The organism is Vibrio sp. Vb1166, from assembly GCF_033338695.1.
GTDB lineage: Bacteria > Pseudomonadota > Gammaproteobacteria > Enterobacterales > Vibrionaceae > Vibrio > Vibrio alginolyticus.
In genome coordinates this window covers 57672-152750 of record NZ_JAWOTE010000013.1, presented here as the reverse complement: position 1 = coordinate 152750, position 95079 = coordinate 57672, and the positions used below count along the sequence as shown (strand labels likewise).

Sequence of the window (95079 nt, the reverse complement as noted above, 5' to 3'; positions counted from 1 at the left end):
TGGAGGCGCCTCCCGGAGTCGAACCGAGGTCCACGGATTTGCAATCCGCTGCATAGCCACTCTGCCAAGGCGCCTTTTTATTACGCTTCAGGGCTCTACCCCGTTGCGTTGGTGTCTACTTTACGGATTGAGAGAAGATAGTCAAACAAAAACATTTCATTTTCTGTTCGTTTGATTTCTTTTAAGTCAATTCGACCAAAGTTCGATCTTATTGGCTTAAAACGAAGCAATATAAATCTCGCTTTCAGTTCGTTTTGTCCCATGAAACATTAAGGCGTTTAATAGTTGCTGACCCTTTTTAGCAATCTTCCCACAACATTAGGGTGATAAGACCAAGTGTGATCAAACATCGACATTAATGCAGGATTTCCGTATTTCGATAAGCTAATCGCGTGAAAACGGTTTTTCTTCGCTTTGAGCGCATCCACTTTGGCCAGTAACTCGTCTTGTTGTTTTGGCGCGATAAAGTCGGAAATGACTACCATGTCTGCGTTTTTATATTTATCACCGCTCATCAAGTCGATAGATTTAATCAAAGTTGGCTCTAAGTCTGTACCACCATGGAAGCTATAAGTTAGAAAGTCCGCCGCCTCGCGCAGACCATCTTGTTTGGTTAGTTCGTAGGTAATGTGTTCCGTAGAAAAAATAATGACATAGCAATCACGTTGCTCCGCTAGTGCGATTTGCATCAGAGCATAAGCCATGGCTTTGGCGCATTGCTCAGGAAAGCCACTCATGGAACCGGACGCGTCCACACAAACAATGAAGGGGCCTTTTTCGATATCTACCGCTTTATGGTCAGGTCGGTGAGCTTTAACTTTACGTAACGTGCGCGATTTGCCTTGTGTACGATAGTTCATGAGCCGTTTATCAACTAAGTGTTTATAGAACACAACTTCAAGTTCAGGATACGCCAAAAACATCGTTTCGTTGGGAAGTAGCTTATTTAGATCATCGCTTTCGTGAATACCAACAATATCATCCGTCGCCTCATCACTTTTCTCTTCGACCAATTGAAGTTCTTCAGCGGGCGCACGATTTAGTTCAGGATCATTTACTTGCCCCGCTATACGACCGAGTTGCTCCGCAATTTCTTGCAAGCCTTGGTGCTTCTTCAAAAACTCAGCATGGCGTTTCATCACCGTTAAGTCTGTTTTACTCAACTTGGCAGATGCCATATCCCACAGGCGCCCTACACTTTCAGCATCACCCGACTCCGTGACTTTATCCATATTACGCATGGTTTCCATACGTTGATACAGGTCATTCAGCACCTTTTCTTTATTGGCTTCAAGCTCGCTTACTTGCGCTTGTTTTATTGCATCGGTGAGGCTTTGGTACCATTGGTCACAAAAGTAATGTGGGAACATAGGGTTATTCATCCCTTTGTTCTTTTCCATCATTCGGCGAGCTTGCATGTAAAACGCAGAGTGCCATTCCAGCTTTTTAATCACATCTTCGATGTTTTCAAAAAACGCCTCTTCATCCCAATGAATAACCTCTTGATATAAAGACAGCTCTTGTTTGAAACGCTCTGTCTCACATACCTTGGTGATCCGTTTTTTAACGCTGCCTCGCCACTTTAACAAGTGACCTTTGACCGAAGATTTAACACCTCGGTTTTCTGCCATCATCATGACTTGTGAACGAGCCATCAAATCATTAACTGCGCTATCGATGATGCCGGAGTCGGCCACCATCAGCGCGAGGTTAAGTCCGTCTGCACCTAGCATGTCGTCTCCTTATGAGAAAAACTGATTTAAGTTTTTAAAGCGTTGGATAACTTTTTCACTTTCTGCTTGGATTGATTCAAGCCTCTGACTGACCTGTTGCAGACTCGACTCCATTAGGCGGGGTAATTCAGGATCAACAAAGCTATGCGGAAGCGCATCATGAAAGTTCGCTTTCACCTTACGCATATGGTGTTCTGCCTCACTAAGCTGATTTACGGCTTTTTCGCTCTGCGTTAACCACTTTTGGTAAAGCTCTACATCCAAGCCCTCTTGAGTCACTAGGCTAACCAGAATGCCTCGGTTCGCGATATCACGGATAACTAGGTTATTCGCCGCGTCAACGTCAAATCGTAAACGGCACATGTTGGTGTTTTGATTGACGTAACCATACACATCACCGCTTCCCTCTTTAATGACTCGATCTAACTCATCTTTGGGTACATAAACCCAGCGGCTATCACCTTTTTCTGATTCTGAAACCGACATGTTGCTTTGCAAGACCACCAATTTAACTAAGTTAACGGCTGCGCCAACTTTGTACATCTTGGCTTTAGAGGTATCAAAGCGCATGGTTTCTTTGCGCAAAATACCCGTTGCCGCTTCAGACGTTAACGTCATGCGGTAGGCATCTTCAAGTTCATGTTGAACATCAACCAAAGACTCACGGCAGTACTCGATTTCCTGCTCCGCGTCTTGTTGATCAAATGCATGTTTTAAGGCGAACTCTTGAACCACTTCACGTACCACATCTCGCGATTCAGGACTGTTCCATAAACAATCTTGCAGCAGTAGAAGGTCAAGCGGATTGATTTCATCGCGACCATTAAAAAACGCGCTCGCTTTTAACAACTTCACGGCTTTCTTCCAGCGGCGGTCAGAGACATACATGTCGGTATTGGCCACATCACCAAACTGAGCTTCAACTTTGCTTTCTAACATCGTTTTAAGCTGGAAAAGCTTTTCGAATGCATTATCGGTTAGCGTCAATTTGTCGAGCTGTTGTTGCCATTGATGATATTCTTCATCAGTTATCGCTAGGCCTTCTGGTACTTGTGCCTCTTGCGATGTGCCCACAGTCAACATCGACTTAAAGTTTTGTTTATTCTGAATTCGATTCACAAACACACGCACCAACATGCGGTCGTAGAGGGCATCCAATCCACTATCTTCATCGGGTAATTCATTGGAAGCCGATACCAACAGGCGCATTGGCACACGCTCGATATCGCTGCCATTTTTGAATGTTTTCTCATTAACCACTGTCAGCAATGTGTTAAGAATTGCAGGCCCCGCCTTCCAGATTTCATCCAAAAATACGACTTGTGCAGTTGGCAAATACCCTTTAGTTAAGCGAACATAACGGCCGTTGTCTTTTAGCTCTTGGATACTCAGTGGCCCAAACACCTCTTCAGGGGTTGAGAAGCGCGTCATCAGGTATTCGAAGTAACTGCTGTTATCGAACGCTTGGATGAGTCGTTTGGCAATTAAGCTTTTTGCAATACCAGGGGGGCCTAAAAGAAAAACACTTTCACCAGCAAGTGCAGCAAGAAGGCAGAGCTTGATCGTATGTTCACGCTCATAAACGCCATCCGTTAACGCTTTCGCCAATTTATTGATGCGTTCTGAGAGAAGCGCTTTTTCGGCATTTGAGGCAAATAAGGTTTGTGTCATACGTTCTCCGGCTACTGAAGTGGTATTGCGTTAACATTTTTATACACTTGTTATAACTTTGTTACAAATGTATTTTGTCGAATTCCCCTTATAGCAGATGCTTTTCCCCTTCTTGACGAAGCAATCAAAGTTTCCATTTATGAGACATTGCTCACTTAAAGTGCAAACGCTTTCGTCGTGTTGCAGTATTTTTTGCTTTTGTTTCCCACCATTTGTGGTTAATGTCGAAAAACGTCAAAAATGCGGTAACAGCTAGGGTTCATAACTGCATGAGCAAGATAATTCATAAATGGAAGCAAATTTCTCTGATTGAAGAAGACGTTGTGCTTCCTACAGGACAGGCAATAACGCACACCACAATCCATCATCCGGGTGCTGCGGTGATTCTCCCTATTACAGCGGAGGGTCACATTGTCCTTGTCCACCAATTTCGGCCTTCACTTAATAAATGGCTATTGGAACTTCCTGCTGGTACCAGAGAAGGCAACGAAGAGCCACTCTGCTGCGCCAAAAGAGAGTTAGAGGAAGAAACTGGGTTTAGTGCAGAGAAATTCACGTCTCTCGGCCAAGTCACCCCTCTTGCCGGATTTTGTGATGAGATACAGTATCTATTTGTTGCCGAAAAGCTCAACAAAACAAACCGTTACGAGTGCGATGAAGACGAAGTGATTGAGGTCGTCACCTTGTCAATCAAGCAACTCGAAGAAAAGATTGTCGATGGCTCGATCACCGATGCCAAAACGATCGCTTGCTTAAGCAAAGCGCGCCTTTGCGGATATATTTAGGACTTTGACCAAGGAGACATTCATGGATTTTCGATCAGATACCGTTACACAGCCCACCCAAGCCATGCGAGAAGCCATGTTTAAGGCCCCCGTTGGGGATGATGTTTATGGTGATGACCCTACGGTCAATGAGCTTGAAAAATTTGCTGCGCAGCTTGCTGGTTTCGAAGCAGCTTTGTTTACCACTTCAGGCACTCAAGCCAATCTGCTCGGTTTAATGGCGCATTGCGAGCGGGGAGATGAATATCTATGTGGGCAACAAGCACATAACTACAAATACGAAGCTGGTGGCGCGGCGGTTTTGGGATCAATTCAACCTCAACCAGTCGAAAATAACCCAGATGGCACGCTACCATTTGATAAACTGGCTGCTGCGATTAAACCAGATGATTGTCACTTTGCTCGCACTAAGCTTCTCAGCTTAGAAAACACAATTAATGGTAAAGTACTACCTCTGTCTTACTTAGCAGAAGCACGTGACTTCGTGAATAAACATAACTTGCAGATGCATCTAGATGGCGCTCGCGTTTTTAACGCAGCCGTTGCACTTGATGTTCCGGTAAAAGAGATCGGTCAGTACTTTGATTCAATGACGATCTGTCTGTCGAAAGGTCTGGCTGCCCCTGTTGGCTCGCTACTGCTTGGTAGCAAAGACTACATCGCAAAAGCACGTCGCTTAAGAAAGATGGTCGGCGGTGGTATGCGTCAAGCGGGTATTCTTGCCGCAGCAGGCAAACTTGCCCTTACCGAACAAGTGGAACAGCTAAAACAAGATCACATCAACGCAAAAACCTTAGCGGAAGGTTTAGCAGAACTGCCTGGTTTTTCAGTCAACCCTGAATTTGTTCAAACGAACATCGTGTTCGCGAAGCTTGCTCCTCAAGTGGACATAGTAAGTATCGCTGCGAAACTAAAGGAACAAAACATCACGATAACCCCTGGAAATCCAATTCGTTTTGTAACTCATAAAGATATTTCAGCGAAAGACATCGACACTTTCTTATCAAGTATAAAATCTCTACTTTAATTTGATTTTGATCATTGAGCTTCCCCTAAGGGGAAGCTTTATTGTATCGGCATGATTTTTAGCGAATAGATAACCTCCATGCTCAGATTTGTACTTCTAATCTCTTTTATTTTCTCTTCCGCTATCCATGCCGAGCCGTTTGGTGATGCTGATAAAGGTAAAATCAAATCACCTAGCTGTGTCTATTGTCACGGTGTTACAGGCATCGCAACGAACAACACCTATCCAAGCCTTGCTGGTCAAAATGCTCAGTACCTTTACAATGCAATGAAATCTTATCAAGCCGGTGAGCGTAAAGGGCCACTTGCAGAAATGATGGCAGCACAGTTAAAAATGTTAAATGATGAAGACCTTCGTGATGTCGCTGCTTTTTATGCAGAACAGACAGAAATCAAGTGATTAGATCACCTGCAGATGACTATGAAAGCTCGTGAATCATCCAAACTCAACGCATATTGAAACATTAACCCAACATTTGACCACAAAACAATCAAATTAACTTCACTTCAAATATTTGATGAATTTATAGTTCAACATAAGCATTAATATTGACTTTTTATTCTATTTTATCGATATTTCATGCTTTATTGAATTTGACGTGAAGTAAGTTATGTCTCACACACATGCGCAACCAGCAGACTCGGTTGCTACCCCTAAGTCGTGGCAGATGCCAGATACCCTCATTTTGATCTTCATTGTTGGTATTCTTGCTGCGATTCTTACCTACTTAATTCCTGCTGGTCATTTTGATAGCCAACAGGTGACCTACATGGTCGACGGTGCAGAAAAAACTCGCACAGTTATCGATCCTTCTTCTTTCTCTTATGCAACCGACGAAAACGGTGAACTGGTTTACAACAAGGTTGGCCTGTTTGCTTCTGGTGGTGGCATTGGTCTGATGAACTTCCCTTTCGAAGGGCTAGTTTCTGGCTCTAAATGGGGCAGCGCAATCGGCGTGATTATGTTCATGTTGGTTATCGGCGGTGCTTTCGGCGTTGTAATGCGCACAGGCACAATCGATAACGGTATCCTGCGCCTTATCGATAAGACCAAAGGTAACGAAGCGCTATTCATTCCAGTGCTATTTTTGCTGTTCTCGCTAGGCGGTGCGGTATTTGGTATGGGTGAAGAAGCCGTAGCGTTTGCGATTATTATCGCGCCGCTTATGGTTCGCCTTGGTTATGATGGTATCACTACGGTAATGGTTACCTATGTTGCGACTCAAATTGGCTTCGCTACTTCTTGGATGAACCCTTTTTCCGTAGCTATTGCGCAAGGCATTGCGGGTGTACCTGTTTTATCCGGCATGACAGTACGCATGGGGTTATGGGCTGGCTTTACGTTAATCGGTATCGCTTTCACAATGATCTACGCCGCTCGTGTGAAGTCAAATCCTAAACTTTCTTACAGCCATCGCACAGACCAGTATTTCCGTCAGCAAGAGCTTGGCAATCAAGATTCTCGTTGGAACCTAGGTGACACACTCGTTATCCTTACGGTTATTGCGACCACGGTGTGGGTTGTTTGGGGCGTAGTCGCTAACGCATGGTACATCCCAGAAATCGCGTCTCAATTTTTCACTATGGGCTTTGTTGTCGCGATCATCGGTACGATTTTCCGCCTAAACGGTATGACGCTAAACTGCGCAGCTGATGCATTTAAAGAAGGTGCAGCTATTATGCTTGCACCTGCCCTATTAGTGGGTTGTGCAAAAGGTGTATTGTTGATCCTTGGTGGTGGTACAACTGATGAAGCGAGTGTACTGAACTCAATTCTAAACAGTGCTGGCGGCGTGATTAGCGGGCTTCCTGACGTGGCTGCGGCATGGTTAATGTATGTATTCCAATCTATCTTCAACTTCTTCGTCACTTCGGGCTCTGGACAAGCGGCACTGACGATGCCTCTACTGGCCCCTCTGGCAGACATTGCAGGAGTTACGCGCCAAGTGGCAGTTTTGTCATTCCAACTTGGCGATGGCTTTACTAACGTTATCGTCCCTACTTCGGCATCTCTCATGGCAACGCTTGGTGTCTGCCGTATCGACTGGGGTGACTGGGCAAAATTCTGCTGGCGATTTATTCTATTACTCTTTACCCTATCAAGTATCGTCGTTATCGCAGCTCATATTATGGGTTTTGCGTAAAACGAAACCAATTGGTAATTAAGGCGAGACATGTTCTCGCCTTATTAATATTCATGGTATGACGACGCTAAGGTTTTAGATTAGCTTATGGTTTTGGAGTGGTAACTTTAATGGCAACACAATTTCTCGATGACGTGATTCAAGGTCATCAAGTGATTCAGTCTCTCAATGTAGCAGACCTAAATTCGGGCGAGCATAAGTTTTGGTTTCGCATCGCAACGAATGCTCTCTCTCAGTGGCAACACCTACCTGTGCTAGTGTTCAAAGGTGAAAAACCTGGCAAGAAGATCATGATTACCGCAGGGGTTCATGGTGATGAGTACAATGGTGTGTTAGCAGCGCAGAAAACTGCTCGAGAGCTCATCGGCACTGAAGTCGCTGGTACTGTCACTATTGTTCCAACCATTAACATGCCAGGTATGCTAAACCACAGCCGCGATTTCTATTCCGCAGACCCTGACGCGTCTCCTGCAAACTTAAACCGCTTTTTTCCTGGTGACCAAAACGGCAATGAGGCCCAACGTTACTTATATGCATTGTGGAATGATTTGCTCAAGCCAAATGCTGATTTAGCCATTGACCTTCACACTCAAACCAGTGGTGCGGCCTATCCACTTTACGTGTTTGCAGATTTCCGAATCGAGCAATCATTAGAAATGGCTCGTCTCATTAATCCTGATGCGATTTTAAATGATCCTGGAGATGCTGGCGTCCTTGAAACGGTTTGGAATAACCATGGTGTCCCAAGCATTACAGTTGAAGTAGGTATGGGGCGATACACCGAGCAAGAGCTCATCAGTCGAACTGTAACAGGCATTTTTAATGTGCTGAAAAAGCATAACATTGTTGAAGGTGATATGGACCCTATTACGTCATGCTTGGAAGGAAACGAAATCGTCAGTGTGAAAGCGACACACGGCGGCTTTGTACTGCCTCATGTCAGTTTGATGAATTTTGTCGAGCAAGGCCAACTTCTTGCGATTCAATACGACAGCTTTGGCGCTGAGATTAAACGCTACACCGCCCCAACAAGCGGCACAGTACTTAGCCACAATGTTGAATCTATTCGAGCACCAGGTTCCCTGATCGTTCGTTTGATTAAGTAAACCATAACCGTTTGTTGATAGATCAACCTTTCGACGCTCACTCAAATTTATATAAGCCCCATCACGAGTAATCACAAATGATGGGGCTATATCCATTTTGACCACATTAAGTTACGCCGTAACAAATTACTGTTAAGCGAAATGACAAACTGAGCTCTTAATTAGGAAGCTTCCCCTCTGTCCGCTTTTTCAGCCACGCTGATGAACTTAAAGCTGCCGTTGTTTCTCTTGTTCAACAAAAATGAGCTCGTCGATAGCGAAACCTTTCTCTTTAGCTACGTACTTAAAGCGCTCCACTACTTTCTCATCAACATTAGGAGTTCTAGACAATAGCCACAAGTAGTCGTGGTTGTAACCGGAAACAAACGCATAGTCATAGTTTTCACCTAGCTCAAACACAATGTAAGAAGAATATATTGGCCCAAAAAAGGAAACCTTTAAGTGTCCCACCGTTTCATCTTCAACAAAATAAGCTTTGCCTTCAGCTTCTGACCACTGTCGCTCTTCTTCGGAATATCCACGGTTTATCACCTTGACCCCACCATCCTCACGAACCTGATACTCAGCGGTAACGTTGGATAAGCCTCGCTCAAATGAATGGTCTAGGCGTGCAATCTCATACCACTTACCTAGATATGGCTCTAAATCGAAATTATTCACGGGTTCCACCCCATCCGGCTTCGAGGTACAACCAAATAAAGTTGCAAGTGACAAAAGTAAAAATATTTTTATCGATTTCATACAACACCTAAATTTTAATTAGTGATTGATTTTACTCTAGAAGATAACAAATCGATCACTAAGCCGCACCATCGCCCTCATAGGTACACATCACAATTCTTCATCATCAATAGCGCGCTTAACACCGAAACCTCGTCATCTCTGCAAATCGATAACAAGATTGCTCTATTTTTGACTTACAAGCTGACCATGCTTGTACATTTTGTCAGCATTTAACCCTATGCATATAGAAACTTTGCACAACATAGACATTCGTAGGCATATCACCCTCCTATAATACGTTGCGTTATAGACAGAGGTTATTGTTATGAAATTAAAAACAGTGTCAGTTTGTGCACTTTTGGTGTTACTTGCAGGTTGTCAGCAGGAAAAGCCGAGCGAAACGACACAATTAACGACCTCGGCAGATGTATGTAATGCACAAGGAAACATGCCAGGTGGGTGGAATGAGTTTAACGCGACCCCTGATGCACAAAAGGCAATGGCCTTTGTTTTAAAGAAAATGGACACAATAGCGTCGTTTAAACGAATACTGAATGTTCACGCGCAAATCGTTAGCGGCGTCAACTATGCTATTGAGTTTGAATTGGATGATGGCTCTGTTTGGAACACGATTGTTTATCGCAACCTTGATGGCGAATATGCGATTACCCAATCACCAAAAGAAGGCCACTTTTGCGAACAGTAGCGACTTAGTCAGAAAGCCCCTAACAATAGGGGCTTTTTGATCTAACAGTAGTCACTGAATTAGACAGCGAAGCGACATTGAGATTTAATCGACACCGTTGAACCAAGTCTTGATGGTTCAACATCAATCCTCTGCGCCATTTGCTCTTTCAGCTCAGAAACGTGAGAAATAACACCGATCATGCGCCCAGTCTGTTGCAGGTCCACTAGCGTTTGAATAGCAAGATCTAAAGACTCTGGGTCTAAACTACCGAAGCCCTCATCAATAAATAAAGTGTCTAAACGGATACCGCCACTATAGGATTGCACAACATCCGACAAACCAAGTGCCAGAGCAAGCGCTGCCATAAATGATTCACCGCCGGAAAGTGTCGCAACATCACGCGTTTTTCCTGTGTAGCCATCTTCAACCATTAAATCTAAGCCGCGACCCGCAGCGCCTTTGAAGCCCTCTGTTTTTCGAGCAAGAATATAGCGCCCTTTACTCATAAGGCTTAAGCGTTGAGAGGCCTGAATCAGCACATCATCCAACAGTACACCAAGAACAAAGCGATGTAGGCTAACCCTGCTGCCTGTTTTACCGCTAGCAACGTCGTACAACGTACCAAAGATTTTGTATTCTTCTTCTAACTTACTATTTTTCTCATGCAACACGGCAATATCTTTACGAACCTTTTCAAGGCGTTCAAATATTGAGCGTGTGGTATCAAGTTGATTCCTTACTTCAATATATTGCGCCTGCAGAGTGGTTAACCTGTCGTTAAACGACTCTAAATTAGGCCTTTCAAGATCTTTCAATGCATGATTTAAATCATGTAGTGTTTGCTCAAGCTTGGTTTGTGCCTGTTTGAAGCTGTCTATTTCTTGCTGCCAGGCTTGAAGTTCATCATCTCCCACTCGACTACTTAGATAATGGCTTTCATCCTCAAATTTACTCGCCTGTAGTGCCTCATTCCACGCTAATTCTGCTTGGCTAAGTTTTTGCTCTGACTCAGATAACCACTGCTTGTTCGTCGCTAAGTGACTTTCCGCATTTGATTTCTCCAATATCGCTTGCTGCAAAGCGTTTTGCGCCTTTTCTAAGCCTGTGTTCAAACTCAGAATTTGCTCGTTTGTCAGCAAAATTTCACGTTCAAGCAAGTCAGCGGAACTGTATTTTGGGTCAATAGAAGCTTGTAATTGAGCCAATTGTTCTTGGTTCGCTTTAACGGTTGATTCATTTGCCGCCATTTGATTCTGCAGCTCATGAATTTTATTTTCACCCACGACGCAGCGTTGATTAAGCTGTTCAACGTTCTTTTCTAGCTTTTCAATATCAATAGCTTGTAGACGTAGGAGTTGAGCATTGATCGCTTGCAAATCATTTTGAACCGTCGAGATCTCAGATGTAGCATACTCACCCAACTCCTCTTTCAACTGGTTACACTGATTCTGATACTGACTAATGACAACGTTATGTTGTTCTAGCTGATTGCTTAGTTGGTTCAACAAGGTTTGAGCTTCTCGCTCTTTCGCTCTAGCCGCCTGAACTTGCTCTTTTGTAACGGCTTCTTCAACAAACGTTGCGGGGTTAGGATGCGTTTCGCTACCACACACCGGGCATGCTTCACCTGCTTTTAGTCGCTGCGCTAATACTGCTGCTTGAGCGTTGTGCCACTTAAGCTCTATCGTATCAGCGTCTTGTTGATACTGCATATAGCGCTGACTGGCTTCGTTTAGTGACTGCTGCTTACCTACAGTTAGCGCATTGAGTTTAGAGAGCTCTAAAGTAAGATCATGCTGCTTTTGTAGATCCTGTAGCAGCCGTTGTTTTTGTTTTATTTCCGCATCGATGCTGCCAATAAGCGCAACATCAACTCGTGCTTTCTCTAGCTCCTTCTGTCCCTGCTGGGCCTGTAACGTTAACTTATCTTTTAGTTCTATGTACTGTTTTAACGTTGCTTCAAATTGTTGTTTTTGTTGATAACCCGCCGTTATTTTACTTTCCAAATTGTCTTTCTCGACCAACTTGTTTTTCATACTTTCAAGCTGATACTGCAGTTGCGTTAACTGCGGGACCTTTGCCGCGGCCTCTTTTGCACTTTGCTGCAAGTTTTCTTGTTCTCTCGCAACGACATGAGCTTTTTCGAGACTCTCTTTCAAAGCTACGATTTTTTGCCTAAGCTCTTGCGTTTGAGCTTTTGCATTTTGTAATGAGATGTAGGGCAACTCTATCTTATTGGCATTTTTAGCGTTTTCTAATTGCTGTTGACGAGCTTTTATCGAATCTGAGTGTTCTAGATGCAGCTTGAGTGCGCTTTCTGCTTGCTCTCGTTTCGAAAACTCTCCATTCAAGGTTTCCGCTTTTTGCAATTCAGATTTAGCAGTATTGAGCTTATCTAACGCTGCTTGCTCATTCTTTTTATCAGACTCTAATTGCTTAGTTACTTGTTCCAGTTGTTGTAATAGCTCTTGTTCAGAACTCGCTTCTGCAACTTGTAAAGCACCTCGAATTTGATTATCAAATTCGCCTTTCGCTTTACTAATTGCACTCGCTTTATCTTTGAGCGCGTACTCAATTTTTTTATATATGTCAGTTTGAAAGAGCTGGCCAAAAATTTCTTCACGCTCTTTAGAGCTAGCAAGCAACAGTTCTCGGAATTTTCCTTGAGGCAACACCATAACTTGACGAAATTGAGTTTCATTCAAGCCAATAATATTGCTAACTTCAGTTTTAACCTGAGTCGTCTTGCTGGTGATAAGCGTTTCAGTCTCACCGAGTTCATAAAGAGCCGCAGTGTGCTTTTTAATCGTCATCCCTTCACCACGGGCCTTGGGCGCTTCCTGCTCAGGGGATCGAACAACTCGGTATTGTTTGCCGTGTAACGAAAATTCGAGAACTACTTCGGTTGGTAAATCTTGCGCGGATAAGTCACACCGCATCTGAATACCTTGTCGCTCATTACCTGTGGTTTCACCATAAAGGGCGAAGCAAATGGCATCTAAGATCGACGTTTTACCGGAACCTGTAGGACCATTAATCAAAAATAGAGGGTTACTGCCAAGCTTCTCAAAATCAATGATTTCAGTTTTTGCAAACGGACCAAAGGCTTGCATGGTTAGTTTAATTGGTTTCATCTTTGGTCCCTATTGCTGTGATAATTGCTTAATAATGTCAGTAACAGCTTGCTCTTGCTCTTTAGACAACTGGCTATCTTGCGCCTCAATAAAAAAATCTCGGAACATATCAATTTCGCTTCGCGCCAACTTTGCTTGCGCCATTTCCTGCTCTACCCCAATTAACATGCCAGGTTTCTCAAGGTGTAAAACGTTTGGATACACTGAACGAAGTTTTTCCATTGGGTTTAAAATCGCATGTTTATCCATCAAGCGAACTAACAAATAATCTTCATTCTTAGGGTCTGTTTTGCCTTGCTCAATAACTTTATCCAGCTCGCCCTCTACAATGCGCATTTCATGAGGAGCCGTAAGATCAATATGCTCTGCAGAAACAAATCCTTTCTTGTCCAGTTCAACTAACGTGAAACCTTTTCTCTGGTTCTGTTCACCAAAGCTATACTTCATGAGAGAGCCAGAGTAACGGATATGCTCTGCGCCTTTCTTTTGAGGCTGATGCAAATGACCAAGTGCGACGTAGTCAAAATCTAAGAAGTGTTCATGACTCACGCGATCAGAACCACCAATAGATAATGGTCGTTCAGAGTCTGACTCGATAGCCCCATCAACAAAACAGTGACTCACGAGCACGCGCTTTTGCTTAGAGATAAAGCGCTCTTTAATTTGCTCAACAAGCAATTGATGAGCCTCATCATGAGTGGATACCGAGGCTTTGTAGGCAAACCTGACCTGTTCAGGGTCGTTATAAGGCATACCATAAAACGCGACCTCGTCCGCAGAGTCCGTTTTTATGATGATGGGAGTGAGCATCTCTTCAAAGTTGCTAACAATATGGAGACCTGCATTTTTCATTTGCTCTGAGCCGAAACCTAACCTTTCTGCACCATCATGGTTGCCAGATATCAATATCATTGGTGTTTCTAACTCGGTACAAATGCGTTTCACGACTCGATTTAACAGTTCTATTGCAACCGTTGGTGGCACCGAACGGTCATAGATATCTCCCGCCACTACAACTGCATCGACGGGGTTGCGTTCAATATAGTTAATCAGTTGTTCGAGTACTGCTTGTTGATCTTCGAGTAGTGATACGTTGTGGAATTGTCGACCAAGATGCCAATCTGAGGTGTGGATAAACTTCATTCGAATTCACTTTCCGCCAATTCTATGAGTAGGCTTGCTTCTGTCAGAGTCCATGTACCGTTTATAAAAAGGAATGCGTCACGGGTGGGATCTCGAACAAGCCAAAACTCAAGTTATTTTATTTCGGTAAGGATATCTTGAGTCGAACAGCTTTTCATGTGGTTTGTGTTCTATGGCTGGCTATTTAATCAGAAAGCGAGAAGAACACTGTAAAAACGCGGTGAGCAAAGCTATTTTGAAAAGCAAGCTGCGCCTAGTCATTGTCCAAACATCATTAAAGGGCCAGTTTCGAGTCAATCCCCCATAACATTTGCATCACTAAAACCTCAGCTACTACTAGAAGGAAAAGCAATAGCCAGACCTATTCACTACGCCAATTGTATATTACTCCTACCGCATAGCCATCTGACTCGATGTCCGCTTGCAACACGTGAAAGTCTGGGCAGGGGCTGCTTCTTTGAAGCTCATCAATCACTAACGCTTTTAAAACGCCGCCACATGCACCCAATCCGCCAAGTTTGATATCAACAAATTGATACTGAGTTTGATCGGTCACCCACGGAGACAAGAATTGCATTGAGTTTAACCATTGCGGCTCTTCCTTATTAACGGATAAATACAATTGACTGAGTGGATGTTCACAACTTACTCCTAATTGCTTAAACACCTTGTCCACGGCGATGCGTTGTTGTTTGGCATCTAAATCAATTCGAACAACATCAGGCACAAGACCTGAATGTCGAAAAAAACACTTGGTTAAAATGATAGAGCTTTGAGGTTTGACATGCCCTTCTACATCACTCGTAACCTCTATAGCCAGTATCCAAGTCGCTTGCGTTTCATTAACTTCACGATTTATCCGATTTAGTGCCATCAAAAATGCAGCTTGGCCATAAGGATAAAAGTAAATTTCAGTATTGACAGTTTGGTCAACGAAAATAGAAAGCTCGCTTATCAATGCTTTAAGCAAACTTTTGTCCACCGAAGATGGTAAAAGAACACAGAGATTCCCCTTGATATCAGCTTGCTCAAGACTCTCGCGCTCAGAGCGCACGAGGCTTAATATATGCTCATCTATTGATTGAGCAAAGTCAGGGGGTCGGATTTCCTCGGACAATCTAAAAGAATCATCAGCTATCTCGCGAACGGTGTGTGAACGGCCATTAAAAGATAGAAGATGCGTTTGAAATGCGAGTGGCATCTAGCCTCCGATTAAAACCGTAGGCATACCAGATAGAATTTTGCCACCATGAGACGTTGAATCGCCGACTCTCGCGGCTGGTTTACCGTTGATTGTTACGCTAGAAGAACCTGCTGAGATACTATCCGGAGGACCGATACAAATAAGCTTGTCGCCTTGTCTTGCCGCAGGTATCCCGCCAATCGTTACGTTTGGTGAGCCAACAACGACGGGACCACCGACATGCGGTATCTTTCCTGTTTTTTTAGGGCAAAGATGAAAGCTGCCCAAAACTGCGGCTGGTTTACCCACTTTAAATCACCTTAGTTCAATGAAATTTGCCCAGCTTTAAGAGCAATAGCTGAGCCGTTAATGGATATTTTATTACCTTTGATATTGATTTCTCCAGAGCTAGACATCTGAATAGAAGCACCACCTACTTTGATCTCGACGCTCTTTCCTGCATTAAAAGACAGCACTTCACCCGTTTCATTCGAAAAGTTTTTACCTACTTTCAAGCTCGCGTTCTGACCAACCTCTTGATTAACATCATTGGTCACTTTTTCGGTTTTACTGTTTTCAACGGCGATATCAACACAGTCTTCAACTAGCATTTGGAACAGTTTTTCAGCATGAAGATAAATGTGCTCTTCACCAGGCTTATCATCGAAGCGCAACTCATTAAAATTGGATGTACCTTTTTGTACAGAGCGTGATTTATAACCACTCTGAGAACTTTGCTCTGGTAAAGCGTAAGGAGGGAGTTGACTACCGTTATATAGTGACCCCGTAACGATTGGTTGATCAGGGTCTCCGTTGACAAACTCGACGATGACCTCTTGTCCGACTCTAGGGTGAAACACCGACCCCCATCCGTTACCTGCGATATTTTGCGCAACACGAATCCAACATGAACTATTTACATCGTATTTACCAACACGGTCCCAGTGAAACTGAACTTTGATACGGCCATGTTTGTCTATGTAAATTTCACCATCTTTGTTCCCCGTAACTATTGCAGTTTGCAAACCTTTCATCTGAGGTTTCGGATAGTTAACTGAAGGACGAAGGATTGTCTTTGAGTCAACACAACTAAACGAGACTTTGACACCTTGCGCACCGGTGCCACCTTGACCAGTCTGGTTATAAACAGCAGCAGACAAAAAAACAGAAGACAGTACATATTCTTTGCCAACTCGAGATTTATCTTCATGTTTTTTAAACTTGAAGCACTTGCCTACGCTGAATGTTCTGCACGTAGCCTCGCCACGACACAAATATGCATTTTGCTGTAGTGCTTCTATTGCATGCGTGTTTCTCAGTGCGTATTGATCATTGCTCTCCATTTCACCCATGTATTCAAAATACTCGCTTTCAGGCACTGTAAAAAAATCACTTTCACCCTTTGCAGTATTTTTAGGATTCGAAGAAGGCTTGAGCATGTTATAGCCTGACTTTTGACTCGCTTTAGTAGTCAGAATTTGCGTTTCATGCCAAGAAGAAATGTGGCTAGATTTCGCCGTACCTGTATCAAAATCGACTAAAAACTCAGTACCCGGCTTATAAAAACTGATGTCATCAAAAATATTGAGCGTATGGGCAGACTTAGTATGTGTAAAACAAAATGATAGCCCCTCTTCCGATAACAGACGTCGAACAAATTCAAGATCTGATTCTTCATATTGTACTTTGTACGTGTATTTAGGATAGGACTTGGTTAGCTCAAAACTAAAGGCAACACTATGCTCCGATAGTACTTCAGAGATAATTTCCTTTATATTTTTATGCTGAAATATTCTGCAATTTTTTCGATATTCAGCGAAACGTAATTTAGGCTCTATTAATAATTCTATGTTTTTATAATTTTCGCCTTTATGTGTATTAGAAACCCTTTTCCCTTCTAATCTTGCAGCAGAAACGTAACCATGCATATAACGAGGATTTGAAGAAACATCCTCATTATTTTCAAGGGTAATGGTAACTTCCTTACCAATAATTTCGTTTAACTCACTTCGTTGATCATTAAAGTAAGCTTTAGCACGCAATGAAAAAAGTTCTGAGATCTCTTCTTTATACTCAAACGAGTTTAGTATGATGGCATCTTTACCGAATGGGGAAGAAATTCGGATGAAATTGTTATCTTGAGTTGCTCTTTTCATTAAATACTTCTTTCAAAAAAATGCGGAGGAATACTCCCCCGCATGAAAATTACATTTGTTGACCTTTAACACCGCTGTAGCCGTATACCAATGGAGCAGAAGTGTTGTTCTTATCGTCAGTAGGAGTCACTGTCATCATCATTTCTGTGTAAGAAATTGTGATAGTTTCAACTGGACGATCGTCTTGGATAGAAACTGAGTAGTTAGAAATCATCGCATCAGTCAGTTCGATCTTCATGATCTCTTCAACCTTCTCACCCTGCTTAGTAATATGGAAAACCGCTGGTTTACCTTTACCAATCGTCGCTTCTTTAAATAAGTCAGGAGAAGAACGGTCTTGAAGTTTAGTGATAGTCAAATCATATAGACGAGTAGCGCTCGCTTCACGGTCCATCGCTGTACCAGTGTATGATGAGATCTCACGACCTACACTCCAATCTACAGATAGTAGTGTAATCAAATCTTTGTATTGCTCGGCTGTTGCCTCACCCTTAATATCTGCGTATTTAAGATACGTATTAGACTGCATGCTAATCTCCTATAGCATTATTAATTGACATATATCGTAGTAATTTAATTATCTGACGTTTGGTGATAATTAGTGATTAATGTATCAAAAACTTCATTTTAAATACGCCCTGTTATATCTTTAAATAAGATTTAATTTAAGCGTTTTTTATAAAAAATAATAGTTAATATGAACCAACTCCCAATTATTATTGAGAGTGTAAAGGATGTTAAACTATTGAGACATCAAGTCCACTAGTTGTACCTTTAACAATAATTTCATCAAACGTCTTATCATTAAGAATTGCATGCAATATTTCATGAGAAATCTTCGGAAGCAATGTATTTTCTATGGTTGTTTGTACCACACGCGCACCACTGCCAGACTCATTGCTATTGTCTACAATATCATTAATTAGTTCCTCATCAAAAAACAGGTCAGCGTTATAGTGCTTACGAATACGAGTCGTAATTTTATCCAACTTTAATTTTGTTATTTCTATCAATACTTTTCTTGATAGAGGCAAATAAGGTAATACGTTCACACGCCCTAAAAATGCAGGTTTAAAGTCGACCAACAAATCATCGCGTAAAGCATCTTTTAGTGCTGACGGCTCAGGAGATAAATCAGGATCAGAATACAAAGACATCGTCGTTTCGGTCCCTGTGTTCGCGGTCATAATAATAATAGTGTTTTTAAAGTCTATATCTCGACCTTCACCGTCTTTAATTGAGCCTTTATCAAACACCTGATAAAAAATATCTTGAACACCAGGGTGCGCTTTTTCCATTTCATCGAGGAGAATTACACTATAAGGTTTACGTCTAACAGCTTCAGTCAGTACACCTCCTTCTCCATAACCGACATAACCAGGAGGAGAACCTAATAGCAATGAGACTTTATGCTCTTCCTTAAATTCCGACATATTGATAGTCGTGACATTTTCTTCACTACCATAGACTTTCTCTGCAATCGCCAAAGCCGATTCGGTTTTACCCACTCCGCTTGGTCCGGTTAGGAGAAATACACCATTTGGTCGTGTCTCATCCGTGAGCTGCGCACTCGCGGTTTTTATCACTTCAGACATGAGCTCTAAAGCGTGATCCTGCCCGACAACTCGCTTACACAAACTTTCTTTCAAACCCAATACTGCTTGGATTTCATCATCCTGAAGTTTACCTAGCGGTATACCGGTCCAATCCGAAATAACTTCTGCGATTAGCGCTTCATTTACATGCGAAAAAACTAAGGGCTGTGAGTTAGCGGAAAGGTTATTTTCAAGCTCTTGTAACTTGTCTCTAGCAGTTTCAGAACCCTCCTGGATTATTTGGGTTCTAAGTGACTTAGCTTCATTTACCCATTCTTTTTCTTTTTCCCAAAGTACTTCTAATTCAATAATGTCATTAGATAGCGCATCAATCTCTTTTCGGACACCTTGCAGCTGCACATCAAGAGATGCTCCTAGCCGACTCTCTTGGCTAAGATGCTCATACTCAGCTTGCTTTGCTTTAAGTTTGTTTCTTTTCGCATCTAGGCCTCCCGGTGTAGATGACTGACTTAACGCAACTCGAGAACAGGCCGTATCCAAAACAGAAACCGCTTTATCTGGCAGTTGACGACCATTAATGTATCGAGCTGACAGTTGGACCGCTGCATTGAGAGCTTGGTTAGTGATATGAACATCGTGGTGTTGTGCCATTACATCAAGTAAGCCTCGTAACATTTCGATCGCGAGTTCAGGGGCAGGCTCATCAACCTTTACGACTTGAAAACGCCTAGTTAAAGCTGCATCTTTTTCAAAATACTTTTTATACTCTGCCCACGTTGTTGCTGCGATCGTTCTGAGTTCACCTCTCGCTAATGCTGGCTTCAGAATATTCGCCGCATCACCTTGGCCCGCTTGCCCACCACCGCCAATTAGGCCATGAGCTTCATCAATGAACAATATAATAGGCTGTGGAGCGTCGTTTACTTCCTTAACAAGGTTCTTAAGCCTGTTTTCAAACTCACCTTTCATGCCTGCGCCGGCTTGCAGTAACGCCAAATCCAGAGACTTAATTGCCACATTTTGCAGAGCGGGAGGTACATCGCCATCAATGATCTTTTGCGCCAAACCTTCAACAACGGCTGTTTTTCCAACACCAGCTTCTCCCGTAAGAATCGGGTTGTTTTGTCGGCGTCTTAATAAAATATCGATCATTAGGCGAATTTCATTATCTCTACCAATCACCGGATCTATTTTACCTTCCCTAGCTTGCTCAGTAAGGTCTGTTGTAAATTGATTCAAGGCGGAATTCGCGTTTGACTGCGCTAAGTCATTCGATCTTGATTGAGGCGCATTACTTTCTTTAAAGTTCAATAAGCGAGATGGTTCTATCTTGTTTAGTTCAGGACTAATCGAACCAGCCATGTTGACTAACGTATCATCAGACAAGTAGGCAAATAAAAGATGGATGCACCCCAACTGTTCTTGATTGAATTCAATGGTTGCAGACAACAAGGCATTTTGCATAACAGTCACAGTATGAGCTGATAGCCCAGGCACCGACTGGCATCCTGTTTTGTATTTTTCTAATGCCTTTTGAATATCGGTTTCAACCTTGATTTTATCGACATCAAATTCGTCAAAAACTTCAGAGTAAATATCGTCAGGATGGCGGATAATCATCATTAACCAGTGAGACATTTCAATACTGTGATGAGTTCGGGAGCTTGCCATCGCAGCTGCCTGTTCAAGTGTTTCCTTAGCCTGAGGAGACAATCTTTCGACCAACGCTGAAAGTGAGAGTGAAGCCATTACATTTCCTTTAAATAGTAATTGTTATAGTTCGATCTTTTGTACGTTCGTGTTTTTTAAGCACAGAACCAATACCTAACTGCCCCTGCTGTTTCGATAAACAAGCTTGTGGTAGCAAACTATGTTTGGTGGTGAGCTGCCACTTCAGTTGTTTATGTTTTCCAATCAACTCATAAGCAGCGTTCTTAATGATTGCTATATTGGGTTGGTTAGGAAGCAATTTACTAACTAGCTGTTTATCTTTTGGCAGAAATTCTATTGTTGTCCCCGCGTTGATGTTCCATGCTTTCGAACCCAAAGACGCTCCTAAACCAAGTTGAGCAAACTGCCCTTCAGGCATAGTTCGGGATGCAAGGCGTGTTTGCTCTTCTTTCGTAAGGTGTAACCATTGTCCTTGAAATTCATGAACTTTTACTTGGCATCCAGATAAACATTCAAGAATACTTTTCAGTCCACCTTTACTTCTCACTGGTGAAGCAAACACACCACCATAGTGCCGGGACAGTGAACTCCCTTTCCCAGTTAATGCCGATTTACAGCTTTCTAACGGCGAACGCGCGCCCTGCGCATGCGCACGAGACTGAACAGTCAGCTGACTCAGTTGCCAACATCGATAATAAAGAGATAATAAGCGATGATTGAAAATATCGTAGAAGTCCACCATAGCCGTATCGCCTTCTTTTTGGCGATGTAAAGCTAATTCACTATAGTGCTGGGGAAGCACACCTTGCTCACCCGTTAGGCCTATTAAATTGGTCTCAATCTCTAACTTGCTGTCATCTATATTTTTCAGTTCACAAAGCTGAGCATTTTCAAAACCTAATGATGGATTAACCTTTAAGTTTAGCTTTTCATGCTTCGGTAACGCATCTGTTCCTATTTGCGCCTCTGCTTGCAGAACTTCGTGTTCAATAAGATGAATCGCTTCAAACAATGGATGTTGCTTTAATTCTCGATAAAATTGTTCCGCGCTCATAGCAACACCTTATCGCCAGTTAATGCGGGCCATAGGTGGAAAGACTTTCCCGTGGACTTAATTCTTATTTCTAACTGCGTAAAAATGTTAATTTCAGCATATTGCGAGAAGTAAACAGATAAAACACTACCTAAGAGAAAGATCTGCTCTTTAGGTAAAATTTGATCAGAAACCGTCAAAATAATTTTTATACCGTGCGCAAATCCAACTTTGCCTTTCTGACTAATTCTTCCTGTAGTAGGCTCAAACTCTAACTTAGTTAAAGCATCGATTACCGCTTTCGTTTCTGCTGTCCCAGAAAATGCATAGAGATTAAGGGTCTGCTTCAAAGTTGCTAAACCATCTTCCTCGGTAAAATGGTTTAAAGTTAAAAGCTTAGTTAACTGCCATCGTGTGCTTTCATCCATTTCTGGCCGAATAGTTTCTGATAAAGAAACTAAACAACGAACAGATTCGAAATTGTCATTTACCTCCGGTAAAGATACTTGCGGCAGCCCACCTCCAAATGGAAGTTTCTGCGCTAAGTTGCGGTTACAGCACTCAGCTTCCACGTACATTAACCAGTTTTCCCGGCTATCCGGGCTGAACAATTGATGTTTTTTATCAACAAAAGAAATGTAAGTTTCTCTACCTGGCTCATCATACCCACCAGCCCAGTTCTTATCCTCACGTCTCATCAACCAATAAATCTCACTAGTGTTTGTATAATGCGTGTGCTCACCAGCGTGATAACATGGCAAATTGTGGTACGTTTTGTTCCAGTTTCTCAACGTTACGTCAGAAATTGAGACAACCTCATTACTTTCAGATTCTTGGTATTGCGGAGACAAGTGGTAATCGTATTCAGTTGGTAGAATACGCTTAGGCTCCATAATACTTTTAAATAAGTTGATTACAGGCACACAACCTACCATTAAGCTTTCTTCGTCCACTTGCTTTGGAAGCCAGTCATCGTTGGTATCAAAGTAAAAATACAGTTCGACTTGCTCTCCAAGATCTAGCTCAGATAATCCAAGTTCGGTGATATCAAAGAACATAAACTTCTCAGGAAAGTGCAAATACTCAACAAGTAATCTTGCTCCTGAAAAGCTTCTTTTACTGTATGGCACAACTTTCTCATCTTCTGAAAATCCTACTTCAGAAAGATGTCTTTTGGTTAAAGGACGAACTTCTTTGCCATCCACAACAACAGATAAACCAATTAGGTTTTGAAACAGCATTTGGTAGAGCTTAAAAGTCAATTGAGATTGACCGTTTAAATAGAAGCGCAGCCGTTCTATCCCCATTTCACCAAGAGGAGTCTCTTCATCTTGAGCCGTGAGCTGTACTTTCAAAACTGAATGAGCATTGCTTTCCCATCGTGAGCCAACTGGCTTGAAAGGCGCATTTTTAAAAACGCCAGAGGTCACATCAACAGGATACATTCTGACCGGATAACAAGTTCTAAACTCGCATTCATGATATCCAGTAGCACCGATAACAACTCGCTCGCCTTCTTCTACATCAAAATAAGAGGAAGTGGAGTTAGAACAGCTCATTTTAATGACTGACATTGACGGGATTGGGGCGTGAAAATCCGGATATAACTGTCCCATCAAAGACTCTGTAAACTGAGGGTAACTATTGTCTAAGCTTTGTCTAATCCTTGCTGTTAGAAATGCGCAGCCTTCTAACAATCTTTCTACGTGTGGATCGTCAACCTGTTCCTCACTAATACGAAGTCTCGCGGCAATCTTGGGATACTGCTCACCAAACTCTTGCCCTTTGTGACGCAAATAAGCTAACTCGCGATTATAGTACTTGAGAAACTCTTCACTCATTTTGCTCTACTCAGTTTCATACCTAAATTTACCGGCTCTACTTCAGAATTGAATCGCACTTCATGAATACTGTTATCAATTAAGCAAGTGGCATTTATCTGTAACCTCAATACCCTATCAATAGCGTTTTTCTCGTCCGAAATCTGGACATGAGGGTTCCTTAACCTCGGCTCAAACTCTTTAATTGCATCATGAACGATGTCGCAAAGCTGATTCTGCCCTTCTTGGCTGCTATAGGGCATTGAGGAAAAATCTGGCAGCCCATAGTTCAATATTGAATAACGAACCTCTAGAAGATCATCAGGAATATTTTTCCATCCAATACGACTATTCAGCATCGACTCTAGATCTCTAAGTAAGCTGCTCAACATCTGTTGCTGGCTTGCAGGGAAGTCTTTCTCATCTCGAGTGAGAGGATCACTATCTATCAATTTGTCGAGCAGAGAAACGGTTAACGACATGATATTTCTACGCTATTTGTTTCTGTTCTAATAATGTAGTCAAATCACAGATTGGAAGCGCTGAGTCACCGACTAACCAACATTTTTGACCCAAGCCAACAAAAGATTCTTGCTCACCAATCTGCTTCCAATCCGTTTCTCGACCTAACTTTTGCGCATCGGTCTCTGAGTCAACATATGTCAACGGCATATGGCCTTCGCCTTCACCAAGTCCATCGATATCAAACTCGACAGGTCGCCAAATACTCTCTAACAAAGAAGTAGGTGCTTTAACTTCTAGCGTATGGATGCTCGATATGGGTACAAGAAAATAGTTACCTGCTGTAGAAAACAGTTCAATGTAACCACCTAAACGATCATCAATATCTCTAGCATCTTCGTAGTTTGTGCCGTTTACGTTAAACCCTTTAATAGTGCGATGCTCTTCAATGCGATGCGATAGACGTGACGCTTCTTCGTACTCTTGATTTCCGAGAGCAAGATTAAATCGAACAAGCTCTTTAGTTAATTCCTCATCACCTAATACTTTGGCACTAGCCGCACCATTGATAAAATCCTTTCTAGCTTGAGCTGCTTTCACTAAATGTCGTAGCTGACTTGCACCAGGCAGATACTCAGGAAACAATTTAATCGATTGCATGAGCTGAGCGTCCGCACGCTCGAAGTCCCCATCAATGCAAAGAAGCTCAATGAAGGAACTTCTCAAGCTCGCATCTTTAGGGGTTGCTTTAATTTCATCAATTAATTGCTCTAGAGCGTGTTGCAATAGGCCTTGGGACAAAGCATTTTTCCATTGAGTCATTGTTATTTCCTTACACCATGTGCTCTGGTGATAATTCGGTAATTAATTTAATGCTAGATACCATTTGATCGAGTTGAAAATGCGGTCGCAAATGGATAACTGAGTAATAATGTCCAGGAGTTTCTCTTTTCTCTCGAACTGTAATTTTCGCTTCATTTAGGGGGTATTTAGCTCGAAGCTCATCAGACGCTTCATCTGATGCGGTAGTGTACTGATGTAACCAGCGTTGAAAGTCACGCTCTAGGCTTTCTGCGTCTTGATACCCACCAATTTTGTCACGCCCCATAACCTTGAGATAATGTGCGACTCGCGATACACACAATGTGTATTGCAACATCGATGTCAGTTTTGCATTCGTTGAAATATGCTTTTCTGCGTATTGTTTGGGCTTGTAGAGAGATACATTCGAGGTCATCCCTACCATATCAGTCTCAGGTATTGGAGAAATAGAAATAAAACCGCACTCAGACAATTCTTGTTCTTTTCTCTCAGTGATTTTCAAGTTTAACGGACATCTTTCACGATCATTCTTGCCATTAACACGCATCGTGCTCCTTGTAGGAGCGACGATAATACCCTGACTGTAATCGCCTTGTTTAATCCCTCGCATATGCGTGAACCAACCATGTTCCTGAAATGCTCTAATTGATACGGCAGCAAAACAGTACGCACTACTCCCCCACAGCAAATCTCGGTTGGAGTCGTAGATGTGTTCTTGAAAGTTGAATTTATCATTCCGCGAGCCATCACTTTTGTATGGCTGACGGAACAAGACGTTAGGTGCAGTCAAACCAATAAATTTAGCATCATCGTTGTCTCTCAAACTACGCCACTTTGCATAATCTTCCTGTTCAAATTGGGCTGCTATATCTCTTATCGCAGAGAGTTGAGCGAAACTATCAACACCAAACATCTCTGGCGACGCAGACATGATAAATGGGCTGAATGCTGCAGCTGCAGACTGAGAGATCTTACTCAACACAGACAGATCTCTATCAAAATAATTTTTACTAGGATCACAGCGAAGCTGATAATCTCCAACCACCACACCAAAGGGTTCTCCCCCTGCCGTGCCATATTCATTTTGATAGAGCAACTTAAATAGTGCTGATTGGTCAAACTCGATGGCTTTTAAAGCATCTTTACTGATTTCATTCCATGTCGCCGTTAAAACCTTAACTTTTACAGAATCCGATGAACGAGAATCAACCTGTTCACATAAATACCTAACTCCAACCCACCCCCTTTCGAGCTGTTGAAACTCAGGATGATGTAATATTTCATTGAGTTGAGATTCTAATAGCTCATCAATGCGGTTAATTGTGTTCATCACACTATGACGAAAGCTGTCCAAATCTCTTGAACGTGTACCTTCTAACCAAATTCGCGCTGACGCTACAAGATCAGAAGATTCATTGAATCGAGTCAACCACGGGCTATCAAGTTCAGCGTAGCCTCCGGTACTGAACTCATGTTTTAGCTTGCTAGGGTCGCGAAAGTTAAGTGACACTGCTAATTCCATCTAGAACATAAAGATTGGTCATGGCTGGCCTTTCGACCAGCCAATTCATTTCTTATCCACCTGACTGAGGGATCTTGGCCACAAGTCGCAAAGATGTCGTCAGTTCTTCCATTTGCAACCAAGGTTTCAGCCATGCTACGGCATTGTAAGAACCAGGTGCGCCAGGAATTTCCTTAACCTGAACACGAGCGTCTGCTAGAGGGTATTTCGCTCTGATCTCTTGACCACCGCCTTCAGAAGCATTGACGTAACCTAGGATCCAGCGGTTCAGCCAAGACTCAACGTCTTCTGCTTCCATAAAGCTACCAATTTTATCTCGAGCCATTACTTTCAAATAATGCGCAAAACGAGATGTTGCCATCATATAAGGTAGGCGGGCAGAAATGGCCGCATTGGCCGTTGCTTCAGGGGATTCATGGTTCGCTGGTTTTTGACAGGTTTGCGCACCAAAGAACACTGCATAGTTGGTGTTTTTGTAGTGACAAAGCGGTAAGAAACCAAGCTTACCAAGCTCCGCCTCACGTCTGTCGGTAATACCAATCTCTGTTGGGCACTTCATATCAGGGTCGCCATCATCACTCATGAAGAAATGCGTTGGCAAGTTATCCACTCGACCACCGCCTTCTGCACCACGGATGGCAGTACAAAATCCATATTTTGAAAATGCGTCGGTTAACTTAACACCAAGAACATACGAAGAGTTCATCCAACAGTAGTCGTTATGTTCAGCGTTAACAGCAATACCTGAAACAGGATCTACTTCGAACTCTTCAAACCCAAACTCTTCGACTGGAGCGGTAGCTTGTCCGTATGGCAAACGAGCAAGGACTTTTGGCATCGTCAGACTAACGAAGCGCGAATCGGCACTCTCGCGGAACGAACGCCATTGGGCGTATTCTAGTGATTCAAATACCTTATCTAGGTCGCGTGGTTTTGACAGCTCAGTCCACTCATCAAAGCCGAATAGTGCTGGTGAAGCCGCGGACAAGAATGGAGAGAAGCCAGAAGCCGCTACATTTGACATTAGGCGTAACGACTCAATATCTTCTGGGTGGTTGGTAAACTCATAGTCTCCAATCAATGCACCATACGGTTCACCACCAGCACTACCAAACTCAGACTCGTAAACCTTTTTAAAGATCTGGCTTTGATCAAACTCAACAGCTTTGCTCAAGTCTTTATGTAGCTCTTTCTTGGTCATGCTCATCATGCGAACTTTCAGAGTAGAGCTGGTCTCTGAATTCATCACTAGATAATTTAAGCCGCGCCAAGAACCTTCGAGTTTCTGTAATTCTGGGTGATGCATTACTTCAGACAACTGATCAGAAATCTGCCTATCGAGCAAATTAATCGCTTCACGAAAAGTTACTGTTAGGTTTTTGTTCCAAGTAACTGTCCCTTTCATTGCTTCTTCAGCGAGCGTTTTAATCAGCTCCTCAGCACGAGAAGCTTCGGTCTGCTTAGTCGCACCAATAGCTTGATCTAAGAATGAAGTTGTCTGTTCATTAACTGTTGGATCTAACTGTTTTTCAGCTTCAGTCGTCATTATTCCGCTCCTTCAGTACTGTCTGACTTCGCTTTCTTGTCAAGATCTAACTCGCCTGCAAGTCTTGCCAGATTGTCCGTATTGTTCAAAACATCCTCTAGGATATTTTCAAGCTCTTCTGAGCGGTCAACTTTTGTCATCAAATCACGCAGTTTATTACGCGTTTCCATCAATTGGCGTAGTGGATCAACTTGATTTACGATCGCAGCAGGCTCAAAGTCTTGCATTGATTTAAAGTTTAAATCGACCTCAAACTGTGAATCGTCATTCGCAAGCTTATTCGCAACTTTAAACTTCACCGATGGATTCATTTTTTTGAGTACATCGTCAAAGTTATCTCGATCGATCTGAATAAAACGGCGGTCTTTTAATGGCTTCAACGCTTCTGTGTTTTGACCAGCGAAATCACCCATTACACCTACAACAAAAGGCAGTTCTTTCTTAAGAGTTGTACCTTCAGTTTCAACATCATAGGTAATGTGGACACGAGGCTTCCGTACTCGTGATAGTTTCGAGTGGATACTCGTCATACCATTCTCCCTTTATTAATTTTCATTTTGTTCTGCTATGCCAACCAAACGGAAGTAGCTTTTCTTTGCATCCCCGTCGGAGATAAGTTCCGCCAGTAACTCCGGCAGAGGCATCCCACACCAACGAATGATCTGTTCGATGGAGTAAGAAACTGGTGAGTGAGGTTCACTCTCTCGGAAGAAATCAGCTACTTGCTGCAATTGTCTAATTGCCTGCTCTCGTGATTTCATGTTTGTCGCTAATAATGCATCACAACTTTGTGAACTTAACGGTTGTTCAGAAGAAGATTCATCAAGATCCTCTAGCTCTTCAATCACTGCTTGTGGTTGATTAAAACGATCTCCAAGAAGGTGCCTTAATGCCGAGTGTATTGATTCAAGTCTTTTTGATATATAAGAACTAGGAGTCACATCACCGACCGCTTCATCTAATCGCTGACTGAATTCATTAAATGATTCCGTAGCGAACTCCAAATCCGTGATTAATTCTCGATAAAACGTATCAGAAGTCGACTTAACCGTAGTTATAATTTCAGATAGCTCAACAGCCCCAAGCTCGACTCGATTTCGGCGCTTATCTTCGTCTAAGCGCTCAAGCTCTATAGCTTGCTGATATTCCCAATAGGCATAAGCTTGCTCCACGCCTAAGTCAGTCAATGGTATACAAGCAATTGGAAAAATAAGTGTTCCTTCACTATCGATACCATTGAGGCCAATAATCGCCGATATTCTTGTCTCAATACCATCTTCATCAGGCATTGGGTACAGATCATCCCAAAAGTTCTCAATTAAACTGGTTGCGAGTTTGTAGCCAACGCCCATACCACGAAAACCATACAATCGAGTTAGGGCTTCTATAAGCCAGGCAACAAATTCCAAATCTTTAGACTGATTCGTGAGTATTTCTGGGACATCTTCAATAAATACTCGCCATAAATTACTGTGGGTATAGATACTTTCTTCTTCTATAAGAGCATTACGTTCAGCGTTGCGGGCGGCCATACGCTGATCTTTCAACCGATAGTAAGCAGACTGTGGTGATACATCCTCTCTAGGATCAACACCTGTAGGATTTTCTTGAGATATAGGAGCCAACGCTTGTTCATACCAATCAAACATTTCATTACTCATAAGCTCTCCCTCTTAGAAAGACAGGTATTGTCGCGTCTTCTCTAGCTACTGTTTCGCACTCCGTTTGCGCTTGGCGAACTTTGATCAAAGCACAAGTTACGTTATCACTTGCGCCCCGAACCAAAGCCGAATGCATGAGCGCTAATCCAGCTTGGTTGACTGAGTCTGCATACAATGTCCGATGAATTTCATCACTCGTAAGTTCCTTAGAGAGTCCATCGCTACAGAGTAGAAACTGATCGCCGTCAGCCAACTGCCCTGAAACTTGATCAATAGTGACACTTTCGTCGACCCCAACAGCTCTGGTAATAACATTTGCAAGAGGGTGAGATTCGGCATCTTCAAATGCCAATAAGCCCTGATCCACTAAGTCCATGACTTGACTATGATCACGTGTTTTTTGGACAAAATTACCACTTCTAAGCTGGTAAATTCGGCTATCCCCCACCCAAAGACAGTGGTAATACCCATCCTGAATAAACAACAAAACAAGTGTTGTTCCCATCGTTTTACCGTCTAAGTGATTTTGTGCGTATTGGTAAATTTCTAAGTTCGCTTCTTGAACCACTCTTCGGATATCATCGATATTAGTATTGGAGACATCCTGCATGTGGCGCGCGACTCTATCCACTAGCATCTGGCTTGCTATATCGCCAGCACTGTGTCCACCCATTCCATCGGCAACCACCCAAATATGCTGCTCTGTCATATCCAACAGAGCATCCTCGTTATAAGGGCGTACTTTTCCTGCGTGCGATTTAGCAAAGGTAAAATAGTTCCAATTCATTCTTCTATCCTACCAATTCCACTTTTTCCAGCCGCCATCAAGCATGGCTGAAAACTGACCAATTGAAGGAAATCCACTAGTAATGAACATGCATGGTTCAACCTTCGTTGAACCTTCAGTCCACCAAAAACATGGTTTACTCAATCTTTCTTTAATGAGGTAATTCAAAAGCGTATTTTGATCAGTATTGCCGTGATCATGAAAAACTGTAGATATTTGGCTTTGATAAAGAAACTCTAGAGGCCTAACTTCACTTGTTACATTCGCAACGAGGTCATTTTTTTCTTGAGTACTCTTATGCCAAACATCAAAGACAAAGTCGTCCTCAAGTACTGAAAGAGCAAGAGCGGCACTGTCCTCTGTCCAAGCTCTGTCACCCCAATATTGCGCAGCTTCACCTTTTACGGCACGAGCTATAGTAAAGAAAAAGTATCTACCGCATGCATCAACACTAGGAATCATGCTACCAATGTAGGTTGAGTCTTCTAAATAGCTAATATCCAAAGCAAAGTGCCACACAGGAGCCGTTAAAAAGTGCTCATTCCAGCTTTCACCCAGTTGTTCCCTGCTGACTGCAATAACCGCCTGTTGCCAATCATGCCAACGCTCCGAGAAATCTTGTGATAAACCATCTTTCACAAAGTCCCCTTTTGCAGGCATTTTACCGATATAGCCCCAGCCTGATGTTATAAGGTTCGTGGACATCTGAACCTCTCCATTTCATTTGACCAAAACGGATTAATGGCACTAGAAGGAATAAGCTCTAGCTGCACCTTATTTCCCTTTAAATCAATCATAACTATATTGTCTTTACGCGATTCTGGCCTTGCTTTAAGTGATTGATCCAAAAGCTTGAATATGCCCCACTCACCTTCATAGGTATGCGCAATTTCGCGTTTAGATTCAGGTGGTGTGAACACAATTCGAGTCTGATCTTGACCGGCAGGCCAACTCAACGATTTAGCTCTTGCTGGTCCATGCTTATAAACCAAATCTTGTCCACCCAACTCTAAGACAAATCGAGTAATGTGCTGGTCTAGATAAACAGGCTTCATCCCAAACTCTACGCGTAAGGAATTATCAGATTCAAAGAAAGACTGCCTGATACGTTGCGCTCTTTGAAAGACCATTAGTGTTTCTGGACGAACTCCAATTTCCTTTTCTAATCGCCAACGACTTTTCGAAGTATCCACAAACGGTTCGAGGTATTCTTGGAAGAATGCGTCAAGCGTGCCTCCATAACCAAAGAATCGCTTAAAGTCTTTCAATCTGACTTCTCTGCTCGCATTGGGCTCGAATGGATATCTGCCAGCAATAGTCCGCTGATAAGGGCGCACCACTTGTGTTACCCAAAGTTGATTTAGATGATCCTTCGAACCGCTCTCCGCAAACTTGACCGACTCTTGAGAAAGCTCACCTAGCCATTGATTAAATGGTCTCGGCAAAAGTTCTTTAGCACGAGCAAAGGAAGCTGCGACATCTTGTGTAACGGTTCCATCTAAAATACTTTTGTAGGCAATTTTCTGATTGTTACCAGAGCTTGATAAGTCACTTAAATACGAACGCAAGTTAACCATTGCTTGTTGAATATCATCAAAGTCTTGCTCACCAAGGCGTAAGATCTCTGAAAAATGCGATTCGACTTCTTTACCTGGCAGAGCAACATTGAAACCGTTTTCTTCAGGTAAATACATGTCTAGTCTATCTGCCGTATTTGAAAACTTAACTTTGGCAACTTTACCAGCAACTTCAGAAGCGGCTTTTTGATTTTCTGACAATGATACTTTTGATAGAGCAACCTCTTTTTGGATTGCTCTCAACAAAGATTCGATTGGTCTTTCAACTCCAGATAAAACCCTCGCTTGCTCTGTCGCAAGTTCTAGGCTCGGAGCCTGCTTCAATTGAATATCTTCGATCAACGTTTTCCATTCATTAACATAATCTTGATAGTATCGAGACTGAACGCCTTGGATGGCACTATCTTGATCAATTTCATGGGCCTTAAGATCGTCACCATAAACCCAGTTCTCTTCCATTAGGCTTTTTACTGTACGGTTGATCTGAATCTGAAAAATGCTATGAAAACCATTGTACGTGTAGAAACCCGAAATGCCTTGTGATAGCGGTTTTCCACTAGCTCGCTCGAACTGCTCAAGCCCTTTAGGTCCCAATACATCAGTCAAGCGAAATGAAGGTACATGACTATTAGAAAATTGTATTTTCATTCGCTGATAAGCACGTTCAGGTAGAGACATTTGAGTCAACACTTCTCGAGCACTCGTCACAGCAGCAGTGTTGTAAGTAAAGCCTTGTCCATCGTTGCCTAATAAATATTGAGTGTGCTGTAGCAAGCGTCTTCTTAAGTCTGCGTTTAGCTCACCCGGATATTGACGTTCGAAATAAAAGTTAAACCAAGCCAACACTTCATCTTGTTGATATTTGTCTGGATTGAATAACATCAAATACGTTTTTAACGTTTCGTACAAATACTCACGGTGCTGTTGATTGCTCTCCATTTCTGACACCAAGCTATCAAGAAGCAGAGGGGCGTAATATTGGGTCAAAGCATCAGAATATGCATTATTTGCCGCCTGAGACACTTTGTCTCCCTGATAGAGACCAAACCTCTTTACAGAGTCGGCATCACCGTAGTCGCTTTGCTTTCCGAGAGGAAGCGTCATCAACCTATCTAATGTTTCTACAGCTGAAACAATATCTGCTTCAAAATCTAAACTTTGAGCGCCAATCATTGCATCAATATGGCTAGCTTGTTCATTGGTGTCGACAATTAACTGTGAGTTCCACTTATAACTCATAAACCAAAGCGAAGAAGCTCCGAGCAGTAGCGTTGTACACCCAATGTAAACACCTCGACGCATCCAACCTGACTGCTTTTGATAGTGACGATTAACTGTTCCTAACAGTTGCTCTTTGAAAATAACCTTGTCAAAAAGATTCTTTACGAAATAACTATGAGAACCAGTCTGACTCTTTGCTAGAGCTAATCGATTTAACCCAAGTCCATTGGTTGATTCATTCATCAGCTTATCGACTGGTAAGCCTTCTTGAACCGAACTCAACATAAACACACCACGAATCAAGGCAGGCTCTTCAAAACTGTTTTGTGCAAAAATTTCAGCTAAAAACTCGTCAAGATTAGCTTGTAGCACTCTTAATTGCTTTGGAAATTCAAAGATAAGCGCGCGTTTATCTAAATCGTCCTCTGTTTCAAGTATTCTAAGCATACGGGCATCAAGGCGCTCCAACATGCCATGAAATTCTTTGTTGAATAGAGAAATAACGCCTCTTTCATCATCCACTTCACGAGGGAACATGAAACCAAATAATTCCTCTCGCTCTCCCTTACTTAAATCGGCAAAAAACTCATTGAAACCGGCAACTAAATCCATTTTGGTGAGCAATACGTAAATCGGAAACTGCATGCCTAACTGGTTTTTCAGTTCTTGAAGTCTCGACTTAATTGCTCGAGCATGAAGACTTCGCTCGGTTCGAGTCTGAGACATCACGCTGGCTAAACTTATCGTAACAATCGCACCATTAATTGGTCTTTGCGTTCTATACTTTTTCAACAATCCTAAGAAACCATGCCACGCTTTAGAGTCGACCTTTTCTTGACTGTCTTGTGTCGTATACCGGCCAGCCGTATCTATAAGAACTGCTTTATTTGCAAACCACCAATCACAGTGGCGAGTGCCACCTACACCGGCAATAGAGTCAGAGCCAAGGCTGTCTCCTAATGGAAACTCTAACCCCGACTGCTTTAATACGGTTGTTTTCCCCGTTCCAGGAGGGCCAATCAACACATACCACGGTAAGTCATACAAGCTTCTCTTGCCTTTGTGTGTTTTCGTCACTACTTTGACAGCTTGCTCAATACGCTCGCGCATTAAGTCAATTTCACTTGCCGCTTCTTTATCTGATAGGCTATCAACCTCAAGCAACGTTTGAATACTTTCGTCTTCTTTCACCTTTTGCTTATGCTGCTTGGTAACGTTAAATATCGCCCAAAGCAACACCAACACTAGAATAGTGACTAGCCGTTGAAAGTCACTCTTTAGGGGCTCATATCCCGCTATCGCAATAAGTGGACCAACAACCCAAATGAAAATAGAACAAGCAGCGACACCGATAAGACCGAGAAACCATCTTTGAGTAAATATTCTGCCAATTTCTTTAATACGCATCTCTATCTACCTATTATTAATTCGCGACAAGAAGGTCGATTTCAATCCGGCGGTTAATAGCTCGGTTTTCATCACTACTGTTTTCAACTAATGGTCTTGCATCCCCCAATCCCTCGGGTATCACTCGCCCTTCTAATGCACTATTCGAGATCAGTTGTTCAGACATAGCAGTGGCTCGAGCTAATGATAGGTGCCAGTTCGAGGGATATTTACTCGTGAAAATAGGCCTATCGTCGGTGTGACCAGTAACAATGATCTTGCCTTGGGTCGACTCCAATGTTCTCGCAAGCTTAGACATAACGGGTTGGATGTAAGCGACAACATCAGCACTACCTGATTCAAATAGATCTTGAGACTTTAACGAAATTCTTACCCTGTCTTGCAGCGGCTCAACATTGATTAGCCCCTTACCGATCTCAGTTGCTAGATACATTGAAATCTTTTCTGCAATTGGCGCTGATTTTGATTCTGACGTTGCATCTTGGTTAAGTTGTTGCGGTTGAATCAAATTGACTAATTGAGAAAAGGTGCGATTGGATGCCTTATTTAGCTCATAGCTAAAATACATATATATGCAGACCAATAATGCCGCCGTTACAGAACATACAACCCAAAGAGGGGCTCTATCAGAAGCCTTTGAGCCATTCAAAATGTGTTGGTCGATACTATTACTTAGCTCCTGAGGGACTCCTCTCCCATAAGACTTAAGAGTAGCAATAACCTGTCTTCTCAATTTCCGGTGCGATTCCAGTCCATTTTTTTCTAAACGGTATTGACCCAGAAACCCGAGAGATAAGCACACATACATTAGTTCAAGCAAATCTAAGTTCGCATCTGGTTTCGCCATGCACTTATCAAGATGCTTAAAAAACGCTTCCCCACCTTGACTGCTAGCATAGAAGGAGCTAAGTAATGAATCGTGACTCCAGAATGAATGCCCACCCCAATTGGTGTTAAGGACAACTTCATCTAGTGAACAGCATAAACAATAACGAGCTGTATCAATGGTATCCAAATCAACGTCATGCTGACGTAATCGGTTCTCATAATCTCTAAGCTTTTGTGCCAATGTCTCTTTTAGAAACAACGGATCGGAATGAGTCGCTGTCGACCGAATTTGACCGATAATAGATAACAGGCCATTCGCCTCTGCTAGTAGAGAGTTACTCCCATAAGCGACCACTGAATCATTGTTCACCAATTCAGGGCTTTTTGAGATAACTACGGTATTATCCACAAACTTTTCTGATTGTGGTTTCGATGCGGGTGCTCTTCCACCCGGTGTTGGTTTTACTATCGTTTGTTCCATACAGAGCGCGCCTATTGATTAATACTCCAAAGCTCAAGTTCAGCATTAGGAAAATGCCCTGATAGGTGAAGCGCAATACCGCCACTATCTTTTAGCCTCATCCAAAATGGCCCTTTCTTGACAACTTCGAAATAGACATAGCCCGTTTGGTAAGGAATCTGTCTCGGGACGACACTCAACGGCACTACGTTTATACCGTTGATCTGATTATTAATTAGATCGCGAATCTGTTCTGCCGGGCCAAACTTGAGTTGCGCTGGGACCAGGCGTCTTATTTCATCTGTTGTGGTATCTGCTTTAATTGCTAGCACAAATTGGCATGACTCAAGCAAGCGTTTATCTGGAAGCGGCGTCACTTGAATACCGTATTGGCGAGGCTCCAACGGAAGTTTGGTCGCAGTTTGGTCAAGAACAACACTGAGGTACTGACTGAGTATCTGATTCAACTCGCTATAAACACTTGATACATCTAAGTGATCATACGCAAGCAAACTTGGGACTCTTTTAGTTTTATTAGAAAAAGTGGCTAACTCACCAATGTAACCTTTAAGTGTCGTCGCTAATTCCAGTGGATGTAACCTATCTAACTCACTGAAATGCTTTAACTTCGCCTCATATCGGTTCAACATTTGGAGCATGATGAAATCAACAGCAGATGCCGATGCAGATTTGCCCTTAATCAAGCGCTGCGCAATAACGTCAGCACGCATCTTTGTCATCGCGATAACGTTACGTAGATAAGCTGACATAACTTTATCGCTCAGGAGATTGATAAGCGGAGGAACGTACTCATCGTCTAGTATAACTTCCCCTTCAGGAGTTACCTCTTTGATCCTTAAGATAGGTAACTCCACATAACCCGCTAATTTGTCATTACTCGCTTTCAACTCAAGGTTGAGGGCTGCAACTTGGATGGTTTCTTCATCTTGTCCTGTAAGGTTATCTATCACGTCGATATCTTGAAGTACATAACGAGAGACGATCGATTCGCTTACATCCGAAACGTTTTTACCTGTAACACTTGAAAGAGGGAGAGTTATTTTTACTAACGTATTTTCAGTGTTTTTATCAATAAGTAGAGGCGAAACTGAATCGTTGGATATTAACGTATTAACCAACGTCATATCCGGCAAAACAGCTTCAAGATGCTCAAGTTCAATAAGACCATCTTTTAGCGCGTGTTTTTTTACTCGACATTTGCAAACTCCCCAATTGTAAACCCCACCTAACTGATGTAAGCCTTTGAATTCTTGAGAGGTTGCGCGTTCTTGTTGTTGGAAGTGCTGGGGACGTAAAAACATTCCCTCGCACCAAGCCGTCTTGGAGTATTGCGTCATTTATAATTAGCCAACTAAACGTTATTTAACGACCAAAGACAGATCTTCTAACAATACTTGATATGTGTTGTAACCGGTCTTATCCACTTTAATGACTTGTCGCCAATTTGAGTTTTCAATATCTCGAAACGCTACGACAATGCCTAAATATTCTGTCTTTGGAGACATACTTGCTTGATATGTTTCTTTCTGACCTGGAGTTAATGAAACTTCATATTTATTCACTAAATCAGGTCCTAAGACTTTTTCACTTTCTTCATAAATAGAAAAAAAGTCCTGGCTTTCGAAAATGGTATTTGACGTTAATTCAAATACATACACCACTACAGGAGAAGGCCTGCCGTTTGAATCAGGATTAATGTTATGACTTGCTGCTATTTCTAAATCTGAGTATGGATCAACAACTAGGTTCGCTGCTGAGCACCCAAATAAAGCCATTGAAATTAATAACAAAATATATTGGTAAAACTTTTTCATCACCCTAATTCCTAGCCTTTGTTTTTTAATGCTAATTCATAGTGCTTAGCGAAGTCTTCTAAATAGAACGGAGACTCTTTATTGATAATATCATCGGATAACTTTTCATGAATATCCTCAAACCTCTTCCAACTTTGAGCATATTTTCTAGCTGGAATAACCTTATTAATAACCGTGTCTTTCGCTAAAGCATCTGAGTATATAGAAGTAGGTTCAACAAGTGACATAACACTCGAAACCGTACCTTCAACACCTTTCATTAAGGCTTGCTCATGACTTTCGATGTCATTAAATGCTTCTTTAATGGCTGCATTTGGCTTTAAGAAGCTAGCCGTTTGACGGTTATATAAGTTATGAATCGCATCTTCTAAGTTTGCAGAAAACTTTAAAGGGTTATTTTCTGACTTACGAAATGCGGTATGACTAAGTCGATTTGTTTGCTTAAACACTGCTCTGTTATGCAGTGTTTCCATTAAACCAACTAGCATCAAAGAAAATGACTCCCCCAGTTGTTCAAACCATTCCTCTCGGTTATCGCTGGGAATCATCATTGGATCTATACCCACCCCTCTAACAAAAGCCGCAAGTTCACCCCCATTGGTATCAAAGTTGGGAGTCGATAGGTGTTCTGATTGTCGGTTAACTTTCGGTAAAGTTTCAGATACGGTGCTCTGTTTTTTGGGCTTTGGGATATCAATAAAATCATCGACTAAACCAATATCTAGCTGAAAGTCAGAAGGAACACTTTCGTTTAAGAGTTCACTAGCACTAAGGCCTAGGTCAACAAATTCCTCTTCCGATGGACTTGAGACTACTTCAGGGGGGGCGCTAGAAAGACTTTTACTTGTCTCAAGGCTGAATACATCTGTATCTGTTTGAACAGAAACTGAAATTTGATAATCCCCTAAGCTAACCATATCGTCATTGCTTAGTGCTATTTCATTTCCTTGACCCACAGGAGTTACAGCATTATTTACAAAAGTACCATTCGTTGAGAGGTCTTTTATCAAGTATTTGTCACCAAACTTAATCAGTTCTCCGTGGGTTCCGGATACCACTCTTTCAGGATCTGGTAGTGTCCAATCACATTGTTCAGACCTACCAAATGTAACCTTGGCATGTTCATCACTTGATTCAAACACGAACTCACTCTCAATCTCTGGAGTAAATTTGTGAAAACTTGTTATGGTTAAAACCAACTTCATGTAAACCTCGCCAAAGACCTGCTAGATATTATTTTTAATTTTATTATTAACCGCTTTCTTATTAACAGTAAGATTAATAAAAACCTTAATACTGCCATTGAAAATCATGCACGGAATAATGAATCATTTTTTTATCAAAGCAATCACGTATTGTTCAACAATTTTAATTATCCAACCAAGTTCAAATTTTTGACACTTAGACTTTCATCAATAAAAAAACGAATGTTAGTTTGGCCGAGAAATTCTAACATAATGACTTTTCATTGAGCAGAAAGGTATATATTCCCCCATCATTTATACGGAGTTCTTGTGATGGAAGACAGTAATAAAAACAATTCTATAAATAACGAAGAAAGCGGAGATAAAACTAAAATTGTAAAGACTCAAAAACGAGACAATGCAATTAAAACAACTAAACTCACTAATAATGAAACCTCCGTTAAAAATAAAAATGAAACAAATACAAAACTGTCTCAAAAAGAAAACACTCCGTTAGTTAATAAGAAAAAAAACAATAAAGATGACTCATTAAATAATAACAAAGATGTTATTAACGAAAGCTTAATAGGAACGACCGTTAAAAATCGGTATGAAATTGAGTCGGTTATTGGGCATGGTGGGCTTTGCGATGTTTACTTAGCTAAAGATAAGATTCTTGAATCTTCAGGTTCAGAAACACCCTACGTTGCGTTAAAAATATTACAGAAAGAGTTTGCTTCTCAACCAGAGACTGCACGCATGTTAATACGTGAAGCTCAACAAACTCAAAGGTTAAGCCACCCTAATATCATTAGGGTTTTTGATTTTGGTGTTGATGGCGAAATATACTTTTTAGTTATGGAGTATATTAACGGAGAAACATTAGAGAGTTTAATACAGCGTTCTAGGCCCCATGGGCTGAAGTTTAATGCAACTTTATCAATCCTAAATCAGGTACTCGATGCACTCTCATATGCTCACTCTCTTGGTGTAGTGCACGCCGACCTAAAGCCCGCTAATGTGATTTTAACGTCTGAGGGTAACGTTAAACTGCTTGATTTTGGTGTATCTAAAACTCATCAATTAAAGCAGGATCAATATGCGGCTAAACGTAAATCCGAAAATGTTGAAACGCTTGGTTATACTCCCAACTATGCATCACTCAACCTGTTATCCGGTAAGGAACCGAACTTAAGCGACGATATGTTTGCTCTATTTTGTATTGCTTACGAGTTATTGAGTTGCAAACACCCTTACGCAAGAACTCCAGTTAATGAAGCTCTCAAAAAGAAGATCAAGGTCTCTAAACCAACTAACATGCCTGCATCTAAGTGGCCAATATTTTCAAGCGTATTTTCAACTGGCATCATTCCGTACGAGCTGACCCCTGAGCAGTTGAAACGCAAATTGAATATGCGCTATTGGCCTATTGCTAGCGGCGCGGCAGCGAGTATATTATTAGTTAGCGGCATTGTATTTGGTTATCAGCAGCAACAAGAAACCATCGCAACTTTGGAAACCGTTATTAGCAAGCAAAATGATCAAATTGCCGGACAAGAGTGGCAGCTTGATACGCCAGCAGAAAAAAGTTTGGCACTGATTGATAGTGAAAAAAGCTTACATCCAGTCGTTAAGGCTGGCTTATTACGCTTACACAAGACCTATATTCTCAGCGAGTTTGAATCTGAAATTGATCAGGTTTTGAATTCTGATGCCAACAACTACCCGAATTATGATGAAATTGAGTCCATACTTGATAAAGCAAAAACCTACTACCCTGACTCACATAAAATAGAAGTTCTTGCCTTAGATATTCAGTCAAGCAAGCACTCCACGTTACTTTCGATAGCAAGGCAAATCAACAGTCAACTTGAAAAGTCTCGGTACAGTAAAGAAGACGGCAATAAATCCATCTATGAGCTCAAGGATGAGTTAAATCAGATTCATCAAGGTTATCCTTTCACGCCAAGTTCGTTATCTAGCGATGTTTTCGGTCAGCACCTCACTGAAGCACTCCAAAAGAAAGACGCAGCTGCACTTGTTGCTCTTATTAAGGTTGGGAACACCTTCTTTTCAAACGTAGAAGAGCATCAAGAGAACTTACAGATAAGTAATGCGATGAAAGATGCAGTGCTGGAAATGAAATTATATGAGACAGCGCTAGATTCCAACAGCCCTCTACCGTTTCCAGAAGATGCCGCTAGAATCCTGTTCCAAGAAGAGTTTGAAAACTTTTATTCTCGCCTAGAAAAGGCAAGGACGACAACTCATCTCGATAACTTGGTGAAGGATGTGGATCTGTTCTCGAAAAACTTTCCTATTGGTTTTCAGGATGTTAACGATTTAAGATTCAAAACTGCTGATAAATACTTACGCTTCTCCGATATACTACTTAATAAGCGAAGGACTTCAAGCGCAAGACGCGCTATGAAGAAAGCCAACGAGCTTATGAAGCAAATAGAACAGGACTCTAAGCAAAGCTAGTAATACAAAAGGGACGCGAGTCCCTTTTTTGCCGCAGATTACTTGCCAATATGCAACTAGATTGCTAGTTTATACTTGTACTTAATGAGGAGAGTTAGCCTTGACTGAAGGAATAGTCAAAGTTGGCGAACGTCTGGCGTCCGTATGTAACGATAGCCTTAAACTAGGACTGCAAGACACTTACCGACTCGGCGTTTTACGTGGAAACGTCCCCTTTGCTACTTGTGTTAAAAACACGCGAGTTGAAGTTTTTTCATCCCTACATTTCGACCATTGCCGTTTGGAACATTTCGACCATTGCCGTTTGGATATAAGTCAAAATATCTTTAACAATGACTTTCTTTTTGTAAGTTTATCTCAAGCGACAAGCAAACTATTTCTGCTCAAATACTGGTTATGCCATTCATACCTTCGGCTAAGCCTTCATTATCCGAAACATTCCTCTACCTCAACGTTTAATAGGGGTATACATGATTAATTTTGATGTTCTCAATACATACATGGATAACGACGTAGATCTCATCGTCACTGTTTTTTCTACATACCTTGAAGATCACACGAGTGATATAGAGCGTATAGATGAGCTATATGCAAGCAGATGTTGGTCAGAACTCTATCTATTAGCTCATAGTTTAAAGGGCATTCTAGAGAGTTTCGGAGAAGACACCGCGGTCATTGCGTTTCAAAGAATAGAAGAAAAAACCAGAAACGATACAGCGCCAGATAGCTCAGATATAGCTATAGTTACTAAAGAGCTAGCTGCAATTAATCAACAAATCTTCGCTTACTTGAAGAATATGCAATAAAGAAATTCAAGGCTTAACTGGGGGAAATATGGCAATGAATAATAGCAATTTCAGGGAGTTGATTGAGTCTCTCAAAGACCTAACACCAACTCAAAAAAGGTACTTACTTAGCCGTACAAAGATGGCGCTAGATGATGAAAGTAATATGTTAAACATCAGTGATATTCTAACACCAGAAGAGTTGGAGGCGTTACTATCACCGGCACCAACAACGAATACAAAATAACAATGATATACAACGCAACCGTCAGATTAACGCTAGGGACCAAGTGAAGGAAATCGACTTTGCTTGGTTGTTAGTTTCTCTCCCTATTCCTTTTCACTACAACAAACGTATTGTTTTCGAAACCTTTTTCCAATTTAAACAGGTCAGATAATTGAGCGACTAACATCAGTCCGCGACCAGAGGAGGACCAACTATCGTCATCCATTAAGTTAGGTGCCTCAATCTGTTTGTTTTTATGTTGGATGAACGTCTTTTCATTGATCGGCGCTCCGCAATCAGAGACTCTCAGTTCCACGAAACCGGACACTTGGTCATCCCCAACCCTACACTCCACTTCAATTGGCAGGCCTTCTATTTCACTGTAAGAATGAATATAAGCGTTATTCATGAGCTCAACGACACAAAGCTCCAATGATTGAATTGCATTTAAGGGGATTTGATGACCCATCAAAAACCGAACAACGTCTTTGCTCGCACTTCGTGAGTGAGTAAGGGAGCTCCCGTAAGTTCGTTTAAATTCGCTCTTTGACATTCTTTTCCTTAAATCGAGCCTCTCACCATGCCATTTTACCTGTAAAAGGCTGGCATCATCATCAAACTCATCTTCGCTATGCCAAGATTGTACTTTTTTAAAGACGTCTCCCACTTGGTCTTCAACTGTCAGCGTGCAAACAGCTTTTATACTCGATGCCAATCGTTGTAGTGAAAACATCTCCTCACCCTGCCTCGCTTCAATCAAACCATCCGAATAAAGCCACAATGCATCGCCCTCATCCAGACTAATTTGGTTACCGATATATTCCATCGGCTGCATTGCACCAACGATAAAGTTATCGTCACCTATCTGTTCCATCGTTTTCGTACTCGCTCGCCAAACTAAGATCCTGGGGTGGCCAGCCGTGCAATAGCTAAGTCGCCCTGATTTTGTGTTAAGAATGGCGTAAGCCATAGTAAAGTAAAGTTGACTGTTTCTAGTTTGCTGATAACGCCGATTTAGCCGTTCAATCACAGATGCAGGCTCACTTACGCAATAGCCGTCATCTCTCAACTCCATCGTGATCGAATCAGGCCCCTGACTTTGAGATAGCGTCTGTTGAATAGAAAAAGCCATCAAAGCTGAAGAAATACCATGACCAGAAACATCAAATACATAAAACGCAACATGTTGTTCATCGAGCTCCAAATACCCCAACATATCACCACCAATCTGGGAGCATGGTTTGTAGACATAACTAAACTGTATATTTTGGATAGTTGATTCAGCAGGGAGTAGTTGCTCCATCAGATGACTAGCAGACTGTAGGTCTTGGTGAATTGTTTGATAGGCCGCATCTAGCTCTTTATTTCTCTCAACGAGTTTGTTGTGCAGTTCTAAAGTACGAAACCCCGCACGGATTCTGGCCTGAAGTTCCTCTACAGACGTCTTCTTATCTACGAAATCATCTGCGCCAGCATCAATGCCTTTCACGATCGAACTTTGGTCATTTCTAGAAGACAGTAGAACAAAGAAAATGTAACGTTCGCTAACTTTAGATTTTAATTGGCGACACAATTCAATACCATTAATTCCAGGCATCATTAAATCACTCAGCACAAACTGAATATCAGGGCGGTGGGTTAGCACCTCAAGCGCCGCTCTTCCGTCTTCAACTGCAACCACTTCATAGCCCTGCTTTTCCAATGCACTGCTGATGTAAAGCAGTACTGTTTTACTATCATCGACCAAAAGAATGGGTTTCATCTTCCTCCTTAATACGGTTGCTTTACTGGCTAACGCAAAACACTAGTCACTGACTGCTCATTTCTAAAACGGCTGTAGTCTTCGGCTAATAATTGGTGTTGATATCGAGTGTAAGACAACGCTTCATTAGAAATTAGTATCTGATGCTCTTTTTCGATTAACTGACTTTGTAGCCTTTCAATCTGTTCATTCTGCTGTGTGTAATTGAGGTACAGTGCGAATAGACCAAAAACCGAAACCATTAACAGGGCGATTAGAATATTATTGATAGTTTTCACTTGAATACTCATGACCTCTCCTTGTCTATTATTAGACTTTCCATGATGAAAGAGAGCGTCTACGGACCAAGAGCCCAAGGCTCTAAAACGCAACGAAGCAAATTGAGGTTGTTTTTCCAATTATAGGCGATAGGAGAAAAAATAAGAAAAATCTGAAAAAATTTGAATATCCTGCTGAGTTAAGAATCGGTAAGGTGGTAGCAGCGAGCTATCATCCACTCGCTGCAATACATTAACTCTGAAATGCAGGTCTAGCTAAAATTTGGTTATACCATCGAGCAATGTTTGGCGACGTCGATAGCACATCAATTTCTAGGCCTTTAATTGCGAAACTGATCAAAATAAAGCCTGTTATATCGACGATAGTAAAATGGTCTACGGCGATAAAATAATTATGTTCAAGCCGCTTGTCTAAGACAGGCAGAAATTCATAGACGCGTTGTTTTGATTCTTCGCCCCATGCTTCAACGCAACGTTCTCTGTCTCCATAAACTCCGGTCATGTTTCGAAACGCCTGAAATGCCGCATTTAGTCCTTGGAACTCCACCACACGATGCCACATTTCCACCTGAGCACGTTCAAGCTGGTTAGCACCAAACAGCGCCAGATCATTTTCAAACGCTTCATCTAGGTAGCGACAAATCGCAACGCTTTCACAGATCGTCGTACCATCATCCAATTCCAGCAGAGGCACTTTGCCGTTCACGCTTTTCGATTTAAACGGTTCAGATAGGTTATCGCCCTCACGAACGTTCAGCGCAATTCGCTCAACCTCGCCACCGATTTCCTTTAGAAAAATGCTAACTCGCTTACAACTTGGAGTCATTGCGGTTTCATAGAGCTTCATTTCACATCCTTTTATCTTTTTCTAACCGATTGGTTAGGATATACTGTAGCCAGTTTATAAACGATCAGTCAAGAACTTCACTATCAAAAATTTTCAAACAGTTGTGGGTCTGTTTGCTGAGCGAGATTTTTGATGCCGTTTGTGAGTTCACATGAATTTGGAGGCTGATACCCAAGAATAGATGGGTATTCATCATATTGGTTCAGTTCGAACGCTAGAGGTTCTCTGTACCATCCCTCCAAAGCAATTTAATTACCCGATAAGCAGACCCAGGCAGGTAATTTATGGCAAGAAAAGCCAACTTCGACCGAGATGAAAAGCTTCTCGTGGCTATGGATGTGTTTTGGCGCAAGGGCTTTGCGAACACGTCGATCTCGGATCTCACCGACGAGTTAAACATCAACCGCTTCAGTCTTTACAACACCTATGGTGACAAGCAACAGCTCTACTACGAAGCGCTCGATACTTACTTAAAAAAGGTCTCGCTACCGTCACTGAATGATTTGGAAAAAGACGATGCGTCTTTACCTGAGTTGGAATCGTTCCTTAAATCTTTTGCTGAGCTGCAACGCAAACGCAACTGTGGGTGTTTTATCCAAAATGCGTTGATTGAGCACGCTGGTGAAGACGATGATGTACTGCGTAAAGGGCATTTTTTGTTTGACCATCTTATCGACATCATTGCGGATGCGCTGACCAATGCACAAAAAGAAACCTTAGTGCCGAAAACGCTGAAACCAGAAGAGCTTGCTCGTTTTGTTCTCAACAACATGCAAGGCATGCGCGTGCTTGGCAAAGCCAAACGTTATGCCGACTTGGATACCGCGCTTTCCTGCTTACTGGTTTTGATTAGGAAATAACATGTCGATTGAAGTGATAGCAGTACGCCTTACCAAAGGCATGGACTTAAAGCTGAGCCTAGCGAAATTGGTCGAGCAGCATGGTATCAAAGCAGGCTCGATTGCCTCATGCGTTGGCTGTGTCTCTGACCTCAACCTTCGTTTGGCAGGTGCAGAGAGTACGTTAACCAAACAAGAGCCATTTGAAATCGTCTCGGTGATGGGGACACTAACGCCTGAGCATCAGCACGTTCATATCTCAGTGTCTGATCGTGAAGGACAAGTCTGGGGTGGGCATTTGCAGGAAGGCACAGTGATTGATACTACCGCAGAATTGATCATCCATTCTTACTCAGAGCTTGAGTTCACTAGGGCGATGGACGACTCGACTGGCTATACCGAACTACAAGTGAATCCTTCCAAATAGTAAAAAGCTCCAGAGCCATACTGTACTGTCTCTGGAGCTTTATTCGCATGTCTCTCACGCGAAGAATTCACTCATATCGAGCAAGCTAACTTCGGAGATCATTCTTCGACTAAATAACAAACCTGATTATCGTCAACCGTTACTTGCCACGTTTTTAGACAGTGCGCTTCGTCTTCCAAACACTGCCCGCTCTTTAAACTGAAATGCTGTTTGTACAGTGGTGATGCAACACACATCTCACCATCAATATCACCGACAATCCCTCGACTCATCACATAAGCCTTACCAATTGGGTCCCAATCTTGAACGGCGTAAACACCGCTATCAGGAATGTAGAATAGCGCGACATGCTCGCCTTCAATCAACACCGTGGCACCGATGAACGGCATTAGGTCATCAAGCTGACACAATTTCACTTTGGTTAAAGCTGCCATTTACACCTCCTGTTTCACTGGAATACGCTGACCGCGCACACGTTGGTACGGTAAGACTTTACTGCCCGACGTGCTGTTCAAGAAAGGACGGAAGCGTTGCAGTTTCTGAGGGTTATCCAACGTACTCTTCCACTCACATTGATAAGTATCTACGACTCGCGCCATTTGTTCATCCAAAGAATCACAGAGATTCAGAGAGTCATCCAAAATCACTTGTTTAAGGTAATCTAGGCCCCCTTCCATGTTCTCCATCCACACTGACGTGCGCTGCAAGCGATCAGCGGTGCTGACGTAGAACATCAAGACTCGGTCGATCATGGTGATCAACTCTGATTTGGATAAGTCGGATGCAAATAAATCAGCGTGTCTTGGTCTCATGCCGCCATTACCGCAAACGTATAGATTCCAGCCGTTTTCGGTGGCGATCACCCCAATGTCTTTACTTTGCGCTTCTGCACACTCGCGAGTACAGCCCGATACGGCAAACTTAAGCTTATGGGGCGCTCGCAATCCTTTGTAGCGGTTCTCTAACTCAATAGCTAATCCGACCGAGTCATCAACACCATAGCGACACCAAGTAGAACCGACGCAAGATTTCACGGTGCGGACCGATTTTCCGTAGGCGTGCCCTGTTTCAAAACCAGCATCAATTAAGGTTTGCCAGATTTCAGGAAGCTGTTCTAACTGCGCACCAAATAAATCCACGCGCTGACCGCCAGTGATCTTGGTGTACAAATCATATTGCTGAGCAACTTCGCCTAGCACGATGAGTTTGTCTGGTGTAATTTCGCCGCCCGGAACACGAGGCACAATCGAGTAAGAGCCATCTTTTTGCAGGTTTGCCATAAAGGCATCGTTAGAATCTTGCAGAGATTGATGCTGTGGTTCCATGATGTGTTCATTCCACAAAGAAGCAAACACAGATGCTGCTGTCGGCTTACAGATATCACACCCATGCCCTTTGCCATGCAGTGCAATTAAGGTGTCGAAGTCTTTGATTTGTTCCACTTGGCAAATATGGAACATCTCTTGGCGACTTAACTCAAAGTGCGCACAAAGGTGGTTGTTGACCTCTACCCCCATAGCTGCCAGTTGAGTATCCAATACCGACTTGACCATATTGTTACAGCCACCACAGCCAGTACCGGCTTTGGTGTTGGCTTTAAGGTCCGTCAGGTTGGTGGTGCCAGCTTGTATCTCGGCAACTAAGTCACCTTTTGTGACGTTGTGACAAGAACAGATAATGGCGCTGTCTGGCATCTCTCCATCAAGCATTCCGGTATCAAACAGCAGGTTCGCCGCGTGATCTGGCAGGACCGTTTTGTTCAAATAACACTGCAAAAGCGCATCGTAGTCACTGTTGTCACCGACGAGAATCGCACCAAGTAATTGGGTACCACTCGCATCAACCACCAACTTTTTGTAGATGCCTGCAACCGCATCTTGCAAGACCATTTCTTGTGCGCCTTCGGTTTGCATTTGTGCATCGCCGATAGACGCCACATCCACCCCAAGCAGCTTGAGTTTGGTGCTCATGTCTGCACCTTTAAAACCTTCGCTTGGCATTCCAGTCAGGACATCGGCAGTGGTTCTCGCCATGGTGCAACCGGGTGCGACTAAACCAAATATCTTCTGCTCCCAAAGGGCACATTCGCCAATCGCATAAATGTTCTCATCGCTGGTTTGGCATTGGTTGTTAATCACAATGCCGCCTCGCTCGCCTATTTCTAGCTCAGCCAGCCTTGCCAACTCATCTTGAGGACGAATGCCTGCGGAGAAGACAATCACATCCACTTCGAGAGGATCTTTGTCTTTAAACACCATACGATGCTTAGCCGTTTCACCATCGCAGATTCGTTCCGTACCCGTTGAGGTGTGAACGGTTAGCCCTAGCGCTTCAATCTTCTCTTTTAGCACTAAGCCAGCACCATCGTCTAACTGCACGGGCATCAGGCGAGGCGCAAATTCAATAACGTGAGTTTCTAACCCCAATAGTTTAAGTGCGTTTGCCGCTTCTAAACCCAACAAGCCGCCGCCAATCACTGCGCCCGTTCTTGCGCCTTCACATGCTTTTTTGATTTGTGAAAGGTCATCAAGCGTGCGGTAGACAAACACGTTGTCGCGGTCTTTACCTTCAATTGGCGGCACAAATGGGTACGAGCCGGTCGCGAGCACGAGTTGGTCGTAACCCAGCACATCTTCACCATCAAGTAGAATGCGCTTTTGCTCTCTGTCGATGCCTGTTACTTGGCTGCCAAGTACGAGTTGGATGCCATGCATGTCATACCATTCTTGGTTACTCAGCATCAAATCATCATGAGACTTACCCGCAAACAAAGAAGACAACTGTACACGGTCATACGCGATAAAACGCTCTGCACCAATCACGGTAATTCTGTGCTCCAAATGCGCGTTTTTCTGCACTAATTGCTCGACGAGATGTTGCCCGACCATACCGTTGCCTACCACAACGATGTGGCTTAATGCGTTCTTTACTGGAATCGTTAAAGGACTGTTCATCGCTGCCTCCTTATGCCGTTTGCGCTGCGGTTTTGGGTTTGTCTTCTTTCGAAGCAGGAATCTCGACTTTGGATTGCTTCTCGTAAAGGAACTTCAGCACGGCTTGTCGACACTTCTGATACTGCGCATCATCCGCCAGTGCGACACGCTCGCGAGGACGCGGTAGATTCACTTCCAACACTTCACCAATGGTCGCTGCCGGTCCGTTGGTCATCATCACGATTTTGTCGGATAGCAACACCGCTTCATCCACGTCGTGAGTAATCATGATCACGGTGTTGTTTAGCTCGGCTTGAATCTTCATCAGTGCATCCTGTAAGTGCGCACGAGTTAACGCATCCAACGCACCAAATGGCTCATCCATCAATAAAACCTTTGGTTGAAGTGCCAGTGCTCTCGCAATGCCGACTCGCTGCTTCATACCACCCGAGATTTCATCCGGCTTTTTGTGCGCGGCATGCTGCATTTGAATCAACTCCAAGTAGTGATTCACTTGTTCCTGAATCCACGCTTTGCCCTTTTTACCGGCAATTTGTTTTAATGCGAGCTCAACGTTTTGATATACGGTGAGCCAAGGTAATAATGAATGGTTTTGAAACACCACTGCGCGGTCAGGTCCCGGTCCAGCAACTTCTCGTCCATCGACGATTACGCCGCCGTCTGTTGGCATGTGCAGACCCGCGACTAAGTTCAATACCGTTGATTTACCACAGCCAGAGTGACCAATCAGCGATACAAACTCGCCCTTATTGATTTGTAAATCGACGTTCTTAAGCGCGATGAACTCGCCATCTGGCGTTGGGAATCGCATCCCTAAACGCGTTAGATCTAATAATGCTTTTTCCATGATCGTTTCCCTTATCTCAACGCTTGTTGTTTATTCCAAGACAGCCACTTTTGAAGTTGCAGCATGCCTCTATCGAGCATCAAACCGATAAAACCAATAGTGATGACTGCCACCATGATGCGACCCAATGATGCCGAACTGCCGTTTTGGAACTCGTCCCAAACGAACTTGCCTAACCCTGGGTTTTGCGCGAGCATTTCTGCTGCAATCAATACCATCCAAGCGATACCTAAAGAGAGACGTAAACCGGTGAAGATCATTGGAATGGCAGAAGGTAATACGATGGTGCGGATGTGCTGCCACCACGAAAGTTGAAGCACTTTACTCACGTTGATTAAGTCTTTATCAACGCTCGTTACACCCACTGCGGTATTAATCAGCGTCGGCCATAAGCTACATAGCGCTACTGTGATCAGAGAGTTAATGAACGACTTAGCAAACATCGGGTCATCACTCACATAAGTGGCACTTACAACCATAGTAACGATAGGCAGCCAAGCTAAAGGTGAAACAGGCTTAAGCAATTGAATGATTGGGTTGAACGCTTGATACAGCCCTTGATTAAGACCAAGCACGATGCCAAGCGGAATCGCGATAACCGTCGCCAGCAAAAAGCCCGCAGTTACGGTCACTAAGCTTGTTATGATTTGGTCGAAAAACGTCGGTTTACCTGTGTAGGGGCGAATCTTCACTTCCGCGTCCGGATTCTTGGCTAACTTCGCAGCATTGCGTTTTTCCTGACGCTCGATAAAAGCTTGTTCCTTTTCTCGTTCTTGCCAATGGTCATCGACAAGGTTGCTGAACTGCTGAAAAGTTTGCACAGGTCCCGGTAGCGTACCTAATGAAGTTTGCACTTCTCTCGCTGCTAAGTGCCACATTGCCAAAAAGATCAGCAAGCCAATGACGGGCAAAAGCACCAACCGACTTCGGTTCACTACCTGCTTAGCAGGAAAAAGGGAAATGACATTACTAGACATACTCACTCCTAAGAAATTTACATCCTTGTTATTGCGGGCAGACTCACCTGCCCGCTGTATTTTTTGTAGGACTGCTCATCCTAAACTTTGTCTTTTCCTTTTAGCCCGATAGAGAACTTCTCTAAATATTTATTTGGCTCGCGACCGTCATAAACGATGTTGTCGATAAAGTGTGTTTGTGGCGCGCGAAAACCATCTTCAGCGCTGAAGTCTGGGAAGTCTTTTTTGCTCAACACACCATCTTCAATTAGCGCTTGAGCTGCTTGTTGGTAGATATCTGGACGGTAAACCTCTTTTGCCACATCCATGTACCAATCATCGGATTTCTCGCTTGAGATTTGTCCCCAGCGACGCATTTGGGTCAGGTACCAAATCGCATCGCTGTAATACGGATAAGTGGCGTTATGACGGAAGAACACATTGAAGTCTGGCACGTCTCGTTTGTCGCCTTTCTCGTATTCAAATGTGCCGGTCATTGAGTTAGCGATAACTTCGGCATCGGCTCCAACATATTCGCTTTTTGATAGCATCTTCACAGCTTCTTGGCGGTTGGCATTGTCGTTTTCATCCAACCAATGTGCCGCTCGAATCAAGGCTTTCACTACGCGAATGTGCGTGTTTGGATATTTCTCAGCCCAAGCTTTGGAAACACCAAACACTTTCTCTGGGTTGTTCTTCCAGATCTCGTAATCGGTCACGACTGGCGTACCAATACCTTTGAATACGGCTTGTTGGTTCCATGGTTCACCTACGCAGTACCCTTTGATCGTGCCCGCTTCCATTGTGGCTGGCATTTGTGGTGGCGGTGTAACACTCAAAAGAACATCAGCATCCAGCTGGCCACTGTTATCGCCTGAGTCTGGTGCGTAAAAGCCTGGATGAATCCCCCCTGCCGCTAACCAGTATCGCAACTCATAGTTGTGCGTCGATACAGGAAACACCATGCCCATGTTGAACGGTTTGCCTTTATCCAGATAGCTGTCGACCACAGGCTTCAGCGCATCCGCTTTGATTGGGTGAACTGGTTTGCCATCTGGTTGTTTTGGAATGTACTGCTTCATCTGTTCCCAAGTATCATTGGAAACCGTGATTGCGTTGCCGTTCAAATCCATACTGAACGCGGTAATTACTTCTGCTTTTGTGCCAACACCAATCGTTGCGCCCAATGGCTGACCAGCAAGCATGTGCGCGCCAGCAAGCTCACCATCGATGACTCGGTCTAAAAGCACCTTCCAGTTTGCTTGTGCTTCTAAAGTGACGTACAAGCCTTCGTCTTCAAAAAAGCCTTTCTCATAAGCAACCGCCAGCGGTGCCATATCGGTTAACTTAATAAAACCAAACTTCAGGTCTTCAATTTCTGGTTCACCCAACTCTGCCTTTACGCTGACCGTGGTGAATACCGATAACGAAATTGCTGACACTTTCAGCATCGAACTCCATTTCATTGGTTTGCTCCCATAAAAAAAGCGCCACTACTCCGAAGAGCAGTAGCGCCGTTGCTAAGTCTACAATTACCGCCGTTGATAATTGAGATAAGCGATTCAACAATAAACCCAATTCTTCTAATTCAATTACTGTGCCAACTTATTTTTCACTGTAAATATAATGAATTAGTTTATTCTACCGTTTCTAATTCCCTGTTATTGCTTGCTGATAGTGCAACACGCACCACGTTAGAAAACGCACCTTAACCCCAAAGTGGTAGAAAACTAATCAAGCACTTCCAAAGTAGTTATCAAATTCTTGGCAACTTGTGCGAGCGTTTGGCTGGATTGCATGGCTGAATTTCTAAGCGCTTTATAAGCCTGTTCTTCATCAACGCTGTGCATCTTCATCAGCAGACCTTTGGCTTTTTCCACCAGCTTGCGCTCTTCAATCTTGTGGGTCAGCGATTCAATTTCCGATTGCATACTTTCGAATTTCGCTCTCACTAATGTCGCATGTTCAATCCAAGGTTGAAGTGCAAATTCACTATCGTGCGGCATGAGTACATAGTCCATTTTTTCTGATAACCGATTGATATCATTGGATGATAATTGCTTTAAGACGATAAGAAGTGGTGCCGATTTTCTGCGGCAGAAATCGACGATCAAACGCAGTTCCGCGGTTGGTTGCTGCCATCCAACCACAACGCTTGCCGACGGTTCTCGTTGCATTAACGTTTCTAGTTGTGCCAATTGGCAGCCGATGATGTTGTCGTAATCTTTGCTCAATAAGCCGGACAATCGAGCCTGCTCTTGGAGGCTATCACAGCATACTATGATGGGTGTTTTTGACGTTGATTGAGTCATGCACATTCCTTGTTTATATCTCACTCACTAAGAGAGACATAACAAAGAATGTGCCAACTAAAGTAGAAGCCTTTTAACTAGAGGCGAGATGTTCTTTGAAGAAGCCGAGTGTACGTTCCCAAGCGAGCGCCGCTTCTTCCGGTGCGTAGCGTGCTGTTGAGTCGTTATGGAAGCCGTGGTTGACGTTCTCATACATTAACGCTTGATACTGTGCGTCGGTTGCGATCAATTGCTGCTCATAAGCAGGCCATGTGTCGTTAACACGCTTATCGAGCCCTGCAAAGTGAATCATCAATGGCCCTTTGACTTGCTTTTGGATCTCTTGCGCAGCAGGTGTTCCATAGAAAGGCACACCTGCATCGAGATCTTCTGGCATTACCGCGGCAAGCATGTTGACAATGTATCCACCGAAGCAGAATCCAACCGCGCCCAATTTACCGTTGCCACCCTCGTATTGCTTAAGGAAGTTAGCGGCTGCAATAAAGTCTTGTTCGATCTTGGCCCTGTCCATCTCTTTCTGCATTGCGCGACCTTCATCGTCGTTCCCCGGATAGCCGCCGAGTGGATAAAGTGCGTCTGGAGCGAAAGCAATAAAGCCATCTTTTGCAAGTCGTCTTGCGACATCTTTGATATAAGGGTTCAGACCTCGGTTTTCATGAATCACCAACACGGTCGGCGATTTTAAGGTCTTCTTCTGTGGCATCACCAAATAACCACGCCCTTCTCCATGCCCATTTGGAGATGGAAAGGTTTCGTAAGTTGCTTTGATGTCAGGATCGTTAAATGAAACTTGTTCTGCGAGTGCGTAATTCGGGGTTAACGCATCGACCAGTGCTGTCATGCTAAAGCCAAGCACCGCAAGGCCACCCAGCCTGTTAAGAAACTCACGGCGCGTGATTTTTCCGTGGGCGTATTCGTCGTACCAATCGAAGGCTTCTTGCGGGATCGGATGAGAAGCCTTTTCACTAGGAGTGGTATGCTTTAGAACCATTATCCATGTCCTCTGTGTCTTACCATATGGGAATTTCTCATTCTCAAAAGCGCAGCGAGAAACGAACGCGATTGAGGCTAAAACTGCGGTTTCACCACTCTGATACGGAGCAAGGTGGTGAAACACATCATTGGCGAGCTAGGATCTTTTACCTTCTTCAAACAATAGATAATGGATTCAGATTCAACAACTTTGCGTCGTTGGTTTTACATTAATTGACAATAGTTCGTTATTGCTGGCCGCAATAGGCTTGCCAGTAAGAGAAGGCGCGTTCGAATGCTTTTTCTCTGTCGTGCATTTGTGCAAACAAGACCACTGTCATCGTAGCGAGAACCGTATTCGCCATTTGGTTCATGTCATCTTCTGACGTCCCAAACGGGCAGTTCGCAGGCATTGGCACCTCAGACAGCATTTGCTCCGTCCAGTAGTGCGATGTCACGCCGCTTGTTTGGCTTAACCATACGGTTTGACTTACTTTCGGGTTGTATTCTGACTCACCAGATTGTCCTTTGAATGACACAACGGCATGAGCGGTTTGACCAATCTCGTATTCGACTTCAGCATGAAGTTGTTGGAATCCCGGATGGAAGCTACCACGAATACCAACCGTCGCCTGCCCCGGATTCAATGCTCGAACCACGGTATTAATCGGCGTTCTAAGCCCATAACGATTCTTCCAACCGATCATGATTTCTGCTTGGGGTGCAAACGAACTCAGCGGCAGATACACAATGTTTTGTGTTTCTAACACACGCTTTGCGTCTTCTGCTGATTCCGCTTTGTTGATAGAAAACTTATCGAGGTAATCTTCGGCATGCAAACGACCAGATTGACGGTCGTGATAGCCGTGCATCAGCACTTTATGACCATTATCGGCGAGGATCTTGGCTGCCAACAGGTGCCAAGGCTGCCCTGCCGCTTCACGTTTGCCTGCATAACATGGCCAGTCAATATCTGCACCAATAGCTGGCATGCGGGATTGGAATGCTTTCACAAAGCCAGCGATTTCTTGTTGAGTCTCGTTCTGTACGCGGATCAGCATCAACAGCATTGCCATCTGATCGTCGTCGCACTCACCGTTTAGGTATTCATCCATAACTCGAAACGCTTGGTCAAAGTTCAGTGGTTTTCTACCACGTTCGCCACGACCGACTGTTCTAATACATTCCAAAATGCTGCTCATATTCCCTCGTATTCCGTCACTGACTGTACGGTTTCTATTAGTTGTTCGCGCAGTTTGACAACTTCTCCCATCACAATCAATGCTGGGCTCACGCCTTTAAGTGTAATCGATAAATCATTGAGCTGATTGAGTTGTGTAACGTGCACTTGTTGTTGAGGGCTGCAACCATGAGTGATGATCGCGACTGGGAAATCTGCTCTCAAACCGGAGTTGATTAATCCCGTTTGTATTTGCAATGACTTTTCTAACCCCATATAGAAGACTAACGTTTGTCCGCTTTGCATCAGTTGACTCCATGCTTCAAATGCGCCTGTTACCACTTGCCCTGTCACAAAGGTAACGCTGCGAGCAACGCCACGATGAGTCAGCGGAATCAAGCTGTTTGCTGAACATCCAATCGCAGCAGTAATACCAGGGATGACTTCGTAAGCGATTGAGTGTTTGACGAGTGCTAACGCCTCTTCGCCTCCACGGCCAAATACAAAAGGATCTCCCCCTTTTAAGCGTACAACTCGCTTTCCTTGTTGAGCGAGCGATACCATCAAGTCACAAATTTCTTCCTGACCAATACTAGGTTGTCCGCATCTTTTGCCCACGTAAATCCAATCAGCTTGTGGCGAAGCCAACTCCAAAATATCTTTGTTAACCAAACGGTCGTACAGCAGAACCTCTGCCGACATAATCGCTTTCACTGCCTTCACCGTTAATAAGTCAGGATCGTGCGGCCCTGCTCCAACAATCGAGACAAAACCTTTGTGGCTCGCGTCTAGGTCTACTGAATGGTCTTTTAAAAGTTGGTTCAGTTTGCTTGCTTGATCATGCTTAGAAAAGCGAGACGAGCGTTCTTGTTTCTGACTCGCTTGTCCTTTCTTAAACCAAGACTTTTGATAAGGCGCTTCCATGTGCTTATCCTCTTTATGACTTACTTTATTTGAATCGCCAGACTTTGCTGGCTCGCTTGCTGTTTGCCCTTTTGATGCTGATGGCTGTCGACCATTTGTTTGATTTGAGAGACGCACGAGCCACAGTTAGTGCCGCATTTGAGTTTGTTTTGAAGTTGAGTCAGTGAAGTGCAGTCTTGCTTCTCCATCGCGTCATGTATTTGTTTATCAGTAACACGGAAACAACTACAAACCAGTTTGGCACTGCTTTGCGATTGAGTGATGGTAAGCAGTTGCGATAGCTCCATTGGCTTGCCAATCAAGCCGGTAAAGTTGGTGTAGTCGGTTTGAATCGGTTCACTAGACACCACTAAAACAGAACGAATGATACGAACGTCTCCAACAAGGTCGTAATCCACCGCTAGCCAACCCTGGGCAATATCTATCGTAATCCTGCGGCTCTTTTCCGTTCGACAAAAACTCTGCTTCTTTGGCCGTTTATCGTGTGCAAAGCGCCAGATGCCCAGATTACTTTCTGCTTGAAATGCGCTGTAGAGAAACTTGCCGGAATCAAACTGTGTACCGATGAACATACCGTAGGTTTTTACTGCTGTATCTTGCACTTCAACATAAGACGACTTAAATGCAGGCTGCCCAGAAATAGGGTCTTTTGCGCTGTTTACTATCGCGTTAACACCGCTTTCACCGCCATATCGACCCGCCCAGTGCATTGACATAAACAGCTCCTGAAAACCCAAACCTTCATCAATGGCAACTTTGGCATAAATACTGGTGTTTGAATTGGGCTGGAACAGCTTGGTGAGTTGTCCTGCTTTTAAGCGATTTTGAGTGGCAGAGAGTGTGTTCATGTACACGGTTGGTTCTAACTCAGAGGCGGCAAGGTGTGCGATATGACCTGTGCGCGTCATGGTATGCCATTGATCGCGTTGCCTGCCCGTATTGAGCCACCAGCCTTTTGTTCTTTCTAAACGCGTTGGAGATTCACTGGTCACGACAAAACGCGCTTTACCATCTGGGTGCGAATAGATTCCATCAGCAAAAGGACGCTCTCCTCCCCATTGTGTCGGCACCCACTCTTCGTATTCTTGCTCGGCTAAGTTGGCGTATTGAGAAAGATCTAGCTTCAATGGCGAATCTGCATTCATGCCTGTCATCGCGGCATATTCCCTGAATACCGCCCGCTCAGAAGTAAACGCAAAGCCATTTTGTGTCTTTTCCAATGCACACAGAGCTTGCCCAACTTGGCTTATCGCCCACCAATCTGATTTTGCTTCACCCGGAGGCATTTGAAACTGACGCTGCCTTGAAAGTCGACGCTCAGAGTTGGTCACCATGCCTTGTTTCTCCCCCCAGCCAGCAGCGGGTAGCAACAGGTCTGCGTAATGCGCGACATCCGAATCCGCTGTGATATCGGAAACAATCACAAACGGACAAATCTCGAGTGCACGTTTTACCAATTGGTTATCTGGCAAAGAGACAACCGGATTGGTTGCCATGATCCACAGAACTTTAATCTCACCACGCTCTACCGCCTCAAACAGCTCAACGGCTTTTAAACCGGGCTGAGTGGCAATCTCTGGTGAATCCCAAAACGCCTGTACTTGCTTGATAGACTCTGCGTCAAAAGCACGATGAACCGCTAATTGGTTTGCCAAACCACCCACTTCTCGGCCCCCCATCGCATTCGGCTGACCTGTAATAGAAAATGGCCCGCAACCTGACTTGGCAATTTTACCTGTCGCCAAGTGTGCATTAATAATGGCATTGCCTTTATCGACACCATTTTCGGCTTGGTTAACCCCTTGGCAAAACAGCGTGATTGCGGTTGGGCTTTGCGCAAACCATTGGAAGAATGTCGTGAGTTTTTCCTCTGAAATGCCAATGGAAGACGTTAGATTAGCGACACTGTAACGCAAATCAGAAACTTCTTCTCTAAGTGCATTAAATCCGTCGGTATAAGAATTTATGTATTCAGAATCAATCAATTGTTGTTCAATAAGAAACTTGAGCAGCCCATTGAAGAGTGACACATCACCATCGTTTTTAATCGGTAGATGCAAATCCGCTTGCTGTGCGGTGACCGTTTCACGCGGGTCAATGACCACCAGCTTGAGGTTAGGATTGTTTTCTCTCGCTTGTTGAATACGTCGGAATAAAACAGGGTGCGTCCAAGCGGTATTAGCACCGCAAATGATCAATAGCTCAGTCTTATCAATATCGTCGTAATTGACGGGAACGACATCTTCACCAAATGCTCGTACATGAGCCGCAACCGCCGAAGACATACACAAACGCGAGTTCGTATCGATGTTTGCGCTGCCAACATAGCCTTTCATGAGTTTGTTGGCGACGTAATAGTCTTCCGTTAACAACTGCCCTGACACGTACATCGCGACGGAATCCGGTCCAAACTCCGCTTTCGCTTGATGAATCTTTTCAGCAATCAGATCCGTGGCTTGTTGCCATTGCACCTCTTGCCCTTGAGGTCGTTGCTTGGTGATAAGCTTTGGATACAACAAGCGCGAAGGCATATTCAAACTCTCTGCCAGCGCGACACCCTTCACGCACAGTGATCCCGCATTTGCAGGATGACACGCATCCCCAACGATTCCTTTCGCATTGACCTCGACACCACATCCAACACCACAATAGGGACAAGTGGTTTTTTTGCATCCTTGCGACATAACACCTCCAGTGCGATTCAGCCCAACTTACTAGCAAAAAAAAGCCTCTCCCGAATCGAGAGAGGCAGCAATGCCTTTAACGCTGTTAGTACATTTTCAAAAAGTAATACCCTATACCGCTCTCGCCTGCTATTAAGAGCGGCGCATCGAGTTATCGATGAACGTTTATGTAAAGCAAGTGAGGTGCCAATATTAAAAACCTTTACTATACAACGGGTTATATTAAAACCAATTATAGCAACGTAATGCTACGCACTGATTGTGTGCAAATTTCGGTCATTATCGTGCAGTATTACTTTACTAATTCCATAACTAACCTGGATTCTTCGTCACCAAAATAATGCGCTTCTTCTTCTAACGTTTTAAAGCCAAGGGAGAGGTATAAAGACAATGCAGGTTGGTTCTTAGGATCGACAGTCAATTTCACGCTTGAGCCTAACGTCAACGACGCAATAACGTTTTCTAGGAGGGAACGCGCAATACCTTTACCTCTATGTTGAATATCGACGGCCAATGACATGATCCAATATTGATGTGCATTTGTGCTAGTCGTTAGCAATATATACCCTGCGACCTGCTCTCCCTCTTTTGCTACCAGTAAACTCTCTCCCCAACAATCAAAAGCTTGCCGAAAGAAAAATTGAGGATAGGCGTGTTCTCCAAATAAAGTATTTTCGAGCTTATATATGGCAAATAAGTCCTCTTTTTGCGCAGACAAGATGTCCATTCAATGACTCCTTCTTTAACATGAATGGCAGCAGTATACCTAAATCTCATCTAAATGACGGGACACAAACATCTCAATTAAGTGCTTAAGAAATGTAATATTCTTCCTGAAAATTAGGCCTAACTCACTTAGAACATACATCCGTGATTAAGTTTTAACCGCAAAATCAAAAACCACACAAGATGAAAATTTCAATACATACAACCATTAAACGCATTAAAATTAAGAACTTTATTCTGGTTTATTGAGAAATTCATAGTTGGATAATTTACAACCACCCCAAGTCCACAGCATTATTCACCAATCTTCGCATGTGATAATAAACACTAAAACCTTTACCATTTTCAGCATTATTATTTTTATAAAAGCGAGTTTTAAAGTGAAAGAATCTCGAAATGCCTTAAATCCTAGTGAAATAAACACAACCACAGCTTGGTCAAAACATGATACACATTGGGTTCTTAGCCTATTTGGAACAGCCGTTGGCGCAGGCATCCTGTTTCTGCCAATTAACCTTGGGATTGGAGGTTTTTGGCCTTTAGTCGCGATGGCAGTACTTGCTTTTCCAATGACCTATCTTGCGCACCGTGGCTTAGCTCGTTTTGTACTATCTTCTAAGATCAAAAACGCAGACTTCACTGATGTAGTGGAAGAGCACTTCGGCGCAAAAGCAGGCCGTTCTATTTCACTGCTGTATTTTCTTTCGATCTTCCCGATCCTGTTGATATATGGGGTTGGAATAACAAACACAGTAGATAGCTTCATGGTAAATCAGGCTGATATGGCTTCTTTACCTAGACCTTTGCTTTCTGGCGTACTAGTGTTTGCACTAATTGCTATTATGATGGCGGGTGAAAAAGTAATGCTACGGGCCTTTGCCATTATGGTGTTCCCACTTGTTGCCATTCTTGCCTTTCTATCATTTTACTTAATACCGAACTGGACCATGCCTGTCATGGATGTGCCAGAAGCGTCAGCTTTTGCTAGCACTATGTGGTTAGCAGTTCCTGTAGTGATTTTCTCGTTTAGTCACGCAGCTGCAATTTCAAGCTTTGCAAATGTACAACGTCGCCATTACGGTAAGCAGGCAGATGCCAAATCCGAAGTTATTCTTCGCCGCACTAGCATCATGCTGATTGCCTTTGTTCTTATTTTTGTATTTTCCTGTGTGCTAACACTGTCACCTGAACAATTGGCTCAAGCAAAAGAACAAAACGTATCCGTATTGTCTTACCTAGCGAACGCAACCGATAATCCATTTATTGCAACACTTGGTCCTTTAGTAGCGTTTGTTGCTATCACTTCATCTTTCCTTGGGCATTTTTTAGGTGCGCGTGAAAGCTTAAATGGTTTAATTAACAAGCATTTTAACCTATCTGAGAAGCGTGTTGATCGTATCAGCGTGGCAGCACTGTTCTTCTCAATCTGGGCGGCCGCGATCATGAACCCAAGTATTCTTGGTATGATGGAAGCATTGTCAGGGCCTGTTATTGCAATGATCTTATTTATTATGCCAATGTTAGCGGTGTATAAAATCGAGGCGATGAAACAATATCGAGGAAATGTCTCTACTTACTTTGTTCTAGCAGCAGGCATTGTGGCGGTAAGTGCATTGATTTTTAGCTTCTTCAGCTAATAACTAAAGACTAGCTTGGATTTTCAGGGGAATACCTTACACAAGGTTAAGGTGATTCCCTGAATTTTCTTACTCTTTAAAAGGTAATCATCGTTACCCTTGACTCTTAAATAAGAGCGAAAACACCCGCAATCATAAGTACTGAAGCGATGCAGGTACGGCCGATAATGCCGAAGTGCGAAGGTTGAATCATTTCATTATGCATAGTTAATCTCCTATTTATTATAAAAGCCATTTTTTATTGGCTTAGTAACACTATGTCTAATATCCAGTTTTTTAACAACCCATACAAACATTAAATATTTATGACAGAAACGTAATTTTTTACACTTCACCCTGATTTCGAGCGATGAATCCGCGGCTTAAACCACTAGATTGAGTCCACCGAATATGCTCACTTACCTTCCATCGTTACCCTACCTATGCCATCTTCCAATCATTACATAAGTTTTCAATAGATTTTTTTATAAATCATAATATTATAGAGATACTTCTCGTATCTCACTCCCAAAACACTTTGCCACTGGGAATCCATCCGCACTTAACCAACAAGAAATGGTAGACTTAACTGGTATTCGGTTAAGAGATCACATTTTATTAATACGCTCATGCACTTCTCAATTAAAACACTGGCTTGCGCACTTTGTACTGCACTTGGACTTTTCTTGCATCCCACCAACGTACTGGCGAGTACCGAAAAGCAAGCTTATCTGGAAGAACACATTTCAGCAGAAAGCAAGCCCATGTTAAAACTCTACTTTCGCTCGATGGGTAAGCCGCGATCAATTCAAAAAGATGAGTTAAATGCGCCACAGAATGCATCAGCGGAGTCTCTAGCTCTGTATTACTTTGCACGAAAGTACCTTAAGCGTTACGAAGGCGTTCCATTACCGAAAGATATGCCCGATTTAATCGAATTCGGTAAAAAGCACCATTTGGAATGGGTCGTCGCTGAAGCACAGCTCAATAAGGCAGTAACAATGATTGAACAAGACGATAACTGGAACGCAGAATTGTTACTCCATGACGTTGTTTCTACAGCCCGTGATCTTGGTTATCTAGCATTAGAAGGCCGTGCTTACCGCTGGTTAGGCAATCTAGAAGTATCTCGAAATCAACTACGCAGTGGCCTAAAATATTATCGCAATGCCTATGAGTTATTAGAAAAAACAGTATTTGAAATACAAGTCGCGATGACACTGAACAACATTGGGACGGTCTACATCGACGCATCAGATTGGGCTCGGGCCAAAAGTTACCTAACGCAAGCTCTCGACACTTACCTAGAGAGCGAATATCAATACGATAATAGCTTTTTTATGGGGGTTATCTACGCAAACCTTAGCATCGTTCACTCGAGCCTCGGAGATAACAAAAAAGCGGAATATTATTTCAATGAAGCCATTCGACTTTCAATGCAAACGGGGTCGGACACAGTCAAGCACCACTCTTTATCCAGCTTTTCACAAATGTTGAGCTCGGTAGGAAAAATTGATGATGCATTAATGGTCGCACAGCGTTGCGTAGACCTGCCCACTCCAAAAAATCTAGAAATGCTAAAAACGTCTTGTTACGAGGCATTTGCAGAGGCTTACCTCGCAAACAAACAATACGATAAAGCTATTACAACAGCGCTTAACGTTCTAGAACAAACCAAGTCAACCAGTGAATTAGAGCTGCGGCAACGTATTGATATGCTTTCGGTACTGGTAAACGCTCATCAAATTCTTAATGACTATGAAGCTGCTTTTCATTATTTAACCCAATTAAGAGAGCTAGAGGCTGAGTTTTCTCATCATATTCATGGTGAAGAGATGATTAACATTAAGTTTGATCTCGAAGCTAAGTTAGCCCAGAAAGAACTCAAATTGCTAGAAACAAAAAATGCGCTACAAGCGTCTGAACTGCGTTCGCAGCGCTATCGAGAAATGTTCTACTTTATCGCTATTACGGCAATTGGTGTCGTTGGTTTTCGTTACGTACTGCGCGTTAGACGTATTAATAAAGCACTTACTCAAGAAAATACTACCGATCCATTAACTCAACTGCATAACCGTCGCTATCTTCACATTTGGTTGGACAAAATGGCTCGTAGAAGCCCAGATAGAACATTTGCCTTAGCAGTTTTAGATGTTGATCATTTTAAAACCTTTAATGATCAATATGGACACGATATTGGCGATAAAATGCTGACTCATATTGCCACGCTATTTAATGAATCCACTCGCTCTGGTGACCTACTCATTCGTTGGGGTGGAGAAGAGTTTGTCCTATTATTCGAAGTACAGCGAGTTGAAGATTGCGCTAAGTTTTTGGAGCGATTGAGATATACTGTTGAAAACACGCCATTGGTGGTTGACTCTAAACCATTAAGCGCGACAATTTCCCTTGGAGCAGTGGACAAACTGTCGGCACAAATAATTAAACAAGAATGGGATCAGTGGTTTTTCTTGGCAGACCAAGCTTTGTATGATGCGAAGCAAGCTGGCAGAAACCAGTTCATCATTCACCCTACATCATAAAAAAGCACACATGAAAAAAAATCTAATCATTATTACTTTTGCGCCTCTATTTCTTATGGCGTGCAGTAATCAGCAAGCATCTCAACTGGGAATGCGCAGCAGCAGTGTCAATGTATATGCCCAGCAAATGAGTAACACTCAACTATGTGAAACTCTCTACTACAACCGTGCAACCAACCAAACCAAAGTGGCGATTGGTGCTGAGTTCAATCGACGTGGATTAAACAAAAAGTGGTGTGATAAAGAATTCGATAAGTTGTACATTAAAAAGTGGATTGATAACGTGCTGCCTAAAGAAAAAGCCGAACCTAAGAAACCAATAGCAACTATTCAACCCGCTTCAACTAAATAACTCCCCTCTTGAAGCAGACGGTACACTCGTATTTTCTGCTTTTCACTTTTCATGCATGCTCGATGCGACATATAAAAACCTCATGGTTTCAGTAAATTAACAAAGACTTATGTTGTCCATCGAACTTTTAATGTAAACAAGTTGTAAATGGTTTTCGTCCTTATTCTTTGTCGTTAGCTTTGTTTGTTCCTGTTAGCGGAATATGAAACAGGAACTAAAAAATTCCAAACAAAGACATGAGGTCAAAAATGGAAATACGCATTAATCGCCTATTTGCTGCTATGTTGGCAGTAGGCATTGCACCTGCCGTCTCGGCGTTTGATCCACTCTATTCTGAACAATGGCACTTAGACAACACGGGGCAAACTGCGTTTGCGGCTAATCCTGCTGTTGCTGGGAACGACTTAAACACTAAGCTCACTCAGGCAATGGGGATTGCAGGTGTTGGTGTGAAAGTTGCCGTTATTGATTCTGGAGTGCAGATCGATCACCCCGACCTTGCAGGTAATATAGTTACAGGTAGCAGAAACTTCGTCGAAGACTCTTCATTCCCATCAAGTTATCCGGTTGATACTAATGGTCATGGCACTGCTGTAGCCGGTTTGATTAGCGCCGTCGGCAACAACGGTGAAGGCGGACGCGGTGTCGCTTCTCACTCTTCCCTCATCGGTTTTAACTGGTTAGCCAACCAGACATTAGAAGGCTGGTTAATCTCCCATGGCATGGACCCAGCAACACGCGATGTTCGCGTATTTAACCAAAGTTACGGTTTCAGCCCTATAAACCCGATTACTTTTGATGAAAGCGACCCTCAGCTAAAACTTGAAATGGACGTGATGAAAAACGTCAGCAACAGTAACGCCTGGGGTCGAGGTGCTGTATTTGTAAAGTCAGCAGGTAATGGTTACCGCTATTTCAATGCAGGGCGATTCTTCGTATTGCCAAGTAACTTCTTTGCTGGTGGAGACAATCAAGGCTTACCGATGCACAACTCTGCTCAGTCTTATGATAACGCCAATTACTTCAATTTAGTCACTAGTGCACTACGAGCGGATGGTACGCGAGCGAGTTACTCATCGGTGGGTTCGAACGTGTGGGTTGCAGCACCAGCAGGTGAATATGGGCAAGATTTCCCGGCTATGGTCACCACTGATTTAATGGGTTGTGAAGAAGGGCAAAATACCAGTGAAGGCCTTGGCATTAATGGGTTACACGGCGGAACGGAGCTCGATCCGAACTGTAACTATACCAGTACGATGAACGGAACCTCATCGGCTGCGCCAAACACATCGGGTGCCATCGCGGCAATCATGTCAACCAACCACGCACTTTCTGCTCGTGATGTACGTGCTTTACTAGCGGAGACAGCAAAAGTAACGGATAAAGCGCATCCAGGCGTACAGCTTGAATTTACTAACCATAAAGGTGAACAGGTTAGCTACGAGGCAATTGCCCCTTGGCAGAAAAACGCAGCAGGCGTAGATTTCCATACTTTTTATGGCTTCGGCGCTGTAGATTTAGATGAAACGATGCAACGTGCTCGCATGACGAATCGTGTTTTACCAGCTCAAGTCATTACGCCATGGGTTAACAACGCTACAGAAGTAAGTGTACCCGATGCAAGTCTAGTTGGTGGTTCTTCAAGTATCGCCATTGCCGATGAGCTGACAGTAGAATCCGTTCAAGTGACATTGACATTGGACCACGCTCGTCTGCCCGACTTAGCTATTGAGCTCATTTCGCCATCAGGGACTCGTTCCGTTTTGCAAACACCGCGCAATGGTCTTGTTGGCCAATCTCTTGATCCAACGATTACAGGCTACAAAGATCAATTAATGTTGTCTAACCAATTTTATGGCGAAGATGCAAAAGGCGAATGGACGTTGCGAGCAATAGATACGAACAGCGATGAAGTCTATTCTTACATTGCATATTTCAACTCTTCCACCATCTATGACGTTCCGATGGCAAACAACGCTCAGCCCGGTGTTATTAAGAACTGGTCGATGCGCATATTTGGACACTAAGGAGTCAATAACATGAAATACAAATCATTTTCTATGCTGGCTCTCGTTATCATGACGTCGAGTGTATACGCTGAGCAACAGCTCTCTCAACAACCTGCACCAGAACTGTTTGTGCCATCAGAAGCGGTTGAGATTAATGGCCAAGATTATCGAAAAGTGCAAACTGGCACTGTTAGAACCCTATCTGAAGACGTAAAACTTCAAGCGGGTGATGAGGTGTTTAAGAATGCGTTTAGTAACGTATCCAAAGCCACTGGACTGGTTTATATCACCGTAAACAATCCTAACGAAGCGAAAGCAGTCGCCAAAGAGTTAAAATTAGAAGTTATCTTCGCAGAGGGGGAATCAGCGGTGTTAAAAGCATCTCAAGATCAAGATCTGCTAAGTATTAGCGACTACCTAAACGCAGACACCCGGGTAAAAGCGTCTAAAATTGAACTAAACAGCGGTAAATACCGTGCACAATAATTCTCTAACAAGAGAAGTTGGCCTGTAAAACCATGCCTCAGCGATTGCTGAGGCATTTTTATGGGTAGGAACAGATACGCTATTATTCTTTAGTAACATTTCGCATAACTAGTATGATACCTAAACACCCTACTCGCCTGCGCCTGTCATTTCTTAAACAAAATAATTTCCGTTCTTAGCTCTTCTTCCGTGGTTTCCTTCGGGCTATTCAGATAGCGTTCGATTCCTAAAGGACTGGTTTTGACTTTCATACCACTCTGACGAACCAAGTTCATCGCTAACGCCCATGCATTTCCCAAAAACTGATATTCACCTCGGTGTTCAACGACAAATGTTTCACTCTCAGGAATGGTACCGGTAACCGCCCCTTGAGGCGCTGGTACTGAGTTATGAAGAGGAAAGCAAGTGATAAACTCGAATGTACCTTTCTGCATATCCATCGACTCGTAATAACAAAACAATTCACCATTCACGGATAGGGTTTCGTCACTAATTAACTGTTCTAGTTGCTGAACATGCTTCTCAATTACCGAACCTAATTCCTGCAAGCTAGCCACACCCTTGATCCCAATGTAATGAATTTGAGGCAACGTTCGGTTACCAATTTCGGCTAAGTCTGAATGCACTCTTCCGGTTTCAAGCTTACTTTTAAGCATGCGTAACCCACGTTGATAATCCATCTCTATCATCGACTTAAACATACTTTTCAGAAAGAACAGATACCAAGGGACGCGAGATTGCATTTGCCATTCGACTAAACAGCCATTTTGTGACGGCGTCACGATTAGAGTCACCTTTCCATGGCTCTTGATTGGGCGAAAGAAATGTAGCTCCATATCTAATCGATGCTCTTGAGTACTTTCCAGTACAATCGCGCCAGTCCCAATACGCTGACCATTCCATTGATAACCAGCTCCAACGTGGCCCTGATTATCACTGAATGTCAGCTCGCAGCTTGGTTCAAGAATGACCCATGGTGACCAGCTAGGCCAGTTATTGAAGTTCTTGAGATAGCCAATAATTTCACTTTGATTCTTATTAATTTCAATACTTCGGCTGACCTGATAAGAGAGCATAACGGTTCCTCGAGTTTCCGCTTCACTAACTTCAGTCTAATCCAAATTCCAGTTTTTTCTTGTTTGACTGCGGGTTAGATGCGTACGACAAGAAAAATCCAGAGCGTTAATTCTCACTTGAATCAATACGCGCAAAGCTAAGAGCAGAACTCCACTTTTGCACTAAATCGAACACCATCATCTTCCAGTACTAACGCCCACCCCATCCGTTCACATATTCGTTGTACGATAACAAGCCCACAACCATAACCAGCGTTGTACGTCTCGTTGCCATCGTGACGGTTTAGGATCTTAAGCGCATGACCTTTCAACTCAATTTCAATATCTCCCACACTATAGCTAAAGGCGTTTTTAATCAGATTGTTGATAACAATGGTCACAAAACTCTCCGGTGCATTCACGACACCACTATGTTGTTCGTGCAAAGCGTAGTTCGAATCTTGCTTGGCAAATAAAGGCGCTAGCTCTTCCAACTGTTTTTGTAAACAAGTGAGAAGCTGATGCTCTCCGTAATGCTGAGGCTCTATTTTCTCTTTACCAAGTAAGAGAAACGCTTCTGTCAGTACACGCATCTCGTCACAAGCTGACTGCATCCTCGTGATGGCTTTTTGCGCAACTCGAGGTTGATCAGGAATACGCGTCAGAATGTCTGTTGAGCCTTTAATCACCATGATTGGCGTTCTCAACTCATGCGATGCAAAACGGCTAAATTCTTGTTCTCGTTTGAAGTAGCCCGCGATATCGTTCTTATTATCCAGCAAAGTCTGCTCTATCTGGCGTGTTTCGCTGAACTTAGTTTCAACTTGGAAAGCGGGTTGATCCGGTGACATTTGGCTAATTTTGTCTTCAATTTGCGCTAATGGCCGAGACAATATTCGCACCATGTAAATGCCATACCCAACCATGACAAATGAAAACAAACCACCGAGCAGCAGCGTAAACTGATGCAGCGAGCTTTCGTATTCGTCCAAGTAATCATCTGAGTCATCTTGAAATACAATGTACATAAGCCCCTTCCCTGAGGGATGGTTCAATACAACAAAGTGTTTATCTTCTTCACCAAGCAGGTATTCGTAAAAACCAGGTGAAGTAAAAGAGAGCAACCAATCCGGTGTCGGAGCTTCACTCCAATATGAGTTGAACTCCAATACGTTTGGCAATGGCGCATCCCAGCCCTGTTTCTCGAAATTCTCACTATAAAGCGCAGCTTCAGTATCGAGCCAGTGATGTAAACTCAGCACTTCCAGTTTGTTTTCTGCCACATAAATCAGCGACCAAAAAAGAGTAAACATCACAAACGTCATGACCCCAAAACCCCAACGGATCTTGCGATAAATGCTTGGATATTCGTTATGCTTTAAGTCGGTAACCTTGTCCATGAATAGTCTCTAATCGTGATTCTTCAAAACCTTTGTCTAGCGCGGTTCTTAAACCGTAAATATGGCTACGAAGTGCATCACTTCCGGGTGGTTCGTCTCCCCACACACTATCGATCACTTCTGTGCGCGAGACCGCTGCTGGAGCACGTTGGAGGAGCAATTTTAAAATTTTAGTTTGAATTCGACTCAGCTTAATTTCTTTGTCTTTTCTCGTTACTTTTCCTGTACGCGCATCTAAACAAATATCTGCAAATTTGAGCGCTCCGATATCTTGTCTTGGACCACGATTAGCCAAAGCATGAACACGCAAACTGAGCTCTTCCATCGCAAATGGCTTCATTAAATAATCATCTCCCCCCGCTTTAAAAGCCGCGATTTTGTCATCTAGCGTATCTTTTGCCGTTAGGAAGAGAATTGGCGTTCCACATAACTTATCTTGTCGAAGCTTCTGTACCGTACTGATGCCATCGAGCTTCGGCATCATGATATCCATGATGATTACATCGTAATGATTTTCCTCGATTAACTTAATCGCAGCCTCTCCATGAAACGCACAATCGATAATCATGCCTTCTAGCTCAAGATAGTCTGCAATCGTCTCCGAGACGTTATGGTTGTCATCTACAATTAAAATTTTCATAAAATCACATTTCTTCACGATCTCTTCACGATATGCCCAATAAGATACAGGCAATTTCCTAAACTCGCTCGTAAATTGAGGTTAATACAATGAAAAAACTCGCTCTTATTTCTGTAGTAGGTTTGGCATTGTCTGGTTGTGGTGGTTCAGGTGGTGGCAGCAATAGCGATAGCACATCAACTCAACCAGCAGTGAAACCAAGTGTAGCGATTGGCTCTGTTGAAGCGGTCAACGCTGAAGAAAGCACGTTAACCGTCAATGGACATACGTATCGTGTGTCTGAGGTGGTTTATGACGACACACAAGTGCAATTGGCCGATGTAAAACCAAAAATGGTGGTTCGCGTGGGGTCAGATATTCAGCAAGCTTCGGACAATGGCGTCCGAGTCACACTTGAACCAACCATTACAGGACGTGTCACAGCGATTGATCATGTGAAGAAAACATTTACGGTAAACGGCGTAGAGCTGCAGTTTGACGATTTAAGTGATGATATAGAAGTCAACGACTGGGTAATGGTGTCATCATTGCCAACTGCTGATGCGGGTTATCGAGTGTTGTCTGTGGTCGAACTCGACGTAGATAACGATTACCCAGTACTTGATAACGACTACGAACTGGAAGGCCGTATTACCAGTATCGATGAAAATGCTGGAACATTTAAGTTAGGTGGAAAAGTAACGGTGGCATATAACAACATTAGCCAACTTAGCATCGGCCAATGGGTGGAAGTAGAAGGTGAAATGCAAAACGGCATCTTCATGGCAAATGAGGTAGAAGTTGAAGGCTACGACGTCATAAGCAATGACAGCGATGTGGAAGGTATCGTGACTTGGGTTGCCAAGGATTATAGTGAGTTCTCTCTAAACTACCGAGGAGCATTCTTCATCGATAACGCAACACGATTTGAAGACGGCAGCAAAGCGAACCTAAAACAAGGCCAAGAAGTGGAAGTAACGTCTGTCATGAAAAATGGCAAACGCATCGCTACCGTTATTGAGTTTGAGCAACCAGACTTTGACGATAACAACCAATGGCAAGGTAAAGAATTTGAATGTGAAGGATACGTATCAAACTACGATGCTGAAGCAAGAACATTTGAAATCGAGCGTTGCGAAAACGACGCAGATCAATTGCTAAACAACACGACCGTTGTGATTGATGCACAAACACGCTTCCAAGGCATCGAAGAACTTAACCTAAATGGTGCTCGTGTCGAAGTCGAAGGTGTGATCATTAACGACCAAAATATTGCCCGTGAAGTGGAGTTAGACGTTTACGACAACTAATCCCTTCTACGCTTAAGAAAAAGTGTCACTTCGATGGCACTTTTTCTTTTTACCTTACTTTGCTTCCCAAGCTCAAACCAACAAATTCTCAGCCAAAACCTTTTCTCTCCGTTACACTTTACCTATGTTTCACAACATTGGTGACAACTATGAAAAAACGCAACCTCATTTTGTTAATCTTGTTTTTTGGTTCAGCCACGAGCTTAGCTAGCGTGATGGATCCTGACTGCGATGCAGAAAAGGCAGCTAAAGCCGCTGCGACAAAAGCCGTGGTTGGTGTTGGGGGGCGCTGTACGCCTAAAGAGGCACTGAAAGATACCGCAGTTGATGCAGGAAAAGACAAATTGCCAGATGAAGGGATGGCGGGTAAAGCTGTTGATGCAATGACACAGGAAAAAGAGAAGAAAACGGTGAAAGACGTAACCAAAAAGCTCAATAAAGATTGATACGCTTTCTTGTAGTTAACTTTAATAGCGAAACTCCCCCCTCCCAAAAAAAAGAGCGCCGATTGACGCTCTTTCCGAACTTTAATAGATAACCAATTATGCGGTCTCTGCTTCACCTATCCAATGATAATGGTGGTTGGCTTTTTTCCCCACTAAACCGAGCTCTGCCAATTCTTCAAATACCTTGTCTACCTCTTCCGCAGACAGCCTAAACTGTTTAGCAACGGCTTTTTTGGTGCACGTAATTTGATGCGTTTTAAGTGCATCGCTAACTTGCTCTAACAAGGTTTTCGGTTCCTTTGGTTCTTCTGGCTCCGGCGCAGCTGGTATTTCTTGCTCTTCTTCCTCTTTTATATGAGGAAGATAACCCGCAGGCGCTGGGTCTATATCGCGAACTGTTTTCAATATCATGCCCTCATTTCTGCGATAGAAATATCGGAACCGTTGCTCTTCACCAATCAAGCCAACAAAAAATGCAGCAAAGAAGTCCAAAAGAATCGAAAGAAATACAACCAAGCCAAGCTGAGCTTGCTGAGAGGTGGTACCAAATGCGTTGGCTAGGCTATCAATCAAACCAATCACTGAGCCTTGCGTAACCGGCGGTAAACTATCACGCTCCATAGCCAAGCGTTGCTGCTCTTCACGTAAGGCTTTGTTTTGATCCTGAATGCGAGTTACACCAGTCGCGATACGCTCCATCTCGATGTATTTCTGCGCTGCCATATTGTTGAGCTCAATCTGCTTATCGATTGCCGCAATCTGACGATTAAACGCTTCCACTTTCGCCTGCTCTACCGAAATATGACTTTGTGCACTATTGGTTGCACTATTAATCCCACCAATACTACCGCCAATGGAAATCGCAGCTAAGACTAAATAAAACACGAGAGCGGTTGCGGCTCCTGTGTAGTTGCGATGGGCTCGGCGCTCACCGTATTCATACCAAGCGTAAAATTTACCCGCTTCAAAAATGATCGCTAAACCACCAAATAAGGTTTGCATCATCGGGTTTTCGTCGATCGACAAAAACAGCAATAGAGAAAAAATAGTCGATGCTAAAATCGCAGCACCGGTGAATGCATATACACTCACCATGGCAAATCGACCTTTAGGGTATCGATATCCAATCTGTTGTTCGTATTTCATTTGAGAAATTTCTTAAGATTAATCGCCCCTCCGACTAAGTAGGACGGACGTTTCTGGCATGTACAAAGGAGCGCAGAATACCGTATCCTTTATTAAATTACTGTCATAATTCCGTTAATGGAAAACAAGTGAAGATTCGGTGTGCATTTTGAATCGATATCAGCCAAATCTAGCACGTAAAAACACCACCACGACACCCACTAACCGAAGCTTCAGTGGCATATAAGAGAGATTAATTCGGTATCTTCAAAAGCGACTAGGCAAGACTGACAAGTTGAATTGGAGGTTGTGAATGTCAGCCGAATCAAAACATTAAAGCGTTAAAAATAGGCAATAAAACAAATAATGCACACTTGCATCACCTTTTAGTAAACTGATAATTACATTGTTTGGTTAATTTGTTAGTATCCCGCGCCGAAGAAGATAAGCACTCAATTGTATGGAAAACACTCTAATACAGCACAAACACCATCGCTTGCACGCTATTGCGGTTATTATCGCGGTGTTGTTTCAGTTGTATTTAGCGTCCACAGCCGCTCTTAACCCTACACAAGTTCACAGCACAACTTGGCTCAACAAAGTCCAAAGTGAAAAGGTTTTACTGTGTACCGCAGATGGTTTCAAATGGGTGGATATCAATACGTTGATTGAGGCTAACGCTCAATCTTCTTCTAAGCTCATCCAAGATCTTAACTTACACGACGGCTTCCAGTTTGAATGCCCGCTTCTTCAAGCTGTTCAATTCTTTCTTTTAGTTGCGATTGGGCTTTACCTGACAACCATCCATTGGCTGCGCCGAGTAAAGTATGCACTGACGACTTATCACTTTTCAAAATGCGATAAGCTCGTTTACAAACACATCGCGCCTAAGCACTCTCCGCCGAGTGTTTTTCCTGCCTAACAGGCATCTAATCATTGACAACTTTATTCAAAAATAACGATGACTCTGTTTGTTGTCCATTCAGAGAAGCTATTAATTCAAAAGGAAAAACACATGCTTAAATCATTAAAAACCGCCGCTATCGCGCTTATTGCTGTCATCGCTAGCCCACTGAGTTTAGCGCACGATTATGAAGCAGGAAAAATTCATATCGACCATCCATGGAGCCGCGAAGCGCCACCAAACGCACCTGTTATCGGTGGTTTTTTTCAATTAACCAACCACGGTGACAGTGAAGATGCATTGATCGCAGCAGAAAGCCCAATCGCAGGGCATGTCGAAATTCACACGCATAAGAAAGAAGATGGTGTGATGAAAATGATTAAGATTGACGAAGTGCGCGTTCCAGCCAATGACTCAGTGTTGTTTAAGCCAGGCAGCTTCCATTTAATGATTTTTAACCCAACACAAACTCTTAAAGAAGGCGACCGCTTCCCTATGACGTTAACATTCAAAAACGCGGGTAAAGTGGAAGTAGAAATGGCGGTTGAAAAACAAGGTCACATGGAAAAACACATGCACCATTAATGACGTAAACAAAAGTGCCCGCTGATTTAGCGGGCATTTTTATCTCAGCTTAGTCAAAATCATTATTCCGGTAGATCCTAACTCGACTCTTCAGAATAATGGTGATGAATAACGCTCGGCGAAACGGGGTCACATATCATAACAGCGTGCTCGGGCAAGAGATTCTAAATCACGCTCGTCCCTCACTATTCAGAATGACCTTGAAAGACTTAAGATCCTAAAAAGGTTCCCTACCCGCTTAAAACTCAACCTCTCGACAAAGTTCTCCAACCATCACTTGGCAAGCCTAAATGAAATCATAAGTTTGGCAACAAAGACCCACTGTTAATCGGCTTTCTTTCTACTTGAAACAAACCTCAGCCCAACGAGCTAAGCCGGCAGTTACTGAGCCAAAATAGTTTCCACTGACAACCGGAATACTTGGCAGTACGGTTTGCACCGCATCGCGCAAGATTGGCGAGCGTGCCGAACCTCCAGTCATAAAGATAGCATCGGGTTTAACTCCAGCTTGCTCTACCGCTTCTGTCACCAACGCCGTCATTTTATTCTTTGGCGACTGGATCGCTTCGATCATTTCGTCACGTTGTACATCAACTTCAATCGTTTCTGATAGTAAGTTGATGCCAGTTCGGTAAGAAGCTTGTTCTGAAAGTGCCACTTTTGCCTCTTCGGCACGGCGAACAATGTTGTAGCCTAAAGACTCATGATACACCTCTAGCAAACGAGCAAGTTTTTCTGGCTCTTGAGCCTGCTTTTGAAGCAACTTTAACGCTGATAGGTTCTCTCGCGAATAGAAGTCACTCTGCGCTTCTACATTATTGATTGCTATCGGGTTCCAGAATTGGGTAGTCGGCATCACAATGCCTGACTCCATTTTACTTCCCATGCCAAAAGGGAACATGAGCTGCTTAAATGCTAGCGCGATATCAAGATCATTCCCGCCGACACGCTGGCCACTGTGAGCTAACAAGCTTGCGGTCCTATCTGCTTTGCCGCGCCAAGACGGTCCCATTTGGATCAACGAACAGTCCGTTGTACCACCGCCAATATCGACTACTAGAATGATTTTATCTTCGCTGAGTGTCGCTTCATACTCTAGGCCCGCCGCGACAGGCTCAAACTGAAACTCCACATTTTGGAAGCCCGCACGTTTCGCTGCCCGCAACAAAATGCGTTCAGCCTGAATGTTAGCCGTTTCACCGCCACGCCCATGAAAGTTAATTGGTCTGCCGATCACAGCATCGGTAATACTTTGCTGCGCATCGTTTTCGGCTTGAGACTTAATATTGTCCATCATCGCGCAGACAAGGTCTTCGAAGAAAGCCAATTGCACATCACGCAAGCCAGATGCACCAAGAAAAGACTTCGGCGATTTCACATAATAGATATCGCGAGGATCTTCCAAATAGAGATTAAGTGCAGCCTGACCAAACGCGATGTCGTCGGATTCTAAGTCAATACTTTCTTCTCGGTTTAAATTGATTGCCCGGCGTAAAACCTGCTCACCAACTTGATCTAATGGTTTAATATCTCGATGGCGAAATAAATGCTCGGATACCGATTCACGAGTCGGTGCAGCAAGGGTGGAAGGAATAAAAGGGCTGTTTCCTTCCAGATTAAGCAGTACTGGATCACCCGATTCCATTTTAGCCACTGAACAGTTTGCAGTACCATAGTCAAAGCCGATAAACATTGTTTCTCCCACTGTCCCACTGATTAGTGGCCTTTTGAGCGTTAAAAAGCTGGCAATGCTAACTTAATGGCATAAGAATTACTATCCCAAAATCAAGTGTAATTTAACGTGGAAAATCTATCTAAGGTACACTACTTTCTCTTTTTGCAGATGGCACAACAACCGCTACCAGTAAAGCTAACAGCAGGAACACAGGGCTAAGCATTAATCCATGCCAGATTGAATACCCATCATGGAACAGCCAGAATATACCAAGCGTCAGTAGGTACGAAAAGTAGCTGCAAAACACCAAGCTAATCGCGACAAAGCGCTTTTGATTAATAATAAGAATCCGCACTAGATACTGGCTAAGAATACCAGAGCAGCGCATGGCAAGTTGCCAATTAATGATAAAGAAAGCAAGCGCAATAAACCCAGCTACGACCAGTGCATCATGCGTACTTAAAATGAAGTAGCTACCAAATCGGCTTATGATGACCGGATAATCGCCTTCGTATATCGTTGACCAAGATATTGCGTTCGCTGCTGCTACGTAATTGGCAAAATAAGCAATAGCGTAGAAAGTCGTTTGAGAACTGAACGGCTGAAATACATCCCTACAAAATCCTCGCCATTCTTCTTTGTTGGCGGTAGGCCCAACCCAGTCACGTTTTTTTTGAGCGGTACGCCCGGCAAACGCAGGCCCGTTGCGAAACAACAGCCAAAATATATAGAGTGCAAGTATAACCAAGAGTATTGAAAACATACCCTTCCCCCTCATAAATTATCGGCGCCACTGCCAATGGCGTTGGGGTCGTAAACTGCACTTCCCTGCTATACCTATTTGATTTATCAAAGACTTATTATTTTATTACCACCAAAATTCATTTAATGGCATGCTAAACAGCAACATTTTCACGCTTTGTGCGTGAAGTTCGAAAGCCTACTTTTAGGTTTAGCACAAAAATAACTACAGCAAAGCGTAAGAGAGGGATTCCGCACCCATCAATGAAGATGAGGCGTTAAGCAGAAGCTGTGAACGCAATGAGAAGAGAAGGATTCAAAGCGGCCATGCATGGGCAAGAGGAGCAACTATTTCTCTAATTTTTCTTCAAATACACCAATCTCTCTGCCCAACCAAATCGCGCGTTCTGTGTGATCGAGCAACTCTTCTTCGCTTACTGGGTGAATGAGCACAGAAAAATCGCCTCGAATCGTATCAAGCCACGCCAAGAACTCTTCACTCAATGATTCTAGGTGAATTTCAAACATCGGCATTTTGTGTGGGCCAACTAACCTTCCAACTAATGGAAACACACGCAGCACATCTTGACGCTCTTGACGGATGATCTCGTTCAAGGCTTGCGCTTTATCTTGTTCTCTTAGGGGAAAATAAACATGAGCGTGGTACATAACTTCTCCATAATCACTTCCGCTTGAGCACCACCTACTTTGGATAAGCTCAAGGACTGCCGAGGGTATACATTTGTAATGCCGTCACCCTACCTTGATTCCACTCAGTTGGGAAGAAGTTATGCATTCTCATAAGGTCGAGGCTTCGAGCACAACAAAAATTTGCAATTCATCATATAGCAACTGTTTGAGTTGATTCATTAATAATGACTCACTTTGTCAAATTTTACAGCCAAATTTTGTTGCAAATATGTTTCATTAACCAGTAATTAAATTCGAGTTTAAAAATACCACCAACAAAATAGCAGCATATTACTCTACAAAATCAGGGTGTAAGCAAAACTTTACTACTGAGCGAAAGTCAAAATGAAGCATAATTTAACAATTTGTTTACACTTATTGTATCTGGCTATACCACGATTTAGTTAGAGGGTTAGATACAGAAAAGCCTTTCTCTGTATCTTGCGGTGAAATGGTCGCAGCGATGTTATCGACAAATAGTTTAAGGGACGAACAGATGCCTACCGCTATCGAAAGCACACGCAACCTTAGGTATGGCCTTTGCGCTGATATCAGAGTTTGAGTACCCATACAAACTCTGGTTTTGTATGAACAGCTGCAGTCCAAAAGACCCGCAGCGTCAAAAGGAGCTTGAGATGAACGTTCAGGCATTACCCATGCATCGGTTTATCGACCATCGTGGGGACCTAGTCGGCCAACTACCCAACTGGGCTGACACTGAAACATTGGTCGGGTTTTACCGAGACATGGTATTAACTCGCACTTACGACAACAAAGCAGTTGCCTTGCAACGCACCGGTAAGCTAGGGACCTATCCCTCACACTTAGGCGCGGAAGCCATAGGCATTGCGGTCGGCAGAGCACTTAAAGCCGATGATGTGTTTGTCCCTTACTACCGCGATATGCCTGCGATGTGGTGTCGTGGCATTGGCATGGAAAAGAACCTTCAATACTGGGGTGGCGATGAGCGCGGGAGTGATTTTGCTCCTGAGGGCAGTCCGGTTCCTAGCCGAGACCTTCCCTACTGTGTACCCATAGCGACGCAATGTACGCATGCTGTCGGGGTGGCTTCCGCGCTAAAAATTCAAGGTAACCATGAAGCTGCGCTAGTCATGTGCGGCGATGGTGGTACATCCAAAGGGGACTTTCTTGAGTCAATAAACTGCGCAGGTACTTGGAATATTCCACTTGTTTTCGTCGTAAACAATAACCAGTGGGCAATTTCAGTGCCGCGTAGTCTCCAATGTGCCGCCGATTTCTTATCAGAAAAAGCGCAAGGTGCAGGTATACCGGGTATTACTGTCGATGGTAACGATGTCGTCGCCGTTTATGATGCAACTAAAACCGCACTTGAGAGAGCAAGAAAAGGGAAAGGCGCAACACTCATCGAAGCGGTGAGTTACCGACTGAGTGACCACACTACGGCCGATGATGCGACTCGTTATCGTAAAGAAGATGATGTTCAAACCGCATGGCAATACGAACCTATCGCACGTCTTAAAACGTACCTCCTTAATCAAGGCGCTTGGAGCGACGAACAAGAACAGCAATGGCTAGATTACTGTAAAGAGCAAGTAGAGTTAGCTGTTGAACGCTATCTGAGCTTACCGCCACAAGCACCAGAAACCGGTTTCGATTATTTGTATGAATCGCTACCTCAAGAGCTTCATGCACAAAGAGATGAACTCATCAACAAGGCAATGAGAATGCAGGGAGGCAGACATGGCTGAGCTAACGTTGGTTGAAGCAGTAAACCTTGCCCTGCACCACGAAATGCAACAAGACCCCAATGTTGTCGTATTAGGTGAAGACGTGGGCGATAATGGTGGTGTATTTCGTGCCACTGTTGGACTCAAGCAAGAGTTCGGTCTTAAACGAGTCATCGATACGCCACTCGCTGAAGCCTTAATCGGCGGGGTTGCGGTCGGTATGGCAACGCAAGGATTACGACCTGTCGCCGAATTTCAGTTTCAAGGTTTCGTTTTTCCTGCGATGGAGCACTTAATGTGCCACGCGGCTCGAATGCGTAACAGAACTCGCGGTCGGCTCACTTGTCCCGCGGTTTTTCGTGCGCCATTTGGCGGCGGTATCCACGCTCCGGAACACCACTCAGAAAGCGTGGAAGCGCTATTTGCTCACACTGCTGGATTTAAAGTGGTGATTCCTTCTTCTCCACAACGCGCATACGGCTTACTTCTCGCTGCAATTAGAAGCAATGATCCCGTCATGTTCTTCGAACCGAAGCGCATATATCGCACCGTTAAATCTGAAGTCGTTGATAACGGCGAAGCACTCCCACTCGACACCTGCTTCACCTTGCGTAAGGGGCGAGATATCACGCTCGTTACTTGGGGCGCATGCGTCGTAGAGTCACTTCAGGCCGCGCAAACCTTGTCTAGTCAGGGGATTGAAGTCGAGGTGATTGATTTGGCGAGTATTAAGCCAATTGATACCGCGACGATTTTCAGCTCACTAGAAAAAACTGGACGTTTACTCGTTGTTCATGAAGCGAGTAAAACTTGTGGTGTGGGCTCTGAGCTATTAGCTCGAACCGCTGAACATGCCATGTGCTTACTTAAAGCCCCACCTAAACGAGTAACTGGAATGGACACCATTATGCCTTATTACCGTAACGAAGATTATTTCATGGTTCAGGAAGAAGACATTGTGACCGCGGCACGCGAACTCGTGGAGGATTGGAAATGAAGACGTTTAATTTACCCGATCTCGGTGAAGGTCTCGCTGAGTCAGAAATTGTCAAATGGCACGTTAATGTCGGAGACATGGTTAAATTAGATCAAGTGATCTTAACCGTAGAGACAGCAAAAGCGACGGTAGACGTCCCAGCCCCCTATTCGGGCCGTGTGGTCAGCCGTCATGGTGAGGAAGGTGAAATCGTCAATATTGGTGCATTACTGCTAGAGATTGATGAAACAGGTGCCGGGAGAGAAGTAACGGCAGAGAAAAAAGCCACTGCTGACGCCGCAACCGTCGTCGGCAGCGTTTCTCACCAAGCGCATCATGTAAACGTTGATGATTTCTGGATAGGTGGCAACCACAACACGACAGAAAGTAACCTCGTTACCGCCCTGCCTTCGGCTCGCTTGTTGGCACAAAAACTTGGGGTAGATCTTAGCCTCGTGTCAGGTAGTGGCCCGAACGGACTTATCGTTGATGCCGATATTTACGACGAAGCCGGAAAACAGCGTCCAGGCACCGAAGTTTTGAAAGGTGCTCGACGTACCATGGTATCGTCTATGACCGAATCGCACGAACATGTTGCCGCCGTAACCATTACGGAAGAAGCGTTGTTGGAAGATTGGCTGCCAAACGAAGATATCAGTATCCGCCTTGTTCAAGCGATTGTTCATGCGTGTCAAGAAGAGCCTGCTTTAAACGCTTGGTTTGATGCCGAAACCATGACACGCTGTGTACACACAACGGTCAATGTAGGAATTGCAGTAGATAGCCGTCATGGATTGTACGTACCAGTCTTGCGCCACGCAGATGAATACGAGCCACAAGATGTTCGTCGTTGGCTCGATCAAACCGTTGAAGGGATCAGAGAGAGAAAAATCGGTCGTGAGCAATTGCAGCACGCGACGATTACGCTTTCCAACTTCGGCGCGATTGCCGGTATTTACGCAACACCTGTCGTCACACCGCCACAAGTCGCTATTGTCGGCGCGGGCCGAATACTCGACCGAGTAGTGATAAGAAACGGTCAAGCAATTTCGGTGAAAGCAATGCCGCTATCCGTAACGTTTGATCATCGCGCTTGTACTGGTGGTGAAGCTGCAAGGTTTACGAAAGTACTTGCAGAGCACCTGCAACGTCCGAGCGAAAAGTAACTTATAAAAATCAAATGATAAAGGCTTCCAATTTGGAAGCCTTTTGTTTTAGGGAACAAGACTATATCTACAGCTTCTCTAACAGCTCAGGCATTACCACAAACAAATCGCCGACCAATCCATAATCTGCAATGTCAAAAATAGGCGCATCAGGATCGCTATTAATTGCAACAATCACCTTGGAATCTTTCATTCCCGCCAAATGCTGGATCGCGCCAGAAATTCCGACGGCAATGTATAACTCCGGTGCAACAATTTTGCCGGTTTGCCCAACTTGATGGTCATTAGACACATAGCCCGCATCGACCGCCGCTCGTGACGCCCCTACCGCTCCACCTAGCTTGTCAGCCAATTGTTCTACTAAAACAAACTTCTCTTTACTCCCGAATGCACGCCCCCCCGACACCACTACTCTAGCCGCTGGCAATTCTGGTCGCTCACTTTCTGGCGTTTGTTGCGAAACAAACTCACTAAGTTTATTGATAATCACCGTGTCGACTTGAGTAAGCTTAGGGACAACTGGCGTGTCAGATAGCTCTGCGGCATCAAAAGCCGTACTTCTTATGGTCATCACTTTATAGGGATCATTCGACGTGACTCTCGCCAATGCATTTCCAGCATAAATTGGACGAATCACCGTATCGATAGACTCGATTGTCATCACGTCAGAAAGTTGACCAACATTAAGCAACGCCGCCACACGAGGCATCACATTCTTACCAAATGTACTGGCAGGAGAAAGAATATGTGAGTAGTTTTTGGCTACTTGTGAGATCAAAGGTGCGATATTTTCCGCTAATCCATGTTCATATCCCTTCGCATCAACCCAGATAATTTCTGCAATACCCTGAACGCAATTCAACTCATCCAAAACTGATTGGCACTGATATCCAATAAGCAACACAGAAACAGGAAGCGATTTATCATCATCCTTAATCTCAAATGCCGCTTTAACTGCACACAGCGTCCCTACAGCCAACGATTGGTTGTCATGATCTGCGAGCACAAGTGTTGCTAATGGTCGGTCTTCCATGGTCATGCCTCATATAACACGTCAGATCCATTACTTGAGCTTAGTCCACTTCACGTTAACGTCAACTGAGCTATAGTTTTCTGTATAGAAACCAAAAACCTGTCACGCAGATGACGATAATAGAAAGGAAGCATAGAGATGGAACGAGAATGCATGGAGTTTGATGTCGTGATCGTGGGGGCCGGACCTGCAGGCTTAAGCGCCGCTTGTCGGCTAGCACAACTCAACCAAGACAGTGAAGATGACGCACTTTCAATTTGCGTTGTAGAAAAAGGCTCAGAAGTGGGTGCACATATTTTATCTGGCGCTGTTTTTGAAACTAGTGCCTTAGATGAGCTTTTCCCCAATTGGAAAGAAATGGACGCCCCGCTAGCAGCCTCAGTTCAACGAGATGATTTCCTTTATCTTACTACTAAACAAAACCATATTCGCATTCCCCACTTCCTTACACCGCGTCCAATGATAAATGGCGAGAATAATTACGTAATTAGTCTTGCCAACCTTTGCCGTTGGCTCGCTAACCAAGCAGAAAATCTTGGGGTGGAAGTTTTTCCGGGCTTTGCCGCTGCAAGCATCAATTATGAACAGACTGGCGCAGTGACAGGCATTAACACGAGCGATATGGGACTAGATAAGAACGGCCAGGCCAAACCTAACTTTGAACCAGGTATCGAGCTAAGGGCAAAATACACCCTTTTTGCTGAAGGTTGTCGCGGACATCTGGGTAAAGAACTTATTCAAAGGTTCGACCTAGACGCAGGAAAGCAACCACAGCACTACGCGCTTGGCCTAAAAGAGATATGGGAGTTACCCGCTGACAGTAAGGATGTATCTGGCAGTGTTATCCACTCCGCTGGCTGGCCCTTGAGTGAAACAAATACCACAGGCGGCGGTTTTCTCTATCACATGGAGAACAACCAAATCGCCGTCGGGCTTATTGTCGACTTGAATTACAGCAATCCTTACTTGAGTCCGTTTGACGAATTTCAACGCTTTAAGCACCATCCTGCTATTGAACCACATTTGAAAGGTGCTCAGCGCATCGCTTACGGCGCAAGAGCCATTGCGAAAGGTGGGCTTTCCTCTCTGCCGAGACAGCAATTCCCTGGCGGTTTATTGATTGGTTGTGATGCGGGGACTTTGAACGTCGCAAAAATTAAAGGCAGCCACACAGCAATGAAGTCCGGAATCATTGCAGCAGAAGCGGTACATACGGCCCGACAAACTGGAGCTTCTGAGCCAGACTACCAGTCGTTGTTTGAATCATCATGGTTGTATGACGAACTCGCCGAAACGCGTAACTTTGGCGCGAACATTCATAAGTTTGGCAGCATACTTGGCGGTGCTCTTTCGACTTTTGAACACAACCTGTGGCAACCACTGGTTAAGAAGCCGTTACCTTGGTCTATCAAGGACTATTCGCACGATCATGAGCAGTTAAAACCTAAACAAGAGTGCCACCCAATTGCATACCCAAAACCAGATGGTGAAATCAGTTTTGATAAGCCTTCGTCGGTATTTTTGTCGGGAACACAGCACGAAGAGAATCAACCTTGTCACCTTGTTCTGACTTACCCTCACATTCCAATTGATGTGAATTTAGGTATGTATGACGAGCCGAGCCAGCGCTATTGCCCTGCAGGGGTTTACGAAGTGGTGGAAGTTGAGAGTAAGTTGAAGTTTCAGATAAATGCCGCCAACTGCGTGCATTGCAAAACCTGTGACATCAAAGATCCTTCGCAAAACATCACGTGGAAAGCACCAGAAGGTGGCGGCGGACCAAGCTATCAAAACATGTAGATACGTTAGTATGTTGACGATCTAACAAATGGATAAACAAACCGATTGGCAGAGCCTCATTACTCCTGCCAATCGACAAAATGATCAAGCAAGAAGTCGATAGCCAATCGCGCTCGTAGTGGTAGAAAGTGACGATTCTGATAAACAATCCAGCTGCTGTTGCCGCTTCCCCAATACGGCTCTAGTATTGGCACCAAACGACCAGACGAAATAGCATCGTTGAAACTACTCTTCGGTAAGTACGCCACACCTAATCCTTCTGCACAGGCTTGCAAGACCGTGTGTGCGTTATTGCTCTTCCATCTGCCCTGCACTTTTACGCCATCTAAAGGCTTGCCGTCTTTTTCAAACAACCAAACGTCCTTATTGGCAATAATGCAGCTATGACGCTTGAGCTGCTCTGGGTGCGTTGGTAAACCATGTTCATCGAGATAACGCTGACTGGCTGCCGCTGCCATGGGACGATCCACCAGCTTTCTCGCAACCAAGCCTGAATCACTCAACCTGCCGTAACGAATGGCAAAATCGAAACCATCTTCAATAAAGTTGACCATGCTGGTGTTGAAGTTAATTTCAACCGTGAGATTAGGATGTTGCTTGGCAAACGCCATCAAGGCAGGCGCTACATGGTTCTCAGAAAACGCACCAGCGGCACTCACGCGTAACGTACCACTCAACTGAGTTTGCTGCGTGGTGAGCTGTTCATTGGCTTGCTGAAGCCAAATCACCAATTCTTTACACTGCTGATAATACGCTTGCCCCGCTTCCGTTAGACTCACCATTCTTGTCGAACGGGCTAACAAAGCGACACCTAATCGCTCTTCTAATCTTGTGACTTGGCGACTGACATGACTGGTACTGCAACCTAACTGTTTTGCCGCTGCAGAAAACCCTAAGCTCTCAGCAACCGTAACAAACTCATTGATGCCTTCAAAACTGTCCATACTTACCTTTGCTATATAGCAATAATGTTTTGCCAATTAATCGTATTATCACTTATTTGTTTAGCAATTAGTATGAAGGTGTTCAACAAATACACGTAAGCCAAAAAGGAAACCATCATGAAGAAAGTACTCATCATTGTGACGAACCATGCGACTCTTGGTGAAACTGACCAAGCAAACGGAACTTACGCGCCAGAGCTCACTCATGCCCTTAGCGAGCTACTAGGTGCAGGCTTCGATTACGACATTGCCTCTATCAAAGGTGGACAAGCACCACTGTACGGAACCGACATCGAAGGCGACGCAGTCAACGAGAAAATTTTGGCGGATGATGATTTCCAGAACCGCATCAACAACACGATTCCAGTGTCACAAATCAACGGTGACAACTACGATGCGATCTTCTATCCGGGTGGTTTTGGTCTTCTTTCAGACCTAGCGAGCAACGAAGATTTTGCCAAGATTTCTGCAAAACACTATGAAGATGGCGGTATTGTGGCTGCAGTTTGTCATGGTCCGGGCGCTCTTCTACCTATCACGCTTAGCAATGGCGAAAAGCTACTTTCGTCTAAATCAGTAACAGGCTTCACTCGTGAAGAAGAGATCGACTTCGGCACCATCAACGATATCCCATTCCTATTGGAAGAATCTCTTGCACGCAGCGCAGCGCGCTACTCTAAAGTGCAACCATGGCAAGAGTTTGTAATTGTGGATGATCGTGTCATCACAGGTCAAAACCCAACGAGCGCACACGGAGTAGGCAGAGCGATTGTTGAACACCTAGCTTAAACGCGCCGGAAAGTACAACCATCCTAGAAGAGGAAAGCGTGCTTTGTCATGCTTTCCCTTGCTACAGGCGATCGCAAGATGCGCTTATACTTCTACCCCTGCTTCATCTTCTTCTACGATATCCGTTTCTTGGTTCGCCTCTTCCAACCATTGCTGTAAAGATTCACTTGCTAGCACCTTTTGTTGGTAAGCTTTGGCACCTTCCGATAACTCGATGCCGTAAGTTTGGAAACGCAATGCCACAGGTGCATACATAGCATCCGCTATCGACCATTCTCCAAATAGCCAACCGTTTGGATGCAGTTCTGCTTGCTCTGCCCAAATGGCGTCAATACGAGCAATATCTTTAAGCGCACCCTTCGCTAAGTCGACTTTTCTGTGTGCGCGGATGTTCATTGGGAGTTCGTTTCTTAAATCAAAGAAACCCGAATGCATTTCTGATGCAATGGCGCGTGCTTTAGCTCGTTCTGCGGAGTTGCTTGGCCAAGCTTTACCTTGTAAATATTGCTCGTTAACGTATTCCAAAATCGCTAATGAATCCCACACGGTTGCGTCACCATCCACCAAGGTAGGTACTTTCGCGGTTGGTGTAATACCTTCCAAGGTCTTATAAAAATCTTCTGTGAATAATTTGAGCTTGGTGACTTCGACATCTAGTTTGAATTGAGAAAAGATCAACCATGCGCGCAGTGACCAGCTTGAGTAGTTTTGATTAGCAATAAACAGTTTCATGACGCCTCCATGCGGTTCGTGTTTTGATTACCCATTCACAATATCTGATTGTATTTAAGGGGACTAACGGATAGTTTTGATGGAACACTTCAACAAAAACGATGGATGAGTTTTAGATATGGATATCGATGCGTTACGCAGCTTTCTGGCTTTTGTAGAAACGGGCAGTTTCACTCGTGCAGCCAAGCAGATTAATCGTACCCAATCAGCGTTCAGTGCACAAATGCGTAAGCTAGAAGACGAACTCAGCGTCAGCTTGTTTGAAAAAGAAGGTCGCAACCTAGTATTGAGTGAAGCAGGGCTGGCACTGCGCTCTCACGCCGAGCAATTGGTTAACTTGCACAATCAAGCACTGAAACAAGTGAAGCGCTATGAAAACAAGCGCCCTCTTCGCTTAGGTTGCCCCGAGGATTACAACGACAATATCCTGCCTAAAGTCATCCGCGTATTACAGCAATCTGAGCCCACATGTTCAATTCAAGTCTTCAGTGAGCCAAGCATCACCTTGAGAGAAAAACTTGATGAAGGAAAGCTAGACGCCGCTATTGTGACAAGAGCACCGGACAGTGAGGAAGGTTACTGGCTAGCAAGCGACAAAGGCGTGTGGATTGCTCATCCTGATTTTGACATCGAGCAAGCCCAACCTCTCCCTCTCGCCCTATTCCAAACCGACTGCAAATACCATGCGGCAGCAGTAGACGGATTAACCAAACGTGGTACTCCTTATCAACTACTGGCGTGTTGCAATACGGCCTCCGCACAACGAGCGATTGTACGTTCGGGCATGGCTATCGGTGCGATGGGCAGTATTAGCGTTAGCGAGGATCTTAAGATCTTAGGCAATATGCCATCGCTGCCTTCCGTAGATATTGTACTGGTCACGGGCGTTGAGCCTCATCCGATACTGGATAAAGAATGCTTGGCGCAATTGGTTGAATTAATGGCTTAACCGGATTAGCTAGCCAATCACAAAGTTAAATTGGCCCGTTAACCGCCCGTCGGTTCGTATGGTTTCAAACTGTAGATAATCACGGGCTTTGCCACCCCACCATTCATCACCAGTATTGCCTTTTAAGTACAACTGAGTGGTCAGAAGCTCTTGGTTATCCCGCCACAACTTAACGTGAATGTGCGGTGGACGAGAGGCATAAGGCACGGGATACAGAGTCTGGAATAAGTAGCGACCATCCGATTGAGTTTCTACCGCGCCAAAACCTGCAAAGTGAGCATCAAACTTATCGTTATTTGGTTGCTTAGGATGATCGTAAATCCCCTGCCCATCGCATTGCCAGATTTCTACTTTGATGCCTGAGACAGGGTTTCCCGATGTATCTACTACTCTGCCTTGCAACACGATAGGTTCACCGACCAAGCCTTCTGATTGTAGAATCAAGTTTTGACGAAGAGGAATATCCACTACTGGGTAAAATGGCCCTTCTGTTTGTGCTGGCGTCGGCCGCATTGGTGTCGTCGCTTTTAAAGAGGGTACGAACAACAATGTCCACAGCGCTAAAAAGTGTCTTCTTTCCATGGTGCCACCAATACAATTGCATTGAATTAAGTTTGGGGGAACTTAAGGGATTTGCCATAACGAATATAAAAAATGCCCCTGAAAGAGAGTCATTTGCAGAGGCACTGTGGAACTAAATTGAGTGTTGATTGAAGGTTTATGCGGCTTCGAACGCCAATGCTTTCTTCTCTACCTGACGGAAAATGAGAGTTAGCACACCATTTACTGCTAAGTAGAACGCGCCCGCAATACCAAATACCGTCAACGTATCGTAGGTTTGTGCGTTAATACGCTGCGCGTAACCCATCAGCTCCATGATCGTAATCGTGCTTGCTAGTGACGTGCCTTTGAAGACCAAAATCACTTCGTTCGAGTAAGCAGGAACAGCACGACGAATAGCGTATGGTAGCAGCACTTTCAGCGTTGCGGTTTTGTTCATACCCAGAGCACGACACGCTTGCCATTGACCGGAAGGAATCGCGTTAAACGCTCCTTTGAACAACTGAGTGCTGTATGCAGCGGTATTCAACGCTAGCGCCAACATCGCACAGAACCAAGGTTGGCTTAACCATGTCCAGAATACACTTTCTCTTACTGCGTCAAACTGACCCGGACCGTAGTACACCAAGAAGATCTGTACCAACAAAGGTGTACCAGTAAACAAGGTGATGATGCCACGACTTACCCAATGCAAACCCGGAGTACGTAGGATCAGAGTCAGCGTCATCATCAAAGCTAAGAGGCAGCCCACAACCAAGGAAGCAGCGGTCAATTGGAGGCTAGTGCCTAAGCCATCCAGCATTTGCCAAACGTGTTGTTCGTTCATGCGGTTGCCTCCTGTCCCATGCTCATACCTTGAATTGAGAACTTCTTATCAATCAGTTTGACGGCACGTTGTGTAATCAAAGTAATGCCTAAGTAAATCGCCGCAGCGGTCGCGTACCATGTAAACGCTTCATGCGTCGCTGCAGATGTTAGCTGCGCTTGCTTCAACAAATCCGTTACGCCAATCAGTGATACAAGTGCGGTATCTTTCAGCAAAACCAACCATTGGTTAGTTAAACCTGGTAGTGCGTGTCTTACTGCTTGTGGCAAAACAATGCGAACAAAAGCGTGTGCTTGACTGATGCCGAGTGCACTTGCTGCTTCTCTCTGCCCTCTTCCAACGGCTTTCAATGCGCCACGTAGAGTTTGAGAAGCATAGGAAGCGAAGATCAATGACAACGCCACCACGCCAGACAAGAACGGGCTAACCTCTATAAAGTCGCCGGTGATTAAAAACAGAACCTGCGTCGAACCAAAATAGATAAACAACACGACAAGGATTTCTGGCAAACCGCGTACAATCGTCACAAACGCCGTCATTGGCCATTTAACGAAAACGCGGCGAGACATTTCACCACTGGCGAATACCACTGCCAGAATCAAACCGACTAAGAGGCTTGTGAAGGCTAGCTGGACAGTCATCCAACTAGCTTGAACAAGCGATAAAGAGTAACCCGTTAGTGCCATATTACTTACCGAAGTGTTTGTTGTAGATTACGTCGTATTCGCCGTTTGCTTTCACTGTTTTCAGTGCTGTGTTCAGCTTGTTCACTAGCTCGTCGTTACCTTTATTTACTGCGATACCGAAACCGTTACCGAAGTATTTAGGGTTAGTGACGTGCTCACCCACGTAAGCTAGGTTGTCTTCTTTCTTGAACCATTCTGCTACGACTGCTGTGTCACCGAATACAGAATCAATACGGCCATTTTTCATATCGATGAACGCGTCTTGGTAGCTTGAGTAAGGAACCGCGGTTACGCCCGGCATTTGCTCAATCAGGTAGCTTTGGTGTGTTGAACCGTTTTGAACACCAACACGCTTACCTTCTAGTGCTTTTTGATCAGCCACTTTTTCTTTGATAGAAACAAACGCTGCTGAGTTGTCATAGTATGCATTCGTGAAATTCACTTGCTCCAAACGCGCCTCAGTAATGTCCATTGCAGAGATTGCCGCATCGTAGCGCTTGAATTTTAATGCTGGGATCAGGCTGTCAAAAGATTGGTTGTGGAAGGTGCATTTTGCTTCGATTTCTTTACATAGTGCATTCGCCAGATCCACATCAAAACCTTGGATTTGGTTGTTTTCATCCATGTATTCGAATGGGGCGTACGTCGCTTCCATCGCAAATTTGATCTCTTCTTGTGCTGCTGCATTCGCTGAGACAAGTCCGATTAGTGAAGCTAGTAGAATCTTTTTCATTGCAATACTCCGTGTGTACTTAGTGGGCTGACACTCGCAATGACAGCCGAGCTTATCTGTTAAATAGACTGAACTTTAAAAACGTGATTTAGTGATTTAAGTAGTCAGCAAACTGGGCGGTTTGCGGGTTAGAAAACGAATCATTTGTGCCGTGCTCAACGATGTGTCCTTTTTCTAAATACAGTACGTGGCTAGCGATTTTCTTGGCGAAATCCACTTCGTGCGTCACAACTACTTGTGTAATTCCGGTTTCGCTTAAATCTTTAATAATCTTAACGACTTGGTTAGTAATTTCCGGATCAAGCGCAGCGGTCGGTTCATCAAAAAGCAAGACTTCCGGTTTCATCATCAATGCACGAGCAATCGCCACACGTTGTTGCTGACCACCAGAAAGTTGCATCGGCCATGCATCCGCTTTGTCTGCCAAATGCAGCGTCGCAAGAATTTGCATTGCCTGCTTCTTCGCTTCTTCTTTATCCATGCCAGCGACTTTTACCGGAGCCTCAATCAGGTTCTCCATCACTGTCATATGCGGCCATAGGTTGTACTGTTGGAACACCATGCCCACTTTACGACGAAGCGCTAAACCTTGCTTCTCTTTGATTTCAGTTGAAAAGTCGAATGCGTCATTAGCGATGTTTAACTGGCCGTTATCCGCTCCTTCAAGAAGGTTAAGAACACGTAGTAGAGAGCTCTTCCCTGCACCACTCGGACCGAGTAAAACCAGTGTTTCGCCGCTTTCACACTTAAAGCTGACATCGTGAAGCACTTGTGTCTCACCGTAGGATTTATTGATTCCGCTTACCTGAATAGTCATGCTGACATACCGCATTAATTGTCACTTGGCATTTATATTACTCAAAAGGATTTTTTATGCAATAAAAATGTATAAAAATTAATTTCGTTAAATTTTTGTATGATAAGCAATCAATACAACAGAGAATATGACTGGTTTAATCAGTTGGTTTTAACTGAAATTGTTGATGAAAATCCAACAATATGATGGCAATCGAAACAAGGTTAAAATTCTGGTTACTTTTGTGCTTGTGTAGATGGAATTTTGAGTCTTTGAACGTACTACACCCGACGCAGACCTTCTCATTTTTGCCGGGCTTCCCCCCTCGATTTCCGGTAAAGCCTTCTATCGGCGGGTTCCTGATTAGGACTTTGTGAATGGACTATAATTTCTCTTTGTATTCTGGCCCTTAATTCGAGTCATCTAAGTATGAGTGAGATAACCCCATGTTGAAGTCGCATTGTTTTTCTCTCATTGCACTTGCTTCTCTGAGCTTACTTTCTATACCCAGCGTTTGGAGTAGAACATCAATCGTGTTACCTGGATTGCATGAACAGGGTATTGATCTTCAAGATAAGCCTATATCTGCTGCCGCTGCACTTGAATGGGAGTTGGATAATGCCGATATCGTGTTTGGAGCTTACAAAGATAAGAGTGATAACGAGCGTGTAAAAGCGCTTGGTTACATGTACAACCAAAAGCTGGAACTTAACTCAGGTTGGCTAGAAAACGATATACGTAACCAAGCAGAACTGAATGGAGTTGACTACGAAGATTTCTTTCTCCACTTTTCTGAAGACACTATCCTAGCTGAAGTCGACTCAAGCCATGGCGAGAATACTCTACTCAATCGAAAACCGATGATCGTTGGCTATACCGCCAGCGCTGACCACGCCGGTTTTTGGCTATATCAACCACCGCCATGGGATGCTGATGTATTCGGTCAGGCGAATAATGGTGGTGCCCTCTATGTTTATCACTCAGAGAAGTTCGACCGCTTAACCTTTACGTTTTGTCAGTTTGCTCAGGGTGGCAGCTTTACGATTGAATACCCTTCTGCTATCGACTCGTTTGGTCGGGTAACTGAATGGAAAAGCTTCGCGATTAAAAAAGACAAAACTGAGAACATGACTAAAAACCAAACAGTAAGCTGGTCAGTTCCTTTGGATTGGGTTCGCGCTACAACGCATGATGGTAGCGGAAAAACTTATGGTGGCGGTCAGTACTTTGGCTCCACCTTTTTACGCGACGGCGGCCGCCTTTACGTTGCGAAAATTACTTGGCATGACGACAACATAGAAAACCGCCCACGTCTCGAAAACATTCAACTCAAAGATAGCTTCCCTGCCGTAAATATCTCAGGAGCACCAACGGAGACACCTGAAGGTCAAACCATTCAACGCTGGCGTAAAATTCGTGGCTTCGACAAATCTGCAGATCGAAACCAAGACAATTATCTTTCTTGGAATGAATACAAAAACCGTTCGAATAAGAATGCAACGGCCCGATTTCGTTGGGAGTCACGGGTTATTCCATTTGGTCGTATGTGGAATCAAACCTCTTCTTGGGCATTGACCAATCTCGGCAATCCCTTTTTTGCCAATACAATGCGTCACTATTACCAAGCTGAATGGGCGAAACAAGGTTTAAATGGTGCGTACAACGACGACACGAATAAGTTACTCGGTGCAAGTCAGTTCTACATATATTCCGGAGGCACAGTGGATGAACTTGGTTTGGTGGCGGGAAGCCAAGCCGCTGACGATGCTTACAAAGCGCAATTCTCGGCGTTCTTGAATAAACTGGCAACGCTGGATGAAGATGCGTTAATTGGCCTCAACATAGGTACGGCAAACTTATTCGGTCGTAATGGACAAAACCACTTGGTTAACGCTGGCTCCTTGTACTTGCGCGAGCACTACCTTTTCCCCGCTACCGGCTTTAGTGGCTATGCTGGCTTGGCTAAATTTTGGGATAACTCTGCACTCGCCAAAGCGGGCCAGAAAGTGATTTATCAAGCGACCACGCGTTATGGTCGCGTTCAATACTTTGGTAACACAGAAAACAATTGGAAACAGGACCAATACTCTGCACTAGCGGTGTTCTACTTAAACTATCACCCTGAGCGCATTTACTTTAATCAGTGGAACAATGGCTACTTATATGGAAGTAATAATACAACAGGTGACAACTTCTGGAAGGCAGGCGTACCAAAGAATATTGCTTATCAACCTAGCACCTTGCTTGCCGTTGATTTGGGAGAGCCTGCCAATCAAATACCAGAGGGATATCAGGCGACTCCGCTAATGATGTCCACCAGCACGCCCTATTCCGCCGATTACACGGTGATTGGAGATGCTTCTATGAGCAAAGTGGCTCATCCTGACTTGCCTAATGGCGCTATCGATTTGTTACCAACCCATACGTACTTTGCGTATCACTCAGACGATACGGTAGTGATGCATGGCCCTACAGAGATGGTGTTAGCCCGCGAATTCACCAAAGGCCAAGTTCTGTATCGAACTGATTTCTTTGGCAAGAATATCGATTATTTCTCCTCACCGAAGATAACTATCGCACTTCCAGAACCTATGCGACCTGTAGATCAAGACGGTAACATCGGCGACTATGTTTCTCACATTGAGATCGGCGGCTACGAAGGGGTGTTCTTGCTGTATTAACTCCCTTTCAACCACTCTGACTAAACGCTTCATAAATCGCCGTTTTTATGCTTAACGTCACTGAAAAAACCTTGTTCACTGAATCTTTATAAACCGATGTATATACTGAAGTAAATGACAACGACAAGGAAATTCAGTCACATGAAGACGACACCTTCAATGCTCTCTGTTATGCTGCTCTCAGCATTATCAACTCATGCAAATGCGGATGAATGTGGAAAAATAACCATCGCGGATATGAATTGGAATTCGGCCAGCTTAATGGCGCACATCGACCAATTTGTCTTAAATGAAGGCTACCAGTGCGATGCGGAATTGATCCCTGGTGATAGCGTTCCTACGGGCACCTCTATGATTGAAAAGGGGCAGCCTGACGTTGCGCCAGAGTTATGGACAAACGGCATTAAAGAAGCACTTGATAAAGGAATTGCGGATAAACGCTTGCGCATCGCTAGTGAATCGCTTGTCAATGGTGGTGAAGAAGGGTTTTGGGTTCCCGCCTATCTGGTAAAACAGTATCCAGAACTCGCGACGATAGAAGGCGTCATCAAGCACGCCAAACTATTTGAACACCCAGAGGATGATGACAAGTTCGCGTTTTATAGCTGCCCTGCTGGTTGGACATGCCAAATCACCTCCGGTCACTTGTTTAATGCATTAGGGTTAAGTGAGCACGGCTTTGAGATGGTTGACCCAGGATCTGGCGCAGCATTAGCTGGCACCATCGCCAAAGCCTATGATCGCAAAATGCCTTGGTTTGGTTACTACTGGTCACCGACCCCCGTATTGGGCAAGTATGATATGGTCAAAGTGGATTTTGGTAGCGGAACAGATTTAGAAGAGTATCGCAACTGTACCACTCAGCCTGATTGCGCTTCACCAAAAGTAACAATGTACCCACCTTCTCCAGTTCGCACAGTAACAACTGAGGCGTTTGCGAGCAAAGAACCCCAAGCATTCGCGTACTTGCAGAAACGCGGATTTACCAACGAGCAAATGAGTGAAATGCTGGCCTGGATGGAAGATAACTACGCAGATGGTGAAGAAGCGATGTT

Annotated in this window: 83 protein-coding genes and 1 tRNA gene (1 of these 84 cut by a window edge); 28 read left to right on the top strand and 56 right to left on the bottom strand. The window is 43.8% G+C overall.

Features of this window, described 5'->3' with window-relative positions; genetic code table 11:
* From R7E51_RS14840 to R7E51_RS14830, 3 genes are all read right to left on the bottom strand, one after another.
* A tRNA-Cys gene (locus tag R7E51_RS14840) sits at window positions 1-74 on the bottom strand.
* Window positions 75-278: 204 nt separating this feature from the next.
* The gene (gene viaA, locus R7E51_RS14835; protein ID WP_206957553.1) at window positions 279-1733 is read right to left on the bottom strand and encodes an ATPase RavA stimulator ViaA; all 1455 of its coding nucleotides are present in this window, start codon (window positions 1731-1733) and stop codon (window positions 279-281) included.
* 9 nt (window positions 1734-1742) lie between these two features.
* Window positions 1743-3404: an ATPase RavA domain-containing protein gene (locus R7E51_RS14830; protein ID WP_054576741.1), complete on the bottom strand. Its 1662-nt coding sequence runs from the start codon at window positions 3402-3404 to the stop codon at window positions 1743-1745.
* A 269-nt stretch (window positions 3405-3673) separates the two neighbouring features.
* Here R7E51_RS14830 and R7E51_RS14825 point away from each other — a divergent pair, with 269 nt between their 5' ends.
* The 5 genes from R7E51_RS14825 to R7E51_RS14805 all read left to right on the top strand — a co-directional run bounded on the left by R7E51_RS14825 (window position 3674) and on the right by R7E51_RS14805 (window position 8465).
* Window positions 3674-4189, top strand: coding sequence for an NUDIX hydrolase (locus R7E51_RS14825; RefSeq protein WP_151515526.1), 516 nt, complete (start codon window positions 3674-3676; stop codon window positions 4187-4189).
* 22 nt (window positions 4190-4211) lie between these two features.
* Window positions 4212-5216 carry a low-specificity L-threonine aldolase gene (gene ltaE / locus R7E51_RS14820; RefSeq protein ID WP_042520986.1) on the top strand — a complete coding sequence of 335 codons (1005 nt, stop codon included), beginning with the start codon at window positions 4212-4214 and terminating at the stop codon, window positions 5214-5216.
* A gap of 78 nt (window positions 5217-5294) precedes the next feature.
* Window positions 5295-5615 carry a c-type cytochrome gene (locus tag R7E51_RS14815; RefSeq protein WP_017633643.1) on the top strand — a complete coding sequence of 107 codons (321 nt, stop codon included), beginning with the start codon at window positions 5295-5297 and terminating at the stop codon, window positions 5613-5615.
* Window positions 5616-5826: 211 nt separating this feature from the next.
* Complete coding sequence (yfcC, locus tag R7E51_RS14810) at window positions 5827-7359, top strand: putative basic amino acid antiporter YfcC (protein ID WP_005387492.1); 1533 nt, start codon at window positions 5827-5829, stop codon at window positions 7357-7359.
* A gap of 110 nt (window positions 7360-7469) precedes the next feature.
* Window positions 7470-8465 carry a succinylglutamate desuccinylase/aspartoacylase family protein gene (locus tag R7E51_RS14805; protein ID WP_054574303.1) on the top strand — a complete coding sequence of 332 codons (996 nt, stop codon included), beginning with the start codon at window positions 7470-7472 and terminating at the stop codon, window positions 8463-8465.
* A gap of 207 nt (window positions 8466-8672) precedes the next feature.
* On the opposite strand, the gene R7E51_RS14800 is transcribed toward R7E51_RS14805, so the two are convergent.
* On the bottom strand, window positions 8673-9206 hold the full coding sequence (locus R7E51_RS14800; RefSeq protein WP_025767720.1) for a lipocalin family protein: 534 nt from the start codon (window positions 9204-9206) through the stop codon (window positions 8673-8675).
* A 307-nt stretch (window positions 9207-9513) separates the two neighbouring features.
* Here R7E51_RS14800 and R7E51_RS14795 point away from each other — a divergent pair, with 307 nt between their 5' ends.
* Complete coding sequence (locus R7E51_RS14795; protein ID WP_025767719.1) at window positions 9514-9894, top strand: cystatin domain-containing protein; 381 nt, start codon at window positions 9514-9516, stop codon at window positions 9892-9894.
* Between the two features lie 59 nt (window positions 9895-9953).
* Here R7E51_RS14795 and R7E51_RS14790 read toward each other — a convergent pair whose 3' ends face one another.
* From R7E51_RS14790 to tagH, 22 genes are all read right to left on the bottom strand, one after another.
* Window positions 9954-13010 carry an AAA family ATPase gene (locus R7E51_RS14790; RefSeq protein ID WP_206957554.1) on the bottom strand — a complete coding sequence of 1019 codons (3057 nt, stop codon included), beginning with the start codon at window positions 13008-13010 and terminating at the stop codon, window positions 9954-9956.
* Between the two features lie 9 nt (window positions 13011-13019).
* On the bottom strand, window positions 13020-14153 hold the full coding sequence (locus R7E51_RS14785; protein ID WP_033907016.1) for an exonuclease SbcCD subunit D: 1134 nt from the start codon (window positions 14151-14153) through the stop codon (window positions 13020-13022).
* 361 nt (window positions 14154-14514) lie between these two features.
* On the bottom strand, window positions 14515-15354 hold the full coding sequence (locus R7E51_RS14780; RefSeq protein ID WP_025767716.1) for a hypothetical protein: 840 nt from the start codon (window positions 15352-15354) through the stop codon (window positions 14515-14517).
* Window positions 15355-15645, bottom strand: a complete 291-nt coding sequence (locus R7E51_RS14775) for a PAAR domain-containing protein (protein ID WP_206957556.1) — start codon at window positions 15643-15645, stop codon at window positions 15355-15357.
* 11 nt (window positions 15646-15656) lie between these two features.
* The gene (gene tssI / locus R7E51_RS14770) at window positions 15657-17492 is read right to left on the bottom strand and encodes a type VI secretion system tip protein TssI/VgrG (protein ID WP_206957558.1); all 1836 of its coding nucleotides are present in this window, start codon (window positions 17490-17492) and stop codon (window positions 15657-15659) included.
* A 49-nt stretch (window positions 17493-17541) separates the two neighbouring features.
* Window positions 17542-18021: an Hcp family type VI secretion system effector gene (locus R7E51_RS14765; RefSeq protein ID WP_005375967.1), complete on the bottom strand. Its 480-nt coding sequence runs from the start codon at window positions 18019-18021 to the stop codon at window positions 17542-17544.
* A gap of 208 nt (window positions 18022-18229) precedes the next feature.
* On the bottom strand, window positions 18230-20797 hold the full coding sequence (tssH, locus tag R7E51_RS14760) for a type VI secretion system ATPase TssH (protein WP_017820212.1): 2568 nt from the start codon (window positions 20795-20797) through the stop codon (window positions 18230-18232).
* Between the two features lie 10 nt (window positions 20798-20807).
* On the bottom strand, window positions 20808-21773 hold the full coding sequence (gene tssG, locus R7E51_RS14755) for a type VI secretion system baseplate subunit TssG (protein ID WP_005375963.1): 966 nt from the start codon (window positions 21771-21773) through the stop codon (window positions 20808-20810).
* Entirely contained in the window at window positions 21770-23593 is a 1824-nt protein-coding gene (gene tssF, locus R7E51_RS14750; protein WP_017820213.1) for a type VI secretion system baseplate subunit TssF, read from the bottom strand. The genes tssG and tssF overlap by 4 nt, the downstream gene beginning before the upstream one ends.
* A complete protein-coding gene (gene tssE, locus R7E51_RS14745; RefSeq protein ID WP_017635621.1) occupies window positions 23590-24054 on the bottom strand; it encodes a type VI secretion system baseplate subunit TssE in 465 nt (154 codons plus the stop codon). Before tssE ends, tssF begins: the two co-directional genes overlap by 4 nt.
* A gap of 7 nt (window positions 24055-24061) precedes the next feature.
* Window positions 24062-24856, bottom strand: coding sequence for a type VI secretion system accessory protein TagJ (locus R7E51_RS14740; RefSeq protein WP_017635622.1), 795 nt, complete (start codon window positions 24854-24856; stop codon window positions 24062-24064).
* A gap of 10 nt (window positions 24857-24866) precedes the next feature.
* Complete coding sequence (tssC, locus tag R7E51_RS14735; RefSeq protein ID WP_167416003.1) at window positions 24867-26378, bottom strand: type VI secretion system contractile sheath large subunit; 1512 nt, start codon at window positions 26376-26378, stop codon at window positions 24867-24869.
* A gap of 52 nt (window positions 26379-26430) precedes the next feature.
* The gene (tssC, locus tag R7E51_RS14730) at window positions 26431-27924 is read right to left on the bottom strand and encodes a type VI secretion system contractile sheath large subunit (protein ID WP_005375950.1); all 1494 of its coding nucleotides are present in this window, start codon (window positions 27922-27924) and stop codon (window positions 26431-26433) included.
* On the bottom strand, window positions 27924-28454 hold the full coding sequence (gene tssB, locus R7E51_RS14725; protein ID WP_005387524.1) for a type VI secretion system contractile sheath small subunit: 531 nt from the start codon (window positions 28452-28454) through the stop codon (window positions 27924-27926). The genes tssC (R7E51_RS14730) and tssB overlap by 1 nt, the downstream gene beginning before the upstream one ends.
* Before the next feature lie 15 nt (window positions 28455-28469).
* Window positions 28470-29585 carry a type VI secretion system protein TssA gene (tssA, locus tag R7E51_RS14720; protein WP_017820217.1) on the bottom strand — a complete coding sequence of 372 codons (1116 nt, stop codon included), beginning with the start codon at window positions 29583-29585 and terminating at the stop codon, window positions 28470-28472.
* Complete coding sequence (locus R7E51_RS14715; RefSeq protein WP_017820218.1) at window positions 29578-30372, bottom strand: PP2C family protein-serine/threonine phosphatase; 795 nt, start codon at window positions 30370-30372, stop codon at window positions 29578-29580. Before R7E51_RS14715 ends, tssA begins: the two co-directional genes overlap by 8 nt.
* A 9-nt stretch (window positions 30373-30381) precedes the next feature.
* The gene (tagF, locus tag R7E51_RS14710; protein ID WP_017820219.1) at window positions 30382-31077 is read right to left on the bottom strand and encodes a type VI secretion system-associated protein TagF; all 696 of its coding nucleotides are present in this window, start codon (window positions 31075-31077) and stop codon (window positions 30382-30384) included.
* Window positions 31059-34577, bottom strand: coding sequence for a type VI secretion system membrane subunit TssM (gene tssM / locus R7E51_RS14705; protein ID WP_017820220.1), 3519 nt, complete (start codon window positions 34575-34577; stop codon window positions 31059-31061). Before tssM ends, tagF begins: the two co-directional genes overlap by 19 nt.
* A gap of 16 nt (window positions 34578-34593) precedes the next feature.
* Window positions 34594-35886: a type VI secretion system protein TssL, long form gene (tssL, locus tag R7E51_RS14700; RefSeq protein WP_206957561.1), complete on the bottom strand. Its 1293-nt coding sequence runs from the start codon at window positions 35884-35886 to the stop codon at window positions 34594-34596.
* Between the two features lie 11 nt (window positions 35887-35897).
* The gene (tssK, locus tag R7E51_RS14695) at window positions 35898-37223 is read right to left on the bottom strand and encodes a type VI secretion system baseplate subunit TssK (RefSeq protein WP_080659252.1); all 1326 of its coding nucleotides are present in this window, start codon (window positions 37221-37223) and stop codon (window positions 35898-35900) included.
* Between the two features lie 21 nt (window positions 37224-37244).
* Window positions 37245-37700: a type VI secretion system lipoprotein TssJ gene (gene tssJ, locus R7E51_RS14690; RefSeq protein ID WP_017820223.1), complete on the bottom strand. Its 456-nt coding sequence runs from the start codon at window positions 37698-37700 to the stop codon at window positions 37245-37247.
* Window positions 37701-37711: 11 nt separating this feature from the next.
* Window positions 37712-38905: a type VI secretion system-associated FHA domain protein TagH gene (gene tagH / locus R7E51_RS14685; protein ID WP_017820224.1), complete on the bottom strand. Its 1194-nt coding sequence runs from the start codon at window positions 38903-38905 to the stop codon at window positions 37712-37714.
* A 312-nt stretch (window positions 38906-39217) separates the two neighbouring features.
* On the opposite strand from tagH, the gene R7E51_RS14680 reads away from it, so the two are divergent.
* From R7E51_RS14680 to R7E51_RS14670, 3 genes are all read left to right on the top strand, one after another.
* Complete coding sequence (locus tag R7E51_RS14680) at window positions 39218-41368, top strand: serine/threonine-protein kinase (protein ID WP_017820225.1); 2151 nt, start codon at window positions 39218-39220, stop codon at window positions 41366-41368.
* Window positions 41369-41838: 470 nt separating this feature from the next.
* The gene (locus R7E51_RS14675; RefSeq protein WP_017820226.1) at window positions 41839-42174 is read left to right on the top strand and encodes an Hpt domain-containing protein; all 336 of its coding nucleotides are present in this window, start codon (window positions 41839-41841) and stop codon (window positions 42172-42174) included.
* A 34-nt stretch (window positions 42175-42208) separates the two neighbouring features.
* Entirely contained in the window at window positions 42209-42400 is a 192-nt protein-coding gene (locus R7E51_RS14670; protein ID WP_025767706.1) for a hypothetical protein, read from the top strand.
* A 70-nt stretch (window positions 42401-42470) separates the two neighbouring features.
* Here R7E51_RS14670 and R7E51_RS14665 read toward each other — a convergent pair whose 3' ends face one another.
* From R7E51_RS14665 to R7E51_RS14655, 3 genes are all read right to left on the bottom strand, one after another.
* A complete protein-coding gene (locus R7E51_RS14665; RefSeq protein ID WP_017820227.1) occupies window positions 42471-44141 on the bottom strand; it encodes a SpoIIE family protein phosphatase in 1671 nt (556 codons plus the stop codon).
* A 29-nt stretch (window positions 44142-44170) separates the two neighbouring features.
* Complete coding sequence (locus R7E51_RS14660) at window positions 44171-44431, bottom strand: hypothetical protein (RefSeq protein WP_017820228.1); 261 nt, start codon at window positions 44429-44431, stop codon at window positions 44171-44173.
* 220 nt (window positions 44432-44651) lie between these two features.
* A complete protein-coding gene (locus tag R7E51_RS14655) occupies window positions 44652-45266 on the bottom strand; it encodes a glutathione S-transferase family protein (RefSeq protein WP_005387550.1) in 615 nt (204 codons plus the stop codon).
* 284 nt (window positions 45267-45550) lie between these two features.
* Between R7E51_RS14655 and R7E51_RS14650 the strand changes: the two genes are divergently transcribed.
* Together R7E51_RS14650 and R7E51_RS14645 are read left to right on the top strand one after the other, a co-directional pair.
* Window positions 45551-46126, top strand: coding sequence for a TetR/AcrR family transcriptional regulator (locus R7E51_RS14650; protein WP_005375904.1), 576 nt, complete (start codon window positions 45551-45553; stop codon window positions 46124-46126).
* Window position 46127: 1 nt separating this feature from the next.
* The gene (locus R7E51_RS14645) at window positions 46128-46532 is read left to right on the top strand and encodes a PPC domain-containing DNA-binding protein (RefSeq protein ID WP_017820229.1); all 405 of its coding nucleotides are present in this window, start codon (window positions 46128-46130) and stop codon (window positions 46530-46532) included.
* Window positions 46533-46630: 98 nt separating this feature from the next.
* Here R7E51_RS14645 and nirD read toward each other — a convergent pair whose 3' ends face one another.
* The 11 genes from nirD to R7E51_RS14590 all read right to left on the bottom strand — a co-directional run bounded on the left by nirD (window position 46631) and on the right by R7E51_RS14590 (window position 60088).
* Window positions 46631-46966: a nitrite reductase small subunit NirD gene (nirD, locus tag R7E51_RS14640; RefSeq protein ID WP_017820230.1), complete on the bottom strand. Its 336-nt coding sequence runs from the start codon at window positions 46964-46966 to the stop codon at window positions 46631-46633.
* Window positions 46967-49486, bottom strand: a complete 2520-nt coding sequence (nirB, locus tag R7E51_RS14635; RefSeq protein WP_017820231.1) for a nitrite reductase large subunit NirB — start codon at window positions 49484-49486, stop codon at window positions 46967-46969.
* 10 nt (window positions 49487-49496) lie between these two features.
* Window positions 49497-50333 (bottom strand): ABC transporter ATP-binding protein, encoded by an 837-nt coding sequence (locus tag R7E51_RS14630; RefSeq protein WP_017820232.1) that lies wholly within the window; start codon window positions 50331-50333, stop codon window positions 49497-49499.
* A gap of 11 nt (window positions 50334-50344) precedes the next feature.
* Window positions 50345-51310 (bottom strand): ABC transporter permease, encoded by a 966-nt coding sequence (locus R7E51_RS14625; RefSeq protein ID WP_005375889.1) that lies wholly within the window; start codon window positions 51308-51310, stop codon window positions 50345-50347.
* 80 nt (window positions 51311-51390) lie between these two features.
* Window positions 51391-52755, bottom strand: coding sequence for a CmpA/NrtA family ABC transporter substrate-binding protein (locus R7E51_RS14620; RefSeq protein ID WP_005375887.1), 1365 nt, complete (start codon window positions 52753-52755; stop codon window positions 51391-51393).
* Between the two features lie 264 nt (window positions 52756-53019).
* On the bottom strand, window positions 53020-53601 hold the full coding sequence (locus R7E51_RS14615; RefSeq protein ID WP_012842515.1) for an ANTAR domain-containing response regulator: 582 nt from the start codon (window positions 53599-53601) through the stop codon (window positions 53020-53022).
* A 73-nt stretch (window positions 53602-53674) separates the two neighbouring features.
* On the bottom strand, window positions 53675-54592 hold the full coding sequence (locus tag R7E51_RS14610) for a dienelactone hydrolase family protein (RefSeq protein WP_017820233.1): 918 nt from the start codon (window positions 54590-54592) through the stop codon (window positions 53675-53677).
* 229 nt (window positions 54593-54821) lie between these two features.
* A complete protein-coding gene (locus R7E51_RS14605) occupies window positions 54822-55775 on the bottom strand; it encodes a glycosyl transferase family protein (protein WP_017820234.1) in 954 nt (317 codons plus the stop codon).
* On the bottom strand, window positions 55772-56677 hold the full coding sequence (gene cobA, locus R7E51_RS14600) for a uroporphyrinogen-III C-methyltransferase (RefSeq protein WP_017820235.1): 906 nt from the start codon (window positions 56675-56677) through the stop codon (window positions 55772-55774). Before cobA ends, R7E51_RS14605 begins: the two co-directional genes overlap by 4 nt.
* 20 nt (window positions 56678-56697) lie before the next feature.
* On the bottom strand, window positions 56698-59361 hold the full coding sequence (locus tag R7E51_RS14595) for a nitrate reductase (protein ID WP_017820236.1): 2664 nt from the start codon (window positions 59359-59361) through the stop codon (window positions 56698-56700).
* Window positions 59362-59653: 292 nt separating this feature from the next.
* Window positions 59654-60088, bottom strand: a complete 435-nt coding sequence (locus tag R7E51_RS14590) for a GNAT family N-acetyltransferase (protein ID WP_017634213.1) — start codon at window positions 60086-60088, stop codon at window positions 59654-59656.
* Between the two features lie 379 nt (window positions 60089-60467).
* On the opposite strand from R7E51_RS14590, the gene R7E51_RS14585 reads away from it, so the two are divergent.
* From R7E51_RS14585 to R7E51_RS14565, 5 genes are all read left to right on the top strand, one after another.
* Window positions 60468-61724 carry an aromatic amino acid transport family protein gene (locus R7E51_RS14585; protein WP_017820237.1) on the top strand — a complete coding sequence of 419 codons (1257 nt, stop codon included), beginning with the start codon at window positions 60468-60470 and terminating at the stop codon, window positions 61722-61724.
* A gap of 608 nt (window positions 61725-62332) precedes the next feature.
* Window positions 62333-64246: a tetratricopeptide repeat-containing diguanylate cyclase gene (locus R7E51_RS14580; RefSeq protein ID WP_206957562.1), complete on the top strand. Its 1914-nt coding sequence runs from the start codon at window positions 62333-62335 to the stop codon at window positions 64244-64246.
* 10 nt (window positions 64247-64256) lie between these two features.
* The gene (locus R7E51_RS14575; protein WP_025767691.1) at window positions 64257-64598 is read left to right on the top strand and encodes a hypothetical protein; all 342 of its coding nucleotides are present in this window, start codon (window positions 64257-64259) and stop codon (window positions 64596-64598) included.
* 248 nt (window positions 64599-64846) lie between these two features.
* Entirely contained in the window at window positions 64847-66625 is a 1779-nt protein-coding gene (locus R7E51_RS14570) for a S8 family peptidase (protein ID WP_206957563.1), read from the top strand.
* Between the two features lie 12 nt (window positions 66626-66637).
* Window positions 66638-67093 (top strand): hypothetical protein, encoded by a 456-nt coding sequence (locus R7E51_RS14565; protein WP_033906991.1) that lies wholly within the window; start codon window positions 66638-66640, stop codon window positions 67091-67093.
* Between the two features lie 146 nt (window positions 67094-67239).
* On the opposite strand, the gene R7E51_RS14560 is transcribed toward R7E51_RS14565, so the two are convergent.
* The 3 genes from R7E51_RS14560 to R7E51_RS14550 all read right to left on the bottom strand — a co-directional run bounded on the left by R7E51_RS14560 (window position 67240) and on the right by R7E51_RS14550 (window position 70188).
* Complete coding sequence (locus tag R7E51_RS14560; RefSeq protein WP_151515497.1) at window positions 67240-68169, bottom strand: SRPBCC family protein; 930 nt, start codon at window positions 68167-68169, stop codon at window positions 67240-67242.
* A gap of 137 nt (window positions 68170-68306) precedes the next feature.
* The gene (locus R7E51_RS14555; protein WP_206957564.1) at window positions 68307-69548 is read right to left on the bottom strand and encodes a sensor histidine kinase; all 1242 of its coding nucleotides are present in this window, start codon (window positions 69546-69548) and stop codon (window positions 68307-68309) included.
* On the bottom strand, window positions 69520-70188 hold the full coding sequence (locus tag R7E51_RS14550) for a response regulator transcription factor (RefSeq protein ID WP_053303698.1): 669 nt from the start codon (window positions 70186-70188) through the stop codon (window positions 69520-69522). The genes R7E51_RS14555 and R7E51_RS14550 overlap by 29 nt, the downstream gene beginning before the upstream one ends.
* Window positions 70189-70277: 89 nt before the next feature.
* Between R7E51_RS14550 and R7E51_RS14545 the strand changes: the two genes are divergently transcribed.
* Both R7E51_RS14545 and R7E51_RS14540 read left to right on the top strand, forming a co-directional pair.
* The gene (locus tag R7E51_RS14545; RefSeq protein WP_206957565.1) at window positions 70278-71477 is read left to right on the top strand and encodes a DUF5666 domain-containing protein; all 1200 of its coding nucleotides are present in this window, start codon (window positions 70278-70280) and stop codon (window positions 71475-71477) included.
* A 149-nt stretch (window positions 71478-71626) separates the two neighbouring features.
* The gene (locus R7E51_RS14540) at window positions 71627-71923 is read left to right on the top strand and encodes a hypothetical protein (protein ID WP_206957566.1); all 297 of its coding nucleotides are present in this window, start codon (window positions 71627-71629) and stop codon (window positions 71921-71923) included.
* A 96-nt stretch (window positions 71924-72019) separates the two neighbouring features.
* Here the strand turns inward: R7E51_RS14540 and R7E51_RS14535 are convergent, their stop codons facing one another.
* A complete protein-coding gene (locus R7E51_RS14535; protein WP_017821230.1) occupies window positions 72020-73069 on the bottom strand; it encodes a hypothetical protein in 1050 nt (349 codons plus the stop codon).
* Window positions 73070-73508: 439 nt separating this feature from the next.
* Between R7E51_RS14535 and R7E51_RS14530 the strand changes: the two genes are divergently transcribed.
* Both R7E51_RS14530 and R7E51_RS14525 read left to right on the top strand, forming a co-directional pair.
* Window positions 73509-73970 (top strand): hypothetical protein, encoded by a 462-nt coding sequence (locus R7E51_RS14530; RefSeq protein ID WP_005388493.1) that lies wholly within the window; start codon window positions 73509-73511, stop codon window positions 73968-73970.
* 93 nt (window positions 73971-74063) lie between these two features.
* Window positions 74064-74537: a copper chaperone PCu(A)C gene (locus R7E51_RS14525; protein WP_005375841.1), complete on the top strand. Its 474-nt coding sequence runs from the start codon at window positions 74064-74066 to the stop codon at window positions 74535-74537.
* Window positions 74538-74877: 340 nt separating this feature from the next.
* On the opposite strand, the gene yegD is transcribed toward R7E51_RS14525, so the two are convergent.
* From yegD to R7E51_RS14505, 4 genes are all read right to left on the bottom strand, one after another.
* Window positions 74878-76230, bottom strand: coding sequence for a molecular chaperone (gene yegD, locus R7E51_RS14520; protein WP_005375838.1), 1353 nt, complete (start codon window positions 76228-76230; stop codon window positions 74878-74880).
* A gap of 121 nt (window positions 76231-76351) precedes the next feature.
* Window positions 76352-76975 carry a hypothetical protein gene (locus R7E51_RS14515; protein ID WP_086047331.1) on the bottom strand — a complete coding sequence of 208 codons (624 nt, stop codon included), beginning with the start codon at window positions 76973-76975 and terminating at the stop codon, window positions 76352-76354.
* Window positions 76976-77301: 326 nt separating this feature from the next.
* A complete protein-coding gene (locus tag R7E51_RS14510) occupies window positions 77302-77622 on the bottom strand; it encodes a DOPA 4,5-dioxygenase family protein (RefSeq protein WP_005375836.1) in 321 nt (106 codons plus the stop codon).
* A gap of 396 nt (window positions 77623-78018) precedes the next feature.
* Entirely contained in the window at window positions 78019-78213 is a 195-nt protein-coding gene (locus tag R7E51_RS14505; RefSeq protein WP_127891143.1) for a hypothetical protein, read from the bottom strand.
* 65 nt (window positions 78214-78278) lie between these two features.
* On the opposite strand from R7E51_RS14505, the gene pdhA reads away from it, so the two are divergent.
* Genes pdhA through R7E51_RS14490 form a run of 3 tightly spaced genes read left to right on the top strand, consistent with a single transcriptional unit; the run spans window position 78279 to window position 81494 of the window.
* Complete coding sequence (gene pdhA / locus R7E51_RS14500) at window positions 78279-79373, top strand: pyruvate dehydrogenase (acetyl-transferring) E1 component subunit alpha (protein WP_025998586.1); 1095 nt, start codon at window positions 78279-78281, stop codon at window positions 79371-79373.
* Window positions 79366-80349 carry an alpha-ketoacid dehydrogenase subunit beta gene (locus tag R7E51_RS14495; RefSeq protein WP_017634235.1) on the top strand — a complete coding sequence of 328 codons (984 nt, stop codon included), beginning with the start codon at window positions 79366-79368 and terminating at the stop codon, window positions 80347-80349. The genes pdhA and R7E51_RS14495 overlap by 8 nt, the downstream gene beginning before the upstream one ends.
* The gene (locus R7E51_RS14490) at window positions 80346-81494 is read left to right on the top strand and encodes a dihydrolipoamide acetyltransferase family protein (protein WP_206957568.1); all 1149 of its coding nucleotides are present in this window, start codon (window positions 80346-80348) and stop codon (window positions 81492-81494) included. The genes R7E51_RS14495 and R7E51_RS14490 overlap by 4 nt, the downstream gene beginning before the upstream one ends.
* Before the next feature lie 67 nt (window positions 81495-81561).
* Here the strand turns inward: R7E51_RS14490 and R7E51_RS14485 are convergent, their stop codons facing one another.
* Window positions 81562-82527: an electron transfer flavoprotein subunit alpha/FixB family protein gene (locus R7E51_RS14485; RefSeq protein ID WP_206957569.1), complete on the bottom strand. Its 966-nt coding sequence runs from the start codon at window positions 82525-82527 to the stop codon at window positions 81562-81564.
* Window positions 82528-82665: 138 nt separating this feature from the next.
* Here R7E51_RS14485 and R7E51_RS14480 point away from each other — a divergent pair, with 138 nt between their 5' ends.
* Window positions 82666-84327, top strand: a complete 1662-nt coding sequence (locus R7E51_RS14480) for an electron transfer flavoprotein-ubiquinone oxidoreductase (protein ID WP_206957570.1) — start codon at window positions 82666-82668, stop codon at window positions 84325-84327.
* Window positions 84328-84386: 59 nt separating this feature from the next.
* On the opposite strand, the gene R7E51_RS14475 is transcribed toward R7E51_RS14480, so the two are convergent.
* Window positions 84387-85271: a LysR family transcriptional regulator gene (locus tag R7E51_RS14475; protein ID WP_206957571.1), complete on the bottom strand. Its 885-nt coding sequence runs from the start codon at window positions 85269-85271 to the stop codon at window positions 84387-84389.
* Between the two features lie 117 nt (window positions 85272-85388).
* Here R7E51_RS14475 and R7E51_RS14470 point away from each other — a divergent pair, with 117 nt between their 5' ends.
* A complete protein-coding gene (locus tag R7E51_RS14470) occupies window positions 85389-86060 on the top strand; it encodes a type 1 glutamine amidotransferase domain-containing protein (RefSeq protein ID WP_005375824.1) in 672 nt (223 codons plus the stop codon).
* A gap of 84 nt (window positions 86061-86144) precedes the next feature.
* Here R7E51_RS14470 and R7E51_RS14465 read toward each other — a convergent pair whose 3' ends face one another.
* Window positions 86145-86792: a glutathione S-transferase family protein gene (locus R7E51_RS14465; protein WP_005375815.1), complete on the bottom strand. Its 648-nt coding sequence runs from the start codon at window positions 86790-86792 to the stop codon at window positions 86145-86147.
* A gap of 118 nt (window positions 86793-86910) precedes the next feature.
* Here R7E51_RS14465 and R7E51_RS14460 point away from each other — a divergent pair, with 118 nt between their 5' ends.
* Window positions 86911-87741, top strand: coding sequence for a LysR family transcriptional regulator (locus R7E51_RS14460; RefSeq protein ID WP_005375813.1), 831 nt, complete (start codon window positions 86911-86913; stop codon window positions 87739-87741).
* 9 nt (window positions 87742-87750) lie between these two features.
* Here the strand turns inward: R7E51_RS14460 and R7E51_RS14455 are convergent, their stop codons facing one another.
* From R7E51_RS14455 to artP, 5 genes are all read right to left on the bottom strand, one after another.
* A complete protein-coding gene (locus R7E51_RS14455; RefSeq protein WP_031778904.1) occupies window positions 87751-88323 on the bottom strand; it encodes a dioxygenase family protein in 573 nt (190 codons plus the stop codon).
* Window positions 88324-88459: 136 nt separating this feature from the next.
* Window positions 88460-89128, bottom strand: coding sequence for an arginine ABC transporter permease ArtM (gene artM, locus R7E51_RS14450; protein WP_206957572.1), 669 nt, complete (start codon window positions 89126-89128; stop codon window positions 88460-88462).
* A complete protein-coding gene (gene artQ / locus R7E51_RS14445) occupies window positions 89125-89814 on the bottom strand; it encodes an arginine ABC transporter permease ArtQ (RefSeq protein WP_005388570.1) in 690 nt (229 codons plus the stop codon). Before artQ ends, artM begins: the two co-directional genes overlap by 4 nt.
* Before the next feature lies 1 nt (window position 89815).
* Window positions 89816-90547 (bottom strand): arginine ABC transporter substrate-binding protein, encoded by a 732-nt coding sequence (locus R7E51_RS14440; RefSeq protein ID WP_206957573.1) that lies wholly within the window; start codon window positions 90545-90547, stop codon window positions 89816-89818.
* An 88-nt stretch (window positions 90548-90635) separates the two neighbouring features.
* Window positions 90636-91364: an arginine ABC transporter ATP-binding protein ArtP gene (gene artP, locus R7E51_RS14435; RefSeq protein WP_017634245.1), complete on the bottom strand. Its 729-nt coding sequence runs from the start codon at window positions 91362-91364 to the stop codon at window positions 90636-90638.
* 425 nt (window positions 91365-91789) lie between these two features.
* Here artP and R7E51_RS14430 point away from each other — a divergent pair, with 425 nt between their 5' ends.
* Together R7E51_RS14430 and R7E51_RS14425 are read left to right on the top strand one after the other, a co-directional pair.
* Complete coding sequence (locus tag R7E51_RS14430; protein ID WP_206957574.1) at window positions 91790-94024, top strand: hypothetical protein; 2235 nt, start codon at window positions 91790-91792, stop codon at window positions 94022-94024.
* A 141-nt stretch (window positions 94025-94165) separates the two neighbouring features.
* Window positions 94166-95079 carry the 5' portion of an ABC transporter substrate-binding protein gene (locus tag R7E51_RS14425; RefSeq protein ID WP_206957575.1) on the top strand. Its footprint extends 82 nt past the window's final position, so the window shows 914 of its 996 coding nt (coding positions 1-914); it begins with the start codon at window positions 94166-94168; the stop codon falls past the right edge of the window.

What these genes read in the sequence shown, in the direction of transcription:
- viaA (WP_206957553.1), bottom strand. Translation starts at nt 1,733, where the DNA reads ATGCTAGGTGCAGACGGACTTAACCTCGCGCTGATGGTGGCCGACTCC.
- R7E51_RS14830 (WP_054576741.1), bottom strand. Translation starts at nt 3,404, where the DNA reads ATGACACAAACCTTATTTGCCTCAAATGCCGAAAAAGCGCTTCTCTCA.
- R7E51_RS14825 (WP_151515526.1), top strand. Translation starts at nt 3,674, where the DNA reads ATGAGCAAGATAATTCATAAATGGAAGCAAATTTCTCTGATTGAAGAA.
- ltaE (WP_042520986.1), top strand. Translation starts at nt 4,212, where the DNA reads ATGGATTTTCGATCAGATACCGTTACACAGCCCACCCAAGCCATGCGA.
- R7E51_RS14815 (WP_017633643.1), top strand. Translation starts at nt 5,295, where the DNA reads ATGCTCAGATTTGTACTTCTAATCTCTTTTATTTTCTCTTCCGCTATC.
- yfcC (WP_005387492.1), top strand. Translation starts at nt 5,827, where the DNA reads ATGTCTCACACACATGCGCAACCAGCAGACTCGGTTGCTACCCCTAAG.
- R7E51_RS14805 (WP_054574303.1), top strand. Translation starts at nt 7,470, where the DNA reads ATGGCAACACAATTTCTCGATGACGTGATTCAAGGTCATCAAGTGATT.
- R7E51_RS14800 (WP_025767720.1), bottom strand. Translation starts at nt 9,206, where the DNA reads ATGAAATCGATAAAAATATTTTTACTTTTGTCACTTGCAACTTTATTT.
- R7E51_RS14795 (WP_025767719.1), top strand. Translation starts at nt 9,514, where the DNA reads ATGAAATTAAAAACAGTGTCAGTTTGTGCACTTTTGGTGTTACTTGCA.
- R7E51_RS14790 (WP_206957554.1), bottom strand. Translation starts at nt 13,010, where the DNA reads ATGAAACCAATTAAACTAACCATGCAAGCCTTTGGTCCGTTTGCAAAA.
- R7E51_RS14785 (WP_033907016.1), bottom strand. Translation starts at nt 14,153, where the DNA reads ATGAAGTTTATCCACACCTCAGATTGGCATCTTGGTCGACAATTCCAC.
- R7E51_RS14780 (WP_025767716.1), bottom strand. Translation starts at nt 15,354, where the DNA reads ATGCCACTCGCATTTCAAACGCATCTTCTATCTTTTAATGGCCGTTCA.
- tssI (WP_206957558.1), bottom strand. Translation starts at nt 17,492, where the DNA reads ATGAAAAGAGCAACTCAAGATAACAATTTCATCCGAATTTCTTCCCCA.
- R7E51_RS14765 (WP_005375967.1), bottom strand. Translation starts at nt 18,021, where the DNA reads ATGCAGTCTAATACGTATCTTAAATACGCAGATATTAAGGGTGAGGCA.
- tssH (WP_017820212.1), bottom strand. Translation starts at nt 20,797, where the DNA reads ATGGCTTCACTCTCACTTTCAGCGTTGGTCGAAAGATTGTCTCCTCAG.
- tssG (WP_005375963.1), bottom strand. Translation starts at nt 21,773, where the DNA reads ATGAGCGCGGAACAATTTTATCGAGAATTAAAGCAACATCCATTGTTT.
- tssF (WP_017820213.1), bottom strand. Translation starts at nt 23,593, where the DNA reads ATGAGTGAAGAGTTTCTCAAGTACTATAATCGCGAGTTAGCTTATTTG.
- tssE (WP_017635621.1), bottom strand. Translation starts at nt 24,054, where the DNA reads ATGTCGTTAACCGTTTCTCTGCTCGACAAATTGATAGATAGTGATCCT.
- R7E51_RS14740 (WP_017635622.1), bottom strand. Translation starts at nt 24,856, where the DNA reads ATGACTCAATGGAAAAATGCTTTGTCCCAAGGCCTATTGCAACACGCT.
- tssC (WP_167416003.1), bottom strand. Translation starts at nt 26,378, where the DNA reads ATGGAATTAGCAGTGTCACTTAACTTTCGCGACCCTAGCAAGCTAAAA.
- tssC (WP_005375950.1), bottom strand. Translation starts at nt 27,924, where the DNA reads ATGACGACTGAAGCTGAAAAACAGTTAGATCCAACAGTTAATGAACAG.
- tssB (WP_005387524.1), bottom strand. Translation starts at nt 28,454, where the DNA reads ATGACGAGTATCCACTCGAAACTATCACGAGTACGGAAGCCTCGTGTC.
- tssA (WP_017820217.1), bottom strand. Translation starts at nt 29,585, where the DNA reads ATGAGTAATGAAATGTTTGATTGGTATGAACAAGCGTTGGCTCCTATA.
- R7E51_RS14715 (WP_017820218.1), bottom strand. Translation starts at nt 30,372, where the DNA reads ATGAATTGGAACTATTTTACCTTTGCTAAATCGCACGCAGGAAAAGTA.
- tagF (WP_017820219.1), bottom strand. Translation starts at nt 31,077, where the DNA reads ATGTCCACGAACCTTATAACATCAGGCTGGGGCTATATCGGTAAAATG.
- tssM (WP_017820220.1), bottom strand. Translation starts at nt 34,577, where the DNA reads ATGCGTATTAAAGAAATTGGCAGAATATTTACTCAAAGATGGTTTCTC.
- tssL (WP_206957561.1), bottom strand. Translation starts at nt 35,886, where the DNA reads ATGGAACAAACGATAGTAAAACCAACACCGGGTGGAAGAGCACCCGCA.
- tssK (WP_080659252.1), bottom strand. Translation starts at nt 37,223, where the DNA reads ATGACGCAATACTCCAAGACGGCTTGGTGCGAGGGAATGTTTTTACGT.
- tssJ (WP_017820223.1), bottom strand. Translation starts at nt 37,700, where the DNA reads ATGAAAAAGTTTTACCAATATATTTTGTTATTAATTTCAATGGCTTTA.
- tagH (WP_017820224.1), bottom strand. Translation starts at nt 38,905, where the DNA reads ATGAAGTTGGTTTTAACCATAACAAGTTTTCACAAATTTACTCCAGAG.
- R7E51_RS14680 (WP_017820225.1), top strand. Translation starts at nt 39,218, where the DNA reads ATGGAAGACAGTAATAAAAACAATTCTATAAATAACGAAGAAAGCGGA.
- R7E51_RS14675 (WP_017820226.1), top strand. Translation starts at nt 41,839, where the DNA reads ATGATTAATTTTGATGTTCTCAATACATACATGGATAACGACGTAGAT.
- R7E51_RS14670 (WP_025767706.1), top strand. Translation starts at nt 42,209, where the DNA reads ATGAATAATAGCAATTTCAGGGAGTTGATTGAGTCTCTCAAAGACCTA.
- R7E51_RS14665 (WP_017820227.1), bottom strand. Translation starts at nt 44,141, where the DNA reads ATGAAACCCATTCTTTTGGTCGATGATAGTAAAACAGTACTGCTTTAC.
- R7E51_RS14660 (WP_017820228.1), bottom strand. Translation starts at nt 44,431, where the DNA reads ATGAGTATTCAAGTGAAAACTATCAATAATATTCTAATCGCCCTGTTA.
- R7E51_RS14655 (WP_005387550.1), bottom strand. Translation starts at nt 45,266, where the DNA reads ATGAAGCTCTATGAAACCGCAATGACTCCAAGTTGTAAGCGAGTTAGC.
- R7E51_RS14650 (WP_005375904.1), top strand. Translation starts at nt 45,551, where the DNA reads ATGGCAAGAAAAGCCAACTTCGACCGAGATGAAAAGCTTCTCGTGGCT.
- R7E51_RS14645 (WP_017820229.1), top strand. Translation starts at nt 46,128, where the DNA reads ATGTCGATTGAAGTGATAGCAGTACGCCTTACCAAAGGCATGGACTTA.
- nirD (WP_017820230.1), bottom strand. Translation starts at nt 46,966, where the DNA reads ATGGCAGCTTTAACCAAAGTGAAATTGTGTCAGCTTGATGACCTAATG.
- nirB (WP_017820231.1), bottom strand. Translation starts at nt 49,486, where the DNA reads ATGAACAGTCCTTTAACGATTCCAGTAAAGAACGCATTAAGCCACATC.
- R7E51_RS14630 (WP_017820232.1), bottom strand. Translation starts at nt 50,333, where the DNA reads ATGGAAAAAGCATTATTAGATCTAACGCGTTTAGGGATGCGATTCCCA.
- R7E51_RS14625 (WP_005375889.1), bottom strand. Translation starts at nt 51,310, where the DNA reads ATGTCTAGTAATGTCATTTCCCTTTTTCCTGCTAAGCAGGTAGTGAAC.
- R7E51_RS14620 (WP_005375887.1), bottom strand. Translation starts at nt 52,755, where the DNA reads ATGAAATGGAGTTCGATGCTGAAAGTGTCAGCAATTTCGTTATCGGTA.
- R7E51_RS14615 (WP_012842515.1), bottom strand. Translation starts at nt 53,601, where the DNA reads ATGACTCAATCAACGTCAAAAACACCCATCATAGTATGCTGTGATAGC.
- R7E51_RS14610 (WP_017820233.1), bottom strand. Translation starts at nt 54,592, where the DNA reads ATGGTTCTAAAGCATACCACTCCTAGTGAAAAGGCTTCTCATCCGATC.
- R7E51_RS14605 (WP_017820234.1), bottom strand. Translation starts at nt 55,775, where the DNA reads ATGAGCAGCATTTTGGAATGTATTAGAACAGTCGGTCGTGGCGAACGT.
- cobA (WP_017820235.1), bottom strand. Translation starts at nt 56,677, where the DNA reads ATGGAAGCGCCTTATCAAAAGTCTTGGTTTAAGAAAGGACAAGCGAGT.
- R7E51_RS14595 (WP_017820236.1), bottom strand. Translation starts at nt 59,361, where the DNA reads ATGTCGCAAGGATGCAAAAAAACCACTTGTCCCTATTGTGGTGTTGGA.
- R7E51_RS14590 (WP_017634213.1), bottom strand. Translation starts at nt 60,088, where the DNA reads ATGGACATCTTGTCTGCGCAAAAAGAGGACTTATTTGCCATATATAAG.
- R7E51_RS14580 (WP_206957562.1), top strand. Translation starts at nt 62,333, where the DNA reads ATGCACTTCTCAATTAAAACACTGGCTTGCGCACTTTGTACTGCACTT.
- R7E51_RS14575 (WP_025767691.1), top strand. Translation starts at nt 64,257, where the DNA reads ATGAAAAAAAATCTAATCATTATTACTTTTGCGCCTCTATTTCTTATG.
- R7E51_RS14570 (WP_206957563.1), top strand. Translation starts at nt 64,847, where the DNA reads ATGGAAATACGCATTAATCGCCTATTTGCTGCTATGTTGGCAGTAGGC.
- R7E51_RS14565 (WP_033906991.1), top strand. Translation starts at nt 66,638, where the DNA reads ATGAAATACAAATCATTTTCTATGCTGGCTCTCGTTATCATGACGTCG.
- R7E51_RS14560 (WP_151515497.1), bottom strand. Translation starts at nt 68,169, where the DNA reads ATGCTCTCTTATCAGGTCAGCCGAAGTATTGAAATTAATAAGAATCAA.
- R7E51_RS14555 (WP_206957564.1), bottom strand. Translation starts at nt 69,548, where the DNA reads ATGGACAAGGTTACCGACTTAAAGCATAACGAATATCCAAGCATTTAT.
- R7E51_RS14550 (WP_053303698.1), bottom strand. Translation starts at nt 70,188, where the DNA reads ATGAAAATTTTAATTGTAGATGACAACCATAACGTCTCGGAGACGATT.
- R7E51_RS14545 (WP_206957565.1), top strand. Translation starts at nt 70,278, where the DNA reads ATGAAAAAACTCGCTCTTATTTCTGTAGTAGGTTTGGCATTGTCTGGT.
- R7E51_RS14540 (WP_206957566.1), top strand. Translation starts at nt 71,627, where the DNA reads ATGAAAAAACGCAACCTCATTTTGTTAATCTTGTTTTTTGGTTCAGCC.
- R7E51_RS14535 (WP_017821230.1), bottom strand. Translation starts at nt 73,069, where the DNA reads ATGAAATACGAACAACAGATTGGATATCGATACCCTAAAGGTCGATTT.
- R7E51_RS14530 (WP_005388493.1), top strand. Translation starts at nt 73,509, where the DNA reads ATGGAAAACACTCTAATACAGCACAAACACCATCGCTTGCACGCTATT.
- R7E51_RS14525 (WP_005375841.1), top strand. Translation starts at nt 74,064, where the DNA reads ATGCTTAAATCATTAAAAACCGCCGCTATCGCGCTTATTGCTGTCATC.
- yegD (WP_005375838.1), bottom strand. Translation starts at nt 76,230, where the DNA reads ATGTTTATCGGCTTTGACTATGGTACTGCAAACTGTTCAGTGGCTAAA.
- R7E51_RS14515 (WP_086047331.1), bottom strand. Translation starts at nt 76,975, where the DNA reads ATGTTTTCAATACTCTTGGTTATACTTGCACTCTATATATTTTGGCTG.
- R7E51_RS14510 (WP_005375836.1), bottom strand. Translation starts at nt 77,622, where the DNA reads ATGTACCACGCTCATGTTTATTTTCCCCTAAGAGAACAAGATAAAGCG.
- R7E51_RS14505 (WP_127891143.1), bottom strand. Translation starts at nt 78,213, where the DNA reads ATGGGTACTCAAACTCTGATATCAGCGCAAAGGCCATACCTAAGGTTG.
- pdhA (WP_025998586.1), top strand. Translation starts at nt 78,279, where the DNA reads ATGAACGTTCAGGCATTACCCATGCATCGGTTTATCGACCATCGTGGG.
- R7E51_RS14495 (WP_017634235.1), top strand. Translation starts at nt 79,366, where the DNA reads ATGGCTGAGCTAACGTTGGTTGAAGCAGTAAACCTTGCCCTGCACCAC.
- R7E51_RS14490 (WP_206957568.1), top strand. Translation starts at nt 80,346, where the DNA reads ATGAAGACGTTTAATTTACCCGATCTCGGTGAAGGTCTCGCTGAGTCA.
- R7E51_RS14485 (WP_206957569.1), bottom strand. Translation starts at nt 82,527, where the DNA reads ATGGAAGACCGACCATTAGCAACACTTGTGCTCGCAGATCATGACAAC.
- R7E51_RS14480 (WP_206957570.1), top strand. Translation starts at nt 82,666, where the DNA reads ATGGAACGAGAATGCATGGAGTTTGATGTCGTGATCGTGGGGGCCGGA.
- R7E51_RS14475 (WP_206957571.1), bottom strand. Translation starts at nt 85,271, where the DNA reads ATGGACAGTTTTGAAGGCATCAATGAGTTTGTTACGGTTGCTGAGAGC.
- R7E51_RS14470 (WP_005375824.1), top strand. Translation starts at nt 85,389, where the DNA reads ATGAAGAAAGTACTCATCATTGTGACGAACCATGCGACTCTTGGTGAA.
- R7E51_RS14465 (WP_005375815.1), bottom strand. Translation starts at nt 86,792, where the DNA reads ATGAAACTGTTTATTGCTAATCAAAACTACTCAAGCTGGTCACTGCGC.
- R7E51_RS14460 (WP_005375813.1), top strand. Translation starts at nt 86,911, where the DNA reads ATGGATATCGATGCGTTACGCAGCTTTCTGGCTTTTGTAGAAACGGGC.
- R7E51_RS14455 (WP_031778904.1), bottom strand. Translation starts at nt 88,323, where the DNA reads ATGGAAAGAAGACACTTTTTAGCGCTGTGGACATTGTTGTTCGTACCC.
- artM (WP_206957572.1), bottom strand. Translation starts at nt 89,128, where the DNA reads ATGAACGAACAACACGTTTGGCAAATGCTGGATGGCTTAGGCACTAGC.
- artQ (WP_005388570.1), bottom strand. Translation starts at nt 89,814, where the DNA reads ATGGCACTAACGGGTTACTCTTTATCGCTTGTTCAAGCTAGTTGGATG.
- R7E51_RS14440 (WP_206957573.1), bottom strand. Translation starts at nt 90,547, where the DNA reads ATGAAAAAGATTCTACTAGCTTCACTAATCGGACTTGTCTCAGCGAAT.
- artP (WP_017634245.1), bottom strand. Translation starts at nt 91,364, where the DNA reads ATGACTATTCAGGTAAGCGGAATCAATAAATCCTACGGTGAGACACAA.
- R7E51_RS14430 (WP_206957574.1), top strand. Translation starts at nt 91,790, where the DNA reads ATGTTGAAGTCGCATTGTTTTTCTCTCATTGCACTTGCTTCTCTGAGC.